The sequence below is a fragment of the Arthrobacter sp. 9AX genome (assembly GCF_902506095.1).
Taxonomy (GTDB): Bacteria; Actinomycetota; Actinomycetes; order Actinomycetales; family Micrococcaceae; genus Arthrobacter.
In genome coordinates this window covers 1,020,226-1,133,002 of record NZ_LR733293.1, presented here as the reverse complement: position 1 = coordinate 1,133,002, position 112,777 = coordinate 1,020,226, and the positions used below count along the sequence as shown (strand labels likewise).

Sequence of the window (112,777 nt, the reverse complement as noted above, 5' to 3'; positions counted from 1 at the left end):
ACCCCACATTTCCCCCTATCCCCCGGAGGGGAGCCATACCCACGCAATAGCTGTTTACAGGCCCCAGCAGGCGTCGTAGGTTGCTCATCTACCCCACGTTGAAGACACCCTGAAGGAAGGTGAGACACCATGAAAAAGAACAAGTTTGCCGTCAAGGCACTGGCCGCCGCGAGCTTGATCGCGGCACTGCTTGCCGGCGGTTCCGCCGTGGCAGCCCAAGCCGCCGACGAGCCTCTGATCGGCCTGACTTTCGATGACGGGCCCTCCCCCCAACGCACAGCATTCGTCCTCGACGTCCTCAAACAGAAGGGCGTCAAGGCCACGTTCTTCCTCCAGGGCTCCAACGCACAGCAGTACCCGGACCTCGTCCGCCGGATCAAGGCCGAGGGGCACGTGATCGGGAACCACTCGTGGGACCATGCCAACTTCCCCGAACTTAGCCAGTCCAACCAGAAGCAGCAGATCGACCGCACGAATAGCGCCATTAGCGCCGTCACGGGCGAGAAGCCCACGCTCATGCGCTTCCCGTTCGGCAACAGCACCTCGTACGCGCTGAACTACATCAAGAGCATCGGAATGACCGGCGGAATTCTCTGGCGCTGGCACATCGGCCAACCCGGCGACTTCGAGTGCCCCGGGGCTGCCGGCGTCCAACGTTATGTGCTGTCGGAGGCTGCGCCTGGCGCGATCATCCTGCTCCACGACGCTGAGGACGTCTTGGCCTGCCCGTCGTCGCAGTGGACCTACTTGGCCAGCAGCATCGATGCGCTGCGGGCCAGGGGCTACGAATTCGGTGTGGTCGCCCCCTCCGCCACGGCTAACCCGCTCAACGAGGGCTCGCCGGCCGTAGTGGTCGCCCCCGCCGGCGGCTAGTCGCCAGCCAACTCGCGGGCCGTCCCGCGGACTACGCCGGGGCTCCGCCTCGGCGTAGTCCGCGCGTAATCCGTCCGTGGTTCCTGTAGTCCCTGCCCAATCTGCATGTGATCCCTCCGAAGTCCGGAAGGTGCCCTGCCCCATCACACTGATGGCCGACGGCGGCACACGCCTCTGGCGCGACGGTCACCGACTCTGAAGAATAGCGCCATGATGTTTGAACATGCGGATGGAAACCCTGTCCTGGAACTCAACGACGAGCAGTCCTGGCACCTGCTGGAGGCCACCAGGCATGGACGGCTTGTGGTCTCCGTCGCCGGTGAACCGGATATTTTCCCCGTCAACTACATCAGCTCCAAGGGCAAGCTGTATTTGAGGACGGCGCCGGGCAACAAGCTCGCCCAACTCACCATCAACTCGGCTGTGCTGTTTGAGGCCGACGGGATCCTCTCGGACGAGGCGTGGTCGGTGGTCCTCCGGGGTAAAGCCCGGGTACTCAATACCTCCGCCGAACTTGCGGACGTGGAAGGACTGGGGTTGAAATCCTGGGTGCCAACGCTGAAAGACTTCTACGTCGAGATCGAACCGACCTCCATCAGCGGACGCCATTTCCAGCTGGGTGAGCAACCGGAGCGCTGAGTCCAGGACCCTAGACTGGAAGCATGGCGGATAAGCTCACCCCTGAGCAGCGCAGCTGGAACATGTCCCGGATCCGGGGCAAACACACCAAGCCTGAACTGCTGGTGCGCCGCCTCCTCCACGCCAAGGGGTACCGGTACCGGCTGCATGGCCAAGCCGGCAGCCCCCGGCTCCCGGGCAACCCGGACCTGGTCTTCGCGGGCAGACGGAAGGTCATCTTCGTCAACGGCTGCTTCTGGCACTTCCACGACTGCCGCGTCGGCCAGCACGCCCCGAAAGCCAATGCCGAGTTCTGGGCGGCCAAGCGGGAACGTACCAAGGAACGCGACGCTGGCCAGCGCCGCCAGTTGGAGGACGCCGGCTGGGAGGTGCTCACCGTCTGGGAATGCGAACTCAAGAACGGGTCAGCACTCGAATCCCAGCTCGTACGGTTCCTGGGAACTACCAGCCTTGGGCATCACAGCAGTGCGGGGCAACAGCGCTCTTGAGGCAATCTTGCTCAGCATTCCACAGCGCACCATCTCCACATCAACCAGCGGCCGGAACCGCCCGTCATAGGCCTGGAATTTACTGGTTCAAGTATTCGGCGCAAACCCGCAGTCTCATCAAGAAACCCACAATTCTGCTCCGAAACCCTGCTGTGCAAAAGGAACACACCTACTCTGAAGAAGAAGAAATTCCCCTGTAACCGCCCCGTTTCGGAGGTGGAAAACTCCAGCCGAAAGGACCGTCATGGCGCCGTCTGATCATACCGGCAGGCCGCTCGTGGACCAGTCAGTCCTGGACCGGCTGCGGGAGGAACTCGAAGATGATGGGGGCTATTGCAGGGTCTTCGTGGGGAACTTCATCGACTACCTCCCGCACCGGATCGGCCGCCTGCAACTGGCCCTGACCACAGGTGACCTGGATGGTTCGGTGGATGCGGTCCTGAGTTTGAAGACATCGAGCCAGATGGTGGGTGCCGAGCGGCTGGCAGGGCTGGCCACGGCCTTGGAGGGTGAAATCCGTACTGAAGCGTACGACGCCGATGTGGCCGTTGCGCTGCCCCGCCTTGCGGCCTCGTTCCTGCGGCCCATCAACCAGTGCAGCCGGCTGACCACGAGCCGGCTGCAGGCTCAGTGTTCGCCGGGAGCCAACCGATAGCCCACGCCGCGCACCGTCTGGAGCCACCGCGGCTTCTGCGGTGAATCGCCCAGCTTTTTGCGCAGGTTGCCCATGTGGACCTCGACGGACCGTTCGTCCGCCTCGCTGATGTAGCCCCCGACGTCGTAATCCTCGTCCCGGAGCCGACGCACAAGGTCCGCTTTGGTCCGGACCGTCCGGCCGGCTTCCAAAAGTGCGTGCAGGAGTTCGAACTCCGTACGTGTCAGATTCATTTCCGTGCCGTCCACCGTCACAGTGCGGGACGCGTAGCTCAACTCCAGGCCGTTATGGCTGTAGTTTCCCCGTTCAGGGTGCGCAGCGGCATCCACTGAGGCCTCAATGCCCGGCGCTTCCGCCTGGTCCGGGACCGAACGGGGACGGCGCATCATGGCGGCAATGCGGGCGCGAAGCTCCCGCGGCCGGAACGGCTTGGTGAGGTAGTCATCGGCACCGGACTCGAGCCCGATCAGGGTATCCAGTTCCTCGGTGCGGGCGGTGAGCATCACGATGTACGCGTCGGAGAATTCGCGGATTTGCCGGGACACCTCAAAGCCGTCGATGTCCGGCAGGCCAAGATCGAGGGTGATGACGTCCGGGTTGAGGGTCTTTGCAGTCAGGACGCCCTCGGCGCCGCTGCTGGCCACGGTAACGTCGAAGCCGGCCTGGGTCAGAACAGTACGGACCAGTTCCCGGATATCGTGGTCATCCTCGATGACCAGTCCCACACGTGCATCACTCATAGCGCCCCCTCAGCAGCCGACGTCAGAAGTATATAGCTGGCTGCGGATATCCTGCTCTTATGGCCTTGCACACCCCGCCCCGCAAGTTTCCGCGCAATGACTGACCCCGTTGCCTGGTCCACCGGGAAGCTGAGGTTTTTCCGGCGCCCCTTCCATGAGTACACGCTGACGGAGCGGGTGGTATTGAGCCAGATGCCGCTCTTCGTGACTACCTTGCTGACGGCATTCCTCATCTGGGCCTTCTTTCCCGCGACCATGGGAAACCCGCTGTTCGCTACTTTCCTGGTGTCACAGATCGCCATCATGGCCCTGTGTTACCTGGTTCCCTGGGACAAGCTGCCGTACACGAGTTTCCTGGTCATTCCACTGCTGGACTTCGTTTCCATTGCGCTGGGCAGGGAGGGCGGGCAGGAAAGCCTGACCGGCATCAGCCTGCTCGCAGTCTTTCCGGTGATCTGGTTATGCGCCTCCGGCTACTACCCCCGGGCCGCGCTGTGGGTGTCCGTCCTGGGACCACTCGCGATCATCTGGGTCCCGCTGATCATCAAAGGCGCCCTCACGGGGCAGGACTTGGCCCGGTCGTTGCTCTTGCCGGTAATGATGCTCGGCATTGGTGTCTCCGTGAGTGTCCTGACGCTCAGCATGATGCGGCAGCAGCGGGAGCTGGAAGAAAAGGATGCCCAGCTGCAGGACAGTCTGCGCACCAGCCAGCGCCAGGAATCGCTGTTGAACACCGTCCTGGACACTGTCCACCTGGGCGTCCTCGCCGTGGACGCCGACGGGCATGACGTACTGATGAACCGGAAGCAGCGGACCAACCACGAACTGGCTCGGCCCAAGGAGATCGCGGACCCCAACGAGTCCCAGCTCCTCGTTTTCGGCCCGGACCGGAAGACACCTGTTCCGGTGGAGGACCGTCCGGTCCGCCGGGCAGTGCTGGGCGAGACCTTCACCGACTACCTGGTCTGGCTGGGTTCAGGGAACGAGCAGCGCGCTTTTGTGACCACCGCCCGCGCCATGAAGGACCCGGACGGGAAGTTCGCCGGCTCCGTCATCGCCTTCAGCGACGTGACCGACCTCGTCAACGCGCTGACTGCCAAGGACGATTTCGTCTCCAGCGTGTCGCACGAATTCCGGACGCCCCTGACGTCGATCCTCGGGTATGTGGAGATCCTGCTCGGCGACGGGCCTGCGGATTCCCAGGTGAACATGCTGGAGATCATCCGCAGGAACTCCGAGCGGCTGCTAACGCTGGTTTCGGATCTGCTGTCCAGCCGGAACGGGCAGCTGATCGTGAAGCCCCATGCCGTCGACATAGCGGAATTGGTGCGTACCAGCGTGTCCTCGGCCATGCCCAAGGCCGCAGCGTCGGGTGTGGTGCTGTCCGCCGAGACTCCGGAACGGCTGGAAGCACACGTGGACGGAGCCCGGATCTCCCAGGTCCTGGACAACCTGGTGTCCAACGCCATCAAGTACTCCCCCGACGGCGGCAACGTCATGGTCTCGCTGGCGCAGGAGGACGGCCACTTCGCGTGCAAGGTCCGCGACACCGGCATGGGGATGACGCCCGAGGACGCGTCGGAGGTGTTCGCCAAGTTCTTCCGCACCAGCAACGTCCGCAGGACCGCTATCCCCGGAGTCGGCCTGGGCCTGCCCATCAGCAAGGCGATCGTGGAAGCGCACGGCGGCACCATCGAGGTGGAAAGCACCCTGGGCGAGGGGACCACGTTCACGTTCCGGGTACCTGTCTAGATTTCGACGAGTTCAATCACAGGACAGGGCTCAATCACCAGACAGCAATCAATCACCGGTGGTTGAGCGCGCCTGCCGGACCACTTCGCCCCAGGACTGCCGTGCGAGGTCCTTGATTGCAGCCAGGATTTCCGACGGCGGCCGGGACAGGTCCAGCGGAAACTCCACGATGTCGATGTCCGTGTTGAGGATGCGGCGCAGCTTGACCTCCCCGGCACCGGCGTAAACCAGCCATGCGGTGGGCACCGCCAACGCGGTGCAGTGCGCCAGCATCTGGTAGTGGTCTGCGGTGAGCGAAGCCCCGGAATCTGAGGCGGCCTTGTACTTGGTGTTGTACACCACCACTGGCCGCCCGCCCAGCAGGTGCACGGCGTCCGGGCGCACGGACAGCCGGTCCGTGTCCCGCACCGCCTCACTCAGGAGCGCGTTGTACTGCAGCCGGAGCTCCCCCGGATACGCCGCCATCGCCTCCCGCAGCGCCTTGCCGACGAAGTCCTCGAACACCTGCGCCATGTCCACCACAAACGACGCGGTCTGTTGTTTGCCCTCGCCGGCTTCCGCGGAGGCGTTCCTCAGGATCAGCTCCGACAGGCGAAGGACGGCGTGATAACGCACATTCATCCGGGTGGCTGTCCACGGCGGCAGCGGAGCGCCGGCTGGAAGGCGGGTGGCGGCGTCGAGCTTTCCCTTGAGCTGGCGCAGCCGGCTCAGCACGTCGGGGCGGACCCGCGGCACCTGGCCCATCCGCTCCAGCGCGGCCCGCAGTATCCGGTTCTCGGCGATGTCCTCGCTGAACTCGTCGTAGGACACCTCCAACGGCACCAGCATGCCTGGCCGGCGGGAGATCTGGTCGGAGATCCGGATCCGGCCTTTGACGGTGCGCAGTGACTCGTCCACCGTGCGGTAGCCCTGCAGGACACCACGCCCCAATGCCCGCTCCGCAAGTTGCGCCAACGATTCAGCCAGTGCGCTCCACAGGTCCCGGTCCTCGACGGCGGCCACGGTGTCGGGACGGAATCCCTGTTCGCCCGCGTAGCTGAGCAGGAACAGGAGCCGGCTGAGTCCCAGCCTGTCCTTGGGCCGGACGTCCAGCTGCACGGTGGGAGTCCGCACCGAGCCCACCTTGCCCACCGGCTCGATCCGGTAGAGCCCCATGCCCATCGGTGAGGCTTTTGCCAGGCCGCTGGAGTTCAGGAAGGAGGCGCTGGCCGGGTCCAGCCGTTCCACGATGCCCCGGGACAGCTCGTCCAGCACCAGGTGCCGGACGGAAGCACGCGGGTCAGTGGCCTGCAAGGCGTTCCAGCAGCCTGTCCAGCCCGAAGCGTTCCTCGAGCTGCGCCCTGGTGAGCTGCCCGTGGTAGTGCTCCTCGAGCAGCGGCATCAGTTCATACTTCCAGATCCGGCGCAGCCCGGCCGGCGTCTGGGCGGCGGGCTTCATGAAGTAGGACGGCCCGATCATGAGGTCCCTGTCCCACTCGTCGATGGCGGCGTTCAGGGCGTCCAGCAGCAGCGCCGGGGTGGCGTCCAGTTGGCGGGCCTCCAGGAACCGCAGGAGGGAGCCCTTCACCGGTTCGGTCTGCGGATGCAGCTCGATGAACGCAAACCGGCGGCGGATGGCGGCGTCCATCATGGCGATGGACCGGTCGGCGGTGTTCATGGTGCCGATGATGTAGAGGTTGTCCGGCAGCGTAAACGGCTCGTTGGGGCTGTACTGCAGGTAGATCCGGTCATCGCGGTACTCCAGCAGGAAGTACAGTTCGCCGAACACCTTGGCCAGGTTGGCGCGGTTCATTTCATCAATGATGAGGAAGTACGGCTTCTTCTCGTTGCCGGGCTTTGCCGCTTCCTCCGCCAGCCGGCGCAGCGGTCCTGCGACGAGTTTGAAAGACACCTGGCCCTCATCCGTTTTGTCCGGCCGGTAGCCCTCGAAGAAGTCCTCGTACGCGTACGACGGGTGGAACTGGACCAGCTTGACCCGCTCGTCGGTGGTGTCGTCCGCCAACTCGGCGGCGAGATGCTTGGCCAGGTAGGTCTTGCCGGTGCCCGGCGGGCCGTACAGGACCAATTGCCGGTTCTCCTCCAGCAGCTCGGCGATCTCCTGGAGGGGCTCAAGCTCCATGTGCAGGGAGTCCGCGAACTCGCGGGTCAGCGGGCGGAAGCCTTCCTGGACGGGAGGCATGACGGCGGCCGCTTCAGCATCGCCGTCCGGTTCAGTTTCCGCTTCGGCAGGCAGCAGACCCTGCAGGGCCTGGACCACACGGGTCACATCGACGACGATGCCGGGGGTGGCCAGCTGCCGCTGCACGTGGCGGGGAAGGCTGGTGGTGGTGTGGCCTTCGTCGAACCAGCGCACCTTGCGGCGCAGCCTCCGGTTGTCCTCGTTGTGTTCGGGCTCGCCGAGCACCCCGCCCAACCGCACCTTTCCGGCATGCTGGTAAAGGACCAGGTCCCCGGGCTTCATCACGGTCAGGAAGGCGAACACTGCGGTTTTTGTGTCCTCGCGCTCCACATAGCCGAGGTGCTTGTAGTCCTCGTCCACGGCGTGCTGGACCACCCCTGCGGTGACGCCGGGGCCCAGCAGGCGGAGATGTTCGACGTCGAGCGTCACCTTCTCCTCGCCCTCCCAGGCTGTGAGGAGCTCGGTGTTGTCGCTGTGCGTACGCAGCAGCCACGCCCGCCGTCCGGGGTCCCCCACCTTGCGCCACTGGCTGACCAGCTGCCGGGCGTACCAGTCGATGCGCTGGCCCGCCTGTTCATCGAGGTGGAGGCGGATGCGGTGGATGTCGGCGGTGATGTCTTCTTCGGCGTCACCCTTGGCGCCGCCCACCAGCGAGGCAAAGGCGTCGCGGATCTCCTGGCGTTCCACGTCCGCCACCACGGGTTCGAAGTAGCCGGGCCAGGTGAGGAATTCGATGCTGCGGCGGATGGCGGGTTGGTCGCCGGGAGTGGCGGCGGCGAGCCGGTGGAATTTCAGCGGGTCCTGCAGGGCCGCGGCGATGTCGGCGGTGGGCTGCTGGTCCACGTGCTGGACAAACCGGCACAGCCATTTCAGGTGGTCCCAGATGGTCCAGTTGAATTCGGCGGTGCGGTCGCGGATCACGCCGTGGTCCGTCAGCCCTTGGTAAAGCCCCTCCGGCAGCTCCAGCGGAGGTTCCAGCCAGGAGGCGGCCTCGGTCACCCGGGCGCGCTTGACCTTCAGCGACTTCACCTCGTGTGCCAGGGGCAGCGACTGCAGGAACAGCAGTTCAACAGCCAGCTGCTTCGCCTCCCGGGATGCGCCCTCAAGGTTCTGCCGGAGGTTGGTCATCATGGGTGCCTTCGGGTCCGGCGTTCCCAGTTCCAGCCTGCCCAGGAGCTCCGCCGCGGCCTCCGACGTCCAGGTCATGGTGCGCCCGTCAAGGGCTGAGGGTTTGCCGAGGAGCCCCGGGCCGAGGACAAACCACGCCGCATCCTCAATTTCCTTCGAGATACCAAGGGCACGGGTCATGGCGGTCGCGGAGGTGGGGGTCATGGATTCAAATTTACAGGGTGAAGCTGGACGGGCGCTTAGAGGGGCCCGCCACCCGTCCAGCTTCCGGTGGCTAAACCGCCGCCGCCGGCTTCTTCCGGCCGAAGATGAAATAGCCCATGGGCCCGATGAAATTGATGAACGAGGCCGCCCGCCACGCAGCCTTGGGACCGTTGATCTGGCCTGCCGGGCGCTTGGAAATGTCCCGCTGGGCCGCCATGAGCAGGGTCAGGTTGATCAGGCCCGCCACAATGGTGCCGGCCTTCGCAGACGGGGACATTTCCTTCCAGGTCTTTTTCTTCCTTGGGGCGCGGGTTTTGTTCTTGGTCATCGGGCTTCCTTTCACTGTTCGGTGTGCTTCAAGTCCAGTGTGTCCGGTACCGCTTTGTCCAGGGGCTTAGTGCCTGTACGGCGCCATCCGTTCCTTCTGTTCCGGGGTGAGTCGCTGTACCCTGCCGGTGGCTTCGTCCACAAACGCCAGGTGGCTGCTGGCCTTGACGCAGTCCTCCCCCGTGACCGGGTCCTGGATCAGGTAGTGGATATCGAAGCTGGCGCCCTTCACTGCGCCGATCCACACCTGCACCACTGCCGGTATATTCCGGTATTCCAATGTCCTGACGTAGCGGATCTTGTGGTCCACCACCAGCGCCATGGTGCCCTCGGGGACATCATTGAACAGGGAGACGTGCGGTTCGATCCCGGGCAGCCCCGCGCCCCGTGGCGGACCGAAAGCACCGATCCGGGCTTCTTCCAGCATCCGCACGATCTGGACGTTGTTGATGTGCCCGTAGGCGTCCATGTCGCCCCAGCGCATGGGGACCAGGACCTCGATCCGGCCGCCGCTGGGCCGGGGCTCGGGCTGCACGCCGGGATCCACCTGCACCGGGACCTCCTGCGCGCTCAGCTGTGCACCGCCGTCGAATCATCCACCTGTGCAACACCGGCGTCCGCACCGGCGAACTGGGACATGTACAGCCGGTAGTAGGCGCCTTGGGCCGCGAGGAGGACCTTGTGGTTGCCCTGCTCCACGATCCTGCCGTTGTCCATCACCAGGATGGTGTCGGCGTCGCGGATGGTGGAGAGCCGGTGGGCGATGACGAAGCTGGTGCGGTCCGTGCGGAGGGCTGCCATGGCCTTCTGCACCAGCAGCTCGGTGCGGGTGTCAACGGAGCTGGTGGCCTCGTCCAGGATCAGCAGCGACGGGTTGGCCACAAACGCGCGGGCGATGGTGATGAGCTGCTTTTCACCGGCGCTGACGTTGTTGCCTTCTTCGTCGATCACCGTGTCGTAGCCCTCGGGCAGGGCGCGGACGAAACGGTCCACGAACGTTGCCTTGGCCGCCGCCATGACCTGCTCGTCCGTGGCGTCGAGGTTTCCGTACCGGATGTTGTCGTAGATGGAACCGCCGAACAGCCAGGCGTCCTGGAGGACCATGCCCACCTTGGAGCGGAGCTCGGACCGGCTGAGGTGGGTGATGTCCACCCCGTCCAGGGTGATGGATCCGGAGTTGAGCTCGTAGAACCGCATCACCAGGTTGACCAGGGTGGTCTTGCCCGCGCCGGTGGGCCCCACGATGGCCACGGTGTTTCCCGGTTCAGCCGTGAAGGACAGGTTTTCAATCAGCTTCTTGTCCTCGGTGTAGCTGAACGTAACGTCCTTGAACTCCACGTGCCCGTCGGTTTTGGCCGGGAGGTGTTCGGTGGCCGTCTCGACGTCCTGCTCGTCGGCGTCGAGGAACTCGAACACCCGCTCGGAGGAGGCGACGCCGGACTGGAGCATGTTGGCCATGCCTGCCATCTGGCCCAGCGGCTGGGTGAACTCGCGCGAGTACTGGATGAACGCTGTCGCGTCGCCCAGTGACATGGAGCCCGAGGCTACCCGCAGGCCGCCCACCACGGCGATGCCAACGTAGCTGAGGTAGGACACGAACTGCATCACGGGGAAGATGATGCCGGACACGAACTGGGCACCGAAGCTGGCCTTGTAGAGCGCCTCGTTGCGTTCCTCGAAGCGTTCCAGCATGTCGGCGTCCCGGCCGAAAACCTTCACGAGGTCGTGCCCCGAGAAGGATTCCTCGATCTGCCCGTTGAGCGAGCCGGTGTTCTTCCACTGGGCGGCGAAGAGCTTCTGGCTGCGGGCACCGATGATTCCCGCTGCCACGCCGGACAGTGGCAAGGCGATCAGCGCGATGAGGGCAAGCTGCCAGGAGACGATGAACATCATGACCACGATGCCGATGACCGTCAGGACGGAGTTGATGAGCTGGGCGAATGCCTGTTGGAGCGCCTGCTGGATGTTGTCGACGTCGTTGGTCACCCGGGACAGGACGTCGCCGCGCTGGCGGGTGTCGAAGTAGTTCAGCGGCAGCCGGTTCAGTTTCTTCTCGGTATTGTCGCGGAGCCGGCGGATCACCTTCATCACGATGCGGTTCAACACGTAGCCCTGCAGCCACAGGAAGATGTTGGCCACAAAGTACATCAGCAGCACCACGGCGATGAGCGTGGTGAGCTTGTCGAAGTTGATCCCGGCGCCGGGTACCAGCTCCATCCGCGAAAGCATCTCCGCGAAGTTGTCCTGGCCCTGCTGGCGCAGGCCGTCTACGAACTGGTCCTTGCTGACTCCGGCCGGGAGCTGCTTGCCCACCACTCCGGCGAAGATCGTGTCCATGGCCTGGCCCAGGATCCTGGGGGCGACGACGTTCAGGACCACGGAGACGATTACCAGGCCCACCACCACGTAGATCCCCAGTGCCTCGGGCTTGAGCAGGCCCATCAGCCGCTTGGCCGAGGGCCAGAAGTGCTCGGCCTTCTTGGCCGGCATCCCGCCGAACATGTCGCCGTCAGCCTCCGACGGCGTGTACTCCTCCTCGAAGAATCCGTCGTCCTCCAGGTCCCCTTCCGGGCCGGCGTTGAGCTGGTCCTCGGACGCCGTCTCTTTCACCCTGGTGGAGTCCTTCTTGCGGGCGCTCATGCCATTTCCTCCACGCTCAGCTGGGATTCAACAATTTCCTGGTACGTGGGCGAGGTTTCCAGGAGTTCCTCATGTGTGCCGCGGTCCACGATCCGGCCGTTGTCCAGGACCAGGATCTGGTCCGCCTCGGTGATGGTGGAGATCCGCTGGGCCACGATGATGACGGTGGCGTCGGCGGTGGTTCGCTTCAACGCAGCCCGGAGCCGGGCATCCGTGGCGACGTCCAGCGCCGAGAAGGAGTCGTCGAAAAGGTAGACCCGCGGCTTGGTCACCAGTGCCCTGGCAATGCACAGGCGCTGCCGCTGCCCGCCGGACACGTTGGTTCCGCCCTGCGAGATGCGGGCATCCAGGCCGTTCTTTTTCTCGCGGACGAAGTCCGCACCCTGGGCCACTTCGAGGGCGTCCCAGAGTTCCTGGTCCGTGGCATCGGTCTTGCCGAAGCGCAGGTTGTGCTCGATGGTCCCGGAAAAGAGGTACGGACGCTGCGGCACGAGTGCCACGCGCCTGGTGATCTCGGCGCGGTCCAGCCTGCTGACGGGCACACCGTCGAGCAGCACTTCGCCTTCAGCGGTGTCGTACAGGCGGGGCAGCAGCGACAGCAGGGACGTCTTGCCGGCACCCGTGGAGCCGATAATCGCGATGGTTTGCCCGGGGCGGGCCGTAAAGCTGACGTTGCTCAGTACCGGCGCTTCGGCGCCGGGGTAGGCGAAGGTGACGTTGCGGTATTCGACCACTCCGGTCAGCGACGCGGGCGCTTCCGGTTGCCGGGGGTCATGGATGGAGGGTTCGATGTCGAGCACCTCGCCGATGCGGTCCGCGCAGACGGAGGCGCGCGGAATCATCATGGCCATAAAAGTGCCCATCATCACGGCAACGAGGATCTGGAGCAGGTACTGCAGGAAGGCCGTCAGGGCACCCACCTGCATGTCGCCCGAGTCCACCCGCTGGCCGCCGAACCACAGCACTGCCGCAGTGGACAGGTGAAGGATCATGCCGATGGCCGGGAACATCAGCACAAACAGCGAGCCGATCTTCAGCGAAACGTCCGTCAGCTCCTTGTTGGCCTCGCCGAACCGCTCGGTTTCGTAGGGCTCGCGGACGAATGCCCGGACCACCCTGATGCCGATGATCTGCTCGCGCAGCACCGCGTTGATGCGGTCGATCTTCTTCTGCATGGACCGGAACAGCGGCATCAGCCGGACCACGAGGTATCCCACCACAACGGTCAGGAGGGGTACGGAAACCCAGACGAGCCAGGACAGGTTGATGTCCTCGCGCAGCGCCATGATGATGCCGCCGATGCACATGATGGGCGTGGCCACCATGAAGTTGAGCCCCATCAGCACGAGCATCTGCACCTGCTGGACGTCGTTGGTGCCGCGCGTGATCAGGGTGGGCGCTCCAAAGGCGTTGACGTCCTTGGCCGAGAAGCTGGTGACCTTGCGGAACACGGCCCGCCGCAGGTCCCGGCCGAGCGCCATGGCGGTTTTGGAGCCAAAGTAGACGCCCGCAATCGCGGTTCCCACCTGGACGAACGCCACTAACAGCATCACGGCTCCGGTGCCCCAGATGAAGTCGGTATCCCCGCGGGACACGCCTTCGTCGATGATCCGGGCGTTCAGGCTGGGCAGGTAGAGGGCAGCAATGGTGGAAGCCAGCTGGAAGAAAACGACAGCCAGAACGTACGGCGCATACGGTTTGGAGTAGCGCCGGATGAGGGTGAGGAGCATGATTCCAACTCTAGTGTTGACCACCGACAACGCGCCCGGGTGGAGCACATTTTCTGGTGATGAATGGATTAATTCATCCCCGCCAGCAAAAGCCGCCGCCCGGCACCGGTGGGGTCCGGTGCCGGGCGGCGGCTTCGATGTTGTTTTGCCGGGGCTCAGTCCTGCGGTGCAGCAGCGCTATGCTTGCCGTGGCTGGCAATGTAGAGCGCCGCGGCGGCCTGGGACTTCCGTTCCTTAAGGAGCCTGCGCTTCAACCGGCTGAGCTCCGCGGCCGTGGCTGCCTGCTGGGCCGCTACTTCCCGCTGGGACTGCAGCTGTTCCTGGATGTCCAGCACCAGCTTCCCCAGCTCCACCTGCTGCCGGGCCAGCAAATGCTGGGTCTCCTGCAGCCTCTGCGCTGTCTCCGCAGCGGTTGCAGCGGCGCTGGTGGCGGCGGTCGCTGCGGCACTGGCCGCGAAACCCCTTGCCCCGCCGGCACGGTCCGCCGTCGGCGAATCCACCTTGCCGGCCACACGGCGGGCCTGGTCGGCCTCGAAGTTGAGGGCGAAGGCCTCCTCGAGGTCGTCAGCGGTGAGCACCGCGGAACCTGCGGCCGGCACTGCGGAGGTGCCGCCGTCGTACGCCTTGCTGCCAGCACGGCCAGACCCCACGCTGCCGGAGCCGCCATGGCCCGCACCGGCACCTCTTCCGGCAGCCCCCGCATCCGTGCCGGACGCGGGGGCCGATACCAGTGGCAGTTGCCCGGTCAACGCGGTCATCCCGGCTTCTCCGGCAGCTTTCGCCTGCAGGTTGGCCTCGGGGGTGATATCGACGGTCCGGCGCAGTGGCTTTTCCTTGATGAACAGGACCGCCAGCAGGGCAACTGCGCTGACCGCTGCGGAGATGAGGAAGATCCCGGCGGTGGCGTCACCATAGGCGGCGCGCATTACCTCGGCCACCGGGGCGGGCAGGTCTTTCAGGTCCAGCGTGGCCCCGCTGTTCCCGGAAGCCTGGATGCCCAGCTTCGCCAGGCCGTCGGTGGCGAGGTCCTTGACGTGGTTGGCCATCACTGCACCCAGGACGGAGACGCCGATGGCGCCGCCCACAGAGCGGAAGAAGGCAACCGAAGCACTCGCCGAACCGATGTCGGAAGCCTTGACCGTGTTCTGGACGGCGAGGACCAGGTTCTGCATCAGCATGCCCAGGCCGATGCCGAAGATGCCGGTATACAGGCCGGTCAGCCAGAGTTCGGTGGTGTGGTCCATGGTCCCGGCGAGCGCCAGGCCGCCGATCAGCAGGACGCTGCCGCCGGTCAGGAAGCGCTTCCACTTGCCGTAGCGGCTGATGAGCTGGCCGGATACCACCGACCCGATCAGGTTTCCGGCGATCATGGGGAGGGTCAGCAGGCCGGCCTCGGTGGGTGTGGCGCCGCGGGCCACCTGGTAGTACTGGCCCAGGAAGGTGGAGGAACCGAACATGGCTACGCCCACGGCCACGGAAGCGACGATGGCCAAGGCTGTGGTGCGCTCGGAGATGATCTTCAGCGGGATGATGGGCTGGGAGACCTTGGATTCCACCAGTACCAGCAGCGCGAGCAGGAGGACGCCGCCGCCCACCATCAGCGCGGACTGCCAGGACCACCATTCGTAGTAGTCGGCCTTGCCGGCGAAGGAGACCCAGACCAGGAGCAGGCTCACACCGCTGGTGAGCAGGACGGCGCCGAGCCAGTCGATTTTGGCGGGCCGCTTGATGTGCGGCACCTTCAGCGTTATCTGGAGCAGGATCAGGGCCACGACGGCGAGGGGCACGCAGACGAAGAACGTCCAGCGCCAGCCCAGGGGGCTGTCCACGATGAAGCCGCCCAGCAGCGGGCCGCCGGCGGTGCCCACAGCCATCACGGCACCCATGTAGCCGGAGTACTTGCCGCGTTCACGCGGCGGGATGATGGAGCCGATGATTGCCTGGGCCAGGGCGGTCAGGCCGCCCATGGCGATGCCCTGGATGACTCGGGCGGTCAGCAGGAAGGGGATGTTTTCGGAGAAACCGGCCATCACGGAGCCGGCCACAAAGATCACGATGCTCAGCTGGACCAGGAGCTTTTTGTCGAAGAGGTCGGCGAGCTTGCCCCAGATGGGGGTGGTGGCGGCGTTCGCCAGCAGTGCCGCGGTGATCACCCAGGCGAAGTCGGTCTGGGTGCCTTTCAGCTCGGACATGATGGTGGGAAGCGCGTTCGCCACGATGGTGCTGCTGAGGATTGCGGTGAAGAAGGCTGCCAGCAGGCCGGTGAGGGCTTCCATGATCTGGCGGTGGTTCATCGGGGCGCCGGGTTCGTGGCGTTTGGACTGCCGCGATTCCTGCTTCCCGGTCCGGGCGCGCCCGTGCTGCGCGGTGGCGGTGACGTTAGCCATTAAGTGACTCCTCCAAGGGTTTGTGTTCGTTGGTGGCGACGGCCGCCGTTGCCCGGGCTGATTTCTTGAGTGATTCGGTGAGCCTGCGGAGGGTTTTCGCGGTGTGGCCGGCGTCCTGCTCGCTCCAGTCGCGCAGGTAGTCCTGCAGGACCGCGGTCCGCTGCTCCTCAATGCGCCGGAGTTTCTCGGCTCCCTGCGGCGTGAGTGCCACCAACTGGGCCCGTCCGTCGTCGGGATCCTGCCTGCGGACCACCAGGCCGTGCTCTTCCAGGTCCGCGATGTGCCGGCTGAGGACCGGTGCACTGACTCCCAGCCGCTCGGCCAGCTGCGTGGCGCGCGTCTCCCCCTCGCCCACGAAGCGCAGCACACCCTGGAGGGCCACGCCGGTGTCCTGACCGCGCACATTGACGGCTGAGATGCACCGCACCGCGCGCTGGAGATCGAAGATCTGGTAGACGAGATCCGCCGCCGTATCCGGTGCTACTGCCATGGCTCGAGGCTCCTTACTTGTTTGCCTGAAGCAACTATATCGCAAGTTGGTTGCTTTGGGAAACTAAAAGAGTGAGAGGTGATAATGCAGAAGGGTCCCGGCTCCTTGTGGGAGCCGGGACCCTTCTGCACTATCAACTGGGTTTTTGCTATTGGGGCAGGTGCGTCGGGGCGAACATCTTCAGCAGTGTTTCCACCACGACGACGTTGGGACCGTCAGCGGCGAAGCCCGCCTTGAGCGCCTCCCCCACGTCCTCTGGGGCAACTTTCACGGCCGGCACACCGAAGGCCTCGGCGAGTTTGACGAAGTCCGGGCGGGCAAGCTCCGTGGCCGTGGCCTTGCCGAAGGCGCCCACCATGTATTCGCGCAGGATGCCGTAGCCGCCGTCGTCCACGATCAGCCAGGTGACCGGCACGTTGTGCTGCTTCGCAGTGGCCAGTTCCGATATGGAGTACATGGACGAGCCGTCACCGGAGACCGCGAGCACACGCCCCGGTTTGCCCAGGGTTTCCAGGCCCACCGCTCCGCCGATGGCCGCCGGGAACCCGTAGCCCAGGCCACCGGCGCCTTGGGCAGAGTGGAACTGGCCCTGCCGGGCGTCCCAGCAACTCCAGCCCCAGTACGCTGAGATGGTCATGTCCCAAAAAGTCTGCATGTCCGCGGGAACGGCTTCACGGATGTCGGCCATGAACCCCAGTTCCTTGGCCAGGTCCTGGGATTCCAGGCGGGCCCGGACCTTTGCCAGCGACTCCGTGACCAGGTCCTCCGGGGATGTGCCGTGCCAGTTCGGCACACTTCGCGCCGGCTCCAGCGCTTCGTCCAGGGCGGCCAGGGCCTGTCCGGCATCGGCCCGGATGCCCAGGCCGGGACGGTTGGATTCCAGGACCCGGGGTTCGGCGTCGATCTGGATGATCCGGCCGCGCGGCGCGAATGTGAAGTAGTTGGACGTCACCTCGCCCAGGGACGACCCGACGACCACCAGGACGTCGGCGTCCTCCAGGACATCAGTCATGTGCCGGTCCTCGATCCAGGACTGCAGCGACAGTTCGTGGTTCCAGGGGAACGCGCCGTTGCCGCCCGGCGTGCAGATCACCGGTGCCCGCAGTTTCTCCGCAATGGACAACAGCGCCTTTTCGGCGCGGCCCCGGCGAGTGCCGCCGCCGGCGATGATCGCCGGACGCTCTGCGGCCTGCAGCCACTTCACGGCCTCGCGGACCAGCTCCACGCGCGGCGGGTTGTCTGCCGCCTCGGCCAGGGCGTCTTCCACCGGCGGAACCATGATCGGATCCAGCAGCACGTTCTGCGGAATCTCGATCCACACCGGGCCCTGTGGCGAGGAAATCGCCTCGGTCCAGGCGTCCTGGATGGCCGACGGGATCCCGGAGGCGTGCTGGATCAACCGCTGGCTCTTGGTGACGTTCGCGGCAGAGGCCTTCTGGTCATCAAGCTGATGAAGCATGCCCTTGCGGCGTGCACCCAGGCCCTCCAGCGGAATCTGGCTGGCCACCACCACCATCGGAACACCGGTGGCATACGCCTCCTGCAAGCCGGCCAGGGACGTCAACGCCCCCGGCCCGGTGGAGAGGAACAGGACGCCCACCTCGCCCGTGGCACGGGAATAGCCATCAGCAGCGAAGGCAGAGTTGTTCTCCACGCGCGAAGACACAAACTGCAGGTTGCCGCGACCCATTGCATCAAAGAGTCCCAGCGCGTGCTGGCCGGGGATACCGAAGACGGTCTTGGCGCCCAGCGCTTCAAGGGTCTCGACGACGAGGTCCCCGCCGTTGCGCGCACCTGTGCCTTTGGTGGGGGCTGCTGTCCCCGGATCGAAATCGATCATCGGTGTTACTCCTTGCCGGCCGCTGCGAAGCCGGCCGGGCGGCGGGCCTCCTGGCCCAGGGCCTGTGCTGCGTAGCCCGTCGCCGTTCCGAACCGGTCTCCCGGCACCGCGTTGTCCGCCAGGAGGGTGACCAGTTCGTAGGCGACGTGGCTGGCCGCGACCCCGGTGATTTCCGCGTGGTCGTAGGCGGGGGCCACCTCGACGACGTCGGCGCCCACGAGGTTCATGCCGCGGAAGCCGCGGATGATCTCCAGGAGTTCGCGGCTGGTGATGCCGCCGGCCTCCGGGGTGCCGGTGCCGGGCGCATGGGCCGGATCCAGGACGTCGATGTCCACCGAGATGTACAGCGGGCGGCTGCCGATCCGGTCGCGGACCTTGGCCACAGTTTCCAGGACGCCCTGGTAGTACACGTCAGCGGAGGTGACGATGCCGAACCCGAACCGGTGGTCGTCGTCGAGATCCTTTTTGCCGTACAGCGGGCCACGGGTGCCGATGTGGCTGATGGCCTCGGTGTCCAGGATGCCTTCCTCGACGGCGCGGCGGAAGGGGGTGCCGTGGGTGTACTCGGCGCCGAAGTAGGTGTCCCAGGTGTCCAGGTGCGCATCGAAGTGGAGCATGGCGATGGGTTCACCGGCGCGCTCGGCCGCGGCACGGAGCAGGGGCAGAGCGATAGTGTGGTCGCCGCCGAGGGTCACCAGCTTGCTGCCGCCGGCCGTGAGGTCCAGGGCGTTCTGCTGGATGGTTTCGATGGCTTCGTTGATGTTGAACGGGTTGACGGCCATGTCGCCCGCGTCCGCCACCTGGATGTTTTCGAACGGACTGACGTCCCACGCCGGGTTGTAGGGGCGCAGCAGCCGGCTGGCCTCCCGGACGTGGTTGGCGCCGAAGCGGGCGCCCGGGCGGTACGAGACGCCGGAGTCGAAGGGCACGCCCACCACGGTGACGTCCGCTTTGTTGACCTGGTCAAGGCGCGGAAGGCGGGCGTAGGTGGCAGCCCCGGCGTAGCGGGGAATACGGGAGGAATCGATGGGGCCAAGGTTGCCGTTTGCTTCGATGCGCAGCTCTTCCAATGGAAGCCTCTCCTTCGAGGAGTTGGGGGACTGATGTGACTGCCATCATACACCCCTGTTTTCCTATGCGCATCATTTGTTTACCTTGAGAGCGACCTTTGTGCACTCTTACCAGCCACAGGTTCTCCTGCCGGGGATCGGCAGGGTGGACTTCCTGCTGGACGGGCTCCTGATCATCGAAATCGATGGGTTCGCCTTCCATTCGAAGCGGGAGGACATGCGCCGCGACAGGAACCGCAACAACTCGGCCGCGTCTCACGATGACGCGGTTTTGAGGAACGTGCCTGAACATATCTGGTTTACCCCGCAGCAGGTCATCGCGGACATCACCGGGCGGGACAGCACGTGGCCCGGACAGAAGGAATCACCGGCTGGCGGCGGGGACCAGGACCCAGAGAACCTCGACGGGCTCGTCGGTGGGGTTGACCCAGGTATGTGGCTCCCGGCCGGGGAAGGTGACGGTATCACCGCTACTGAGGTCGTACTGCTCGTTGGTCAGGATCAGCCGGATACTGCCCTTGATCACATGGAGCACGTCAACGTCGCAGTCCACGGCATACAGTTCCGTCTCACCGCGGCCATGCGGCTCGATGCAGGCCTGGATGATCTGGATCCGCCGCTCGGAACGGGCCGTCAGCAGGCGCTCCACGATTCCTTGGCCGCCCAGCGAGATCCGCGGCCCGTCGTTGCGCTTGGTCAGGTGGGTTTCCGGCGCCGCGAAGAGGTCGCCGATGGAAATCGACAGGACCTGGCAGAGCGTCACGAGCGAGGCCACGGACGGGGACGTGAGATCGCGTTCCACCCGGCTCAGGAACCCCTTGGTGAGCCCGGTGGCGTCGGCAACCTGTTCGATGGTGAGCCGCTGGGACTGCCGTGCGGCCCGGATCCTGGACCCGATGGCAACGGGCACGTTGCTCGGCTCAACTGGCAGTGCCTTCATCTGCGTACCTTTCATGGCCGGCAGCCCGGCCCCACTCTGGAGCAATACTAATGGCCAGCCGCTTCTGTGACGCCCCCCATTGCGCGCCTGCCCGGGCCGCCCAACCTGTGCAAGGGAGCACCCTTGACTGTTACTACGGTCACAGCCTACTCTTTGGAAAACATCTGTTGCCTATCGGGCAATAATCGAGAATCCACTCTCACCCTAAACCCACCGTGCAGCGGTTCCGGATCCCCCTCACTCCGGAACCACCCCGGCTGCCGCACAGCTCCAAGGAGTCCAACGTGGACGCAAGTGTCATCAACATCGCCATTGTGGTGGTGTACCTTCTCGCAATGCTGGCCTTCGGCTGGTGGGGCAAGTCCCGCACCAAGAACAACAGTGACTTCCTCGTCGCAGGCCGCCGGCTCGGCCCGTTCCTTTATACCGGCACCATGGCGGCGGTGGTCCTCGGCGGAGCGTCCACCGTTGGCGGCGTTGGCCTCGGCTACAAGTTCGGCATCTCCGGCATGTGGCTGGTGGTGGCCATCGGCGCCGGCGTCCTGCTCCTCAGCCTGCTCTTCGCCGGAACCATCCAGAAGCTGAAGATCTACACCGTCTCGCAGATGCTCACCCTTCGGTACGGCAGCAAGGCAACGCAGACTTCCGGCATCGTGATGCTTGCATACACCTTGATGCTGTGCGCCACGTCCACCGGCGCCTACGCCACCATCTTTGTGGTGCTCTTCGGCTGGGACCGGGCGGCGGCCATTGCCGTGGGCGGCGCAATCGTGCTGGTCTACTCCACCATCGGCGGCATGTGGTCCATCACCCTGGCGGACCAAGTGCAGTTCGTCATCAAGACCGTGGGCATCTTCTTCCTGATGCTCCCCTTCACCCTGAACGCTGCCGGCGGCATAGACGGCATCCGCAGCCGCGTGGATGAGAGCTTCTTCCAGATTGACGGCATCGGCCTGCAGACCATCATCACCTACTTCGTGGTGTACACCCTGGGCCTGCTCATCGGCCAGGACATCTGGCAGCGGGTCTTCACGGCCAAGACCCCCGCGGTGGCCCGGTGGGGCGGCGCCACTGCCGGCATCTACTGCATCCTCTACGGTGTTGCCGGCGCCCTGATCGGCATGGCCGCCAGCGTTGCCCTCTCCGATATCAAGATTGCCGCGAAGGACGACGTCTACGCCGAAGTGGCCCAGAACCTGCTGCCCCTGGGCATCGGCGGCCTGGTGCTCGCCGCGGCCGTGGCCGCGATGATGTCCACCGCATCCGGCGCGCTCATCGCCGCTGCGACTGTGGCCCGCGCGGACGTTCTGCCGTTCGTAGCCAGCTGGTTCGGCAAGGACATCAACACCGAGGACAGCGAAAACCCCGAGCACGATGTCAAGGCCAACCGCATCTGGGTCCTTGTCCTGGGCATCATTGCCATCGTCATCGCGATCATTACCAAGGACGTTGTCGCTGCCCTGACCATTGCCTACGACATCCTTGTGGGCGGCCTCCTCGTTGCCATCCTCGGCGGCCTGGTGTGGAAGCGCGGCACCGGCATCGCGGCAGCGGCGTCCATGGCCGTGGGTTCCGTGGTGACACTGGGGACCATGATCACCCTGGAGATCAACGCCAAAGCGCCCCTGGACGGCATCTACGCCAACGAGCCCATCTACTACGGCCTGCTGGCATCCGCTGTGGTCTACGTGGCGGTGTCCCTGCTGACCAAGCCCACAGATCCACACGTCATGCGGAACTGGCAGCGGCGCGTCTCCGGCCAGGAGTCACTGGAGGCTTCCGCGGAAACAGTTCCCGCCCGCTAAGGCAACGCTGCGGCCAACTTAAACACCGGAAACCTGACCGGGGTCCCGGGGGCAGGCAGCTTCCAGGACAGACACGACGGCGGCACTTACCTTTCGTAGCCAGCGAAAGGAAAGTGCCGCCGTCGGCCGTTCTGCTTCAGGCTGCGCTGTTCGGTGCAGTTATTCAGCGCGCGTTACTCGGTTTCGCGGACCTCATCAGGGTCCGGCGGGACCACCCGGTCCTCGGCGTCATTAACCACAGGGGGTGCCTGGACCACTGCTTCCTCCCCGTCCAGGAATTCGTCCTCGGCGTCCCAGTCCTCTTCGCTGACGGGCACGTCTTCGGCGTAGTCGTAGGCGGGATCGGCTTCTACGGAATCAAGGTGGGGCATGTCCGGGTGCTGTCCGGTGGTGTTCATTGTGCTACCTCCGTTTGGTCGTACCTGACGTGCTCTGGTGATGGGGCGGGGCGGGCGCCACAGTTTCATCACAGCACCGCCCGCTGCCCCGGTCAAGGGTGCGCGGACAGCACCAGCCAGTCTCCACAACGCCAGTTTTTAAGGGTCACCGAAACCCGGAAGTGAGGGACGCCAGCCGAAAAACCGCGGAATTCCGCGGTAAACTGGCCGGGCAATGGGGCCACATCATGTCCCGTCCAGCCCAGGAGCTTTCGTGTCGCAGCACGCCCATCCAGACCGCCAGCATGCCCCCGCCCGGGAAGAATCCCAGCCCATGCAGTCGGACATCCGGCGCTGGCGCCAGTACCTTGCCGACGAACGCGCCGAAGCCGCCGTCTACCGGGACCTGGCGCAGAACCGGCAGGGCGAAGAGCGGGAGATCCTGCTCGCCCTGGCCGAAGCGGAGGGCCGGCACGAGGAACACTGGCTCCGCCTCCTGGGCGAGCACGCAGGGAGACCGCGGCCGGCGTCCATCCGGAGCCAGCTGCTGGGTTTCCTGGCCCGGCACTTCGGCTCCGTCTTCGTCCTGGCCCTGGCCCAGCGCGCCGAAGGCCGTTCCCCCTATGCCAAGGATCCCAACGCCACCGATGCGATGGCCGCCGACGAGCAGATCCACGAGGAAGTGGTCCGCGGACTGGCCACGCGCGGCCGCAACCGGCTGGCCGGGACCTTCCGCGCCGCCGTCTTCGGCGCAAACGACGGCCTGGTCAGCAACCTGTCCCTGGTGATGGGCATGGCCGCGTCCGGCGTTGCCAGCAGCGTGGTGTTGCTTAGCGGCATCGCCGGACTGCTGGCCGGGGCGATGTCCATGGGTGCCGGTGAATTCATTTCCGTCCGCTCCCAGCGCGAGCTCCTCGCGGCCACGCGGCCCACCCAGGTCACGCTTGCAGCGGCGCCGAAACTGGACCTCGAACACAACGAACTGCTGCTCGTTTACCTGGCCCGCGGCATGACCCAGGAGGCCGCGCAGCACCGTGTGGCCGAGCGGATGGGCCGCCTGTCCTGCGACTGTGACCCCAGCCTGTCGCTGCAGCCGGAACTCCCCGAAGACGAGGACCAGCACGAAGCCGTGGGCACCGCATGGGGTGCGGCCCTGTCCAGCTTCTGCTTCTTCGCTTCCGGCGCCATCGTGCCTGTCCTTCCCTTCCTGTTTGGCCTCACCGGAGTGCCGGCCCTGGTGGTTGCCGGCGTGCTGGTGGGCCTCGCCCTGCTGGCCACCGGCGGCATTGTGGGCCTGCTCTCGGGCACCTCACCACTGACGCGCGGCCTGCGCCAGCTGGCAATCGGACTGGGCGCCGCTGCCGTGACCTACCTGCTGGGGCTCGTTTTCGGCACGGTGGTGGGTTAGCGCAGCTGTTGGTTGGCACCGCTGTTGGTCAGCAGCAGAGGCTCTCAGGCAGTAGGCTCCTCTAGCAGCAGGTCCCGCTGGCAGCGATGGATCATCGGAGACAGACTGAGGGGATGCCGCAGTGGAGGAACAACCCCCGCGCCATGCCGGAAGGCGGGCGCGCCCCGGAAGCACCCGCGGCGCCCTGGGGTTCGCACTCACAGGGGCCCTCTTCTCGGCGGCGCTCTTCGGCGCAGCACTCGTGCTGGATAAACCCTGGTTCAAGGACCTCCTTGATGTCCGGCTCGGACCGGCTGGCCAGCAGAACCCATCAGCGCAGTCCACCGGCAAGGCCGCGTCCCGGCCCCCTTCGGAGGTGCGCACCGAGGCGCCGCCGCCTGGATTCGAGGAAGCGGACACGCCCCTGGGTGAGCCGGTCGCGCCGCAGGTGGGAAGCGATTCGTACAAGTTCCTGGCGGTCAACGGCGATGGCAGTCCCGTGGGCTACTCCCCCTGCCGGCCGCTGCACTATGTGGTCAGCGATGACCTGGCACCGGCCGGTGCGCAGCAGCTGGTTTCCGATGCGATCACCACCATTTCCGCTGCCACCGGCATCACCTTTGTCTATGACGGCACCACCAGCGAGCAGCCCTCACCGCAGCGGTCCCCGTACCAGCCGGATGCCTACGGCGAGCGCTGGGCGCCGCTGCTCATCGCCTGGACCACCCCGGATGTTGCGCCGCAGCTCAAGGGCAAAGTGATCGGCACCGGCGGCAGCACGCATTACAGCTACGACGACGGCCCCAAGACCTTTGTGACCGGCAGCCTGGACCTGGACGCGCCGCAGATCGCCGACGAACTCCTGGACCCGGACGGCCACCTCTACGCCACGGCCGTGATCCTGCACGAGCTCAGCCATGTCATGGGGCTTGACCACGTCACGGATTTCAGCCAGCTGATGTACCCGGAGATCGGCACTCCGGAGGGCCTGTCCGCCGGGGACCTCAACGGCCTGCACGAGCTGAGCAAGGCGCAGTGCCGGAAGGACCTGTAACCAGTGTCGTCCTGGCCAGCCAGCCGGTGACGCCACTCAAGCCGGCGACGTCCCACAGGCCCGTCAGGCCCTCAGCCGCGCAGGACAGCGGCTGCGTCCTCCACTGAATCAACCAGGAATATCCGGTCTGCCATGGACCGCCCGGCCGCCAGGCTCTGGAGCATGGGCCACGCCGGGTACCGGTGCTCCCAGTGGTGTTTGCCCACCAGCACCATCGGCGTGACCTTGACCCCGGCCGCGTAGTAGTTTTCGCAGGCATCCTGGAAGATCTCCTGGACCGTGCCCGCGGCTCCGGGCAGGAACACGATCCCGCCGTGGCAGAGTTCCAGCAGGACGGCTTCCCGGACGGCGTTGGCAAAGTATTTGGCAATATGCGTGGCGAAGTAGTTGGGCGGCTCGTGGCCGTAGAACCAGGTGGGGATGCCCAGCGACGGCGTTCCGCCGGGATAGCGTTCGACGACGGCAGCCGCCGCCCGCGCCCACGCGGACACCGAGGGACGGAACCCCGGGATGGAGGCGAGGGCCTGCAGCGCTCCCCGCAGCGCGCCGTCGTCGGCCTGGCTGAGATAGGCGCCAAGGTTGGCGGCCTCCATGGCGCCGGGTCCGCCGCCTGTGGCCACGGCATGGCCGTCCCGCGCCAGCAGCCTGCCCAGCATGGCGGCCTGGGCGTAGTCGGTGCTGCCACGCTGGGCGGCGTGCCCGCCCATCACGCCCACCATCTTCCGGCCCGTCCAGCCCTCGTGCCGGGAAAGCTCGTCGAGCGCATCGCCGATGGCGTGGTCGTGGAGCGCCGAGGCCAGCGTTGCATCCAGCCGGTGCCGCAGCCGGGGATCGATACTCCACTGGTAGATCCGCGCGTCCGGCAGGTCCTCATACGGCGAATCCGAGAGGCCGGCGTACAGCTCCTGGGGCGAGTACAACCCTGCCCGGTACGGGTTGAACGGGATGCCTTCGAGCCGCGGGAAGATCAGTGCGCCCCGGCGGCGAAGCGCGTCCTCCATCCCGTCGTCGAAGGTGCAGCCCAGGAAGATGGCGCCCGCAACCCGGATCCGGCTCAGCACCGCCGACCGTCCGCGGAGGTCAAGGGACTGGGCGTGCCAGCCGTCCATTTCCTCGGCTCCGGCACTGAGCAGCCGGTCGAAGCTGGCCAGGTCCTCCACGTCCAGGCTGCGGGGGCTGCGCCCAAGGTTGGTCATGCACCCAGCCTAGCCAGCCGCGGTCGTCCATTCCCTGTACCCGCGCCCGGCACTTTGCCCGCTGCCGGCAGCGCAACCTGCCCGCCGCCCGGCAGCAACGCGGGGTCAGGCAGCGCCCCTCCCAAGCACTGGAGACGGCGGAATCTGACCCCGCGTTGCGAAGATGGGACGGTTAGACGCGGGCCGGCGCCACGCCTTCGCGGAAATGCGCTTCCAGATCCTCCAGGGAGTGGCCCTTGGTTTCCGGGACGCACTTGATCACGAAGGCGAGGGAAGCGACGTTGACCAGGACGAACAGTCCGAAAGTGCCGGTGGACCCCAGCGCCTCGACGACGATCGGGAACAGGAAGGAGATGGCGGCGTTGACCGTCCAGAGCGCGAACACCGCAATTCCCATGGCGAAACCGCGGATGGCCAGCGGGAACATCTCGGACAGGAGCAGCCAGACGCAGGTGCCGATGAAGCACTGGACGAACGCGACGAACAGCATCATGGCGGCGAGGATGGTGTAGCTGGCGAGATCGGACTGGGGCAGCAGGAACACCACAGCCAGCAGGGCCTGCGAGCCCACCACGCCGGAGAAGCCGACGACCAGCATCCTGCGCCGGCCGATGAAGCCCAGCAGCCAGATGCCCAGGATGGTCATCAGCACTGAGGTCACGCCCACGCCGATGGTGGCCACCAGCGAGGCACTGACGCCCAGCCCGCTCTTTTCCAGGATGGTGGGGGCGTAGTAGTTGACCGTGTTGATGCCGGTGGCCTGCTGGACGGTGGCCAGGCCGATGCCGATCCACAGCAGCCGCCGCATCCACGGGTTGTCGCGGAGGTCGCGCCAGGCGTGGCCGCGTTCCTCCTTCGCCGTCTGCGCAGCCTGCGCGATTTCATCGAACTCGCGTGCTGCTTCTTCCGGGCTCCGGCTCATGGTGAGGACGCGGCGGCTGTCCTCGAGCCGGCCGCGGAGGGCGTACCAGCGGGGTGATTCAGGCAGCATCAGCATGCCGGCGAGCAGGGCCAGGGCGGGCAGCGACGCGATCCCCAGCATGGTGCGCCAGACCTCGGTGTCATGGATCAAGGCGTCCAGCAGGGCGTTGATGGCAAAGGCCAGCATCTGCCCGGTGACGATCATCAGTTCGTTGATGGTCACCATGCGGCCACGGAGGTGGGCCGGCGCCATCTCCGCCAGGTACAGCGGGCAGGTGACGGCGGCTGCGCCAACGCCAAGGCCCAGCAGGATGCGGGCGGCAATCATAAAGGAGACGTTGGGTGCGATGGCGCAGCCGATCGCGCCGAGCAAGAACAGCAGGGCGCATACCAGCAGGGACCCGCGGCGGCCGAGCTTATCCGCCATCCGGCCACCGGTCAGGGCGCCTACTGCCGCGCCGGGGAACAGCAGGGCACTGACCACTGTTGCTTCCTCGACGGCGTTCATGTTCAGGGAGTCGTTCATATAGAGCAGGGCGCCGGAGATAACACCTGTGTCGTAGCCAAACAGCAGGCCGCCGAGGGTGGAAATGACGGTAAGGCGGGCGAGGTAGCCGCGGTGCCGGCCGGCAGCGGCGCTTTGGGACGGTTTTTGCAACAGCATTGTTGCCTCTCAGATTCTTGGGGACCGGAAGTACGGCCACGAATGTGATGTGTCGCACTAACGTTAGAGCGCTCTAATCGCCGCGTCAATAGAAAGTCTTAATGTCAGAACAATCTCATTCGCAACATCCGCCTCCTCGAGCGGCGCGAAGCCCTTGACCGGCCGACCCGGCCTGCTACGATCGAGGAAGGAACTATGTCCTATCAAGAGAACATATGGTGGCAAAGCAGCCGGCGCTTACAGGCCCGAACGATCGAAACTGCCACCAAGGAACAGGAACGTAAACGTGGCGAACAACCTGGGTCTCAGCATCGACCGCTCCTCCCCTGTCCCCCTCTACCACCAGGTGGTGCAGGGCATTGAGGCAGCCATCTACAGCGGCGTCCTGGAACCCGGGAGCAGGCTGGACAACGAGATCGATCTGGCCGCCCAGCTGAACCTCTCCCGGCCCACCATGCGCAAGGCGATGGACGAGCTGGTCCGGTCCGGGCTGCTGGTGCGCAAGCGCGGCGTGGGGACCCAGGTGGTCTCCAGCCAAGTGCGCCGTCCGCTGGAACTGTCGAGTCTCTACGACGACCTCACCAACAACGGCAAGAAGCCCACCACCGAGGTGCTGAGCTTCTCCCATGTGGAGGCCGATGACGCCACCCTGGCCACACTCCAACTGCCCGCAGGCTCGAAGGTTTACCACTTCACCCGGCTGCGGAAAGTGGGCGGCAAACCGCTGGCACTCATGGAGAACTGGGTGCGCGACGACATCTCCGCCATGGACGAGGCGATGCTGTCGGCAGAGGGCCTCTACTCCATCCTCCGCAGGGGCGGCGTCAACTTCCGCCTGGCCACCCAACGGATCGGGGCCATGACGGCCAACGACTACCAGGCCTCCATGCTGGATACCTCGGCGGGATCAGCGCTGGTCACCATGGAACGCACCGCCGTGGACGATACCGGCCGCCGCGTCGAGACAGGCCACCACGTGTACCGAGCCGATTCCTACAGTTTTGAAATGACACTCGTACAGCGCTAATACAAGGAGCCAACTCCATGACCAACTGGGTCTACCCGCTCGGTACCGCCACTGACGGCAAGTGGGACGTCTCCCTCGGAACGTCCGATTCCTCCCTCGCGGTGGACGGGTGGGCACACACCGGACTGAAGGTGGCCACCCTTGCCGCGGGCGCCGCCGTCGAACTCCACGCAGCGGACGAGGAACGCATCGTGCTTCCGCTCAACGGATCCTTTACCGCCACCGTGGACGGCACGGAATACCAGCTCAACGGCCGCGCGTCAGTTTTTTCCGGCCCCACCGACGTCCTCTATTCCGGCACAGGGCGTGCGGTAACCATCAGCTCTGCCGACGGCGGCCGGGTGGCCGTCGCCACTGCACCCGCCCAAGCCTCGTACCCCACGCGGCTGGTGACCGCGGCCGAGACGCCGGTGGAGCTGCGCGGGGCGGGCAACTGCTCCCGCCAGGTCCACAACTTCGGCACCCCGGCAGCACTGGAAGCCGACCGGTTCATCGTGTGCGAGGTCCTCACACCGGCCGGCAACTGGTCCTCCTATCCCCCGCACAAGCACGACGAGGAGAAGGACGGCGAGACGCACCTGGAGGAGATCTACTACTTCGAGACGCAGGTGGCAGCCGGTTCGGCCGCGCCCGCCGACGCCGACGCCATCGGCTACCAGCGCGTCTACGCCTCCGACGAGCGCCCCATCGATGTGTCCGCCGAGGTGCGCACGGGCGACGTCGTCCTGGTCCCCTACGGCTGGCATGGACCCGCCATGGCTGCACCCGGTTACGACCTGTACTACCTGAACGTGATGGCCGGCCCGGGACCGGTCCGCGAGTGGCTCATCAGCGACGACCCGCACCACGGCTGGGTCCGCCAGAGCTGGGACGGCCAGGACATCGATCCCCGGCTGCCGTTCGGCGCCTAGCCGGCACATGGCGCGTGCCTGGAAAATGGCATAGTGGGTCTTGTGAACCCGACATCCTCCGCCCCCAGGTCCGTCACCATGGAGGACGTGGCGCGTGACGCCGGGGTGAGCCGGGCACTGGTCTCGCTGGTGATGCGCGACTCCCCCAAGGTTTCACCCGCCAAGCGGACGGCGGTGCTGGAAAGCGCCGCCGCCCTGGGCTATTCGCCGAACCGGCTCGCCAGCCGCCTGGCCAGCCGCCGTACCCATACCCTGGGCCTGCTGTTCCTGGACCTGCACAACTCGGTCTTCGCCGACATTTACGACGGCATCACCGAAGGACTCGCCGGCAGCGGCAACCAGGTGATGGTCGCCGTCGGCTCCGCCGACCCGGCCACAGAGCTGGAAGCCGTGCGGTCCTTCGTGGACCTGCGCGTGGACGGCGTCATCCTGGCCGGCTACACCGGCTCCTCGGCCGACCTGGCGGCGGCACTGCGCGGCACGCCCGCCGTCGTGATCACCCGCGAGCTGGAGGTGGACGGCGTTGACTCCGTTCTCACCGACGACTTCCGTTCCGGTGCGCTCGCCGTGGAGCACCTCCATGGACTGGGCCACCGGCGGATTGCCCACGTGGACATCTCTGACTGGCTGCCCTACACCGCGCGCCGGGAGGGCTACCTGGCGGCGATGAAACAGTTCGGCCTTGAGCCGCAGCTGGTGCACAGCGACATGACCGAGCGGGGCGGCCGTGCGGTGATGGAGAGCTTCCTGGCCTCAGGTGCCGACCTCCCCACGGCGATCTTCGCACACAATGACCTTACGGCCATCGGCATCATGGAAGCGCTGGCGGCACATGGCCTGTCGGTCCCCGGCGACGTGGCCATCGTGGGCTGCGACAACATCGAAGTGGCCGCGTCTCCCCTGATCGGGCTGACGTCCATCAACCAGCACGCCGGGGAACTGGGCCGGCTGGCGGCGCAGGCCATGCTGGACCGGGCCGCGGGACCGCCAGGACCGGCCGTGACCCGCAAGCTCGAGCCCGCCCTGATGGTGCGCAGCTCCTCCAACCCCGCCGCAGGCTAGGAGTTTTTGAGGGCGTCTTCGAGGACCGCCGCTCCTCCAACCCCTGCAGGGGTTTGGTTGCGCTTGGCGGCAGCGGCGGCGAAGGTCATGACCGCCAGGCCCAGCAGGGTGATCCCGGCGCCGGCCCAAATCGGTGACGTGTAGCCCAGGCCAGCGGTGATGGTGACACCGCCAAGCCAGGCTCCCACGGCGTTGCCCACATTGAAGGCTCCGATGTTGGCGCCGGACGCCAGGGTGGGAGCGCTGCTTGCATAGGTCATCACGCGCATCTGCAGCCCAGGCACCGTGGCGAACCCGAAGCCGCCCATCAGCACCAGGGATGCCACCGTGAGCATCTGGCTGGTGGCGGTGAGGGCGAAGAGGACGAGGATGGCGGACAGGACGGCGAGCACCACCAGCAGGGTGCGGTCCACGTTGCGGTCGGCAGCCTTCCCGCCGATGGTGTTGCCGATGAAGAGTCCCACACCAAAAATGATCAGCAGCCATGGCACCGTTGTTGCGGCAAAGCCGGTGACCTCGGTGAGGGTGTAGGCGATGTAGGTGAAAGCGCCGAACATGCCGCCATAACCAAGGATGGTCACCAGAATGGAGAGCCAGACCTGGCTGGAGCGGAACGCGGCCAGTTCACGGCGCAGCCCACCTTTGCCGGCCCGTACGACGTCGGTCCTTGGCACGAGTGCCAGGATGCCGGCAAGTGCCGCCACGCCGACGGCAGTGATGGCCCAGAAGGTGGCGCGCCAGCCGGCGGCCTGGCCCAGCATGGTGCCAAAGGGCACACCGAGGACGTTTGCTGCAGTAAGCCCGGTGAACATGAGTGCGATGGCGGCCGCCTTCCTGGCGGGGGCAACCATGTCCGCGGCCACCACGGCCCCGATCCCGAAGAACGCCCCGTGCGCGAGCGCCGCGAGGACGCGGCCCGCCATCATGGGCCAGTAATCGGCCGCTGTGGCGGACAGCAGGTTGCCCACGATAAACAAGACAAGCAGCGCGGCCAGCACTGGCTTGCGTTCAAACCGGGTCACTGCCGCCGTGAGCCCGAGGGCACCGACGACGACTGCCAGGGCGTAGCCGGAGATGAACCAGCCGGCCTGCGCTTCGGTGACCTGGAAGTCGGCCGCCACTTCAGGAAGGAGGCCCATAATGACAAATTCGGTGAGTCCAATGCCAAACCCGCCAAGGGCGAGGGCAATCAGTCCGACAGGCATGCCGGTACTCCTTTGGGTTGTGTGGGGTGCGGTGGGCGCCTAAAATAGTTGCAGGCGCGGTATTTATTGTTGCACGTGCAAATATAACGCGCAAGCAAATATCTCGTTTCCCCACCGGGCGGCCTGCCACTGGACCACCAGCGAAAGGACCGTCCCTTCTCTCAAGGAGCAATGTCATGGGCATCAAGGACGACGCCGTCGAGGTCCGCGCGCAGGGTTGGCGCACCTTAGCCGCCCTCCACGGGCTGATCGAGACCGAGCTGGAACGTGCCCTCCAGGCGGAGTCGAAGCTGTCCGTGGTGGAGTACACGGTCCTGGATGCGCTGAGCCGCCAGGACGGGTGGCACATGCGGATGCAGCAGCTCGCCCGCGCTTCGGCTTTGAGCCCCAGCGCCACCACCCGGCTGGTCAACCGGCTGGAGGACAGGGGGCTCCTGACCCGGATCCTGTGCGCCGACGACCGGCGGGGAATCTACACGGAGCTCACCTCCAGCGGCCTACGCCTGCTCGAGGGCGCGCGGCCCGTCCACGACGCCACCCTCGAACGTGCCCTGGGCGAGGCACAGGGCATCCCGGAGCTGGCGCCATTGGTTGATGCCCTCCCCCGGCTCCACTCGACTGTCTGAACCTTGGAGCCGGCCTGAACCTTAAAGCCGTTATGCCCCCTTGGAGATCTCCAAAGGGGCATGACCCGGTTATCGACTCCTCGGGGCTTGCTAGCCGCCGGTAGTCGCAGCGGGCACAGGTTTCCCGCCCGCAATGTTTTTGAAATAGTGCTCCAGGTCCTCCAGGCTCTTGTCCTTGGTTTCGGGCACGTACTTCGCGGCGAAGGCGATCGCTCCAAGACCCAGCACGGCGAACACAAAGAAGGTGTTCGAGATGCCGATGGCCGCCAGGAGCTGCGGGAAGCCAAAGCCGATCAGGAAGTTGACGATCCACAGCAGGAAGGCCGAAGCGCCCATGCCCAGGCCACGGATCTTCAACGGAAAAATCTCCGAGAGCATCAGCCAGGTGACCGGTGAGATGGCCCCCTGCTGGAACGCCAGGAACGTCACTGTCAGCGAAAGAATCACGAAACCCCTGACCGAGCCCTCAGGCAGGATCAGTGAGAAGAGACCGATCAGCAGCAGCGCCGTCGTCGTCCCTGCCTGCCCGGTGATCAGCATCCTGCGGCGCCCCACCTTGCCCAGCAGCCAGATACCCGCGAACGTGGCGAGCACGGAGATCACGCCGTTGGCGATGTTGGCCGTCAGGGCGGCTTCCCGGCCAAAGCCGGACTGGGACAGGATCTGGGTGCCGTAGTACATGATGGAATTGACGCCGGTGATCTGCTGGATCACCGCCAGGCCAAGGCCCACACAGAAGATCCGGCGGAGCCAGGGAATGCCCAGGTCTTTCCACGAGCCCATTTTGGACTTGTAGTCCTCCACGGCCATAGCTTTGACTTCTTCGAATTCGGTCCGCGCGTCGGCCTGGGACCGGATCCGCTGCAGGACGCTGAGGGTCTCCCCAAAGCTCCCCATCGAAGCAAGCCAGCGGGGGCTCTCGGGCATAAAGTTCATCCCGATCCAGAGCGCGATGGCGGGCAGCGTAGCGATGACCAGCATCCACCGCCAGATGCCGCCGGCCTCACCGAACGTGTTGCCGAGGTAGGCGTTGAAGATAAAAGCGAGCAGCTGCCCGGTGACGATCATCAGTTCGTTCTGCGTGACGATCCGCCCGCGGCGGGCGCTCGGGGAAACTTCAGCCAAGTAGACGGGCACGGTCACCGACGCGCCGCCCACCGCAAGTCCCAGCACGAACCGGCTTGCGATCATCACCTCGGTGCTGGGCGCGAAGGTGCAGGCCAGCGTGCCCACCAGGAAAATCACCGCGAGGACCATAATCATCCTGCGCCGGCCGCTGCGGTCGGCGAGGCGTCCGCCGAACAGAGCTCCGAAAGCCGCACCGAACAGCAGCGAGGATGTGACCAGGCCTTCGGTCAGCGGCGTCAGGCCCAGGTCTTCCTGCATATAGGGCAGCGCGCCGTTGATCACGCCGGTGTCATAGCCGAAGAGCAGGCCGCCGAACGTGGAGATGATGGTGACGGTGCGGAGCGCCCGCTGATGGTTGCCGGGCTGCTTTCCTGTGTCCGCTGGGGATCTCATGCACTGACCTTTTGGACGTACTGCCTCATGGTCTCCAGCTGGTACCGGGACACGTCCTCGGCGTTCTCGTCCTCGGCGAAGACGCTGGAGACCATCACGGTGTTATCCCGGTCCAGGAAGCCGATCTCCTTTAGCCCGCCGAAGAATTCGTCCCAATTGACGTCGCCGTCGCCGACTTTCAGGTGCTGGTGGACGCGGACGGGGTTTCCAGGCGGGTTGGTGATGTAGCGCAGGCCATGCGAGGCATGGTGGTTCATGGTGTCTGCCACGTGGACGAGGCGGAGCTTGTCCCCTGCCGCCCGCATGATGTCCAGCGGCGCGTCCTTCATGTGGAAGCTGTGCGGGGCCACGTAGACCAAGCCCACGCTCCTGGAGTTCAGGCCCCGGATGACGCGGATCGCGGCGAGGCCTTCCTCTACGAAATCGTCCGGGTGGGGGTCGATCAGCAGGTCGATGCCTTCACGTTCGATGATCGGGAGCAGTTCCTCCATGGAACGGTAGAAGGCGCGCTCTGATTCTTCGGCTTTCTCCGGCCGGCCGCTGAACTCCGTGTTGATGGTTCCGACGCCGAGGTCCACAGCGATCTGGATGACGCGCTTCCAGTAGCGCACGGCGGCCTCGCGGGCGTCCTCGTCCGGACCGGACCAGCGGAGCACGGGAAGGACGGAAGCTATTTCGATCCCGGCGTCGCGGCAGGCTTTGCTGAGCTGGCCCACCAGTTCGTCGTCGGCCTTGGGGTGGTTGTAGAACGGGATGAAATCCGCGTGCGGGGTCATCTGCATGTACTTGTAGCCAAGGTTCGCCACCACCTTGGGGAACTCGAGCAGGCTGTGCGAGTGGTGGAACGGTGTAGGGTCAAGCGCGATTTTCACGTAGAACACTCCATTGTGGATCAGTCACGGGTGGGAGGCTAGTTGTAGAGATCCGGCTTGGCGGCCAGCTTGACTGCCACCTTCTCTCCGTTCTTCTGCGCCTCGACTCCTGCTTCGCAGCACGCGGCGGTAGCGTACCCGTCCCAGGCGGAGGGGCCGCCGATTTCGCCCTTAAGTGCCGCGTCCACCCAGGACTGGATTTCGACGTCGTACGCCGCACCAAAGCGCTCTTCGAAGCCGGGGGTGACGTTGCCGCCCCACCGGCCGGCGCTGCGGGTGTAGGGGCCCGTGTCGCCGCCGATGTTGACGATGCCCTCTTCGAAGGAAGCCTGGGTGGCCACCTCATAGCCGAACTTGGCGTTGACATAGATTTCGACGTCGGCCAGGACACCTGATTCGGTTTCGACCAGGACGTGCTGGGGGTCGTGCTGGCCTGAGGGCGCGTTTTTGGTGGCCTTGCCCAGGCGGACCTGGACGCTGGTGATTTCCTCGCCGGTGAAGTAACGGATGGCGTCGAACTCGTGCACCACGGAGTCGTTGATCAGCATCTCGTTGGTGAAGCCGGGTGGAGTGGTGGGGTTGCGGTGCTGGTGGTGCAGCATCAGCAGTTCACCTAGCTCGTGGTTGCGGATGATCTGGCCAAGGGCAGCGTATTCGGCGTCGAAACGGCGCATGAAGCCCACCTGGATGCGCTTGCGGCCCAGCTCGACCTCGGCCTGGACAATCTTCAGGGAGGACTCGGCGTCCGGGGTGAGGGGCTTTTCACACAGGATGGGGATGTCCTTGGCGATCGCCTTGAGCAGGATGTCCTCGTGCAGGAAGCCGGGGGTGGCGATCAGGACGGCGTTGACGTCACCGTTGTTGAGTGCCTCGTCAGCGTCGGCGAGGGCCACGGCGCCCGGGATGCCTTCGACGGCGGCCTGTGCCCTGGCAAGGTCAACGTCCACGACGGCGGCTACTTCCGCCCCGTGGATGCGGGTGTTGAGTCGCTGGATGTGGTCCGCGCCCATGCGGCCGGCGCCGATGACAGCTACGCGCAGTGTTTCAGTCATTTGTTGGGTCCTTTGGTGTCTTAGGCGGGTTTAGCTGACGGCGGTACGGGAACCGCAGGAGAGCAGGTAGTTGCGGGTTCGCTTGGCGATGGGCATGGGCACATCGAACGCGACCGGGTACATGTCCTGCTCCACGATGCCGAAGATGGGCCGGTTCAGGGCTTCCACGGCTTCGATGACGGCGCGGAGGTCCGGCAGGCCGTTCGGCGGTTCAGTCATCACGCCGGCCAGGTTGGCGGCGGCCCACGTCATGTTTTCCTCGTTGACTTGTCTCAGGATCTCCGGGTTGATCTGCTTCAGGTGCAGGTAGCCGATCCGGTCCGGGTAGTTCTTGATAAGCTCCAGGCTGGAGGCACCGCAGTATTCGGCGTGGCCGGTGTCCAGGCACAGGTTCAGGTACTGCGGGTCCGTGGCTGCCAGCAGGGTCTCGATGTCTTCCTGCGCGCCCACGTGGGAGTCGGCGTGGGAGTGGAACTGCTGCTTCAGGCCGAAGTCCTCCAGCAGGGTCTTGCCCAGCCTGTTGTGCCCGGAGAACAGGTCATCCCACGCCTTCCCGGTCAGCGTGCCGCTCTCCACTGCTTCGCCCGTCACATCGTCACGCCACATGGCCGGGATGACCACGATGTGCTCGCCACCCATCGCTGCCGTCAGTTCGGCGACCTTGCGGGCGGGCTCCCAGGCGGTTTCCCACTGGTCCAGTCCGCGGTGGAACGCGGTGAATACCGTGCCGGCGGTGACCTTGAGGTCTCGCTGCTTCAGTTCTTCGGCCAGCCGCGTGGGGTCGTTGGGCAGGTAACCGTAGGGGCCGAGTTCGATCCACTTGTAGCCGGACTCGGCCACTTCATCGAGGAACCGCTCCCAGGGGGTCTGCTGGGGATCGTCCGCGAACCAGACACCCCAGGAGTCCGGCGCGGTGCCGATGATCAGTTTGTTCTCAGTCATTGTCTGTCTCTTTGATAGGGGCCACGCCGCCAGGGTTCCCTGGCTGTGGAGCCAAATCGGCGAGGGCCCCTGCCGGAGCTTGCGAAGGCTGGGAGCCGATTTGGACTTGCGAGGCGAGGGTGGCGGTGGGGATCAGTTGGAGGGGAAGTTGTAGGAGGCTCCGGAGGCGTGGTGGGTTTCGGGCCAGCGGGAGGTGATGACTTTTCCGCGGGTGTAGAAGCTCACGCCTTCGGGGCCGTAGATGTGCTTGTCGCCGAAGAGCGAGGCTTTCCAGCCGCCGAAGGAGTGGTAGGCCACCGGGACCGGGAGGGGCACGTTGATGCCGATCATCCCGACGGTGACGGAGCGCTGGAACTTGCGGGCTGCGGCGCCGGAGGAGGTGAAGATGGCGGTGCCGTTGCCGTAGGGGTTGGAGTTGATGAGCTTGATGCCGTCTTCGAGGGTGTCGACGCGGACGACGACGAGGACGGGTCCGAAGATTTCCTCGGTGTAGGCGCTCATCCCGGTTTTGACATGGTCGATGACGGTGGGTCCCACCCAGAAGCCGTTCTCGTGGCCGGGGACCACGAGGTCACGGCCGTCCACCACCATGGCGGCGCCCGCGGTTTCGGCTTCGGTGACGATCCGGAGGATGCGTTCCTTGGAGGCCGGGGTGATGACCGGGCCCATTTCGGCGTCGGGTTCTGTGCCGTTGTTGACCTTCACGGCCAGGGCGCGCTCTTCGACCTTCTTGACGATCAGGTCTGCGGCGTCGCCGACGGCGACGGCGACGGAGATGGCCATGCAGCGCTCCCCGGCGGAGCCGAACGCGGCGGCCGCGAGGTGGTCTGCGGCGTTGTCCAGGTCGGCGTCGGGCAGGATGATGGCGTGGTTCTTCGCCCCGCCCAGGGCCTGGACCCGCTTGCCATGCTTGGTGGCGGTCTCGTGGACGTACTGGGCGATCGGGGTGGAGCCGACAAAGGAGATGCCGTCCACGTCCGGGTGGGTCAGCAGCCCGTCAACGGTTTCCTTGTCGCCATGCAGGACCTGGAACACACCGTCGGGCAGACCGGCGTCCTTCCAGAGCTTGGCCAGCAGCAGGGAGGCGGAGGGGTCGCGTTCGGAGGGCTTGAGGATGAAGGCGTTGCCGGTGGCGATCGCCATCGGAGCCATCCACAGGGGCACCATGACGGGGAAGTTGAACGGGGTGATCCCGGCCACCACGCCGAGGGGTTCGCGGAAGGAGAAGACGTCGATGCCGGTGGAGACCTGGTCCGAGTAGTCGCCCTTGAGCAGGGTGGGGATGCCGCAGGCGTATTCGATGACTTCGAGGCCGCGGCCGATCTCGCCCTTGGCGTCGGAGAGGACCTTGCCGTGCTCGGCCGTGATCAGAGCCGCGAGGTCGTCGATGTGGGCGGCGACGAGCTCGCGGAACTTGAACAGCACCGCGGTGCGCTTGGCCAGGGAAATGTCGCCCCAGGTGTCGGCGGCGGCCCGGGCGGCGGCGACGGTGGAGTCCAGGTCGGCCCGGTTCGCAAGCCGCAGCTGCGCGGACACGGCGCCGGTGGCCGGGTTGTAAACGGGGGTGGTGCGGTCCCCTTCACCGGCAGTTTCGGCGCCGTTGATGAAGTGGTTGATGACGGTAGTGGTCTGGGTGGTGGCAGTCATGGGGACTCTTCCTTGAGTAGTAAAAAGAGAGGTCAGGAGGAAATCAGCCGAGCAGTTTGCGCTGGCGGTTCTTGTGGCCGGTGTAGGTCTGGAAGGCCTGCTTGGTGGAGTCCAGTTCGGCGACCTGGGAGACGGGGACATCCCACCAGGACTCGGAGGACGGGGCGTCTAGCAGCGGGTCTGATTCGACGTGGATCAGGATCGGGCCGGTGCCCTCAGGCGCTGCCTTCGCGTCGCGGATGGCCTGTTCGAGTTCGGCGATGACTTTCTCCCCCGGTTCGATCCGGACCACCTTCACGCCCAGGGACTGGGCGTTCAGTGCCAGGTCAACGGGCAGGGTCTCGCCCTCGTCGAAGCTGTGCGCCTCTTCGTTCAGGGTCCGGTACTGGGTGCCGAACCGCTGCGAGCCGAGGGACTCGGAGAGGGAGCCGATGGAGGCGTAGCCGTGGTTCTGGATCAGAACCACGATCAGCTTGATGCGTTCGGCGACGGCGGTGACCAGTTCGGTGTGCATCATCAGGTAGGAGCCGTCCCCCACCATCACGACGACGTCCCGCACCTCCGCGCCATCCCCACCAATGGCGCCGGCCGCCGTCGTGCTTGCTGCCTCGGCCAGGGCCGCGCGTTTGACGCCCAGGCCGCCGGGGATTTCGTAGCCCATGCAGGAGTAGGCGTATTCGACGTGGTAGCCGAACGGGTCCCGGACCCGCCACATCTTGTGCAGGTCGCCCGGCAGGGAACCGGCCGCGCAGATGACAACGTCACGGGCGTCCATGGCCCGGTTGGTGGCGCCGATGATCTCGTTCTGTGCCGGCAACGGCGTGTACCGGGTGCCGAAGGCCTCATCCACGGTGGCGTCCCAGCGCTTCTTCTCAGCGGCGATCTTCTGCTCCAGGTCCGCGCCAACGCGGTAGCCGCCAAGGGCTGCGTTGAGCTTCACCAGGGCCTTGCGGGCGTCGGCCACGATCGGCAGCGTGGTGCCGTGCTTGTACGCATCGATCGGGGCGATGTTGATGTTGATGAACCGCACGTCCGGGTTCTGGAACGCGGTGCGGGAGGCGGTGGTGAAGTCCTCGTACCGGGTGCCGATGCCAATGATCAGGTCCGCCCGGGCAGCGATGGCGTTCGCCGCCGTCGTACCTGTGGACCCAATCGCACCAAGGCTGAACTGGTGGTCCCAGGGCAGGACACCGACGCCGGCCTGTGTGTTGCCCACCGGGATGCCGGTCAGCTCCACAAACGTCGCCAGCTCATCGTTGGCATAGGCGTACAGGACACCGCCGCCGGCAATGATCAGCGGCCGCTTCGCCGCACGGATGGCCGCAGCGGCGCGGGCAATGTCCTCGTCATCCGCGTCCGGGCGGCGGATCCGCCACTCCCGCTCGGCCAGGAACTCCGCCGGGACGTCGAACGCCTCGGCCTGGACATCCTGCGGCAGCGAAATGGTCACCGCGCCGGTCTCCGCCGGGTCGGTCAGGACCCGGAGTCCGTGGTGGAACGCGGAGAACAGCTGCTCCGGCCGGTTCACCCGGTCAAAGAACTTTGACAGCGGCCGGAACGCGTCATTGACCGTCAGGTCATACGCGTACGGCTGCTCCAACTGCTGCAGCACCGGGTCCGCGGCCCGGGTAGCGAACGTATCGCTCGGCAGCAGCAGCACCGGCAGCCGGTTGGTGGTGGCCAACGCGGCACCGGTCAACAGGTTCGAGGAACCAGGCCCGATCGAGGTGCTGACCGCGAACGTCTGGCGGCGCCGGGTGTGCCGGGCGTATCCCACGGCCTGGTGGACCTGGGCCTGCTCATTGCGGCCCTGGTAGTACGGCATCAGGGCGGGGTCCAGCTGCTGGTACTGCTTCAAAGCCTGGCCCACACCGGCCACGTTGCCGTGCCCGAAAATCCCGAACGTGCCCGGGATGAGCCGTTCACGGTACTCAACACCGTTGACCGAGTCCACCGTGTACTGCCGGGAGAGGTATTCAACGACGGCCTGCGCCACCGTCATCCTGCGTGTTCCTGTTGTGGTTCCCATGGGGAGCTACTCCGATACTTCTGCGGTGTGGTGAAGGAGGGAAGCGGCGGTGGCGACGGCGCCTGCCACATCCCCGTCAGCGGGGTACAAAAGCGTCCGGCCCACCGTGAGTCCCTGGACCCCCGGCAGGGCCAGGGCGGCCTGCCAGCTGGCAAAGACCTCGTCCTGCGTGCCTGTGGGATCGCCGCCCAGAAGAACGGTGGGCATCGTGGTCGCGGCCATGACGCGTTCCATCTCCGCCACCACGGGAAGCTTCATCCAGGTGTAGGCACTGGTGGAACCCAGGCCTTCGGCGATGGCAATGGACTTAATCACGGCGTTGGTGGACAGATCGTTGTGGACCCTCCCGTTTTCCCGGACCGAGAGGAACGGCTCCACCATGGCGATCAGCTTCCGCTCAGCCAGGGAATCAATGGCCTTCGCGGTCGCTTCGAGGGTGGCAACCGTGTCCGGGTCGCCCAGGCAGATCCGGGTCAGCATCTTCCCGCCATCGGCACCCAGGGCTTCCAGTGCTGCGGCCGTGTGGCCTGTGAAGCGGTCATCGATCTCGTTGACCAAACCGGCGAGGCCCCCTCGGTTCATCGAACCGAACACCAGCTTGCCTTCCAACGCACCGAGCAGGAGAAGGTCATCCATGATGTCAGGAGATGCCAGGACACCGTCCACGTCAGGGTTGGCCAGCGCGATCTGCAGCCGGTCCAGCAGCAGCCGGCGGTCCGCCATCGCCACCGGATCGGAACCGACAGCCAGCGCACCACGGGCCGGATGATCCGCGGCAACGATGAAGTTCTGCCGGCCGGCCTTCACACCCGGATGGCGGCGGCGGGCCTTGGCCGCGCGGGACACCGCTTCCGGATCTTCGAGCCGGATAACGCTCAGGTGCTCATAACGGCGCGGATCATCATCCACGGCATGGTCTGTGGTGACGGGGGTGAGAGTCACAGTGCTGCTCCTTCGGTGGCAAGCTGCGGCGCGGTACCGGAAACACCGGCCCCGGGAACCGGACGGCCGCGTTCGGCCAGCAGCGAGGTGACCTCGCCCGGCGTCGGCATCGCATCAGCGCAGGACAGGCGCGAGGCGACGATCGCACCCGCGGCATTCGCGAAATCCAGGACCTCGGACAACGGCCAGCCGGACAGCAGCCCATGCACGAACGCCCCGCCGAACGAGTCACCGGCGCCCAGGCCGTTCAGGGTTTCCACCGGGACGGGTGCGGAGACGACACGCTGCGTGCGGGTCTTCGCCATCACACCCTCGGGACCGAGCTTGACCACGGCGATCTCCACACCGGCAGCCAGCAAGCGGTCTGCCTGCTCATCCGGAGTCCCCTCCCCCACGGCGACCGCGCATTCCTTGTCATTGCCAATGGCAACGGTGACGTACGGGAGGACCTTGGCCACCTCCGCACGCGCTTCCGCTTCCGAAGCCCAGAACATGGGCCTGTAATCCAGGTCCAGGATGGTGAACTGCCCCTCGGCCAGGCCGGTCCGGGGACGCGCCTCGTGCGCTGCGATGTGTGCGCTGCGGCTGGGCTCCTGGCACAGGCCGGTCACGGTGGACCAGAAGATCCGCGCGTCCCGGATGGCCTCCAGGTCCAGTTCCCCGGCCTTGATCTGGAGGTCCGGCGCAGTGGGGAACCGGCCGTAGAAATACAGGGGGAACTCGTCCGTCGCCGGCTTGATCGCGCAGAACGTCACCGCTGTGGGCCATTCCTGCACCGGAGTGACAAAGGAGTCATCAACGTTGAACTTGTGCAGTTCGCGGTGCAGGTACTTGCCAAAGGCGTCGTCCCCGGTGCGGGTGATAACTCCCGTCCGGCGGCCGTGGCGGGCGGCGGCAACAGCGACGTTGGACGGGGAACCACCAAGGTACTTGCCAAAGGACGTGACATCCTCCAGGTCCACCCCGATGTCGTTCGGGTAGATATCAACGCTGATGCGCCCGATGGTGAGAAGCTCGTGGGTCACGGTAATCGTGGACCTTTCTGGTGTGGAACTCAAAACCTCTAGTGGACGGAGCCTGGACTCGCAACCGTGGCGTACGCCACTGGGACTACTTTGCCCTAGATCGAATGTCCTGTCAAAGGTTTGTACTGACATACTTACAACTATTGTTATCGCGCGCTAATCCACGCCCCACGGGGGCTACTTCTTCGGCACAGCCAGCTCGCCGGTGACATACTGCGCCCGGCCAAAACCGAAGGACCAATCGCCGGCCGTGTTTTCCGCATAGCCAATAAATACGTCCTCTCCGGCGACGCCCACCTCGGACAACTTCCCGGCCACCGCCGCGAACAGCCGCTGCTTGGCCTCCTGGGAACGGCCACCTTGGGTAAAAATCTGGATCATCACCACTCCGCGGGTCCGCTCAAAGCCAAGGCCTGCATCCTGGGCGAAAATCTGCCCCGCCGGGTGTTCGGTGAGGATATGGAAGTAGTCCCGTTCGGGAATGGCGTACTCGGCCAGGATGGCGTCGTGGATTCCCCGGCTGAGCAACTGCAGCTCGTCCCGGCTGCGCCCTTCATTGACATCAATGCGCACAAGCGGCATGCTGTTCTCCTAAGCGTAAGTTTGTACTGACATACTAACAAACTGCAGGAATAGACGACAAGGGGAAAAGGCTTGAATCCGCCCGGCGGCAGTCGTATCGTTAAACAACCGATGGGTTGATAAACAAAAAGGTTGATTACTGAAAGGGCCCCTGATGAGCTCCGAAAGCGCGGCATTGGACTCGGCTTTTATGGCCCTGGCCGACCCCGTGCGGCGGAGCATCATCGCCCGGCTCAGCCGGGGCCCGGCCACTGTGAATGAATTGGCGGAACCGTTCGAGATTTCCAAGCAGGGGGTCTCGAAGCACATTCAGGTACTTGAGCAGGCGGAGCTGGTCACCCGGACCAGGGATGCCCAGCGCCGGCCCGTACACCTGAATCCCGCGCGGCTTGAGGCGCTTACCGCCTGGATCGACCAGTACAGGCTGGTCCGCGAAGGGCAGTACCGCAGCCTGGACGCCGTGCTCCGATCAAACGCTGCCGCCGGCGGCGACTAATTTCCAAGGAGTCAACATGAGCAATTCCCTGAAACTCAGCGTTCCCGAGGGTGTCCCCTTCATCGACTACGAGCGCGAGTTCGATTTTCCGGTAGCCGACGTGTTCCGTGCACACAAGGAACCGGACCTGATCGTCCAGTGGCTGGGCCCGCGGGGCTACACGATGGACATCGACCACTACGATTTCCGCACCGGCGGCAGCTACAGCTACCTGCACACCGGACCCGAGGGGGTGGCCTACGAATTCAAGGGTATCTTCCACACGGTCCGCGAAAATGAGTTCGCCATCCAGACCTTCGAATTCGGCGGGTACCCGGATGTGGTCAGCCTGGAGTTCATGACCTTTGAGGACCTGGGCAACGGGCGGACCCGGATCAAGGGCCACTCTGTCTACCCCAGCCAGGAGGCGCGGGACGGCATGGCGCAGTCCGGTATGGAGGGCGGCATGTCCGAAGGCTACGAACGGCTGGACGAGCTGCTGAGCGGCGCCAAGGTCTAGGAAAAATAAAAGTACGACGGCGGGTGGTCCCCTTTCCAAAAAGGGAACCACCCGCCGTCGAACGTTAAACAGCAACGCGGGGTCACTCCGCGCCCATCCCAGTGGCTGGAACGGGCGGTAAGTGACCCCGCGTTAGGTGCCTAGAGCGCTGCGAAAACTTCGCGCAGCAGCTTGGCGGTCTCGGACGGCGTCTTGCCGACCTTCACGCCTGCAGCCTCGAGGGCTTCCTTCTTGGCCTGGGCGGTACCGGCCGAACCGGAGACGATGGCGCCGGCGTGGCCCATGGTCTTGCCTTCGGGTGCCGTGAAGCCTGCCACGTAGCCAACAACCGGCTTGGTGACGTTGGCCTTGATGAAGTCGGCTGCGCGTTCTTCGGCGTCGCCGCCGATTTCGCCGATCATGACGATCGCCTTGGTCTCGGGGTCAGCCTCGAACGCGGCCAGGGCGTCGATGTGGGTGGTGCCGATGATGGGGTCGCCGCCGATGCCGATGGCGGTGGAGAAACCGAGGTCGCGCAGTTCGTACATCATCTGGTAGGTCAGGGTGCCTGACTTGGAGACCAGGCCGATGGGGCCCTTGCCCGTGATGTTGGCCGGGGTGATGCCCACCAGGGCCTCGCCCGGGGTGATGATGCCGGGGCAGTTCGGGCCGATGATGCGGGTGACCTGGTTGCCGTCGGCGTCCAGCTTGGACTGCGCCAGTGCCCAGAACTCTGCGGAGTCCTGGACCGGCACGCCTTCGGTGATGACCACAACGAGGCCGATGCCGGCTTCGATGGCTTCAACAACAGCGTTCTTGGTGAATGCCGGCGGCACGAAGACGATGGAAACGTCAGCGCCGGTTTCCGCGATGGCTTCCTTGACGGTGCCGTAGACGTTGATTTCGTTGTCGCCGTGCAGGACGGTGGTGCCGGCCTTGCGGGCGTTGACGCCGCCCACGATGTTGGTGCCGGCCTTCAGCATCAGGGCAGTGTGCTTGGTGCCTTCGCCGCCGGTGATGCCCTGGACGATGACCTTGGAGTCTTTGTTGAGGTAGATAGACATTGTCGCGTCCCTTTACTTCGCTGCGTTGGCGAGCTCGGCGGCCTTGTCGGCGCCCTCGTCCATGGTGGCGGCCAGGGTAACCAGCGGGTGGTTGGCCTCGTTCAGGATGCGGCGGCCTTCTTCGACGTTGTTGCCGTCGAGCCGGACCACCAGCGGCTTGTTGGCGGTATGGCCGAGTTCGGCCAATGCGCCGACGATGCCCTTGGCGACGGCGTCGCAGGCGGTGATGCCACCGAAGACGTTGACGAAGACGGACTTGACCTGCTCGTCGCCCAGGATGACGTCCAGGCCCGCGGCCATGACCTCGGCCGAGGCGCCGCCGCCGATGTCCAGGAAGTTGGCGGGCTTGACGTTGCCGTGGTTCTCGCCGGCGTAGGCAACGACGTCCAGGGTGGACATCACCAGGCCTGCACCGTTGCCGATGATGCCCACTTCGCCGTCCAGCTTGACGTAGTTGAGGTCCTGCGCCTTTGCCTTGGCCTCAAGCGGGTCAGCTGCGTCCTTGTCCTCGAGGAGGGCGTGCTTGGGGTGGCGGAAGTCGGCGTTCTCGTCGAGGGAGACCTTGCCGTCCAGGGCCATGATCTCGCCGGCGCCGGTCTTGACGAGCGGGTTGACCTCCACGAGGGTGGCGTCTTCCTTCTTGAAGACGTCCCAGAGCTTGAGGATCACGTCGGCCACTTTGCCGCGGAGTTCCTCAGCGAAGCCCGCGGCTGCGACGATTTCGTCGGCCTTGGCCTGGTCGATGCCTACGGCGGGGTCAATGGCAACCTTGGCCAGGGCCTCGGGGCGTTCGACGGCGAGCTGTTCGATTTCCATGCCGCCCTCAACCGAGCACATGGCCAGGTAGTTGCGGTTGGCCCGGTCCAGCAGGACGGAGAAGTAGTATTCCTCGGCGATATCCGCACCCTGGGCAATCATCACCTTTTTGACGGTGTGGCCCTTGATGTCCATGCCCAGGATGTTGTTGGCGTACTCAAGTGCCTCGTCCGCGGATTTGGCGACCTTGACGCCGCCGGCCTTGCCGCGGCCGCCAACCTTGACCTGTGCTTTGACGACAGTTACGCCGCCGATCTTCTCGGCGGCTGCCTTTGCTTCTTCTGGGGTGTGCGCCACGATGCCGGCAAGCACGGGTACACCGTGCGCCTCGAACATATCGCGCGCCTGGTATTCAAACAGGTCCACGGTTTAGTGTCCTTCTACGTCGAAGTAGTTTCTGTACAGTCGGACACCATCGAAGACGATGACCGGGCTGCGGAATTGCACGCACCGGCGGCCTGTTGGAAACGAGCCACGCGGCGTAATGCTCCACTGGGAACTCTAGTCCTTTGATGGGACCGGCCCGTCCCAGACTACCGCTTATGTGAGTAAGGACACTATTCTATGGAGCGTAGAAAAACCGCGGAATTACGGGGTTTTTGAGGCCCCTGCCGGCGCCGGTGAGGCACTGTCCTGCGGCTTTGAGATCAGTTCGTAACGCTCCGGGGAAACGAAAAATCCGACGCCGGCAGAGACGTTTCCGCACGCCACTCCGCCGTTGTAGGCCGAGCAGCGCAGCCCGTTCCCTTCGAGGTTCTGCCCCTCCCCCAGTACCTGCAGCTGGGCCATCGGGCCCGCCTTGCTTCCTTGGGGGCCGTACGTTGCTTCCATTTGTGTGACGCCGGATCGGCATTCGCCGTACCGGGCGCTGTCCGGGGTCAGCAGGGCAACGCCGCCCAGATAGCCGAGGTTGGTTCCCGCGCAGTCGTCCTTGGCGTCCTCGTCTTTGGGCTGCGGGTACGTGGCCAGTTCACAGTGCGCCACCGGAACTGTTGCGAGCTTGTTGTTGGCGGTGTCACCGAAGTTGTTCTGCTCATAAGGCAGGTTGACGTGTTCCCCCTTGGCCGCCGTCAGCGAACAGGCAACGCTGTGGTCTTCAGTGATGAACGAGATGGCGCCGTCAGCGTTGGAGAAGCCTTTTGGATCCACCAGTGGGGCCTGTTCCAGCTGTTCGAGGGGCGGCAGCGGTGGCGGCGGCACGTAGCCGGGATCCTGGGTGGTGATGGTGCAGGCCGTGCCCGCCGTCAGGATCAGGGCGGCGAAGATCCCCAGAACAGTCCGTCGCATGGCCCCATTATGCTGTATTGCCGCTTCCTAGCTGTTGCTCAGGACACCTTCCACCACTTTGGCTGCAGCTTCAGCGGGGTTCTGGGAGCCGAAGTCCTGGGCCATCTGCTGTGCCCGGTGCTTCCATTCCGGATGGGCCAGGATGGCGTTCACGGCCTTGCCGATGCCTGCCGCGGAGGGGCGGTCCGTCTTTAGGTTGATGCCTGCGCCGGCATACTCAACCCTGGCGTTGACATCGTTCTTTCCTTCGTTGATCCCGGACACCACCAGCGGGACTCCCTTGGACAGTGCAAGCTGGACGCCGCCGAATCCGCCGTTGGTGACAAAGACGTCGGTGAAGTCGAAGACGGCTTCGAAGTCGATGTAGTCGTGGATCCGGATGTTCGGCTGCGGATACCGTTCCCGCAGCTCTGCCGTTCCGCGGCCAGCGGTGGCCACCATCACCAGGGTGTCCGTGTCCTTCAGGGCTTCCAAGGCGGGGATGATGAGCTTGTCCTGGTCCAGGTTGTCCACCGTGCCCTGGGTGACCACAACCGTTCGGGCGAAACCTTCCGGCCGGATCTCCGGGACGGCTGTTCCCGGGGGCCGATAAGGCAGGAGCGCCCCCACGTAGTGGACTTTGGGGTTGTCGTTCCGCCGCGGGAAATCCAAAGACCTGCTGCCGGTCTGGATGACGGCGTCCGAACACCGGTAGGGTTCGTCGGTGAGCCGGCCCCCTTTGGGCATCTCCTGGCCGTAGAACCTGTGCTGCCGCCGGTAACTTTGGCTGGCGGCGCGGAGGATGACCTTGTCCGAGAGGAGCCCGGCCACTGCCTGCAGGGCCTTTTCCCCCGGGTTGCGTGCCGGGCTGAAGCCGAAAAAGAGCGGGGGCACCAGGGGATCGCTTTCCATGTTCGGAATCACCACAAAGCCCACCACCCGCTTTCCCAACAGGTGGGCGACGAGCCGGTGGATGAACATGGAACTGTCCGCCACCAGGACATCGAAGGGAAAATCGTGGTCCAGTTCGCGGATGTCCTCGAAGAAGCTGCTGATGTTGCTGGCGAAGATTTTCTCTCCGTCGAAGCCGATGGCCCGCGGCCCTTTCAGCCTGGCCCGTTCCGGGTACAGCTCCGTGAGGTTGTCCGCACGGTGCTCGATGGCGCGCTTGAACGGAAAGAGCGGTATCCCGAGTTCGCCAAGCTTGCCTGCAAGGACCCGGCCGGTGTACCAGCGGACATCATGGCCGCGTTCCTTGAGTTCCATTGCCACACCGGTCATGGGGTTGAAGTGGCCGTCGATTGCCTGGCTGGCGAACAGAATTTTCACGGAAGTGCCCCGAATCTGCCGTACTGGTCCGCTGGAACCCCACCAAGCCCGGGGCTGCCTGCGCGTTCCTGAACTGTATGACAGCCGGCGGGAGCGGACAAGGACCGTTGTCCGCGGCTCCCTCAGGCGTCGAGTTTGGTGAGCGGCGCGTACCGCAGCAGCAGCCGCTTTTCGCCGACGTCGAACTTCACCTTCGCCACGGTCTTGTCCCCTGCTCCTTCGAGCGCCAGGACTGTTCCATTGCCGAAACTGGTGTGGTTGACCTTGTCCCCCACGCTGACGGCGACGATTTCCTTCTGCGGCTGAACCCGGTTGCGGGCGATGGCAGCGGGGACGTCGGCGTTGAAACCGGCCGAAGGATCGGCGGCAGCACCGCGTGAGGTCCCTGCGCCCCAGAAGGATCCGCTGTAGCGGCCCGAACTGATGGACCCGCCGCCGCCCCAGCCGCCGGCCTGCCTGCTGGTTCCTTCACGCTTCCATTCGAGGAGCTCAGCGGGAATTTCCTCCAGGAACTGGCTGGCCGGGTTGTACTGGCTCTGCCCCCACATGCTGCGGACCTCGGAACGGGTGACATAGAGGCGCTTGCGGGCGCGGGTGAGCCCAACGTAGGCAAGCCGGCGTTCTTCCGCCAGTTCCTTGGGATCCGTGGCTGAACGCTGGTGGGGGAACAGTCCGTGTTCCATGCCGGTCAGGAACACCACCGGGAATTCGAGTCCCTTGGCGGTGTGCAGCGTCATCAGGGTGACCACGCCCAGCCTTTTCGCCTCGGCCACGGCGGCATCGATATCTGCGCCGGGGGCATCGGGAATCTGGTCGGCATCAGCCACGAGGGACACCTGCTCCAGGAAGGCTTCCAGTGACCCCTCCGGGTTCTCCTGTTCGTACTCACGGACGACGGCGACGAGTTCCGCCAGGTTTTCCACCCGGGACTCATCCTGCGGATCGGTGCTGGCGCGCAGCCCGGCCAGGTAGCCGGTCTGCTCCAGGACGGCTTCCAGTGCCGCCGCCGCCCCCGAACCCGCGGCCACTTCGGCCAAGTCATCGAGCAGCTTCACGAACCCGAGCACCGCGTTCACGGACCGGGTGGCCATGCCCGGCGCCTGCTCGGCGCGGCGGGCGGCGGCCATGAACGACGTTCGTTCGCGCTCGGCCAGCGCGGCTACGGCGCCCTCGGCGCGGTCACCGATGCCGCGCTTTGGTTCGTTGAGCACCCGGCGCAGGTTGACGTCGTCGTCCGGGTTTACCAGGACGCGGAGGTAGGCGAGGGCGTCCTTGATCTCCTTGCGCTCGTAGAAGCGCGTGCCGCCCACCACCTTGTAGGGCAGCCCCACCCGGACCAGGACGTCTTCAATGGAACGGGACTGCGCGTTCGTCCGGTAGAAGATGGCGACGTCGCCGGGGCGGAGGTTGTCCTCGTCCTGAAGCCGGTCGATTTCCTTGGCGATGAACTGGGCTTCGTCGTGCTCGTTTTCGCCCACATAGCCGATGATCTTGTGGCCTTCACCCTCGGCGGTCCACAACCGCTTTTCCGGGCGGTTGGGGTTCCGCGAGATCACCGAGTTGGCCGCGGTCAGGATGTTCTGCGTGGAGCGGTAGTTCTGCTCCAGCTTGATGGTCCGTGCCTCGGGGTAGTCCTTTTCGAACTCCACGATGTTGCGGATATCGGCGCCGCGGAAGGCATAGATGGACTGGTCTGAGTCACCCACCACCGTGAGCTCCGAGGCCCCGGGACCTTCCCCGACGATTTCGCGGACCAAGGCGTACTGGGCGTGGTTGGTGTCCTGGTATTCATCCACCAGCACATGCCGGAACCGCCGGCGGTAGGACTCGGCGAGCGCAGGGAACGCACGGAACATGTAGACGGTTTCGGCGATGAGGTCATCGAAGTCCATGGCGTTCGCCTGGCGCAGCCGCTGGGTGTAGCCCTTGAAGACGTCGGCTACCGCGTGCTCGAAGGGATCGTTGTAGTTCGCGGTGGAGGCGTACGAATCGGCGTCGATAAGCTCGTTCTTCAGAGCCGAAATCTTGTGCTGGATGGCTTTGGGTGCGAACTTCTTGGGGTCCAGGTCCAGGGCTTTGGAAACCTGCGTGACCAGGCGCAGCGAATCGGCGGAGTCGTAGATGGAGAAGTTCGACTTCAGTCCGACGTTGGCCGCTTCCTGCCGCAGGATGCGGACGCAGGATGAGTGGAAGGTGGAGATCCACATGATCTTGGCGCGTCCGCCCACGAGCTTTTCAATGCGTTCGCGCATTTCGGCGGCGGCCTTGTTGGTGAATGTGATCGCCAGGATTTCTCCGTGATGGGCCCGTCCCGTGGCGATCAGGTAGGCGATCCTGTTGCTGAGCACACGGGTTTTGCCCGAACCCGCACCGGCCACGATGAGCAGAGCACCACCGGTGTGCTTGACGGCTTCCTCCTGCTGGGGGTTGAGCCCCTCCAGCAGTTTGGCCGGGTCCATGCCGTGGCCCCGGTGCCCTTCCGGCGCCCGGTCTGCGCGGACGCTGCCGCCCGTCCCCGGGGCCGCGGCTACGCCTTCGGACGGCGACTTGGTGCGGGCTGCGGCGGTGGGAGCGGCTTTGAACGGTCCGTCAGAGTACGGGTCAAACAACATATCCATGGTGCCTACAAGTCTAGGCGGTGGGACTGACAGCCAGCTCCAGCCTGTGGATTACGGGCCTTTGTCCACATACGGGCTGACGGGGATGCGTCAGCCCACCGAGCCGGACTCCAGCGCGGCACGCAACTCGCGGACCGCCGTCGTTCCTCCGGCCATGAACCACTCCAGTCCGTTCACGCGGACGGTGTCCACGGCGCCGCCAGCGGCGCGGACGATCGCTTTGCCGGGCAGCCAGTCCCACTCGGGGCAGCTGTGCTGGAACCAGCAGCCCAGCTGCCCGTCGGCCACCCGGCCAAGGTCGCAGGAACCCGAGCCCAGCATGCGCAGCGCGGCGGCGGAGGTGGCGGCGGCGTGCCAAGGCATGGCGCACAGGGGGTCCATCAGCCAGCTCGGGTGGATGTACGTGGCGGCACCCAGTTCGGCGACGGCCGTGCTGTTGCGCGCTCCCCGGTCCTCGTGGAACACCGTGAGGGGTTCGCCGTTCAACGTGGCCGGCCGGGCCCTGCCGCCGAGCCAGAGCTTGTCCTCCTCCGGCTGGAAGATGGCACCCAGCACCACATCGGAGGAGTCCTTCAGGGCGATCGCGGAGCACCAGTAGGTGGAGCCGTGCAGGAAGTTGTAGGTGCCGTCCACTGGGTCAATCACCCAGGTCCGGCCGCTCGTCCCCGGGACCGAGGCGCCCTCCTCCCCCAGGATGCCGTCGTCGGGCCGGCACCGCCGCAGCTGCTCCAGGACGTAGGCTTCGGCGGCGTGGTCGGCAGCGGTCACGACGTCGGACACCGAGGTCTTCTGTTCGGACTGCAGGCCCGCCATCCGCATCAGCAGCGCCAGCTGCCCGGCTTCGCGGACCAGTGCCGCAGCGAGGTCGTGGTCGTCCAGGGAGGGGTCAAGTTCAACAGCGCTGTGCCGGCCAATGGTCATGGCTTCAGTTTATGGGGCGGGATAATGGTGCCATGGCCAAAACCCCTGCGCAGCGGATCAAAAAGCACGGCTCCAAGGCGGCTGTTCCACAGCACCACCTTCCACCGGTGGTGAACCCCACCACGAACCGCACACCCCAGAAGGCGGAGAACAACGGCAACCTGATCCTGATCGCCGGTGTTGTGGCCAGCCTGTTCCTGTTCTGGTACCTGCACCTGCTCACACTTGACCAGCTTCGGCAAATCTCCACCGGGCTGCCCATGCCGGACTCACTCATCGGCGGGTTCGATCCCGCCTACATCAGCCGGCTGCACGCGGTCATGGACGACGACGGCCGGGGCCAGCTCAATTATGTCCACAAAACCGCCGGCACCCTGTTCCCGCTGATCTTCGGGTTCACGTGGCTGCTGCTGATCGGAACAAGCGTTGCCAGGAAGGCGCTGCGCTGGGCGCTGTGGGCCCTTCCGCTGCTCTTTGTGGTGGTCCGGCTCTGGGCCAACGTGGCCATCGACGGCATGCTGGCATCTGCAGACCCCGACGCAGGCCAGGTTGCCCTCGCATCCGCCCTCACCGTTGCCGGCTGGGTCCTGCTGGTCCTGTGCCTCCTCGCAGGCGCCGCCGCATTGCTGTTGCGGACGCGGAAACCCAAACCCAGGGAAGCCTAAAGCGCCTGGCCAAGAGACGCTGCGGCGCGTACCTGCTTCCGCTGCCGGTGCACCCGCTGCGCAATGACCAGGCCGGCGGCAGCCACTCCCACCGTGACCGGGTAACCCATCAGCCGTTCCAACGCTCCGGGTTCTGGCACCTCCATCCGGGTCAGCCCGCCGGTCACCAGGGCGGCGAGGGAAACAGCACCACAGGCCAGGATGAACCACGACATAACGGTCTTCCGCAGCCACAGGAACCCCAGGACCAGCAGGGCTGCCGCCCCGGCGATGAAGTACATCAGGGCACCGGTGTAGTGCCAGCCGGAGCCGGCGTCCTCCGGCACCAGTCCCACGATCACCGTCCCGGCACCTGCCGTTGCGGTCAACAGCCGCACCCAGACGGCCGCCAGCCACGGTTTCCGCCGCCCCGGCTGCACCCGGGCACCCCCAAGGGCGGCCACGCACAGCAGCCCTGAGCCCAGTAGCAGCGCACCCAACAGCATCCCAAGTCCCTGCACTACAAACGAGGCGTTCATCAGCCAGTTCAGCGGCGAACACACGTCGCGGCCGTCAAAGACACCGCACCGCAGGGCGCCCAGGTCGCTGATGTAGCCGGTGCGCAGATCGTACGGGCGGGGGCCGGCCCAGGCCAGGATCACTGCGGCCTCCGCCGCGAAATACTGCAGCACGCTGAGCACCGACCAAGCCCCGATGTACTGCCGCGTGGAGGTGGTGTCCGGGATAACGGTCGCGGAAGCAGCTGTGGACGGCGCTGGACTCATGCCTTGAGCGTAGTACGGCTCCGCACCTTGTATGCTTGTAACCGTGTCCAGCGCGGGCCGGCTCTGCCGATCCAATGGATGCGCGCCCTCGTAGCTCAGTGGATAGAGCACGGCTCTCCTAAAGCCGGTGTCGTTGGTTCGATTCCAATCGAGGGCACTTGGACTTTCCTCCCCCGGAGTTCGACCTCCGTGCCTACCTCCTCGGCCAGACGCCGGCCACTCCGGAGACCGTGCCGCCAAATGGCCGCTGGACCATCAACCGTGACCTGCTGGACCGGGCAGACGGCACCCGCGGAACCTTTTCCGGCGTCGTTCATTTTGTTTCGGCGGACGACGGCGGACTGGACCTCCGTGAGGAAGGCATCATGCGCTGGCCTGCTTTCACCGGCCCCGCCACTCGCGCCTATGTCCTGAAAACGACGGCCCGCCCGGACACGCTTGCCGTATATTTCCCGGACGGCCGCCCCTTCCACAGTATGAGCTTCACCCCGGAGGAAAACCGGGACCGGCACTGGTGCGATCCCGACACCTACCGCGTCACCTACACCTACGGGGGCCCGGACAACTTCAGCTACAGCTGGGATGTCACCGGACCCTCTAAGGATCTCCTGCTGACGTCCCGGCTGGCCCGGTTCCGGAATGAGGAAGCATGAAAAACCGCATCGTCGTCTCCGCGGTCTGCGTCTTCGACAACGCCGGCCGGCTCCTGACCGTGCGGAAGCGCGGCACCGCCATGTTCATGCACCCGGGCGGCAAGCCCGAAGCAGGCGAAAGCGCGGTCCAGGCCGCTGCCCGTGAGCTCGCCGAGGAGGTGGGAATCATCCTCGACCCCAGCGAACTGCAGCTGATGGGCGTCTGGATCGCCGATGCCGCCAATGAAGCCGCCACGGACATCGAGGCCACCGTGTTTATGGCACCGGGCACATGGGAGGCCCACCCGTCTGCCGAGATCGCCGAGATCCGGTGGCTGGACCTGGCAGGCCTTGGCGACGGACCCGGGCTGCCCTCGGACCTGGCGCCGCTGCTGACGGACCATATCCTGCCCGAACTCGCCCGCCTGGCCTGACGCCCGCTCCCGGCCGCCGGGACGCTAGTACTCCGGAACTGCTTCCTGGGCCACGGCGGTGGCTTCGGCGAACTGGGTCCGGTACAGCTCGGCGTAGCGTCCTTCGGCGGCCAGCAGTTCGTTATGCGTGCCGCGCTCCACAATCCGGCCGTCCTCAACTACGAGGATCGCGTCCGCTGCACGGATGGTGGACAACCGGTGGGCAATCACGACGGCGGTACGTCCCTCGAGCGCGGCACCCAGGGCAGCCTGCACGGCGGCTTCGTTGGTGGAGTCCAGCGCGGCCGTCGCCTCATCGAGGATCACTACACGGGGCTGGGCGATCAGCAGCCGGGCGATGGTCAGCCGCTGGCGTTCGCCGCCGGAAAGCCGGTAACCGCGTTCGCCCACCACCGTCTCCAGCCCATCAGGCAGTGACCGGATCATCGTTTCGAGCCGGGCCTGGCGGATGGCCTCCCACATGTCATCCTCGGTGGCGTCGGGCCTGGCAAGCCGGAGGTTGGAGGCAATCGTCTCGTGGAAGAGGTGGCCGTCCTGCGTCACCATTCCCAGGGTGTCGCGGAGGGAATCGAAGGTGGCATCGCGGACATCAAGGCCGGTACCCGGAGCGGTTCCGCCCAGGCGTACGGCGCCGGCATCGACGTCGTAAAGCCGGGCGAGCAGTTGCGCGATGGTCGATTTGCCGGCCCCGGAAGACCCCACCAACGCCACGGTCTGGCCGGGTTCCACCCGGAAGCTGATGCCATGCAGCACCTCGTCGCCGCCGCGGGTGTCCAGCGTGGACACCTCCTCCAGCGAGGCAAGCGACACCTTGTCCGCCGAAGGGTAGGCGAAGCGGACGTCGTGGAACTCCACCGAGACCGGGCCCGGCGGAACCGGCTCAGCGTCCGGCTTCTGCTGGATCAGCGGCTTGAGGTCCAGGATTTCAAAGACCCGCTCGAAGCTGACCAGTGCGCTCATGATCTCCACCCTGGCGTTGGACAGCGCCGTCAATGGGGCGTAGAGCCGGGTGAGCAGCAGGGCCAGCACCACAACGTCGCCGGGCGCCAGCTGGCCGGTGATGGCCAGCCAGCCGCCCAGCCCGTACACAAGGGCAAGCGCGAGCGCCGATACCAGGGTCAGTGCGGTCACGAAGGTGAACTGCAGCATCGCGGTGCGGACGCCGATGTCGCGGACGCGGCCCGCCCGGGCGGCAAATTCGCGGGATTCCTCGTCCGGCCGGCCGAAGAGCTTGACCAGCGTGGCACCGGGTGCGGAGAACCGCTCGGTCATCTGTGTGCCCATGGCGGCGTTGTGCTCCGCTGCCTCGCGCCGCAGGTCCGCCAGCCGGGACCCCATCCGCCGTGCGGGAATGAGGAACACCGGCAGCAGGACCATGGCAAGGACGGTCACCTGCCAGGAGGTCCCCAGCATCACCACGAGCGTGAGGATCAGCGCCACCAGGTTGCTGACCACACCGGAGAGGGTCCCGGCGAACGCGGACTGCGCGCCGATGACGTCGTTGTTCAGCCTGCTGACCAGGGCGCCTGTGCGCGTGCGCGTGAAGAAGGCGATAGGCATCTTCTGGACGTGGTCGAAGACGCGGGTTCGCAGGTCCACGATCACGCCTTCACCGATGGTGGAGGAGAGCCAGCGGCTCACCAGGCCGAGGCCTGCTTCAGCGACAGCGACGACGGCGATCAGCACCGCGAGGCGGACCACTTCCTCCGCTGCAGCCTTGGCGACGATAGCGTTCACCACCTGGCCCGCCAGGACGGGGGTTGCCACCGCCAGGACGGCCATTACCACGGACAACGCCACGAAGGCCAGGAGCCGGCCACGGTGCGGCCGGGCAAAACCCAGGACGCGCTTCAGCGTGGCCTTGGAGAAAGGTTTGCCGCTTTTGGCCCGGGTGAGCTTGTACAGGGAGCTCCAGGCCACCCCTTCCATGCTCATTGCTGCTGCTCCATGACTGTTCCGTTCTCCACATTCCAACGTACATCCAGCCGCACGTTTTCCAGCAGCCTCCGGTCGTGCGTCACCAGCAGCAGGGCGCCGTCGTAGCTTTCCAGCGCCTCTTCAAGCTGCTCGATGGCCGGCAGGTCTAGATGGTTGGTGGGCTCGTCCAGGACCAGAAGGTTGACGCCGCGCGCCTGCAGGAGGGCCAGGGCCGCCCTGGTCCGTTCGCCCGGGGACAGGGAATCGATGGTCCGGGCGGTGTGGTCCGCCTTCAGGCCGAACTTGGCCAGCAGGGTCCGCACCTCCGCCGGAGTCAGGTCCACCAGGACGGCCTCCACCGCATCCGCCAGTGCCAGGTGGCCGGCCAGGAGTCCGCGCGCCTGGTCGATCTCGCCGATGGCAACCGAAGCGCCCATGGCGGCGCTGCCTGACTTGGGTTCGAGGTCGCCCAGCAGGAGGCGGAGCAGGGTGGACTTGCCGGCGCCATTGGGGCCCGTGATGCCGATCCGCTCCCCCGCGTTGAGCTGGAGGTTCACCGGGCCCAGCGTGAAACTGCCCTGGCTCACCACGGCGTCACGGAGGGTGGCCACCACTGAGCTGGACCGGGGTGCCTGTCCGATGGAGAACTGGAGCTGCCATTCCTTCCGCGGCTCTTCCACCACGTCCAGCCGGGAAATCCGCGATTCCATCTGCCGGACCTTCTGGGCCTGCTTCTCCGAGGACTCGGTGCTGGCGGCACGGCGGATCTTGTCGTTGTCCGGGCTCTTCTTCATGGCATTGCGCACGCCCTGGGAGCTCCATTCGCGCTGCGTCCGCGCCCGTGACACCAGGTCCGCCTTGGTGGCGGCGAACTCCTCGTATTTTTCACGCGCATGCCGCCTCGCAACAGCGCGTTCCTCGAGGAAGGCGTCGTAGCCCCCGTCGTAAACTGCCACCGAATTCTGCGCCAGGTCCAGCTCTACCACGGTGGTGACGCACCGGGCCAGGAACTCCCGGTCGTGGCTGACCAGGACAACGCCGCCGCGCAGGCCACGGACAAAGTCCTCAAGCTTCGCCAGCCCGGCCAGGTCCAGGTCATTGGTGGGCTCGTCCAGGAGCACAACGTCGAACCGGCTCAGCAGGAGGGCCGCCAGCGCCACGCGGGCGGCCTGCCCGCCGGACAGGCCGGTCATCTCGGCATCTGCGCCGGTTTCGAGGCCGAGATCGGCCAGGACAGCGGGGATGCGCTCATCAAGGTCTGCGGCGCCGGATGCCATCCAGCGGTCGAAAGCCCGGGAATAGGCGTCATCGGCACCGGGCGCGCCGGAGCCCAACGCCTCGGCGGTGGATTCCATTTCAGCTGTCGCCTCCGCGCAGCCGGTCCGCCGGGCGATGTACGCGGCGACGGTTTCACCTTGGATCCGCTCGTGTTCCTGCGGAAGCCAGCCCACAAAGGCGTCTGCCGGGGCGAGGCTGACGGTTCCGTCCTGCGGCTGGTCCACGCCGGCCAGGAGGCGCAGCAGGGTGGATTTGCCGGCCCCGTTGGCACCCACGACGCCCACCACGTCCCCGGGGGCGACGGTCAGGGAAAGCCGGGAGAAAAGCTGCCGGTGGTCATGACCGCCGGAAACATCCTTGGCAACAAGGGTCGCAGTCATAGATCCATCCTTTCACCGGGGCATCCGCAGCCGGTCTTCCCCGTATCCCGGCCCTGATTCACAGGATGGAGGGCGCCGGAACCGGCGGACATGAAAGAACCCGCTGGTCCGGACTTGGGGGGTGTACGGACCAACGGGCTCGACCATCAAGCATAGTCGATACCGGAGCGCGGGTAAAACCGGCGTCATACCGGCAGGATAAAATCAACACACCATCCGTTCTGCAGAGAGCCCTTTATGACCCTCCCCGCCAAGGCGTTCCAGCGCTGGCTGCAAGGCGTTGCGCCGGAGGCCAGCACTGCTGACGTCTGCAGGATCTCCGGGATCAAGCGGACCACCCTGGCCCAACAGCTGGTCCGTGGAAAAGTATCGGTCACCACCGTGGTCAGCATCAGCCGCGCCTATGGCATCAACCCGGTCGCGGCGTTGGCGGAATTCGACGCCTACCGGCAGCTGGCCGATCGCCAGCCGGGGCCCACGCGCTGCGAACTCGTAAGCCAGATCTCCACCGCCGACCTGTTGCACGCCATGTTGGCGCGGCAGGCGATGGACCCGGATGGTACGTCCGGAGCCGAACCGCCCGCCCTTTCGCCGGCGCCGCACCCCACCTCGGTGAAGAACTGGGTTGATGCGATTGACGACGGCGAGGTGCGGCACCGGGTGTCCGCCGCCACAGGCATAGCGCCACAGAATTATTCAGCCCAGCTGACCGCCAACCGGCTGACTGCGGAGCTGGCGGTGGCCACGGCGCGGGCTGCCGGCGTTGGATTGGCCAGCGGCCTGGTGGCCACCGGACTCGTCACGGAAGACGAGGCCGGCTGGGCTCCTGGGGCCCGCCGCGCCGCACTGGACAGCCTGTCCGATGGGGACCTTGCGGTTCTTGCCGGTGACCGGCTGCAGGCTTTGGGCAAGGTGTTGCGGCGCCAGGAGCAGGACCAGGCGCAAACGGAAAAGATCTGGGAGAACCTGGGATGATTGAAATACTTCAGTGGTCAACGCTGGCCATTTGCGGCCTTATAGCCGCGGCCCGGGTGCCGAGTGCGCTGCGGGGTGAGAACCGGTCGCTCTTCTATATCTTCGCCTTGATGACCGCCGCCATCCTGTTGAGTATCGAGGCACCATACGTTGCCATCGACAAAGCCCTGGGCGGCATTAACCTCGCCAATCTGCTCCTGCGCTTCATCATCTTCGGCGCCATCTACTTTGTGGGCATCCGGGTGACCCGCGGCTTCGGCGCGGACCACGCCTACCGGCTCATCACGGGCAGAACGGGAATGACCGTCCTGCTGGTGATATCGCTGGCTATGGTGTGCATGTTTTTCCTTATGGACACGTCAGGATCGTCTGCCGGGCTGGCGCGGGTGGCGGCCAAGGACAGCTGGAACGCGGCCCTGGTGGAGTACTACGGCGCTGCCGGCCGCGCCTACCCTTCCTACGTGTCCCTGGTCCTGTTGCCGGCCATGGTCCGCGCTGTGGGAAGCAGGTTACCGGTGCTGGTGCGCGTCGCCGCCGGGCTCCTGGCGGTGGGCGGTGTGGCGATCGCGCTGACCCTGCTCTTCCCCGTGGTTCCGCCGGAATGGGGCGCTCTCGAATTCATCGTTAACTACACGGCCGTGCTCTGCTTCGCGCTTGGCCTGGCCCTGATTTGGGCCGCCAGGGTGAGGAACAAGAAGGGTGCACTGGTGAGAAGGACATCTACCGAAACGTAACCTTCCTTCCTTTCACATATTCATTAGAATGTGGAACAATCATGGATGTGTGAAGGCGGGGGTTGCAGGGCGTTTACGAACGGGGATATTTTCTTGAACGTGGCAGCTCCGGGGGCCTTTGCACGCTTTGGGGGGATGAGTGGTGGCGGCCGTTGGGGACCGCCCCCACTCAGCCATTTAAGGACCTTTTCGGCCTCTTTCCGGCCGTGCGACAGCTTCTGCCGGTCCAGCGCCGGTCAACGCCGGGCAAGGCGCAATGTCACTAGCTGGAAGGGCCGCAGCAGCAGCTCGGCGCTATCCGGGCCCGGCTCCACCCCGCACGCCTCGGCGGGCCGCTCCAGCAGGTCCACCGGTGTGACACGCCGGACAGGGAAGTTGGCTGTGAGCCTTCCGGCCGAGCGCTGCCCCAGGGACTCGTACAGCCTGACGATCACGTCGCCGGAGCCGTCCTCCGCAAGTTTCACCGCCTCTACAACCAGAGCCGCATTGGACACCGAAACCAGTGGTTCCACAGGTGTGCCGCCCTTGACCAGGCGGGGCACGAGGTTGGTCCGGTAGCCCTCCTGGACGGCACCGGCAATGTCAGCCCCAGGCCTGATGGTGACCGTCAGTTCGTGCTGCCCGCGGTCGGCGTCCGGGTCTGGAAACTTCGGGGCACGCAACAGTGACAGGCGCACTGTGGTGGTGGTGCCGCCGTCGGCCTCCCTGATGCTCCTGCCAACATCGTGCCCGTAGGTGGACGAGTTCGAAACCGCTACGCCGTAACCCGGTTCCCCCACGTGGATCCACCGGTGTGCACAGATTTCGAACTTGGCTGCTTCCCAGGACGTATTGGTGTGGGTGGCGCGGAAGACGTGGCCGAACTGTGTTTCCGCGGCGGACCGGTCAGCCCGGACATCCAGGGCAAAGCCGAGCTTCAGCAGCTTTTCCCGCTCCTGCCAGTCCGCAGAAGTGGTGATGGACAGTGACGGACTTCCGGCGGCAAGGCTGATGCGCTGGCTGATGGCAGAGGATCCTGCCATCCGTTCCACCACAACAGCCGTCCCGCCGCCGTCGTCGTCCAACCGGACGCACTGGACGCTGGTCAGTGGGGTGACATTGCGCCGGTAGAACTCGTCGATGTCCCAGGCGTCCCACTCATTGGGCGTGTCCCGGTGCAGCTCAAGCAGGTTGCCGCGCTCCCCCGGGGCGATGGCTTCCCGGCCGCTCGCGTAGTCCTTGAGCGAGGTGATCAGTCCGTCGGCGTCCACCACGGCCCGGACGATGCCGTTGTCCAGGACGTAGCCTCCGTCCTGTGCGGCGGCCCGGGAGGGCAGCGCCGGCGCGGCCGGTTCCGCCGCGGCAAGAGCCGGAACGCCGCTTCGCGGATGCGGGGCGGCATTCAAAAGGAAGGTCCGCTCCCCGGTGCCGAGAACGGCAGCGGCTGCGCCGGCGATGAGCACTTCGAGGGCAACGGCGATAGCCTCATAGTTGCGCTCGGCGTCCTGGTGGACCCAGGCGATGGAACTGCCCGGCAGGATGTCGTGGAACTGCTGCAGCAGCACCAGCCGCCACAGCCGCTTAAGCTCGGCCGCCGGATAGGTATACGAGTCGGTGCGGACGGCCGCGGTGGCGCACCACAGCTCAGCCTCCCGCAGCAGGTGTTCGCTGCGCCGGTTGCCCTTCTTGGTCCGGGCCTGGCTGGTGTACGTACCGCGGTGCAGTTCGAGGTACATTTCACCCACCCAGACCGGCAGGGACGGATATTCAGCCTCTGCCTGCTGGAAGAAGCTAGCGGCTGAGCCGATCCGCACCTTCGGTGAGCCTTCCAGGTCCGCTGTCCTGGCAGCAGCGGCAAGCATTTCCCGGGTGGGTCCGCCGCCGCCGTCGCCATAGCCGAAGGGAACCAGCGACACCGTGCCGCGGCCGTGGTCACGGTAGTTGCGCTCGGCGTGGGCCAGTTCGCGCCCGCTGAGCTCTGAATTGTAGGTGTCCACCGGCGGGAAGTGCGTGAAGAGCCGGGTGCCGTCGATGCCCTCCCAGTTGAAGGTGTGGTGGGGCATCCTGTTGGTCTGGTTCCACGAAATCTTCTGGGTGAGGAACCACTTGCTGCCGGCGGACTTGACGATCTGCGGCAGCGCTGCGGAGTATCCGAAGGAGTCCGGCAGCCAGGCTTCCTGGCAGTCCACCCCGAACTCATCAAGGAAGAAGCTCTTGCCCTCAACAAACTGCCGGGCCATGGCCTCCCCGCCCGGCATGTTCGTATCTGATTCCACCCACATCCCGCCCACCGGAACGAACTGGCCGGCACGGACCTTCTCCCGGATGCGGCCGAAAAGTTCGGGATAGAACTCCTTGATCCAGGCGAGCTGCTGTGCCGAGGAGCAGGAGAAGACGAAGTCCGGGTATTCATCCATCAGGGCCACTACGTTGGAGAACGTCCTGGCGCATTTGCGGATGGTTTCCCGGACGGGCCACAACCAGGCGGAATCGATGTGGGCATGGCCGGTGGCCACCAGCTGGTGCGCAGACGCATACGCCGGCCTGGCCAGGACCTCGGCGAGCGCTTCGCGTCCGGCCGCTGCCGTGCCGGGTACGTCGTCCGGGTCCATCAGGTCCATCATCCGCTCGAGGGCGCGGAGGATCCCGTGCCGCCGCGGCTGCTCCCATGGCAGCTGCTCCATGAGCCCGGACAGGGTCCAGATGTCCTGCTGGAGTTCCCACACTGTCTGGTTCAGCTCGGCAATGGCGATGTTTCCCAGCCGGTACTGCGGGGCCGTACCGGCGGTCGACTTGTCGCCATACGGGGTGGCTGCGAAGGTCCAGCCCTGCGCTACGTCCGGGTTGGCGGCCGCCTCCACGTAGAAGTCCACCGCCATACCGCCGCCGAGCAGCTTTAACGGGATGTACTGGTTGCGGGGCGAGACCGCCTTGATGATGGAGCCGTCGGCGCGCCAGGCGATGCCTTCGCACTGGAAACCGGGGACCTCGATGGTGAACCCCAGGTCAACCACCACCTCCACCGTGGTGTCCGGCGCGGCGCCCCAGAATTCCGGCACCTCGCCTTGCACGCGGAGCCACTTGGTGCCCCACGGCTTTCCCCACGGCGCGCCGTGTTCCTGCGGCTGGAAGTCCTGCCGCATGGCCTCGAGGGCAGGAACGGGTTCATCGGGAACGTCCCAGCTGCTCAGGGTCAGCGGCAGGCTCCGGCTGTAGATTGCAGGGGTGATGCGTTCGCGGACGAACCTCTCAAGGCGGACTTCCGTGATCCGTCGGTCGTCATGCAATGTTGGCCCTCTTAAATGCTGGAAACGTGGACCAAGGTGTCCATTCGGTGAATAAATCTACCCGCTGGTAGCTTACTCGCGGAAGGCCTGCGCGGGATACCCCTCAAGCGGTTTCCGACAATATCAGCGGAACCGCAGGGCAGGCTTACGAAGGCACCTCCGCCGGAGTCAACGCAACAGGCCTGATGATCCGCTGGTCGCCGGTGTAGATGTTGAGGCTGGTTCCGCGGCTGAATCCAGCCAAGGTCAGGGCGCTCGCTTCGGCGAGTTCCACGGCAAGGCTGGAGGGAGCGCTGACGGCGGCCAACACCGGGATACCGGCGAGCGCCGCTTTCTGCACCAGCTCGAAGGAAGCCCTGCCCGAGACCTGCAGGACAGTCCCGCGCAGCGGGAGCAGCCCTTCACGCAGGGCCCAGCCCACTACCTTGTCCACGGCATTGTGGCGCCCCACGTCCTCGCGGAGGCACAGAAGTTCCGCGCCGCCGTCGTCCCCTATTTTGAACAGCCCGGCAGCGTGCACTCCCCCGGTCTCCTCAAAAACGCGCTGGGATTTCCGCAGCAGCCCGGGCAGCGAGGCGAGGAGTTCCGCGTCGATGGCCAGTGGATCCTCGTCCAGGCTGTAGCGGGAGGACTTCTTGACGGACTCCACGGAATCCGTTCCGCAGATGCCGCAGGAACTGGACGTATAGATGTGGCGCCCGATCGAGGGAATTGTCACGTCGGGCCGGAGCTGGACCTCCACCACGTTGAAGGTCTGCACGCCGTTCTCATCCTCGCCGGCGCAGAACCGCAGCGACACAAGCTGCTCGGCGCTCCAGATGATGCCTTCGGAGACCAGGAACCCGGCCACCAGGTCAAAGTCGTCGCCGGGGGTGCGCATGGTCACCGAGAAGGACAGCTGGCCCAGCCGAATCTCCAGCGGCTCCTCCACTGCGAGGACATCCTCGCGGTGCCGCACCGGAAATTCGAGGGCTTTCGGAGAGCCGTCAAGGACGTACTTGTGCACCTTGCGGCGCTGGGTCACTCGGCCCATGGCCACTCCTGGGTGTTCATACATCCATCATGGCAATTGCCCGGGCCGGATACCAGCCGGGACGCGTCCGGGCGGCTGCGGTCAGCCAAGGAGCGCACTCCAGTCGACCGGGCCGGGGGTGGCCGGCTTGGCAGCCGCCCGTCCGGGCCGCGCAGCGTTTCGGGGCTTTGCTTTCGAACCGGGATCCGCCGGCACGGGAATGGGCGGCCCCCAGGGCAGCGCGAAGGCCGGGACGGGCTCGCCGAGCTGGACGCCGTGCGGCGGCACCACCAGCACGCCGTGCGCCGAGGCCAGGCCGCGCATCATGCCCGGACCCGTATGCTGCGCCGGCGATGCCATTCCATACACCAGGCGAAACGGCATCAGGCGCGTGCGCCCGGGGTCAGGTTCGATGATGCTTCCGCAGGGCACCTCCTGCATCGCCGGCAGCTGGCCGTGCCCCAGCGCCGCCAGCAGCGGCGCACCCACCGTGGACAGCGCCATCATCGCGGCGAGGGGATTGCCCGGCAGGCCCAGCACAAACCGACCGTCCGGCAGTTCCGCGAGGACCGCAGGGTGACCTGGCCGCATCGCGATCCCGTCGATAAGGAGCCGCCCGCCCAACTCGGCCACTGCCCGGCGCAGGTGGTCGGTGCCCGAGCGTCCAGTCCCGCCTGTGGTGATCACGACGTCGGCCGGCAGGTCCGGCGCGCCGGGCACCTCCGGAACCACGTCTTCGAGGGCGGCAAGCCACTCCGCGTAGGAGTCGCCGATGCGCTGCTGGCCGCCCGCTGTTCCGCCGAGCATCTCCACCACGGCCGGCAGTTGCGGGCCGAAGGTGTCCCGTACCTGGCCTGGAACCGGGATGCCCTCGCTGACCACTTCGGAGCCGGTCAGCAGGAGCCGGACCACCGGCTTGCCCTGGACGGGCAGTTCGTCGTAGCCGGCGAGGGCCGCCAAGGCCAGATGCGCCGGGTTGAGCTGCACTCCCGCTTTAACGAGGATGTCCCCTTCGAGGGCTTCCTCCCCGGCTTTGCGGATGTGCTGGCCCGTGCGTGGTTCACCGGGCCGGGCGCCGCCGCCGGTCATCAGGACAGGGAGCCCGTCTTCGTCCTTGCCCAGCTCTGCGCTTTCGCTGCGGAGTATGGCCTTTCCGCCGGGGGGTATGAGCCCGCCGGTCACGATGGGGCTTGCCTGGTGCGGCGCCAGCCGCGTGCCGGGTTCGGCGAGGATCCACGGCCCGGACCCGTTGACAGCCCAGCCGTCCATGGCCGAGGACGCGTAATGCGGCATGTCCTGCAGTGCCACGATGTCCTGGTCCAGGACGCGGCCAAGGGCCAGGTGCAGGGGCACGGGCCCGGCAGGGATGGGTGCTGCCGCCGCGAAGGCGGCCTGGCGGGCTTCCTCCCAGGTGTGGGCGAGGTGCCGCTTTTCCTCCGGTTGGCCTGCTGAACCGCGTTCTTCCCCGGCTCCTTCAGTCATTCGCCGGGGGTCCCGGCGGCTTCAGCGTCGTAGTCGGCAGCCAGGGAACGTGCCACTGCGAGGGCCTCTTCCATCGAGGAAGCCTCGGTGCTTTGCCCGGAGCCTGAGGCAAGGCCGGCGGCATAGCCGGCGATGAAGGTGGTCAGGGGCGCTGCCGGGCGCACCACCGAGTGCGCCGCCACGCCCGCGAGGGCCAGGATGGCATTAACGTCCACCTGGACGTCCTCCAGCTCGTAGGCCTGGAGGAGGGACCTGCACCATTCCTCCAGCGTTTCATCCTGGCTTTTCACTGTTTGCCTCCCAATTCAACTGCTGCCGCGCCGGTCCTGGCGCACGTCCGGGTTCCCGGCGTCAACTCCTAATGCGGCGGCATCATCCCACGTATCCACATCTGCTGTGGAACCGGCGGGGACGGTGACAAGCTGCACGTCCAGACTAGCAAGGAGGGACCGCATGGAACCGTTGATTAAGCCGCCGCGTGCGCGCAGCTCCTGCACGGCCTTTTTTAACCCACTGGTGCGGTAGAAACCAACCAGCATCTGGGGCTTGCCATCCTCGGAACAGGCCATCACTCCGTCCCTGGCCTGCCCTTCCGATGTGAGGAATTGCGTCAATGCCTCCACGGCGCTGGCCGCCCTGGGCATGTCGCAGGCGAGCACCAGGGTGAAGGAAGATCCACCGCCCGCCGCGGACAGCACTTCCAGCCCGGCAGCCACCGCAGCAGCCGGTCCCGCGAATTCGGGCTCCTCACGGCAGGAGACAACCCCTGCCGGCAGCGGCCCCGGATCCGGGCCCACCACTGCTGTCAGCGACGCGCCTGAACCGGCGCCCAGTGCGAGCTCCAGGAGGGTTGCGCCTTCAAAGACCAGCCCCTGCTTGGGCACCCCGCCCAGACGGGACGAACGTCCGCCGGCCAGGATCACGGCGTCGAAGTCCAGCCTGTTACGTTCCACTCCCCCAGCCTAATCGGGCGCGGTCCAAGGCCAAGCCCGAAGGCCGGCAACAACAGTCCGGGCACCACCTGTTCCGGCAGCGCTTACTCAGGCGGCGCCTGTTCCGGCAGCCCTTGCTCAGGCGGCGCGCTCGGGCAGCAGGAACGGATCCCAGGCAGGCGTGGGCTTTTCGAGTTCCTTGATCTGCCAGATGGTGCCGTGCGGAGGCTCGGGGACAAACAACAGCTTCCAGCCCATTTCCGCGGGAGTGTGGTCACCCTTGGCGTTGTTGCACCGCAGGCAGGCAGCCACGAGGTTCTCCCAGGACTCGGCACCGCCCCGGGACTTTGGGTGGACGTGGTCGATGGTGTGCGCAGCCTTTCCGCAGTAGGCGCACTTGTGCCCGTCACGCCGCAGCACACCGCGTCTGCTGACCGCCGTGGACTGGTTGTATCTGGGGCGGATGTAGCGGTTCAGGAGGATCACGGACGGGCGGCCCAGGATCTCCTGGGGTCCCACCACGGGATCATCCCCCTCGGCGACGACGCTCGCTTTGCCCGTGAGCACAAGCACCAGCGCCCGGCGGAAGGTGATGACCGCCAGCGGTTCATATCCAGCATTCAGAACGAGAGTGCGCATGCACGTACCTCTTCACGGCCGCACCCGTCAGGGGCACGAGGGCCGGCTGCCCTCGGCATGTCCGGGCTATGGATCGACACCACAAGAGTAAACAAAGAAGTCCACTATCAGCTAATTCCGGTGACGTCACCCGCCGTGTCCTGCCGAAAGGCTGCGGCGGTTTGTCCGCTTAACGCAAGACGACCCCCGCCTCAGGAGGCAGGGGTCGTCTTCAATCCCGATCAGCCCGGACAGCCGGGCCAGGGTGTCAGTTGACGCGGATGAAGACCGGGCCGGAACCGACGTTGGCGCTGAAGACAACGGTCTGGTTGCCGTTGTAGCCACCGTGAACGGCCTGGCCGTTTCCGGCATAGACAGCCACGTGCGCCATACCGGCGCCGCCATCGGCGTAGTAGATCAGGTCGCCCGGCTGCGCTTCGGCGGCGCTCACGGTACGGCCCAGGGAGAGGTAACCGGCAGGCCAGTCATGGAAGTTGATTCCGACGGCGGCCAGGGAGTTGGTGACCAGCATGGTGCAGTCCTGCATGACGCCGAGCTGGGCGTAGGCAGCGGAGAGGATGGCTGCACCCTTGCCGCTTGCCGAGGCAGCGGGGGCCGAAGCCGGGGCGGACACCTTGGCGGCAACCACGGGCTTCGCCGCGGGAGCGGCCGCTTCCTGGACCTCCACCTCGGGCTTAGGGGCTTCCACGACCGGAGCCGGCGTGGTGGTCACCGCTGGCTTCTCGAAGGAAATGTTGATGGTGGACTCAGCCGAAATCGGAGCCGCAACCGTTGATTCAACTTCCAGGTTGGACGCCGGAGCGGAGTCACGCTGGACGTTGGCGTCGGCGGCATTGGCGGCCAGGCCGCTGGTGAGGACCAGGCCGGAAGCGGCGGCGATTACTGCTGCCTGGCGTCCGACGCCGCCTGCGTTGTCGCCGACAGCCTTGGCAATGATGGCCAGCGAGTTGGTTTTGGGGGCCTCGGCACGATGGCGTGCGGTTGCACGGGTAGTCATCAATTCTCTCTTTCGTTTTCCCCCGTCACCTTGTAGGCAGACAGGGGGCTTTGGACGTGCCGGCATCTTGGGGGTACGCCGGCACGTCCCGAACGGGGATGTGTGATTTAGCGGAAAGCTTGGTGGGGCAAAGAAAAAGCCCTTGGACCGGAAGGTCGAAGAACTAGTTCATGGTGAAGAACGCGGAGGAGCCGGTGGCGGCAACCGCGTGCAGCAGCGTTCCCTGGGAGGGGTTCAGGGCGCTGATCATCATGCCGTTGCCGACGTAGATGCCAACGTGCGCGCCGCCGTTCTGCATAACAAGGTCTCCGGGCTGCGGAGTGGAAGTCGGCTTCATCGCAGTCCACGCGTTGGTGCGGGGGATGCTGATGCCAGCCTGGGCGTAGACCCACTGGGTGAAGCCCGAGCAGTCCCAGCCGGTGACCGGGCTGGTGCCGCCCCACACGTACGAGTGGCCGATGCCGGTGTACGCGATGGCGGCAATGCCCGAGGTGGCAGCCGAGGAGACGGTTTCGGCCAGCTTCTCCGTTGCGGAGGCAGCAGTTCCGGTGGCAGCGTTTCCATTACCCGAGTCGGTGGACTGGGTGCGGACGGCCTGAACCTTGGGAGCGGCGGTGGTCTTGACCACCGGGCGTTCGAAGGAGACGGTGGCCGTCGGCGCAGCCGTAACGGCAAGGGCGCTCTGGGCGGACCCGGACTCGGTCGAGGCGGACACACCAGCGGTGGTGTCTGCGGCATTGGCAGGCAGTCCCATGGTCAGGATGAGGCCGGATGCAGCTGCGATGACTGCAGCCTGGCGACCAACTGTCCCGGCATTGGCACTAACAGCCCTGGACATGGTGTCCAGGGGGTTGGTACGAACCGTTTGCGCACGGTGGCGCGCAGAATTATGGCGTGAAGACACGAAGGTAGCCTCTCCCAATGCCTGCGAGGTGAGCTGTCGGATTCGGATGGGAGTCACCCGGCCGCTCCGCTTCCAAGGAAGCTTTTGCGACTTAACCCCAAGGCCTTTCAAATACAAAGGCCAAAATTGGTTCCCCCGCCCCTGCCAGACGATGTCATGCGAACGGACCTTGAGCGGTGGCAGAGTTAGGCAATCCGCACAAGAGCGTCAACTTCGGAAAAGTTGACGCGAGTTAGACGGTACAGCAGTTTCGAGCGAATGTCACATTCAGGTCACGGCAGGTCAAGATCATTTGAGAGTCCACGGTCACTTGACTAGAGCCAGCCTGTGGGGTCCACCACTTCGCCGTTGACCTGGACCTCGAAGTGGAGGTGGCAGCCGGTGGAGGCCCCCGTGGTGCCGCTGAGGGCCACCACGTCCCCGCGGGAGACGGTTTGCCCTTCCTTGACGCTGAAGGACGACAGGTGGTTGTAGGTGGTCTCCAGGCCATTGCCGTGGTCGATCACCACGCGGTTGCCGCCACCGAACTGGTGCCAGCCCACGAAGGTCACGGTTCCGGTGGCGGCGGCCATCACGGAGGTCCCGCACTGGGCCACGTAGTCCTGTCCCCGGTGGAAGTCGCCGTTGCCGCCGGTGATGGGGCTGACGCGGTAGCCGAAGGGAGATGCGGTGGTCATCACGGCCAGCGGAGCGCCGAGGCTTCCGGCGGAGGCGGCGCGGCTGATGGCGCCTGCGGACTGGGCGCTGAGCAGCTGCTTCAGCTTGCCGTCGGGGTCGGCCTGGGTGACAACGGCCGAGCGGCTGAAGTCGATCTGCGCTCCCGCTTCGGCGGAAACCTGGGGCTGCGGCGTCACCGACGAGGCGGCCACCGGGGAGCCGCCCGTGGCGTCTGTGGCCATCACGGGGCTCGTGGCCGGAACGGTTACGGTGAGGACCAGGCCGGTGGCAGCCAAGGCGATGCCGGCCTTTTGGCCGATGCCGCTGGCTGCGGCGAACTCCGTTATCTGGCGGAGGGGACCTCGACGCCTGCGCGCATCACGGTGCAGATCGCGGGGGCGCTCCGCAGTGATGACCTCGACGACACGCGGCGTCGAAGCAGGGCCCGCCGCGCGGCGGCGTCCCCTGGAATTCTGCATGGTCAAGAAGGGTTCCTCTCTGGAAAGCCTGCGGAGTTAGCTGTCGGATTCGGGTCAGAGAGTTCAAAGACCCGGTCCGCCGTAAGCAAGCTTCGGCACAGAGGTATCCCCGTAAGGATCCTTCGCTGGAAGAGGCTCGCTGCTGACGGACTTCACCCCAAGGCAGTCCCCCGCTGCCGGTTGTGGTTCCCCCGCCTCTGCCAGTTACGACTCGTGCTCCCGATCCGCTGGCAGAGCTCGGCTCCAAATCAGGTAACGCTTTAATATCAACGCTTGGTTTAACTATAGGGGCTTAAGACCCTAAGTAACAATTCCGTTATCTTTGCGGAAATGGCCCGTTGCGGGGTAGGGCGGCCGGCCTTACGCCGCGGGCCGGCGGATTGCCACAAACACGTGCGCGGCCACCTCGGGCGGCAGTTCCAGGGCCCCTTCAATGCCCGGAACCCGCACCGAAATGTAGTCGCCCACCCGCTCCAGGGATACGGCAGCACCCGGGCGGATGCCGCCCTCGTCGAGCTGGGACAGCAGCTCGGGCTCAACCTGGATGGGCTCCGCGAGCCGGCTCACCGTCACCACTGAGGCAGGACCGTAAGACTTCATCGCCTCAAGAAGGCTGATGGCGCCGTCGGCAAAGCCCGGGGACGGGGCACCGCCCAGGGCGTCCAGGCCCGGGATCGGATTCCCGTAGGGGGATTCCGTGGGGTGGTTGAGCATCTCGTAGATGCGCCGCTCCACCCGCTCGCTCATCACATGCTCCCAGCGGCAGGCTTCGTCGTGGACGTAAGCCCAGTCCAGCCCGATCACATCGGCGAGCAGGCGCTCGGCCAGGCGGTGCTTACGCATAACCTCAGTGGCGCGCTTGCGGCCCGTCTCAGTCAGTTCGAGGTGCCGGTCTCCGGAGACAACCACCAGGCCGTCGCGCTCCATCCTGCCGATGGTCTGCGACACCGTGGGACCGGAGTGCCGGAGCCGCTCAGCGATGCGCGCACGAAGAGCAACGATGTTCTCTTCTTCGAGCTCCAAAATGGTCCGAAGGTACATTTCCGTAGTGTCGATCAGATCCGTCATCCAGCTCAGCTCCTCGAGCGCAGTACCTTGCGTTGTCCCACCGTATCGCCTTCACCGCGACGTAGTCCGTGGAAAAGCTTAGCCTATTTTGACTTAGTCCGAATAGTTCACGCCCGTGCTTTGCAGGCGTCTCATTGGCTGGACTATGACGGCCCAGGTTCCCGCCGAAACAGCGCGTCAGGCAGAATGAGGAAGGCCCTGGTCGCAGTCACCGCCGGCTGCCGGCCGCCAACACCCGTCCGGACCAAAGTTACGTCCACGCCGAAATTGGAGCACCTGTGAGCGAAACCAGCATCACTATTCCCGCCGACCTCCTTCCCAAGGACGGACGGTTCGGCGCCGGGCCTTCCAAGGTCCGGCAGGAGCAGATAGATGCGCTGTCAGCCGCGTCAAAGAACATCCTCGGAACCTCCCACCGCCAGGCGCCGGTCAAGAACCTTGTGGGCTCCGTCCGCGAGGGCCTGAGCCAGTTCTTCCGTGCACCCGAGGGATACGAAGTGGTGCTCGGGGTGGGCGGTTCCACGGCTTTCTGGGACATTGCCAGCTTCGGTCTGGTCGAGAAGAAGGCCCAGCACCTTTCCTTTGGTGAATTCGGCTCCAAGTTCGCCGCTGCCACCAACAAGGCCCCGTTCCTGGACGCGTCCTCCATCATCAAGTCAGACCCCGGCACCCGCCCCTCGGCCCAGGCCGAAGCGGGCGTGGACGTTTACGCCTGGCCGCAGAACGAGACCAGCACCGGCGTGTTTGCCCCCGTGCAGCGGGTCGCCGGCGCGGACGAGGGAGCCCTGGTCCTGGTGGATGCCACCTCTGCTGCCGGTGGGCTGGACGTCGACGTGGCACAAAGTGATGTCTACTACTTTGCCCCGCAGAAGAACTTTGCCTCCGACGGCGGACTGTGGCTCGGCCTCTTCTCCCCTGCTGCCCTGGAGCGCGCCGCCCGGATCAAGGCCAGCGACCGCTGGATTCCCGACTTCCTGGACCTGCAGACGGCCATCGACAACTCGCGCCTGAACCAGACCTACAACACCCCGTCGCTCTCCACCCTCGTGACGCTGGACGCGCAGGTGCAGTGGCTGAACTCCAACGGCGGCCTGGACTTCGCGTCCGCCCGCACCGCTGACTCCGCCGGCCGCATCTACAGCTGGGCCGAGGCCTCCGGGTTCGCCACGCCCTTCGTCACCAACCCGGACGAGCGCTCGAACGTTATTGCCACCATAGATTTCGACGAGTCCGTGGACGCGGCCGCGGTGGCCAAGGTCCTGCGCGCCAACGGCATCGTGGACACGGAGCCGTACCGCAAGCTGGGCCGCAACCAGCTGCGCATCGCAACGTTCGTGGCCATCGAGCCGTCCGACGTGTCCGCCCTGCTCGCCAGCATCGACTACGTGGTGGGCGAGCTGCGCAAGTAGCGGAACGCCTTAACGTACGACGGCGCCGCCCGGGTTCATCCCGGACGGCGCCGTTTGTTTGTGGTCAGGAAAGTTCCTGGTCCTGTTCCGGTTCCTGGTCCTCCCAGGCGGCCGTGGCAGCATCAGCCTCTCCTGCACCGACTGCTTCAGCATCAGCTTCTGCCGCAGCAGCGGAATCCACGGAGACGGGGCCGGTCCCCGCCCTTTCCGGTTCCTGCCCCGGTTCCTGGTCCTGCTCGGGCTCCGGTTCCTGCTCCTGCTCCTGCTCGGGCTCCGGTTCCTGTTCATCTTCAGGCCGCACCCGCTCTGCCCACGGAACCCATTCCGGGGCCAGGATGGAGTCCTCGGACGGCAGCAATCCCAGCTCGTTGACGGTCACAACCTTGGAGCGGGAGTTCCGGGTCAGCACCGCGAACCACTGCCACCCGCCGTAGCCGGGCAGCCGGGACTCAAAAAGATGCGTTACCAGGCGGTCGCCTTCGCTCTTGGCAGCCAGGTGGGCTCCAATATCCGATGCCGCCGTGATGCCCTCGATCGCGCTCCGTGCAGTATCCACGGCGGCCGCCAGGAAAGCGTCCGGCTTGCCGGTCCGCCAAACCGGCACGCCGGCGCGCGGCTTGGCTGCCCTCACCGGCGCTGGCGCGGGCGAGGGCGACGTGGCAGCGGGGGCAGTGGACGTGGTGGCGGGGGCTTCGGCTTCCCGGGCCACAGGCTCCTGCGGCTCCGGCAGATCAGCTTCCGGAATCATCGGGGCCTAAACGTCCAGCTCGTCGGCAACCTTACGCAGGGCGGCGGCGATAGCCTTGCCCTTGTTGCCTTCCGGGTATTTGCCTTTGGAAAGGGTTCCGGACAGGTTGTCCAGCACGGTCACCAGATCCTGGACCAGCGGAGCAAGGTCCCGGGCGCTGGGCCGCTTCGCCTTGGCGATGGACGGCGTCTTGTCCAGCACGCGCAGCCCCAGTGCCTGGGCGCCCTTGCGGCCGTCGGCCACACCGAACTCAACGCGGGTGCCGGCCTTCAGCTCCGTGACACCCTCGGGCAGCGAGGATTTGGGCAGGAACACTTCCTGGCCGTCTTCGCCCGCGAGGAATCCGAAGCCTTTGTCCTTGTCATACCACTTGACCTTGCCGGTAGGCACGTAATCAACCTTCTTCGTTCTGACGTCTTGAGACACGGCCAGCCGTCACCGCATCCGCATTGTTGTGCGGGTTCAAGGTATGACAGCTGGAGACCGTGTTGGTCTGTTTCCCCCAAGGTTATCCTGCCCATGCCGTAATCCTGCTTTCAACCGCTTCCTCCCCGCCCGTGCGCAGCCCCATAAGCCTATGGCCAGGGAACCCCGTGGCCATAGGCCCATGACGGCCGCCCCAGCCCCAGTACCTGCGGGTGTCGGACCGGGCTGTTAGCGTTGCGTTTATGACTCCCTCGCGTTATCGGCGGCCCCTGACGATCTTCGCCGCAGTTATTGCCGTGCTCTCGCTGGCCGCGGTGGCAGCCGTAATGGCGCTTGCCTTCGCCGGGTCCGTGGCTCCGGCCTGGGTCACTTACACGGCGCTCTACGGCCTGCCGCTGGCGTTCCTCCTGATGCTGTTCCTTGTCCTGGACAGCGTCGCCGGGCGCCGCCGGGCAGGAAAACCGGACGGGCGGTAACGTTGGACTGATGTCCCTTATTCGCGCGCTCAGCAAGGACCTGGAGGCCCGCAGCGACGACTCGTTGCGGGCGCTGTTCGACGCGCGGCCGGACCTCATATCCCCCACCGTTCCCGATTTCGCCGCCCTCGCTGCCAGGGCCAGCGGCCGGGTCAGCGTCCAGCGGGCCCTGGAGCGCCTCAACCGGCCCCAGATGCAGGTCCTGGAAACACTCCACCTGAGCACCAACACCGATACCGAACACAGCGCGTCGGCCGCGGGGCTGCGGAAACTGATTTCGGGGTCCACCCTTGCCGCCGTGGAACGGATCCTGGCATCACTCCAGGAACTCGCGCTGGTGCACCGCGCAGACCCCCCGCACGGGACCCCGCCCGGCAAGCAGCGCTACTACCTCCCCGTGGGCAGCCTCAAGGACGTGGTGGGGATCTACCCGGCCGGGCTGGGACGGAGCTACACGGAGCTGGTGCGCCTCCAGCCGGCGTTCGCGCAGCGGGCCGTGCAGCTTGTTGGAGAACTCCACCGCAGCGGCGCGGCCATCCATGGTGCCACTACGCCCATGGAGGCGGCGCTGGCGCTGCAGCACTGGACCTCGTCCCCGGAAGCCTTGCAGCACATACTGTCCACCGCTCCGGAACGGACCACGGCGCTGCTCGCCAAATTCCGGAACTGGGCCATGGGCGCCGTCCCCCAGGCGCAACGCAAGGCATCCATCACCAGCGAGGGGCCCGACGTCGGACCCGTCGACTGGCTGCTGGCCCGTGGCCTGCTGGTGCCCTTGGACGCAGCCCACGTGGAACTGCCGCACAGCGTGGGGGTTTCCCTGCGCGGCGGTGCCATCATCAATGACTTCGCCCTGTCCCCGCCCGTTCCTGAGCTTGGGACCACCACCGCCGCGCTGCGGCGAAACGCGGCGCTCGGCGCCATCGCCGAGACCCTGCGGCTGGTGGGCGAAATGCTCCATGCCGTCAAGGAACAGCCGCTGGCAACGCTCCGCAGCGGCGGCGTGGGCGTCCGCGAGATGCGGCGGCTGTCGGAGGTGCTCCGAATCGACCAACCCCGTGTGGGGCTGCTTCTGGAGCTCTGCGGGCTGGCAGGCCTGATCCGGCTGGATGTTGACTCGTCGTCCTGGGTTCAGCCGGCCGAGCTGGAGTGGCTGGTGCTGCCCCGGCAGGAACAATGGCTTTGGCTGGTAAATGCGTGGCTGGCCAGCGAGCGCGTTCCGTCCATGGTGGGCCAGCCCATCAACGGGACCCTGGGCGCGGCGGCAGGGCACCGCGCTGCGTCCGGGAGCACCGTCATCGCCTTATCGGCGGAAGCACAGCGCCCCGACGCCCCGGTGGTGCGCAAGCGGATCCTTGAGATCCTGAACGAACTTACACGGGAAGCGGCGGCACCGGACGGCACCGCTCCGGTGCTCAATGCAGCCGCTGTCCTGCAGCGGGCGGAGTGGGCCCAGCCACGGATGGCGCGGCGCTTCAGCTCGCTGATCCGCGGGGTACTGGGCGAGGCGGAACTTCTCGGTTTGCTGGGCTCCGGCGCGCTGAGCCAGCTGGGGAGCGCCATCGCCAATGATGATCCGGACGCCGCACTCGCCATCCTGGGCGAGCACCTGCCGGCGGAGCTGAACCATGTGCTCCTGCAGGCGGACCTTACTGCCGTGGCCCCCGGCTATCTTGCCCCCGGACTGACCGAGAAACTGCTGGCCATGGCCGACGCCGAGGGGCAGGGGCCGGCCACCATCTACCGGTTCTCTCCCGGTTCCATCCGCCGGGCCCTGGACGCGGGGCATGGCGCCCCGGACCTGCTGGAGTTCCTGCGGGAACACTCAGCCACGGCCGTTCCGCAGCCGCTGCAGTACCTCGTGGAGGACACAGCCGCCCGCCACGGCCGGCTGCGCGTCGGCGGCGCAGCGAGCTTCATCCACAGCGAGGACGAGGCCGCGCTGCTCGAACTGCTGCAGGGGCCCAAAACCGAGGGGCTCGGCCTGGTCCGGATTGCCCCCACTGTCCTCATCTCAACCTCTCCCCCAAGGGAAACAGCCAACGTCCTCCGCAGCCTGGGGCTCTCGCCGTCCCTTGACGAATCGGAGCAGCCTGTTCTCCGGCTCCGGCGGGTACCGGCCCCGAACACTCCTTCGCGGCCTGTCTATACCGCCCCGCGGACAGCACCGGGAGCTAAGGAGGTCCAAGCCCAACTGGACGTGCTCCGGCACCGCCCTGCCGCCGTCGTCAGCCACGCAGGGGAGGCGGACGTCGGCTCGGAGGCAGCCACCCAGCTGGGCCTGGAGGCCCTGCAGCGTGCCATCCGCCTCAAGCAGCGGATCAGCATGAACGTGGTGGACGGCATGGGGAATGCCAACCTGGAGATTGTTGTTCCCCTCTCAGTGAGCGGCGGACGCGTCCGGGTCTTCGACCCCGCGAAGGACACCGAACGGGTGCTGTCCATCCACCGCATTATCGACATTGAGGCCGCAGAGGAACTGCGCCAGTAAAGGACCTCCCCGCGTGAACGACGGACCCCTGATAGTCCAGAGCGACAAAACCATCCTCCTCGAGGTGGACCACGAGCTCGCCACCGAAGCCCGGCACGCCATTGCGCCCTTCGCCGAACTGGAACGCGCGCCCGAGCATGTCCACAGCTACCGGCTGACGCCGCTGGGACTGTGGAATGCGCGCGCAGCCGGGCTGGACGCCGAACGGGTCCTGGACACGCTGCTGAAATACTCACGGTTCCCGGTGCCGCATTCGCTGCTGATCGACGTCGAGGAGACGATGTCCCGGTACGGCCGGCTGCGCCTGGAAAAGGACCCGCAGCACGGGCTGGTGATGCGCACCGACGACTATCCGGTGCTTGAGGAAGTGATCCGTTCCAAGAAGATCCAGCCGCTCCTCGGCCCGCGGATTGATGGCGAAACCGTGGTGGTGCATGCCTCCCAGCGCGGGCAGCTTAAGCAGCTCCTGCTCAAGATCGGCTGGCCTGCCGAGGACCTGGCCGGTTACGTGGACGGCACCCCGCACCTCATCGCGCTGAACGAGGATGGCTGGAAGCTGCGGCCGTACCAGCAGATGGCCAGCGACAACTTCTGGGCCGGCGGCAGCGGAGTAGTGGTCCTTCCGTGCGGGGCCGGTAAAACCCTGGTGGGTGCCGCGGCCATGGCCACCGGCTCAACTACCACCTTGATCCTGGTCACCAACACCGTTGCGGCCCGGCAATGGAAGGACGAGCTGCTCAAACGCACGTCACTCACCGAGGATGAGATCGGCGAATACTCGGGAGCCCTCAAGGAAGTACGTCCCGTCACCATTGCCACGTACCAGGTGCTCACCACCAAGCGCGGCGGGCTGTACCCGCACCTGGAGCTGGTGGACGGGCACGACTGGGGCCTGATCATCTACGACGAAGTCCACCTGCTGCCAGCGCCGATTTTCCGGATGACAGCTGACCTGCAGGCCAGGCGCCGTCTGGGCCTCACCGCAACGCTGGTGCGCGAGGACGGCCGGGAGGGCGAGGTCTTCAGCCTGATTGGACCGAAGCGGTACGACGCCCCGTGGAAGGACATCGAGTCCCAGGGCTACATCGCCCCTGCCGACTGTGTAGAGGTCCGGGTGGACCTGCCGCGGGATGAGCGGGTTGCCTACGCCATGGCTGACGACGCGGACAAATACAGGCTCTGCGCCACGTCCGAGTCCAAGACACAGGTGGTGGAGCAGCTGGTGGCCCGGCACAGCGGGGAACAGCTGCTGGTCATCGGCCAGTACATCGACCAGCTGGACGAGCTCGGCGAACGCCTCCAGGCCCCGGTCATCAAGGGCGACACCACCGTGAAGGTGCGCCAGAAACTCTTTGATGCCTTCCGGGCCGGGGAAATTCAGACGCTTGTGGTCTCGAAGGTGGCAAACTTCTCTATCGACTTGCCGGAGGCGTCGGTTGCGATCCAGGTGTCGGGGTCCTTCGGGTCCCGTCAGGAGGAGGCGCAGCGGCTTGGCCGGCTGCTGCGGCCCAAGAAGGACGGCCGGGCAGCCCGGTTCTACTCACTCGTGGCCCGGGACACGCTGGACCAGGACTTCGCCGCGAAGCGCCAGCGCTTCCTCGCCGAACAGGGTTACGCCTACCGGATCATGGACGCCAAGGACGTGGAAACGGCGGAGTAGTCTGCACGTTGGCCGGCAGTGCCGTCTGGGGGCCCGCCGTCCACGGCCGGTTCACAACGGGCTTCCAACAGATATCCAGACAACTCCCAGAGTCTGGGAGCATGATGGGAACATGAACAAGAACGGCCCTGAAGCGAAGCTCCTCGTGGTGGATGACGAACCCAACATCCGCGAGCTGCTTTCCACCTCCCTGCGGTTCGCTGGATTCGACGTGGTCTCCGCAGCCAACGGACGCGAAGCCCTCGCCGCTGCGGACCTGCACGCACCGGACCTCGCCGTCCTGGACGTGATGCTCCCGGACATGGACGGGTTCACCGTTACCCGCCGTCTGCGCGCTTCCGGCAAGCACTTCCCCGTCCTGTTCCTGACGGCCAAGGACGACACCGAGGACAAGGTCACCGGCCTCACTGTAGGCGGCGACGACTACGTCACCAAACCCTTCAGCCTGGACGAAGTTGTAGCCAGGATCCGCGCCGTCCTGCGCCGGACCCAGCCCTTGCTCGACGACGACGCCGTGATCCGCGTCGATGACCTGGAACTCGACGACGACGCCCACGAAGTGCGCCGCGGCGGCACCGTCATCGAGCTCTCCCCCACCGAATTCAAGCTGCTCCGCTACCTCATGCTCAACCCGAACCGGGTGCTGTCCAAGTCGCAGATCCTGGACCATGTGTGGGAGTACAACTTCAATGGGGATGCCTCCATCGTGGAGTCCTACATCTCCTACCTCCGCCGGAAGGTGGACATCGATCCTGAAGCTCCTGCCCTGATCCAGACCAAGCGCGGTGTGGGTTACGTGCTTCGAACGGCAGAAAAGCGCTGACCTTGCTGCAGCGTTGGAAGTCGGCCTCCCTCAGGACGCAACTGGTGGCCATGATCATGGCCCTGCTCATCGTTGCCCTGACAGTGACCGGAGCGGGCACCCTGACCCTCCTGTACAGCTACCTGCAGGGCCAGGTGGACGACAAGCTGCACGCCGCCGTTGAGCTGGCCGGGAAGCAGCGCTCGTTCACGCAGCTCCAGGCCCCGAACCCGACCGTTCCCACCGACTATTCGCTGATACTTTTTGCGCCCGGCCAGGATCCGGTTCCGTTTGGCGGGGACCCCGTAAACCATCCGGACATCAGCTCCATTACCGTTGAGCAGGCCCAGTCGCGCGGCGGTGTCCCGTACCAGGTCAGGGGGACCGACGGGGAGAACTGGCGGGTTGTTGCGGTGACGGTCCAGACCAACCAGACCACGGCGGTGGTGGTCATTGGGTTGTCGCTGCAGGGTGTGGATGATGTGTTGAAGCACGCCACGCTCGTGGTAACCGGAGTCGGGCTGCTGACGCTGCTGCTGGCGTCCCTGATCGCCAGCTGGACGGTGTCCCGTGCCTTCCGGCCGCTGGCCCGGGTAGAGAAAACGGCGGCCGCGATCGCTGCCGGAGACCTCTCCCGCCGTGTGGAGGTGGAGAACCCCGGCACCGAGCTCGGCCGGCTGAGCAGTTCGCTGAACGCCATGCTGGCGCACATCGAAACGGCCTTCGCCGCCCGCACGGCCTCGGAGGCGAGGATGCGCCGGTTCGCTGCCGACGCCTCGCATGAACTGCGGACCCCGCTGGTGACCATCCGCGGTTTCTCCGAGTTGTACCGGCACGGCGCCCTGGCCACCGACGAGGACGTCGCCACGGCCATGGGAAGGATCGAAAGCGAAGCCAAGCGCATGGGCTCCATGGTGGAGGACCTGCTGCTGCTGGCCCGCCTTGACGAGCAACGGCCCCTGCAGCAAAAGCCCGTGGACCTGCAGCTGATCGCCCACGATGCCGTGGTGGATACGCAGGCCAGTTCGCGTTCGCGGGTCATTTCGCTGGTGGGGCTCGACGGCGGCTCCGCGGCTCCCGCGCCCGCCCTGGGCGACGAGGCCAAACTCCGGCAGGTGGTGGGCAACCTGGTGGGCAACGCCCTCCGTTACACCCCGGAGAACACCCCCATCGAACTAGCTGTCGGCGTTCGCCGTTCAGAGGACGGGCGCCAGCGGTCCGTCGTTGAAGTCCGCGACCACGGGCCGGGCATCTCCGAGGAAGATGCCTCCAAGGTTTTCGAACGCTTCTACCGCGCGGACACGTCCCGCACGCGTGAGACCGGCGGCAGCGGCCTGGGCCTGGCCATTGTGGCAGCCATCGTGGGATCCCATGGCGGTTCCGTGCGGGTGCAGAATACCGACGGCGGCGGGGCCACCCTGGTGGTCAGCCTTCCGCAGCGCGAAGACGCGCCGGGCAGCGCCGCGTCAGGGCGAGACACGTCAGATGCGGGCGGCTCCCGGGCAGCTGCAACGGAGACGTTCGAAACCGAGGATCTGGGGACTTTCCCCCGGCAGACCGCATAGGGGCCGCCGCGGGGGGACCGTTGTATCGGGACCGCCGCGCCTTTGCCTCGTTATCCACATAGCGGCCAGGGTCCATCGCATGCGGGCGGCCGCTTTCCTAAGCTCGTTGCAGAAGTCCGGACCAGCCGGGCACGGGAGCACACGCTGCCCCTACAGCGAAAGGCACTGCCATGAGCATCATCTCCGTCGACACCGAACTCCTGCAGCTCAAGTCGGCCAACGTCCAGGCCACCGTGGACAGGATCAGCGCAGACGTCCAGGCCATGAAACGGGGACTGGACGAGCTCCAGGGCTCCTGGCGCGGCTCCGCGGCCACCAACTTCCAAGCCCTCGTCACGGAATGGACCATCACCCAGGGGCGGGTGGAAGCATCGCTCGCTTCGATCAACATGGCCCTGGCCTCGGCGGCTACCACCTACGCCCAGGCAGAGCAAGGAAACACCCAGCGGTTCAGCTAGGCCGGCCGGACCCGGGCACGCCGTGCGCCTCTGTCAGGCTTCCGGAGTGCCTTGATGGAACCGAAGCCGCCAGCGGTCACCGTCGAGCACCCACAGTGAGCTCCGGAGTGTTGTACCCGAGCGGGCGAAGCTCCGGTACGTCAACAGGACTGCATTGGGGCCAACACGGTCCGCGCCGAGGATCTCGATATCGGTCCGCTCGCCCGGGTCCTCTTCCAGGGCCATCATCATGGCATCCCGGGTCCAGACCCGTCCCGAACTGCCGATCTCGAGGAAGTCGGGGTGCAGGAGGACGGCCGTCCGGCCGATATCGCCGCGGACCAGGGGGCCCAGCAGTTCCCGTTCCAGCTCCTCCACCAGCGCTTCGGGAGCCGCAGTTTGGGCCTGGCCGGTCGCGCCAGCCAGATCAAAGGCCGCGTCATCCAGCTGGGCGAAGTCCAACTGGGCAAAGTCCTGCCCGGCAAAGTCCAACTGGTCCTGGTCCTGCCGTGGCAGTTGCTGCTGGTGGCTGGTGCTCGGCTGATCAGCGTTCTGCTGTGCCAGTTCCTGCTGGTTGAAGAGGTCAGGTTCTCCGGGCGCTGCGGGAGGCTGGACCGGCGCCGAGGAGGCACCGCCCGCGCGGGCCCCCGGGGCGGACAGGTGGTGGGCGCCGGGAAAGCCGGGGCCAGAACGGGCAGCAACACCTTGCTGATAGGCAGTGGCAGCAGCCCGGGCGCGGTCGTCCGCGGCTTCGTTCAGGTGGTGCCCGGCATGCCCCTTGACCCATTCGAACCGGTATTTCCGCCCGGCGAGTTCGCGGTCCAGTTCCTTGAGCAGCTCAACATTCAGCACGGGCTTGCCGTCGGCCTTCCGCCAGCCCTTGCGCTTCCAGCCCGGCATCCACTTGGTAATGGAGTTGATGACGTACTGGCTGTCACAGAGGATGTGCAGGTCCTCTCCGGGAAGGTGCGCAGTAGCCCGGAAAAGATCGAGGACGGCCATCAGCTCGCCCTGGTTGTTGGTGCCGTGCGGCCAGCCGCCGGCGCGCCAGCAGTCGTCATTCACATACCAGGCCCAGCCGGCCGGGCCTGGGTTTCCCAATGCCGAACCGTCGGCCGCTGCAGTAATCGTCACCGGTCCATCCTGCCAGAAGACACCGACAAAGAGGGGGTCCGCGGCCCTTCCCCAACGCCGCCCTGCAGCCGCCTACAGGAGCTGGCGCACCCGGGCAGCCGAAAAGAGGAAGTATCGGAAAGCGTTTACCGAAAATCCCTTGACGCGGCCGTGTGGTCGCAGGCACAATCCTTGTCATACGAGAAAGCGCTTTCTAAGAATCGGGAAGGCGGGCACCGAGGCCCGTTGCCGGCACGGGAAAAGCGTGATCACCAGAACAAGGAAGGCACATCAATGACGATTCCATCCGGCAGGCGGAGGAAGTTCCAGCTCGGCGCAGTGGCTGTCGCCCTTTCCCTCCTCACTACGGGCTGTGGCACCTCCGGCGGCTCCGGCAACAGCGACGAAGTCACTCTGCGGTTTGCGTGGTGGGGAAACGAATACCTCAACTCCCAGACCGAAAAGGTCATCGACGCTTTTGAAGCGGAACACCCCAACATCAAGATCGAATCCGAGCCCGGCGAATGGGCCGGCTACTGGGACAAACTCGCTACCAAGACCGCCGCGAACGATGCGCCTGACGTCATTCAGATGGACCAGAAGTACATCGCCGAGTACGGCGGACGCGGAGCCCTCCTCGACCTGTCAAAGCAGGACGGAATCGATACCTCCAAGCTCGACAAGGAAGGGTTGGCGTCGGGCCAGTACGACGGCGCCCAGTACGGTCTGAGCACCGGCCAGAACGCCTATGTGGTGATGGCCAACACCAAGGTGTTCGAGGCTGCCAACGTTCCCCTCCCCGATGACACCAAGTGGACCTGGGATGACTTCATGGCCACGGCGTCCAGGATCAGTGCGGCGGGTGACGGCAAGAACTACGGGGCCGCCTACGGCACCAACGAAGCGGACCTGATCATCTGGCTGCGGCAGCACGGCGAAAACCTCTATTCAGCGGACGGCAAGCTGGACTTCGACACGTCCACGGCCGCCGCTTTCTGGGAACGCCTGAAGGAACAGCGCGACTCGAAGGCCAGCCCGCCCGCAAGCGTCGCTACCGAAGATTCCGGCGCGGGCCTCGAAGAAAGCCTCTTCGGCACCAACCGGGTGGGGATGGCCTGGTGGTGGACAAACCAGCTCGGCTCCCTTGAGGCCACTACCGGCAGCAACATCAAGATGCTCCGCGCACCCGGCATGGACGGCTCCGCGGCAACAAACGGCATGTACTACAAGCCCACCATGTTCTGGTCCGCTTCCTCCCGCTCAAAGCACCCCGCAGCCGCAGCCACCTTCATCAACTACCTGGCCAACAGCCCAGCGGCCGGGGCGATCCTGATGACAGACCGCGGCGTGCCCACCAATGCGGAGATCGTGGAGAGCATCACCCCGTCCTTGAAGCCGGCGGACACCACAGTGGTCGGCTTCCTGAAGGACATCGCCCCTGACATGGAGGGAGCACCGCCGGTCCCGCCCGTAGGTGCCGGCAGCGTGCAGAACGTGATCAAGCGGTACACCGATGAGGTCCTGTATGACAGACTCACCCCGCAGGCAGCCGCTGACGCGTTCAAGAAGGAAGTCGAAGGGATGCTCGCCGGCGCCAGGAAGTAGCCCCTTGGAGTTTCTGTCCACCTAAAGCCGGCTTCCGGCGCCCTAACGCTGCATATCCGGACAACACTCCCAGGAGGACAAACAAATGCGGCCCCCTCACAAGAGGGGGCCGCATTTATGTCTTCGCGGGACCAGGCCCGGCAGGAAAGGGCTAGAAGCCGCCCATGCCGCCCATGTCGTCGCCGCCGCCAACCGGAGCAGCGTTCTTCTCCGGCTTGTCAGCCACAACTGCCTCGGTGGTGAGGAAGAGGCCGGCAATGGAGGCCGCGTTCTGCAGGGCAGAGCGGGTCACCTTGACGGGGTCGTTCACGCCGGCAGCCAGCAGGTCGACGTATTCGCCGGTTGCTGCGTTCAGGCCGTGGCCTGCGGGCAGGCCGCGGACCTTGTCCACCACAACGCCCGGCTCCAGGCCGGCGTTGAAGGCGATCTGCTTCAGCGGAGCGTCGATGGCAACGCGGACGATGTTCGCACCCGTTGCTTCGTCGCCGGACAGCTGCAGGTTGGCGAATGCCTTGGCACCGGCCTGGATGAGGGCCACGCCGCCACCGGCGACGATGCCTTCTTCAACAGCAGCCTTCGCGTTGCGCACTGCGTCTTCGATGCGGTGCTTGCGCTCCTTGAGCTCAACCTCGGTTGCGGCACCGGCCTTGATGACTGCAACGCCACCGGCCAGCTTGGCCAGGCGCTCCTGCAGCTTCTCGCGGTCGTAGTCCGAATCGGAGTTCTCGATCTCGGCGCGGATCTGGGCCACGCGGCCGGCGATCTGGTCCGCGTCGCCGGCACCTTCGACGATGGTGGTCTCGTCCTTGGTAACAACAACCTTGCGTGCCTTGCCCAGGAGCTCCAGGCCGGCGTTCTCCAGCTTGAGGCCAACTTCCTCGGAGATGACCTGGCCGCCGGTGAGGACGGCGATGTCGGCGAGCTGGGCCTTGCGGCGGTCACCGAAGCCCGGAGCCTTGACGGCAACGGACTTGAAGGTGCCGCGGATCTTGTTGACGATCAGGGTGGCCAGGGCCTCGCCCTCGATGTCCTCGGCGATGATCAGCAGCGGCTTGTTGGACTGCATGACCTTTTCCAGGACAGCAACCAGTTCCTTGACGTTGGAGATCTTAGAGTTGACGATCAGGATGTACGGATCCTCGAGGACCGTTTCCTGGCGCTCAGCGTCGGTGACGAAGTAGGCGGAGATGTAGCCCTTGTCGAAGCGCATGCCTTCGGTGAGCTCAAGCTCCAGGCCGAAGGTGTTGGACTCCTCGACCGTGATGACGCCTTCCTTGCCCACCTTGTCCAGGGCTTCGGCGATGAGGGCACCGATTTCCTCGTCACCGGCGGAGATGGACGCCGTAGCGGCGATCTCTTCCTTGGTTTCGATTTCCTTGGCGGAGTTCAGCAGTTCGGCGGTGACGGCCTCAACGGCCTTCTCGATGCCGCGCTTGAGGGACAGCGGGTCGGCGCCGGCAGCAACGTTGCGCAGGCCTTCCTTCACCAGTGCCTGTGCCAGCACGGTTGCCGTGGTGGTACCGTCGCCGGCGACGTCGTCCGTCTTCTTGGCAACTTCCTTGACCAGCTCGGCGCCGATCTTCTCGTAAGGATCGTCCAGCTCGATCTCCTTGGCGATGGATACACCATCGTTGGTGATCGTGGGGGCGCCCCACTTCTTTTCGAGGACGACGTTGCGTCCACGCGGGCCGAGGGTGACCTTAACGGCGTCGGCGAGGATGTTCAGGCCCCGCTCAAGGCCGCGGCGTGCCTCTTCATCAAATGCAATGATCTTGGCCATAACGGCAATAGTCCTTTCGGGACAGTCGTTAAGAATGAACCTTCGCTGCAGTGCCCGCGACGGACGATCCTTCGCCGTTGGCCTCTGTATGCCTCGGGGTGCGGATCTCACTCCAGTTAGGTGTTTCTTCGCTCCTTGACCGGTGCAGCGCTCCGCAGGCCGGAACCAGCTTTGCTTTAGCAGTCGGTACGTCAGAGTGCTAAATCAATAATTAGCACTCCCCACGTGAGAGTGCAAGCGAACGGAGCCCTATAGTCACCAGGTTCAGCCGTTGGCGAAGCTCAGCCTGCGGCCCGCCCGGCGGTCTCCACGCGGCTGACCGAAGGATTGTTATCGGCTCCGTACGTGTAGACGGTGAACGTGGCAGAGGTGATGTCCCCGTTGCCGTCGAAGGCAAGCGGGCCCGACTCGCCGTCGTAATTGATGTCAGGGCCAGACATCAGCGCTGCCCGGCAGTCCTTGTAGGTGGTGCAGGCTTCGGCTGCCCCGGTGGACCCTTCCCCCGCTCCCCCGGAAACCGCGATCAGGTTGGCCGCGATGGAGCGGCCGGCGTCATCCTGTGCACGGGCGGCGGCCAGCGCAGCAACGGTCACCGCATCATAGGCCTCGGCGGCAAACGATACGTCCTTCAGGCCCGGGTCCACCGTCAGAAGCCTGGCCTGGAAGTCAGCGTCGGGAAGCGCCCCGGGAACCAGCGCCCGGGCGCCGTCGAGAAACTTGGCCGGCAGCCGGGAACCGTAGCGCGCGAAGGCACCGTCGCTGAGGAGGACCTTCTTCCCCGCAACACCGGCCTTGCCCAACTCGGCCAGGGCACCCTGCGTGCCGTCCCGGGCGATAACAATAACGGCGTCCGCGTGGGCTTTGTTCACGGCGGCTGCCGCGACCGCCGCATCACCCGCTGTGAACCCGGCAGTGGCGGCCACTTCCAATCCGGACTGTTCAGCAGAGCTGGCGACGGCGGCTGCCAGGTCTGTGCCGTAGGAGCCCTCCTGATGCATCACCGCGACGGTGGCGGCTCCGGCGTCCCGGGCGAGCTTCACGAGGACCGGGCCCTGCGCGACGTCGGCCGCTGCGGTCCGGAAGTAATAGCCGCCGCTGCGGGCCGCACTCAACCCGGCGGCAGTATTGGCGGGCGAAATAAGCGTGGTCCGGGCGCGGGAGAGGACGTCGATGGCTGCGGCCGCATGGCTGGAATCGGTGGGGCCGATGACAACGTCTGCCTTGGCGGCGACAAGCGCCTGAGCCTGGCCGGCGGTGTCCAGCCCCGTGTCGGTGGGGAGGAGTTCCACGCGTTTGCCCTTAAGCCCGCCGGCGGCGTTGATCTCCTGCACGGCGAGCTTGACGGCCGCCAGTTGCGGTGCGTTCAGGAAGGCGTTGCTGCCGGTGCTGTCGAGGATCAGCCCCACCTTCAGGGCGCCGTCCCCGGAAGCCTCCGCCCGTTCCACGCGGGCGTTGCCGGTGGAACCGGAGCACCCGGTGAGGGCCAGGGTTGTGCAGGCGGCAGCTGCCAGGAGCGTCCGGCGGATGCCCGCGGAACGGAGGAAGTCGTTGTTCACTCGGCAGGCCGGACGCTTTCGGCCTGCGGGCCCTTCTCGCCTTCGCCGACTTCCAGCTCCACGCGCTGGCCTTCGTCGAGGGCCCGGTACCCTTCACCCTGAATTGCGGACCAGTGGACAAAGACGTCATCGTCCGTGCCGTCGACGGTAATGAAGCCGTAGCCCTTTTCCGCGTTGAACCACTTGACGGTTCCCAGTGCCATGTCCGACCACTCTTTCCGTTGCGTCCGGGCGCCCGCGCCGCTGAGTGCCGGCTGGCCCCAACCGAACCTGAAATTCACTCTAGCCAATTCCGCTCGGCCGGGGCGTGGCGCCTGAGGGACGGCCTGCAATAGTTATTCAGGCGTAACAGCAGGCGTTCCCCGGCAGTCCGCCCCTGCGGGCGGGGTGGCTGTTTACCGGTAGCCGGGACCGAGCACCACAACCAGGGGCACCTGGAATTCGGTGCTGTTCACCAGGGTGGGGATGCCGAGGAGTTCGGCCAGGGCCTGGGCGCTGGCCAGTTGGCCTGCTCCTGAATAGAAGATGGTGGAGGTCTGCTGCGGCGCGCCGGCCCAGTTGCCCACCTGCCCCAGCATCCAGCCGTCGGCCTGGACGGTGCCGCCAACCCGGCCGGCCAGCCCGCCCATCCCGGTGGCGTTGTACACGGCCACGGCCTGCGCCTTGTTGATCCGTGCCGGGGAGATGGCAGTTGAGGCCGGTGCGGGTTCGGCCTCGGCACTGGCTTCGGGTGCAGTGGATGCTGAAGGCTGCGTTGTGGTGGAGGGAGTCGCATCGGGTGTTGCCGAAGGCGTGGAGCCCGTGGTTGCGAGCGGCGCGGCCTCCTGGCTGACGGACGCCTGGTTGCCGGCGGTGTTGAATGCCAGCTTGGGGAGGATCAGGAAGGAGACCAGTCCGATGGCGAGTGCGGCAATGCCCACTGCCAGGATCGGCCACAGCCGCACACTGGCGGGGGCGGAAGCCGTGCGGTGGACACCTTGCCGCGAAGCACTCTCCGGGACCTTGTCGAATTCATCGCGGGCGTATCTGGTCATGGTGGATGACATCCTTGTTGGTTTGCTGTTGAGGGAACAGCGGGAGCGTCTTACGCGCCGGACCCCAGGCGCCGGGCGGTGCGTGCACGGTGGCGCGACGTACGTAGTCTACGCAATCGCTTCACCAGCATGGGATCGTGGGCCAGTGCATCCTCGGTATCAATGAGGGCATTGAGCAGCTGATAGTAGTGCGTCGCGGAGAGGTCGAAAAGCTCCCGGATGGCCTGTTCCTTGGCGCCGGCGTACTTCCACCACTGCCGCTCCAGGGCAAGCATCTGCTGGTCCCGCTCACTCAGCGGCGAGTCACGGAGGGTAAAATCGGCCAGGAGCGAATGCCGTGGTTCCTGCTCCGGCAGGTGCTCCCGAGCTGGCTCCGCCACGGCACACTCCTTTTGCTGATTGCGAAAATGTCTGACCCCCATGCTACGGGCGAATAACACCAATGTCATTTGGAACCCGCAGGCGTCAGCAGGCCGGAAGCGGGGCGCCCCTGCAAGAATGGGACGGTGTTTGAATCAGATGCCTTGTTCGAACTGGCGCAGGAAACGGCGGATGCGGTCGGTTTCGCCGAACTGGCGCGCCTCCCCCTGGACGAGCTGATGGCACCGGACTGGGCCGCTGCCCTGGCCGGCGTGGAAAGCGAACTCCGCCAGGTGCTCACCTTCCTCGCGGGCGAAGTGGCAACCGGGCACCGGGTCCTGCCGTCGCCGTCGAACGTCCTGCGCGCATTCCGGCAGCCGCTCGCGGACGTCAAGGTGCTCATCGTCGGCCAGGACCCCTACCCCACACCGGGACACGCCGTCGGGCTCTCCTTTTCCGTCGATCCGCGCACGCGGCCCATCCCGCGGAGCCTCGCCAACATCTATCGGGAGTTGGAATCGGACCTGGGACTCCCTGCCCGGGTGCATGGCGACCTTTCCGCCTGGGCCGGCCAGGGCGTGCTGCTCCTGAACCGGGTCATGACCGTGCGGGCGGGTGCTGCCGGCTCCCACCGCGGAAAAGGCTGGGAGAAAATTACGGCGGCGGCCGTCACGGCCGTCGCTGCGCGCCGCCGTCGGGACGGGTCGCCGATGCCCTTGGTCGCCGTTCTGTGGGGAAAGGACGCGGAAGGCGTCCGGCCGCTCCTGTACGGCGCCCCCGCGGTGGCGAGCGCCCACCCCAGCCCGCTGTCCGCGTCCCGCGGATTCTTCGGTTCCCGCCCCTTCAGCCGCGTCAACGAACTCCTGCGCGCGCAGGGGGCGCCCGACGTAACCTGGGAGCTCCCGCCAGTCCCTTAGCTTAGGCTTGCCTTATGACCACGATCCCCGCCGCCACCAGCGCCACCAAAAAGAGCCGTCCACAGGTGAACCTCACCGTGCTCCGCAGGGAAGAACTGTCCCCGCACATGGTCCGGATTATTGCTGGCGGGGACGGCTTCGCGGACTTCACCACCAACGGCTTCGTGGACCGCTACGTCAAGCTGGTGTTTCCCCAGCCGGGCGTCGAGTACCCGTCCCCGCTGGATCTGTGGACCATCCGCGAAACCATGCCGCGGGAACAGTGGCCCTACACCCGCACCTACACCGTCCGCTGGGTGGATGTGGCCGCCCGCGAACTGGCCATCGATTTTGTGGTCCATGGCGACGAAGGCCTTGCCGGGCCCTGGGCGGCGAAGGCGCAGCCGGGCGACGCGCTGACGTTCACCGGCCCGGGCGGCGCCTACAATCCGGCACCCGACGCCGACTGGTACCTCTTCGCCGGCGACGAGGCAGCGCTGCCGGCCATCGCGGCGTCCATCGAGTCTCTGCCGCCGGAAGCCGCCGGCCTGGCGTTCCTGGAGGTGGATTCAGAGGCCGACATCCAGCCGATCGCGGCCCCTACCGGCGTGGAGGTCCGCTGGCTCACCCGCAAGGGCGTCCCTGCCGGCGAGAGTGGCCTCCTGGTCCAGGCAGTTGCGGATGCCCCATGGCCTGATGGCCGCGTGGACGTCTTCGCCCATGGCGAGCGGGGCTACATGAAGGCCCTGCGCGACGTCTTCTTCAAGCAGCGCGGCCTCGACCGCAAACAGGTTTCGCTCTCGGGCTACTGGGCCAAGGGCCGGGTGGAGGACGTGTTCCAGGCCGAGAAGAAGCTGCCGGTCGGCCAGATCTAGCCGGCGGCCGCAGGAGCCAGGGGCGGCGGTCAGCGGCGGCGGGCGCGGCGCCGCTCGTTGCTCGCCAGGCTTAGGGTCAGTGGCCGGGCCAGCGTGTCACCGAGGACAATCCCGCCCGCCGTGCCCAGGACTATTGCCCCGGCGTTGAGCATTCCGCCGGCCCCGAAGAGGATCTGCGTTTCCTCGATGGTGAGCACGTACATCGACCGGAAGATCGTCAGGCCAGGCAGCAGGATCAGTGCTGCCGGGACGGCCACCACAAGTTGCGGCGCTCCCATCCGCAGGGCGACCACCCGGGCCAGCAGTCCGATGACCACAGCGGCGAGGGCAGGCGAGAACCGGTCCCCGACCCCCAACTGGCTGGCGCCCAGCAGGACGAAGTAACCGGCCACCCCCACCCCGGCGGTGGGCAGCAGCAGCTTCCAGCTGGTCTGTTCCGTGACGCCGATGGCCATCACCGCCACGGCTACGAAGACCACCAGGACCCAGAGATCGTAGGCGGGCGGGAAGGTCTCGGTGACGTCGATGCGCTGCATTCCCGTCAGCTCCCCCACCACAAAGGCCACCGCGATGCCCGCCACGATGGCGCCGAAGGTCAGCAGCGTGGACAGGAAACGCCCGGCCGCGGTGACGGGGAATCCGTTGATGGCGTCCTGCACGGAGGAGACGAGGCGGCCTGTGGGCAGGAGCAGGAGGATTCCGCCCACCACTACGATGGCCGGCGAAGTGGTGAGCCCGAACTGCCAGAGCACCAGCGCCAGCTGTGTCACCACGAACGAGCAGCTGGCGGTGATGAAGAAGTCCGGCACCCGCCACCGGCCGAGTTGGCGGGCCAGCAGGCTGATGGCGATGTTGGCGACGAAGGCGATGGCGGAGGACACGGGGCCGCCACCCAGGACACCCACAAAGACCGCCGCGAACGTCCCGAAGGCCACCGTGACCATCCACCGCGGGAACGGCTTTGGACTGGTGATGGCCTCGTCCAGCCGGCGGATGGCCTCGTCGCGGCCTACTCCCCCGGCCACGATGTCCGTGACCAGCTGGTGGACTTTGGCAAGGCCGGCGTAGTTGTTCGTCCAGGAGCGCACCACACGGAGCAGCGCGATGGGCGTCTGGTCCTTCGGGGCATAGTTGATGCCCACGGACTGGTTGGTGATGTCCACTTCGATGTTCTTCAGGCCCAGCGCCGCGGTCACGGCAATGATGCTGGTTTCCACCTCGAGGGCGCCGGCGCCGTAGCGGAACATCGTTTCTGCCAGGTGCAGGGCGAAGTCGAGGGTTTTGCGGGCAGAGGTATCAACGCCGCCCACCTGGATCATGGGGTTGGCATAGGGGCTGCCCGTGAGCCGATCCACGATGCTCAGCGGTGCTGTGGGCGGGTTTTCGCCCTGCACCAGGCGCCGCAGCATTCTTTTGGCGGCGGCGTTCTGCCGCACCTGGGAGGGTGTCAGCGGCTCGGTCTTGGGCAGTCCGTCCGTATGTGGCCTGCGTCCGGGGTGTTCCCGCCGGTCAGTCATGGGTGCCTCCTCCCAGTGCGGTGCAATGAACAGTCTTTCAGGCGGAACGCCTTCGGGGCAGCTTGCCCAGAACCGTGCGTGCCGCGGCCACCGCGGCCCGGGCCAGGCGGTTGGCGTGGAAGACGGCTGGGCGGACCGGCGTCACGAAGTCGCCCACCAGCTGGACCACTTCCCCGCCGAAGCCCTTCTTGAATTCGTAGCCGCCGTGGCCTTCCTCGTCCTGCCCGGAGATGCCGAACGTTCCGTAGAAGTTGTACCGCGGGTAGCCCTTTTCCAGGGCATGCAACATCATGCCCCAGTACAGCGACGTGGCGCCGTTGAAGTAGATGTAGTCCTGTACGGTGCCGCCGATCACGCACACCACCTCGTCCCCGTAGCAGACGAAGTGGATGGCTGCCACAGTGGCGACGCCTACGGAGTCGGGGAAGCGTTCGATGTCCTTCAGGCTGCGCTCGTAGCTGTCCACGAGGTCCTGGACTACCTTGAGCCGGTTCGCTTTTTTCTTGCTGCCGGTCTCTTCCACCTCGCGGCGAAGCTCCGCAGCCGTGGCCGATTCCTCCGCCAGACGCTCGGTGATGGATTTCCGGTAGGCCGGAATGTCGATCTTGGCCATCATGAGTTTGGTGAACTCGGCGGAGGTGGTGCGGAGCAGGTGCTCGTAGTAGGCGCGTTCGCGGTAGACGAACCCCTTCTCGTCCCCGGCCCTGCTCAGCGCGCCATAGAAGTCGTCCAGGGTTTCCAGCGTGGCCTGTTCCAGGAACACACCGTTCTTCTCGGCTTTCCGGATGGCCTTGCGCGTCCGGTAGCTGGTGCCCATGATGAGTTCTTCGGCGTCCTTGATGCCTTCCAGGCCCTTGATGAACATCCAGTTCACGTTGACGAAGTTCATGTCCAGCCCCTGGTGCTGGAAGCCCAGCGACTCAAGCCTAGCCACCAGCGGCCGGTTGTCCTCCACCTCGGGGTGCTCTGCCCCGTCGGCATCGCGTGCGATGTATCTGACGTTGGGAGAAATGCGCAGCTCCGCGGCTTTCCGTTCGGCGGCGCGCCGGCTGAGGAGTCCGACGACGGCACCCACCAGTTCCGTGTCCGAATAGTCCATCAGGGGTCCCTTGGCGCATTCACACACCGTGTATCCCAGGCGGGTGGTGGTGTAGTTCAGTTTCCCGGCGGCGACCAGTCCGCCGTCGCGCTTGATGCCGAAGAGCTCCACCTGCTGCCCGCGGGCGCGCTGGAAACGGGCGAAGTCAACGGACTGGAGGAAGCTGTTGAGCGGGTGCTTGGCCGCAAAAGCCTCGAACTCTGATTCGCTGAGGATGGCGAATTCAAGGTCGGTGCCGGTGGTCACTGGATTCAAGGGATTTCCTTATTCACGTGTGGATGGCCTGGATGCAAGGCGCAGGATCAGGGACGGGTGTTCGGGCGCGGCCCGCGTGCAACCTGTGGTTCAGGGTGCCGGACGGCGGTCAGTAGAACTGCTGGCCGGTCCGCGCTGTTTCGATCCGGCGGAAGACCTTTTCGGCGCCGCTGACCCAAAGGCGGTGGCGGAGCGGAGCAAGGATGTAATCGTGGCAGCCCACAAAGTCGGTGACCGTTTTGGTGAAGCTGGTCTTGAACATGCCCATGCCGTACAGGTTGTGGGTCTTGTCCTTGATGCGGGCGGAGGGCGGGGTACCGCAGAAGTCGTATTCGGTGCACCCCAGTTCCTGCATCCGCCGGATGGCTGCCCACTGGACCAGGTGCGAATCGCCATACTGTTTGCGGTTCTGGGTGGAACCGCCATCCTTGTACGTCGCTTTGGCGCCGTAGTTGATGACGAAGGCGCCCACGCTGGGTTTGCCGTCCTCGTAGACGAAGAAGAAATTGCCCTGGCCGCGGTTGCAGAACTCGTCCCAGAACGCGGCGTAGTACTCATAGCTGCGCAGCGGCATGGATCCCTTGGCGTTGACGGTGTCAGCCATGAGGTCATAGAGCGCACGGTAGGTCTCGGCGCCGGGTTCTTTCCGGAGCACCTCGCAGCCTTCCCGCTCGGCGCGGCGGATGGCGTTGCGCGCCCGGGAGGAGATGGCCTTGAAGACGGCTTCCTCCGTGCCCGAGATGTCCAGCAGTGCGGTGGAGTCGTTGGATTGGATGTTGGGTGCCTTCACCAGGCCGGCGGCGGCCAGGTGGGCCTGGACATCGGCGGAGTCCACGATGTCGGGTTCGATCTTGATGGTGAAGACGTTGAGTCTCTTCTCCCGGACGAAGGCCGCGCAGGCTTCCAGTGCCGCCTTCAGGTCCCCGGCCGCTGCGAGGTCAGGGCCTTTGATGAGGTACCAGAGCCGGCCCAGGACCGGGAATTTCTTTTCCAGCACCAGGTTGTAGCTGGCAGCGGCGGGGCTTTCCAGCACCAGGAACCGGACTTTCCAGCCGGTGCCGTTCTTTACCGACGCATACGCGGCTGACTGCAGCATGTTGCCGCCGTTCGGGTTGGCCGTGACGTGCTTGTCCCAGTTTTCAATTTCCTCGGCTGTGGCAAAACGTGCGGTGAATTCTCGCAAAGGGGCCGTGTCCAATCGGGGGTTGTGCGCGGTTCTGTTCTCGTGGCTGCGTGCGGACATGCAACCACAAGTCTAAAGGCTGGCAGCGCCGCGGCGTTTCAGCAGGGCGGTCCGGAGCCCTCCTGCGCCGCCGGCGGCCGGCAGCTTGCCTTGACTGCCGCACGGGTCTTGGCGAGGGTTGGGTTATGCAGCCGTCACCCGGAGAGCTGAAGCCGGCCCGGAACCAAAACGCCGGACAGCCGGGCGTGGGCAGGCAGATCCTGGTGCTGGCGGCCTTCCTGGCTGCGTCGTTCCTCGTTGCGGGCCTGGGTTCCCTCGCCACGTTCAACAATGTGAACGGCTGGTACAGCACGGCGGACAAGGCGCCCTGGTCGCCGCCCAACTGGGTCTTCGGCCCTGTCTGGACTTTCCTGTACACGGCGATGGCCGTGGCAGCCTGGCTGGTCTGGCGGAAGCAGGGACCCGGTACCCCGCGCGCCTTGGCGGTTTACGGAGTCCAGCTTGCGCTGAACCTTGCCTGGACGCCGGTTTTCTTCGGGCTCTATCCCGCCATCGGCGCCGCTGCCCTGTATTTGGCGCAGGCAATCATCCTTGCCCTGATCGCCGCCGTCGCTGTGACCGTGCTGTCCTTCGGCCCCATCAGCCGCATGGCTGGCCTGCTCCTTTTGCCCTATGTGTCCTGGCTTGTGTTCGCCGCCACGTTGAACCTGTGGGCAGCGCTCAACAACTGACCCGCCGCGTCACTACATCAGGGGGACGCTAGCATTCGACGACGTTGACGGCGAGGCCGCCCATGGCCGTTTCCTTGTATTTGGAGCTCATGTCCTTGCCGGTTTCGCGCATGGTCACGATCACTTCATCGAGTGAGACCCGGTGCGAGCCGTCACCCCACAGCGACGACGTTGACGGCGAGGCCGCCCATGGCCGTTTCCTTGTATTTGGAGCTCATGTCCTTGCCGGTTTCGCGCATGGTCACGATCACTTCATCGAGTGAGACCCGGTGCGAGCCGTCACCCCACAGCGCCATCTTCGCGGCGTTGATCGCCTTCGCCGCAGCGATCGCGTTCCGCTCAATGCACGGCACCTGCACCAGCCCGCCGATCGGATCACAGGTCAGTCCCAGGTTGTGCTCCATCGCGATCTCCGCCGCGTTCTCCACCTGCGCCGGCGTACCGCCCATCACCTCGGCCAGGCCCGCGGCGGCCATCGACGACGCCGAGCCCACCTCGCCCTGGCAACCCACCTCAGCCCCGGAAATCGACGCCTGTTCCTTGTACAGCACCCCCACCGCGCCGGCGGCGAGCAGGAACTTCACCACCACATCATCCCGGTCCTCCTGGGAGGCGTTCTCCATCCCCGGCGCGAAGTGCAGCGCGTAATACAGCACCGCCGGAATGATCCCGGCCGCCCCGTTCGTCGGGGCGGTGACCACCCGGCCGCCGGAGGCGTTTTCCTCGTTCACCGCCAAGGCGATCAAGTTAACCCACTCCTGCCAATACTTCGGGTCATGGAAGTCCTGGCCCTCACCCTCCGGGTTCTCCGGTTCCAGCCGCGAACTTTCCTTCTTCAACCGCTCATACCAGTCAGGAGCACGACGCCGGACCTTCAGTCCCCCGGGCAGCACACCTTCGCGCTTCAGGCTGGTCTGAACGCAGCCCTCCATCACCGAGTAGATATGCAGCAGGCCCGCCCGGATTTCCTCGGGCGTACGGCTGTCCTCCTCGTTGATCCGCATCACGTCGCTGATCCCCAGCCCGGTTTCCCGGCAGTGATCCAGCAACTCGGCAGCGGTCCGGAACGGCAACGGCAGTTCCTTCTTGGACTCCTCAAGCTCCTGCTGCGCCGCCTCTTCTTCGCCTTCCCGCACGATGAAGCCCCCGCCCACCGAGAAGAACGTGGCGGTGTGCAGGATCTCGTCCTCGACGTCAAAGATGGTGAAGGTCATGCCGTTGGTGTGCCGCGGCAGCACGGTCAGCGGCCGCAGCACCATGTCCTTCACCCCGTACGGCAACGGCACGGCACCGGCAAGCTGAAGCNGTTCCTTCTTGGACTCCTCAAGCTCCTGCTGCGCGGCCTCTTCTTCGCCTTCCCGCACGATGAAGCCCCCGCCCACCGAGAAGAACGTGGCGGTGTGCAGGATCTCGTCCTCGACGTCAAAGATGGTGAAGGTCATGCCGTTGGTGTGCCGCGGCAGCACGGTCAGCGGCCGCAGCACCATGTCCTTCACCCCGTACGGCAACGGCACGGCACCGGCAAGCTGAAGCATGCCGGTCTCGGCGATCGACGCCAGGCGCTCCTCCACCTCCTCGGGCAGGATCACCTCCGGGTGGAAACCCTCCAGCCCCAGCAGGATCGCCGTCATGGTGCCGTGGCCATGCCCCGTCGCCGCGAGCGACCCGTAAAGGTCCACCCGTAACGACGCCACACGGTCCAGCGCGCCGGAGGAATTGAGCTCCTCGGCAAACACAGCTGCAGCCCGCATCGGCCCCACGGTATGAGAGCTTGAAGGCCCTATCCCGATGGAGAACAAATCAAAGACACCAACAGCCACGGATATTCCTAACTACACGTTCGGAGTTTTTGTCCAGGTCTGCCGGGATAAGCGCGCTCCAAGTCGGCACACCTGGACAAAAACTCGCAGGGGAGGCGGTCACCAAGGCGACTGAACCACGAGCGGCGGAGAAGCTTCCTAGAGGTCGCCGCCGTTCTTGGACGCGTATTCCTGTGCGGACAGCAGCGGCCCTTCGGACTCGGCAGCCACCTTGAACAGCCAGCCGGCTCCATAGGGATCGTTGTTGATCAGCGCGGGATCTTCCACAACTCCAGTATTGATCTCCACCACCTCGCCCGTCACGGGCGAGTACAGATCAGAAACTGACTTCGTGGATTCCACCTCGCCGCAGGTCTCCCCCGCCGTCACCGCGGCACCCACCTCGGGCAGGTCCACGTACACGATGTCACCCAGGGCCTCCGTAGCCACAGCGGAAATCCCGATCAAAACCAGGTTCCCCTCCTCCCGGGCCACCCACTCGTGCTCTTCGGAGTACTGCAGGTCAGCGGCAACTTTAGCCATGCGTTTTTCCTTTTGCTGTAGATCTTGTTGTTCTGAAACTTCGTGGGTGGGCTGGGCGTGAGGGGCCCCGGCATCCTCTGCATGCTGCTCGTTCCTCGCTTTGACGCATGCTGCCGGATGCCGCGGCCCCTCCCAACGTCAGGTTCCGCTTCGAGGCCCGCAGTTCTCCGAGAGGAAAACCACATGACCCAGAGTGGCGCAGGGTCCCAGACTCCGCGGAGCCCAACTAGACCTCAGCGCGACGCGACCCCGTATTTCGACGGGATTCATCCGCCTGAAAGAAGGGTGGTCGGGCTCCCTGGACGGGCCAAAGGTGACCACAGCCACGCACCCATGCACGCGTGGAAAGTCCGGTCCGGCGCGCCCGGACCGAGCCAGGGCCGGCGAAGCTACCGGGTCCGCTTGTAGAACGGGAGCTCGACGACTTCGAAGGGCTCTGCCTTGCCGCGCAGATCAACGTCCAGTGCCGTGCCGGGCTCTGCGAACTCGACGTCCACATAGGCCATGGCCACAGGGTAGCCAAGGGTGGGTGAGGGCTGGCCGGAGGTGACTTCGCCAACGGCGTTGCCGTCCTTGAGGACCGGATAGTGGGCGCGGCCGGCTCGGCGGCCCAAGCCCTTGAGCCCAACCAGCCTGCGCCCGGAGGTACTGCCGGCGCCGGCTTCCTTTTTGGCTGTCAGGGCTGCCTTCCCCACGAAGTCGCCTTCCTTGGACAGCGCGACGACGGGTCCCAGGCCTGCTGCCAAGGGGTCGCCCTGTAAGGACAGTTCGTTCCCGTAGAGTGGCATGCCCGCTTCAAGGCGGAGCGAATCGCGGGAGGCGAGGCCCGCGGGGGTCAGCTCCCCGTCGTCCGCGATGGCAACGAGTGCCTGCCAGAGGCCGGGGGCGTCGTAGTTCGATACAAAGATTTCGAACCCGTCCTCACCGGTGTAGCCGGTGCGGGCGAGCAACAGGTCCAGTCCGGCGCCGCCCACCAGGAACGGAACCTCGACGGCGGCGTAGTACTTCAGCTCCGTCACCAGGCTGTGCTTGACGGCCGGGACCAGGCGGAGCAGCAGCTCCTGCGCCCTGGGACCCTGGACGGCGATGAGCGACGTAGCTGCGGAGGCGTCGTCCACTTTCACGTCGAACCCGGAGGCGCGGCGAGACAGTTCGGCGGCCACCACGTCGGCGTTGCCGGCATTGGGGACCACCAGGAATACATCGGTGCCGTCGGAGGCTGCGGGACGACGATACGTGATGAGGTCGTCGATGATGCCGCCGTCCTCGTTGCAGATCAGCGAGTATTTCGCCTTACCCACCGGCACCGCGGAAATCTTGCCCACCAGCGCGTAGTCGAGGAAGGCCGCCGCATCCGGCCCGGTCACCCAGACCTCGCCCATGTGCGAGAGGTCGAACAGCCCGGCGTTCTTGCGGACGGCGTGGTGTTCGGCCAGTTCGGAGCTGTACTTCAGCGGCATCTGCCAGCCGCCGAAGTCGGTAAAGGAAGCACCCAGCTTCTTGTGCTCCTCATGGAGGGCGGTGTACTTGTCAGTCATCAGGAGTCCTTTAGGAAAGGGGTTTCGCTCCCCGAACGCTCAACCACGGGGCAGATCAGTTCTCGAACTCGGAAAGCGGCGGGCAGGAGCAGATCAGGTTACGGTCGCCGGCCGCGCCGTCGATCCGGCCCACGGGCGGGAAGTACTTGTCCTGCTTGAGCGACTTCACCGGGAACACCGCCTGCTCCCTCGGGTAGCTGCGGTCCCAGTCGCTGCTGATGGCGGCCGCGGCGGTGTGCGGGGCGTGGCGCAACGGACTGTCGGCCACGGAAAACTCGCCGTGTGCAACCTGGTCGATTTCGGCGCGGATGGAGATCATGGCCTCGATAAAGCGGTCGATCTCGCCGAGGTCCTCGGACTCGGTGGGCTCCACCATCAGGGTGCCTGCAACGGGGAACGCCAAGGTAGGGGCGTGGAAGCCATAGTCAATGAGGCGCTTGGCCACGTCCTCCGCGGTGACACCGGTCTTGGCGGTCAGCTCGCGCAGGTCCAGGATGCACTCATGCGCCACCAGCCCGCCTTCACCGGTGTACAGGACCGGGAAGAAGTCGTTCAGGCGGGCCGCGACGTAGTTCGCTGCCAGCAGCGCGGATTTGGTGGCCTCGGTGAGGCCCTGTCCGCCCATCAGCTTCACGTAAGCCCAGGAAATGGGCAGCACGCCGGCGGAGCCGTACTTTGATGCCGAGATGGGCACGTCGTTGCCTTCGGTCCAGGTGGCCGCGTTGCCGGGCATAAAGGGTGCCAGGTGGGCCTTGGCTGCAACAGGGCCGACGCCGGGTCCCCCGCCGCCGTGTGGAATGCAGAACGTCTTGTGCAGGTTCAGGTGCGAGACGTCGCCGCCGAACTTGCCCGGCTGCGCCAGGCCGACGAGGGCGTTCAGGTTGGCGCCGTCGATGTATACCTGGCCGCCGGCGGCGTGGATCGCGTCGCAGACTTCGCGCACGTCGGCGTCGTACACGCCGTGCGTGGACGGGTAGGTGATCATGATGCAGGACAGCGCGTCCTTGTTGGCCTCGATCTTGGCGTAAAGGTCGGTGTGGTCGATGGTGCCGTCCGGGGCAGTGGCCACCACCACAACCTTCATGCCGGCCAGCACTGCGGAGGCGGCGTTGGTGCCGTGCGCCGACGCCGGAATCAGGCAAACGTTGCGCTGCGCCTCGCCGCGGGAGTGGTGGTAGCCGCGGATGGCCAGCAGGCCGGCGAGCTCGCCCTGGGAGCCGGCGTTGGGCTGGATGGACACCTGGTCGTAGCCCGTGATTTCGGTCAGCTGTGCTTCCAGGTCCGCGATCAACTCGCGCCAGCCTTCGGTCTGGGAGTCCGGGGCGAACGGGTGGATCGAGGCGAACTCGGGCCAGGAGATCGCTTCCATCTCGGCCGTGGCGTTCAGCTTCATGGTGCAGGAACCGAGCGGGATCATAGTGCGGTCCAGGGCCAGGTCCCGGTCCGAGAGGCGGCGGATGTAGCGCAGCAGCTGCGTCTCGGAGCGGTGGGTGTTAAACACCGGGTGCTGCAGGAAGTCTGACGAACGCTCGACGGCGGAGTCCAGGGCAAGCGCGTCCGTCACCTCCGCGGGAGCGGCGCCAAAGGCGGCGAGGACGGCGTCGACGATTGCGGGCGTCGTTGTCTCATCGGTGGAGAAGCCCACGGTGTCGGCGTCGATGCTGCGCAGGTTGATGCCCTTGGCCTCGGCCGCGGCGACAATCCCGGCAGCCTTGCCCGGAACGGACACCGTGACGGTGTCGAAGAAGCTGCTGTGCAGCACGTCGAGGCCGGCAGCTTTGAGGGAGGCGGCGAGCGTCTTGGCGTGGGTGTGGGCGGACCGGGCGATCGCCTTCAGGCCTTCGGGTCCGTGGTACACCGCGTACATCGAGGCCACGATGGCCAGCAGCGCCTGGGCGGTGCAGATGTTGGACGTGGCCTTCTCGCGGCGGATGTGCTGCTCACGGGTCTGCAAGGCCAGGCGGTAGGCGGGGACACCGGCGTCGTCCTTGGAGACACCCACCAGGCGGCCAGGCATGGAGCGTTCCAGGCCCTTTTGCACGGCCATGTAGGCGGCGTGCGGGCCACCGTAGAACAGGGGGACACCAAAGCGCTGCGCGGAGCCAACGGCGATGTCAGCGCCCTGTTCACCCGGCGGGGTGATCAGGGTGAGAGCCAGGAGGTCGGCTGCCACCGTCACCAGGGCACCGCGGTCTTTGGCTTCAGCGATGACGGCGCTGTGGTCAAAGACCCGGCCGGAGGCGCCGGGCTGCTGGAGCACCACACCGTTGATGGTGCCGCCGGGCAGTCCCTTGGCCAGGTCGGCGATCTCAACCTCGAAGCCGAGGGCCTCGGCGCGTCCCTTGACGATGGCGATGGTCTGCGGCAGGCAGTCAGCGTCCAGCACGGTCTTGCCGTCCCGGGCGTCCTTGTTCTTGTTGGCGCGGCGCATCATCAGCACGGCCTCGGCCACGGCGGTGGCTTCGTCGAGGAGGGAGGCGTTGGCGATGGGCAGTCCCACCAGGTCCTGCACCATGGTCTGGAAGTTCAGCAGCGCCTCGAGCCGGCCCTGGGAAATCTCAGGCTGGTACGGGGTGTAGGCGGTGTACCAGGCCGGGCCTTCGAGGATGTTGCGGCGGATCACCGGCGGGGTCACCGTATCGTAGTAGCCCTGGCCGATCATCTGCACGGCGGTTTTGTTCTTCGCGGCCAGCCGGCGCAGTTCGGCGAGCGCCTCCACCTCGCTCAGTGCGCCTGCCAGTTCCAGCGCCGAATCCTGGCGGATGTCCTTGGGAACTGCGGTGTCAACCAGCGCGTCCACGGTGTCGTAGCCCACCGCCTTGAGCATGGTTTCGACGTCGGCCTGGCGGCGGGCGCCGATGTGCCGGTCAACGAAGGTGGCAGCCGGGGCGGGGGTGGGCGAAGTGCGAAGTGGTGGGGGCCGGGGAGGCGGAGGCCGGGATGGCGGAGGCCGGAGATACAGTCACGAGGAACTCCATACATAAGGCGGCGCAGGGTACGCCACATCGATTCGGGTCCTCCCCGCTCTGTAACTGGACCTGAGAGTTTCCGCGTTGCCTGCTGTGCGCGGGCCCCGCTTGCACCGTCGGTGAGCACGGGAGTCCGGGCTTCCGGTACCGGATGCCTGGACGGACAGCGCGCTGCTTTCCAGAGGTGCCTCGCCGCGGCGGTACGTGGGCCTGTGAGATTCCTGGGGAGGTATTGCTCCTACGGCGCCTGCTTGTACCTTCTGGCAGAACTCTCCCGCCGCAGATCAAAGGCTATTCAATTAGGTTGTTTTGATGGCGCCCGCAACGGCCGGCGCATGGACCAATTCTCCTATGCAGCCGTCCCGGGGGCAAATGGCGGCTAGCCCCGCAGCCGTTCGACGGCGGCCAGCAGTTCGTGCACATCCGCCTCCCGGTTTACAGCGTTTCCGGATGGCCCGCTCTCCCACATGGCGTTGAAGTACAGCCCGTCCCCCATGTAGAGCACAGCCTTTGCCATGGCCGGTCCCACATCCGCGCCGATGAGCTCCAGCCATTGCTGCTGGATGGCGGCGAAACGGCGGCGGGCTTCCTCATGGGCCACTTCGGCAAGGCGCGTGGCAGCAACGAAGGACCGGTCCATGGGGGTGTCGGACCAGAGCGATGACCGGATGAAGTAGGCAGCCGCCCCTTCGGGTGCCGCGGCCATGGCGTCGAGGTCCTCACGCGCCAGGCGGTCCAGCCGTTCAAGCGTCGCCGCGATCAGCGCCTCCTTGTTGGGGAAGTGGTACAACAGTCCGCCCTTGGAGACTCCTGCCCGCCTGGCAACGGCGTCCAGCGTTGCGGCCCGCTCCCCCACGTCGATCAGGAGTTCTTCAAAGGCGTCGAGGACTGCATCCCGCGCGACAGGTTTTCTGGGCATGGTTCCCATCATGCATTGCCGGTGCCCGGTTTCTTAACTATACCGTCCAGACGGTATAGTTATTTTATGACAGCCTACCCGCAGCAAGACCGCGCCCGCCTGAATGCCGCAGCGACCCTGCAGCCTGCTCCGGACCGGGGCACCTGGCGTGACTGGCTCGCGCTGGGACTGCTGATGTTCCCCGTCCTCCTGGTCGCCGTCGACAACACGGCACTGACGTTTGCGCTGCCGGCGATTGCCAGCGCACTGGGCACCTCCGGCGTCGAACTTCTGTGGATTGTTGATGCCTACCCGCTGGTGCTGGCCGGGCTGCTGGTTGCAATGGGGAGCCTGGGCGACCGGATCGGGCGACGCCGGCTGCTCATCATCGGCAGCCTCGGCTTCGCCACAGTGTCCGCCGCAACGGCCTTCGCCCCCGCCGCCGGCTGGTTGATAGCAGGCCGCGCCGTCCTGGGCTTCTTCGGCGCGATGCTGATGCCCTCCACCCTGTCCCTGATCCGCAATATCTTCCCGGACCCCAACCGCCGCCGGCTGGCCATCGCCATCTGGGCCGCCGGGTTCTCCGGCGGCGCTGCCCTGGGGCCGATTTTCGGCGGGTGGCTCGTGGAACACTTCTGGTGGGGAGCGGTCCTCCTGGTGGCGGTGCCCATCATGCTGCCCCTGCTGGCCTTCGGCCGGTATTCATTCCGGAGTCCCGGGACCCCCACCCGGGCACAGTGGATGCGCCGAGCATCCTGCTCTCGCTGCTGACCATGGTGCCGGTGGTCTACGGCATCAAGGAGTACGCCACCGGGGACCCGGCTCCCCTGGCCCTGGGAAGCATGGCTTTCGGGCTGGCAATGGGCGCTGCCTTTGTCCGCCGGCAGCAGCGGCTGGACAGCCCCCTGCTGGACATGTCCCTGTTCCGGAACCGGGTGTTCAGCATGGCCATCACGGCGAACATCCTGGCCCTGTTTTCCTTCAACGGCTTTATCCTTTTCCTGGCGCAGCACCTGCAGCTCCTCGAAGGCATGTCCCCTTCCACAGCCGGTGTGGCCATGATTCCGGCGCTGGTGGCCACTGTGGTGGCGGGCCTGGCGGTGGTGCCGCTGGTGCGGAAGATCCGTCCCGGGTTCGTGGTGGGCGCCGGACTTGGCATGAGCGCCGCCGGGTACAGCCTGGTGACGTTCGGCAACCATGCCAACGGGCCTGCACTTTTACTGGCCGCCCTGCTGGTCCTCGCCCTGGGCGTCGGGACGGCGGAGACCATTTCGAACGACCTCATCCTGGGGAGCGTTCCGGCGGAAAAATCCGGAGCCGCCTCAGCTATCTCCGAGACGGGATACGAGGTGGGCGCGCTGCTCGGGACCGCAGTGCTGGGCTCGATCCTCACCGCTTCGTACCAGCACAACCTGCGGCTCCCGGCAGGAATCTCCGAGGCCACGCACGGCCAAGGTACTGCACACGCGGGTGAGACCCTCGCCGGTGCCATGGAACTGGCGGCCGGGCTGCCCGCTCCCCTCGCCGAAGCCGTCCGGCAGGCGGCCGGCGCCGCCTTTGACTCCGGGGTGCATGTCACGGCGGCGATCGGGCTGGTACTGATGGCGACGGCGGCAGTACTTACCGCCGTCGTCCTCCGGAAAGTGCCCAGGGCGGCATAGGGGCAGAGTGCCGCCGGGAGTGTCGGGCAGAAAAAACAGCGCCCGGCGCCGGACAGCAGGTCCGGCGCCGGGCGCTGAATGCCCCATGCGGCAGGGCGGGTTACTTCGAGTCAGGCGCGGTAACGCTGGCAGTGGCCTTCAGGGTCTCCGCGTTGACCATCCACGCATACTGCTCAAGCTTTGCGATGAACTCGTGCAGGAGGTCCGCCGACGTGGGGTCTTCCTCGTCCACTTCGTCATGGACCTTCCGCATGGTGCCCACGGCAGCCTCAAGGGCTGCGACGATGCGCTCGATCGCGTCCTTGGTATTGATGAGGCCTTCAGGGAAGGGCGCGAGGCTGGTGGATTCCGCCACGGTGGAGCTGCGGCCGTCCGGGAGGGCGTGCAGTGCGCGCATCCGCTCGGCCGTATCGTCGGCGAACTGGCGGGCGGCATCCACGATCTCATCCAGCTGCAGGTGGAGGTCGCGGAAGTTGGTTCCCACGATGTTCCAGTGGGCCTGCTTGCCCTGGATGTGCAGGTCGATCAGGTCTACGAGCACAGCCTGAAGGTTGTTGGTCAGTGTCGGTGAAGCTTTCATGCGTCCTCCTCGATTGGTCCAGTAATCCTGACGCTACCAGCCCGGGATCCGGCCCACAGTGGAACGGGAACAATTTCTCAGTGAGCTTACTAACTCCACCCGGCACGACATAAAAGAACGTGATTCATATTTCCTCTTGCATCCGCGCCCGTCGCACCTCATACTAAATGAACGTCATTCATTTAGTGACCGTCGTCTCACTGGAGTAGCAAACATGATCGAAATTTCCTGCCTTGGCGCACCCGCTTCCCTGGCCCGGACAACGCCGTCCGGCCGGCCCGCCCTGCGCGTCGGTGTGGTCCAGCACCGGTGGCAAGCAGACAACGCCGCCATCGAGGCCGAACTGGACGAGGGCATCGGCCGGGCCGCCCGGCTGGGAGCCACCGTAGTCTTCCTGCCCGAGCTGACGCTTTCGCGCTACCCCGCGGACACCCGCCCCCACAACGATCCCGCCGAAGGGCCCGCCCGGACCCGGCCTTCGGACATCGCCGAGGACCTGCTCACCGGAGCCACCTTCCGCTTCGCCGCCGAGGCTGCACGCCGCCACGGGGTTTCCGTCCACGCGTCCCTGTACCAGCGTGCCGAGGACCCGGACGGCACCGACGACGGACTCGGATTGAACACCGCCATCCTGGTCTCCCCGGCCGGCGAGCTCCTGGCACGGACGCACAAGCTCCACATCCCGGTGACCGCCGGATACTACGAGGACAAGTTCTTCCGCCAGGGACCGGCAGCCGCCGACGCCTACGAAGTCCACGCTCCCGCCGAGCTGGACGGCGCCAGGCTGGGAATGCCCACCTGCTGGGACGAATGGTTCCCCGAGGTGGCGCGCCTGTACTCCCTCGGAGGCGCGGAAATCGTGGTGTACCCCACGGCCATCGGCTCCGAACCCGACCACCCGGAATTCGACACCCAGCCACTGTGGCAGCAGGTCATCGTGGGCAACGGCATCGCCAACGGCCTGTTCATGATCGCCCCGAACCGCTGGGGCGGCGAGGGGACTCTGGACTTCTATGGTTCGTCCTTCATCTCCGATCCCTACGGCCGTATCCTGGCCCAGGCGCCGCGGGATGAGTCTGCGGTCCTCGTGGCGGATCTGGACCTGGACCAGCGGAAGGACTGGCTGACCCTGTTCCCCTTCCTTGCAACGCGCCGGCCGGACACGTACGGCCGGCTCACCGAGCCGGTCCGCCCCAACGAACTCCTGGGCGGCGAGCGCGGATTCGCTGAGGTCTGCTCGTGACCGCCCCGGCCAGCAAAGGCTCCCACGCTGCTCCGCAGTGGCGGATGCCCGCCGAAACTGCCCGCCAGGAACGGCTCTGGATGGCCTTCCCCGCTGGCGGCTACACCCTTGGCGAGTCGACTGAGGCCGCCCACGCCGCCAGGACCACCTGGGCGGCAGTGGCCAATGCCGCCGTCGAGTTCCAGCCGGTCACCATAGTGGTGGATCCCGACGACGTCGAGACAGCCGCAGCCTACCTGCACCCTGACGTTGAGGTGCTTGCCGCCCCGCTGAATGATGCGTGGATGCGCGACATCGGGCCCACGTTCGTCCTGGACGGCGACGGGCAGCTGGGTGCGGTGGACTGGGTGTTCAACGGCTGGGGTGGCCAGGACTGGGCGCAGTGGGACAAGGATGCCCTGATCGCCGGTGAAGTGGCCGCGCGTTCAGGGGCTCAGCACATTGTCTCGGCGCTGGTCAACGAGGGCGGCGGCATCCAGGTGGACGGGCAGGGAACAGTCCTCGTGACGGAGACCGTGCAGCTGGATCCCGGCCGCAATCCCGGACTCAGCCGGGCCGACGTCGAGCAGGAACTTGCCCGCACCATCGGCGCAACCCACGTGGTGTGGCTTCCCCGCGGCCTCACACGGGACTCCGAACGGTTCGGAACCCGCGGCCACGTGGACATCGTGGCCGCCATCCCCTCCCCCGGCACGCTGCTGGTGCACTCGCAGGAAAACCCGGAACACCCGGACTTCGAAGTCTCCCGGGAGATTATCGACTTCCTGCGCGGCACCACCGACGCCGCCGGCCGGCAGTGGAACATCATTGAGGTCCCTGCGCCCGAAACGCTTCGGGACGACGAAGGCTTCGTGGACTACAGCTACATCAACCACCTGGTGGTCAACGGCGGCGTGATCGCCTGCAGTTTCAACGACCCCCAGGATGACAAGGCCCTGCAGATCCTGGCGGAGGCCTACCCCGGACGGCGTATTGTCGCCATCGACGCACGCGAGCTGTTTGCCCGCGGCGGGGGAATCCACTGCATCACCCAACAGCAGCCCGTTGCCTCCCAGAAAGTGGTGCCATGACAGAAACCATCCGCACCGGCGCCTCCCCCGCCGGGTCCGGAAAGCACGGAATTACCCCCAAGGGCCTGAAGGGCGGGCAGCTGGGGCTCCTCGCCGTCGTCGTCCTTGGCATCTCCACCATCGCCCCGGCCTATACGCTCACCAGCGCGCTGGGCCCCACCGTCAACGAAGCCGGACTGCAGCTGCCGGTCGTCTTCCTCATCGGCTTCATCCCGATGATCCTGGTGTCCCTGGCCTACCGGGAGCTCAACGCCGACTCGCCGGACAGCGGCACCACCTTCACCTGGGTCACCAAGGCCTTCGGCCCCTGGGTGGGCTGGATGGGCGGCTGGGGCCTCCTGGCAGCCAACATCATTGTCCTGTCCAACCTGGCCGGCGTTGCCGTGGACTTCTTCTACCTCTTCCTGTCCCAACTCACCGGTTCGCCCGAACTGGCCGACCTTGCCGCCAACAAGCCACTCAACGTGCTCACCTGCTTTGTGTTCGTGGCTCTGGCCGTCTGGGTGAGCTACCGGGGCCTGCACACCACCAAACTGGTGCAGTACGGCCTGGTGGGGTTCCAGCTGCTGGTGCTCGGCCTGTTCGTGGCCATGGCGTTCGCCAACTGGTCCACCTCCGAGACGGCCATCCCCTTCAGCTGGGAGTGGTTCGACGTCACCAGGATCGAGACGTTCGGGCAGGTGGCCGCCGGGATCTCACTGTCCATCTTTGTGTACTGGGGCTGGGACGTGTGCCTGACAGTCAACGAGGAAACCGCCAACGGCAAAAAGACCGCAGGCCTCGCCGGCACCCTGACGGCCCTGATCGTCCTGGCGATCTACCTGCTGGTCAGCATCGCCACCATGATGTTCGCCGGCGTCGGCGATACCGGCAACGGCCTGAACAACACCGAAATCCATGAGAACATCTTCACCGCGCTGGCGTCCCCCATCATGGGCCCGTTCGCCATCCTGATGTCCCTGGCTGTCCTCTCCAGCTCCGCCGCCTCGCTGCAGTCCACGTTTATGTCGCCGTCCCGCAGCCTGCTGGCCATGGCCCACTACGGGGCGCTGCCGGAGCCGTTCAGCCGGGTCAGCAGGAAGTTTGCGACGCCGGGCTACGCCACCATTGCGGCCGGCCTCCTGTCCGCGGGGTTCTACGCGGTGATGCACGTGCTCAGCGAAAACGTCCTGAACGACACCATCCTGGCGCTGGGCCTGATGATCTGCTTCTACTACGGGCTGACGGCGATCGCCTGCGCCTGGTACTTCCGGAACAGTGTCTTCAGCAGCCTCCGCAACTTCGTGCTGCGGTTCCTTTGTCCCGTACTGGGCGGCGTGGGCCTGTTCGTGGTCTTCCTGCAGACCGCCGTGGACAGTTGGGCGCCTGAATTCGGCAGCGGCTCCGAGGTGTTCGGAGTGGGCCTGGTGTTCGTCCTCGGCGTCGGCATCCTCGCCCTCGGTGCGGTGTTTATGCTGGTGATGTCCAGGCTGCGGCCCGGGTTCTTCCGCGGCGAGACTTTGAAGCAGGACACCCCGGCCTTGGTGGTCCCGGAGTAGGTTTTCCCCATTCACCACCTAAAAAGGTGGCGCACCCCGGTTCAGCGGGGTGCGGCACCTTTTTGGGTTACCGCTGGTCAGTTATCGCTGTGGCTGCGCAGCTGCCGTCACCAGAAGTGGGCCACATCCACCACCAGCCGGGACCCGGAACCTGGGCCGTCCAAGGTCAGGACCCGGAAGGGCAGGCGGGCGCGGACGCCCAGGCCGATGGTGGTGTAGCCTTCGAAGCTGCCTGCCCAGGCCACCTGGCGGAAGGTCTGGTAGCCCGCGACGTTGGACAGTTCGGCCTGGTCGGCCGGGGTGTATGTGGCGGTGCCCTTATCGATGTCGTAGGACGGGGCGGTCACAGTGACCTGGAGAGACGCCTGCCCACGCAGGGGAACCGGTTTTCCGGATCCGTCCTGTGTCACTTGGCCAACGTAGCGGACGTTGTAACCGTCAACATGGCCATTGAGGTCAATTACCATCCGGTCGAAGCAGTAGTGCTGCCCGGTCCGGACGTTGGTAACTGAGGCGGCACTGAGGGTGTCAACGGCTTTTGCCTTCGATCCCCAAACCAGTCCGCAATACGAGGTGGCTGCCGAGGCGGGCCCCGGAACCAGGATTCCCAGTCCGACGGCCATCAGAAGGGCCGTGAACCAGATCAGGAGTTTTTTCATTGTTGGTGCCATCCAGAGGGAGAGGTGCGGTTGGATAGCTCCAGACTAGGAGTGTCGGGTGCCCGAATCGAGGGTTGTAGCCGCTTCGGCGCGGAACCGTAAGGTACGCCGGATCCCGGTCACGCGCCTGTAAAACCAGGGGTTTTTTGCCGTCTTCCTTAACCGTTCCGGTGCCGTTTCTGGACCCGGCCGTTATGCCGGATAACGATCACCAAGAAAGACAAACAGCGCCGGCCACCGAGTCGGCGGCCGGCGCTGTTGTGCCTTGGAAGTATCAGCCTTCGCACTCGCGGCAGTACTTCTGGCCGTTCTTTTCGCGGGCCACCTGGGACCGGTGGCGGACCAGGAAGCACGAGGAGCAGGTGAACTCGTCCGACTGCTCGGGAACAACGATGACGGTCAGTTCCTCGTTGGAAAGGTCGGCGCCGGGAAGGTCGATGCCCTCGGCCGTGTCGTTTTCGTCAACGTCGATTACCGCGGTCTGGGCATTGCCGCCGCGGGAGGCCTGCAGGGCCTCCAGGGACTCTGAGGAAGACTCCTCTTCCTGCTTGCGTGGAGCATCGTAATCGGTAGCCATAGCGTGTTCACTTTCGTTGCTGCACAGCGCCATTTCAGGCACCTCAGTGAAGCAGTTTAGGTCATAACGCCCTTACAAGGGCAATAGTGTGTTCAAGCAGACAATTCAGGCGGTTTAGACGCACTTTCCGCATGCAGGACGCGGGCCTGTTCAGCCCCTGCCGCCACTCCGCTGAGGGCGGGGAGCCAGCCCCACCGGGTGGCGTCAGCCATGGCATCGGCGGCCTGTCCGGGGGTCTCGCAGTAGAAGGCGTCCGCCAGCCAGGCCCGGACACGGGCGGGGAATTTTGTTGTCATGCGTGCGAGGGTACGCAGCCATTGTTGTGGGCGCGTTTCGTACGGGTCTCACACACATTAATCTGCCGGGTAATAAGGGAATGGACAGCTCCGGATAAAAACGCTGTTGACCTCTCCAAGGGCCAATCCTAAGATCACGGCATCGGTATTCCCGCTGGATTGTTTTCGCCCTTTGATCTGGAAGTATCAGCGATGGCCGCAGTTCACGAACATCATCCGGAATTTGAGCTCCAGCAGCACCTGGACCAGTTGCGCGGGAGGCTGCAGGGATCGTTGATCGAGCCTCAGGATCCTTCATACGAGGAAGCCCGTGCAGTGTGGAACGGCATGATCAATCTGCATCCGCGCGCCATCGCGAGGGCCGGGTCCGCATCGGATATCGACGTCGTCCTGGACACTGCGCGGCAGACGGGCATCGCGCTGGCCGTCCGCGGTGGCGGGCACAACATCGCCGGGCACGGCACTGTGGACGGCGGCCTGGTCCTGGACCTGGGAGCGCTGCGCAACGTGCGCGTCGACGCCGAAAGGCGGGAGGTCGCCGTCGAGCCCGGAGCCACACTTGCCGACGTGGACAGGGCCACGGCCGTGCATGGCCTGGTGGTGCCCCTGGGTGTCATCAGCGGAACGGGCGTGGCGGGACTTACCCTGGGCGGCGGGGTGGGCTGGCTGACCCGGACCGGCGGGCTCAGCCTGGACAACCTTGATGCCGTGGATGTGGTCACCCCCGCCGGGGAGCATGTGCACGCCGGAGCGGAGGAGAATGCGGAGCTGTTCTGGGGCGTGCGCGGCGGCGGCGGGAACTTCGGCGTCGTCTCCTCCTTTACCTTCCGTGCCCTCCCCCTGCCCGCAGCGCCGTTGGGTGGCAATCTCTTCTACCGGCCGGACAATTGGCGCAACGCCCTCCTCGCCTTCGATGCCTGGACCCGGGACCTGCCGGACGAGATGAACCCGATCATCTCGTTCGTGGTCCTTCCGCCCGAATTCGGCATGGGTGCCGAACCCTGGATGGTTATTGGCGTGGCCTGGGTGGCTGAGGACCACCAGCCCGGCCTTGAGCTGATCGACCGGCTGCGCGCCGCAGCCCCGCCCGACGGTGAAGTTGTGGGGCCTACCTCGTGGCCTGAATGGCAAAGTGCCATGGACGCCGTGTTCCCCAAGGGCTCACGCGGCTACTGGAAGAACGTCTCGTTTTCCCGGCTGGACGAGGAGGTGGTGGATGCTGTGCTGGGCTTCGCGTCCGAGCTGGCCTGGGAAGGAACCGGGATCGACATCCATCACCTGGAGGGTGCCTTCGGGCGGGTACCGGAGGATGCCACGGCGTTCCCGAACCGGTCCGCCCGGTACTGGCTGAACGTGTACGGATTCTGGCGCGATGCAGCAGAGGACGAACGGCTGACCGCCTTCGCCCGCAAGGCCTACGCTGTGATGCAGCCGTTCGCGGAGCAGGGCGAATACGTCAACTTCCTGGGGGCCGAACTGGGTGTGCAGGCGCCGGACGCGGCACGCGCTGCCTACGGCCAGGACAAATACCGGCGGCTGGTGGCGCTCAAGGACCGTTATGATCCGCAGAATCTCCTGCGCCTGAACCACAACATCGCGCCGTCCGCCGGCTAGCGGGACGCTGGCGCCCGGGCCGGAAAACCGCCGGCAAAAAAATTGAGCCCCCTGTCGGATTCGAACCGACGACCCCCGCTTTACAAGAGCGGTGCTCTGGCCAACTGAGCTAAGGAGGCGTGCCCGTGCGGGCGTGCGCCTGGACGGCGCTAGATAAGGTTAGCCCAAGTCCTCCCGGTGGTAAAAACGCCGCCGCCGTTCCGGACGGCCGCCCCACACTGGATGCACTACAAGGCGAAGGGGCCCGCCCTCCGGATCACTTCCGGAGGACGGGCCCTCTGCGCATCCCCTTAACCCTTGGCGGCGATCGCGGCCTGGAGGAAATCGGGGAACGGGGTCTGGGCGCTGTCGCCCTTGCCCCACTGCTTGCCGTCGACGAAGACGGTGGGCGTCCCTGTGACGCCAATGGCTGCGGCTTCCTTGGTGGTGAACTTCACGAAGGGCCGGTAGGTCTTGTTGTCCACGCAGCTGCTGATGTCAACGCCGATGTCCGAGGCGAGGCTCTTGAGCTTGTCGTCGGAGAGACCGGCGCCGCCTTCGGCAGGCTGGTTGGCGAACAGCGTGTCCACGAACTGCGCGTACTTCTCCGGCGATTCGTTCACTACGCAGGCGGCGGCATTGGCTGCCCGGGAGGAGTAGTTG

At 65.8% G+C, this 112,777-nt stretch carries 100 protein-coding genes, 2 tRNA genes, 2 pseudogenes and 4 riboswitches (1 of these 108 cut by a window edge); of the genes and pseudogenes, 36 read left to right on the top strand and 68 right to left on the bottom strand.

The annotated features are described in order from the left end of the window. Nucleotides 1-129: 129 nt before the first annotated feature. The 4 genes from BACI348_RS05250 (at nucleotide 130) to BACI348_RS05235 (ending at nucleotide 2,655) form a co-directional block, all read left to right on the top strand. A complete protein-coding gene (locus tag BACI348_RS05250) occupies nucleotides 130-873 on the top strand; it encodes a polysaccharide deacetylase family protein (protein WP_159824263.1) in 744 nt (247 codons plus the stop codon). Between the two features lie 210 nt (nucleotides 874-1,083). Then, nucleotides 1,084-1,512, top strand: a complete 429-nt coding sequence (locus BACI348_RS05245) for a pyridoxamine 5'-phosphate oxidase family protein (RefSeq protein WP_159824262.1) — start codon at nucleotides 1,084-1,086, stop codon at nucleotides 1,510-1,512. Nucleotides 1,513-1,535: 23 nt separating this feature from the next. Further along, on the top strand, nucleotides 1,536-2,000 hold the full coding sequence (locus BACI348_RS05240; RefSeq protein WP_159824261.1) for a very short patch repair endonuclease: 465 nt from the start codon (nucleotides 1,536-1,538) through the stop codon (nucleotides 1,998-2,000). Nucleotides 2,001-2,244: 244 nt separating this feature from the next. After that, nucleotides 2,245-2,655, top strand: coding sequence for an Hpt domain-containing protein (locus BACI348_RS05235; RefSeq protein ID WP_159824260.1), 411 nt, complete (start codon nucleotides 2,245-2,247; stop codon nucleotides 2,653-2,655). On the opposite strand, the gene BACI348_RS05230 is transcribed toward BACI348_RS05235, so the two are convergent. Then, a complete protein-coding gene (locus tag BACI348_RS05230; RefSeq protein WP_201298379.1) occupies nucleotides 2,628-3,395 on the bottom strand; it encodes a response regulator transcription factor in 768 nt (255 codons plus the stop codon). The two genes, BACI348_RS05235 and BACI348_RS05230, sit on opposite strands and share 28 nt — an antisense overlap. A 96-nt stretch (nucleotides 3,396-3,491) precedes the next feature. Here BACI348_RS05230 and BACI348_RS05225 point away from each other — a divergent pair, with 96 nt between their 5' ends. Continuing rightward, nucleotides 3,492-5,147: a sensor histidine kinase gene (locus BACI348_RS05225; RefSeq protein ID WP_159824259.1), complete on the top strand. Its 1,656-nt coding sequence runs from the start codon at nucleotides 3,492-3,494 to the stop codon at nucleotides 5,145-5,147. A 48-nt stretch (nucleotides 5,148-5,195) separates the two neighbouring features. Here the strand turns inward: BACI348_RS05225 and BACI348_RS05220 are convergent, their stop codons facing one another. From BACI348_RS05220 to BACI348_RS05170, 11 genes are all read right to left on the bottom strand, one after another. Continuing rightward, entirely contained in the window at nucleotides 5,196-6,440 is a 1,245-nt protein-coding gene (locus BACI348_RS05220; protein ID WP_236557437.1) for a 5-methylcytosine restriction system specificity protein McrC, read from the bottom strand. Beyond that, complete coding sequence (locus BACI348_RS05215) at nucleotides 6,427-8,658, bottom strand: McrB family protein (protein WP_159824258.1); 2,232 nt, start codon at nucleotides 8,656-8,658, stop codon at nucleotides 6,427-6,429. The genes BACI348_RS05220 and BACI348_RS05215 overlap by 14 nt, the downstream gene beginning before the upstream one ends. Before the next feature lie 70 nt (nucleotides 8,659-8,728). Next, nucleotides 8,729-8,986, bottom strand: a complete 258-nt coding sequence (locus BACI348_RS05210; RefSeq protein WP_159824257.1) for a PLDc N-terminal domain-containing protein — start codon at nucleotides 8,984-8,986, stop codon at nucleotides 8,729-8,731. 66 nt (nucleotides 8,987-9,052) lie between these two features. Then, nucleotides 9,053-9,469 (bottom strand): acyl-CoA thioesterase, encoded by a 417-nt coding sequence (locus BACI348_RS05205; RefSeq protein ID WP_159829801.1) that lies wholly within the window; start codon nucleotides 9,467-9,469, stop codon nucleotides 9,053-9,055. Between the two features lie 86 nt (nucleotides 9,470-9,555). Beyond that, nucleotides 9,556-11,625: an ABC transporter ATP-binding protein gene (locus BACI348_RS05200; protein WP_159824256.1), complete on the bottom strand. Its 2,070-nt coding sequence runs from the start codon at nucleotides 11,623-11,625 to the stop codon at nucleotides 9,556-9,558. Next, nucleotides 11,622-13,355, bottom strand: coding sequence for an ABC transporter ATP-binding protein (locus BACI348_RS05195; protein ID WP_159824255.1), 1,734 nt, complete (start codon nucleotides 13,353-13,355; stop codon nucleotides 11,622-11,624). The genes BACI348_RS05200 and BACI348_RS05195 overlap by 4 nt, the downstream gene beginning before the upstream one ends. Nucleotides 13,356-13,510: 155 nt before the next feature. Further along, complete coding sequence (locus BACI348_RS05190) at nucleotides 13,511-15,649, bottom strand: MDR family MFS transporter (protein ID WP_503487631.1); 2,139 nt, start codon at nucleotides 15,647-15,649, stop codon at nucleotides 13,511-13,513. Between the two features lie 85 nt (nucleotides 15,650-15,734). Further along, on the bottom strand, nucleotides 15,735-16,232 hold the full coding sequence (locus BACI348_RS05185; RefSeq protein ID WP_159824253.1) for a MarR family winged helix-turn-helix transcriptional regulator: 498 nt from the start codon (nucleotides 16,230-16,232) through the stop codon (nucleotides 15,735-15,737). Between the two features lie 148 nt (nucleotides 16,233-16,380). After that, nucleotides 16,381-18,072, bottom strand: a complete 1,692-nt coding sequence (locus tag BACI348_RS05180; RefSeq protein ID WP_159824252.1) for a thiamine pyrophosphate-binding protein — start codon at nucleotides 18,070-18,072, stop codon at nucleotides 16,381-16,383. Nucleotides 18,073-18,077: 5 nt separating this feature from the next. Then, nucleotides 18,078-19,142 carry an agmatinase gene (gene speB, locus BACI348_RS05175; RefSeq protein ID WP_159824251.1) on the bottom strand — a complete coding sequence of 355 codons (1,065 nt, stop codon included), beginning with the start codon at nucleotides 19,140-19,142 and terminating at the stop codon, nucleotides 18,078-18,080. 364 nt (nucleotides 19,143-19,506) lie between these two features. Beyond that, nucleotides 19,507-20,082: a helix-turn-helix domain-containing protein gene (locus BACI348_RS05170; protein WP_159824250.1), complete on the bottom strand. Its 576-nt coding sequence runs from the start codon at nucleotides 20,080-20,082 to the stop codon at nucleotides 19,507-19,509. Nucleotides 20,083-20,366: 284 nt separating this feature from the next. Between BACI348_RS05170 and BACI348_RS05165 the strand changes: the two genes are divergently transcribed. Next, nucleotides 20,367-21,887: a sodium:solute symporter family protein gene (locus BACI348_RS05165; protein WP_159824249.1), complete on the top strand. Its 1,521-nt coding sequence runs from the start codon at nucleotides 20,367-20,369 to the stop codon at nucleotides 21,885-21,887. Nucleotides 21,888-22,060: 173 nt separating this feature from the next. Here the strand turns inward: BACI348_RS05165 and BACI348_RS05160 are convergent, their stop codons facing one another. After that, nucleotides 22,061-22,285 (bottom strand): hypothetical protein, encoded by a 225-nt coding sequence (locus BACI348_RS05160; RefSeq protein WP_159824248.1) that lies wholly within the window; start codon nucleotides 22,283-22,285, stop codon nucleotides 22,061-22,063. A gap of 313 nt (nucleotides 22,286-22,598) precedes the next feature. Here BACI348_RS05160 and BACI348_RS05155 point away from each other — a divergent pair, with 313 nt between their 5' ends. Next, nucleotides 22,599-23,672, top strand: coding sequence for a VIT1/CCC1 transporter family protein (locus tag BACI348_RS05155; protein ID WP_236557672.1), 1,074 nt, complete (start codon nucleotides 22,599-22,601; stop codon nucleotides 23,670-23,672). 121 nt (nucleotides 23,673-23,793) lie between these two features. After that, nucleotides 23,794-24,705, top strand: a complete 912-nt coding sequence (locus BACI348_RS05150) for a matrixin family metalloprotease (protein WP_236557434.1) — start codon at nucleotides 23,794-23,796, stop codon at nucleotides 24,703-24,705. 71 nt (nucleotides 24,706-24,776) lie between these two features. Here the strand turns inward: BACI348_RS05150 and BACI348_RS05145 are convergent, their stop codons facing one another. Beyond that, nucleotides 24,777-25,901, bottom strand: a complete 1,125-nt coding sequence (locus tag BACI348_RS05145; protein ID WP_159824246.1) for an LOG family protein — start codon at nucleotides 25,899-25,901, stop codon at nucleotides 24,777-24,779. A gap of 172 nt (nucleotides 25,902-26,073) precedes the next feature. Next, a complete protein-coding gene (locus tag BACI348_RS05140; RefSeq protein ID WP_159824245.1) occupies nucleotides 26,074-27,486 on the bottom strand; it encodes a sugar porter family MFS transporter in 1,413 nt (470 codons plus the stop codon). 286 nt (nucleotides 27,487-27,772) lie between these two features. On the opposite strand from BACI348_RS05140, the gene BACI348_RS05135 reads away from it, so the two are divergent. From BACI348_RS05135 to BACI348_RS05125, 3 genes are read left to right on the top strand one after another with little or no spacing between them, the layout of a single operon-like run. Continuing rightward, nucleotides 27,773-28,513, top strand: coding sequence for a GntR family transcriptional regulator (locus BACI348_RS05135; RefSeq protein WP_159824244.1), 741 nt, complete (start codon nucleotides 27,773-27,775; stop codon nucleotides 28,511-28,513). A 17-nt stretch (nucleotides 28,514-28,530) separates the two neighbouring features. Beyond that, nucleotides 28,531-29,424 (top strand): 5-deoxy-glucuronate isomerase, encoded by an 894-nt coding sequence (gene iolB / locus BACI348_RS05130; protein ID WP_159824243.1) that lies wholly within the window; start codon nucleotides 28,531-28,533, stop codon nucleotides 29,422-29,424. Nucleotides 29,425-29,466: 42 nt separating this feature from the next. Further along, the gene (locus tag BACI348_RS05125; protein ID WP_159824242.1) at nucleotides 29,467-30,486 is read left to right on the top strand and encodes a LacI family DNA-binding transcriptional regulator; all 1,020 of its coding nucleotides are present in this window, start codon (nucleotides 29,467-29,469) and stop codon (nucleotides 30,484-30,486) included. On the opposite strand, the gene BACI348_RS05120 is transcribed toward BACI348_RS05125, so the two are convergent. Beyond that, a complete protein-coding gene (locus BACI348_RS05120) occupies nucleotides 30,483-31,691 on the bottom strand; it encodes an MFS transporter (protein ID WP_159824241.1) in 1,209 nt (402 codons plus the stop codon). The two genes, BACI348_RS05125 and BACI348_RS05120, sit on opposite strands and share 4 nt — an antisense overlap. A gap of 176 nt (nucleotides 31,692-31,867) precedes the next feature. On the opposite strand from BACI348_RS05120, the gene BACI348_RS05115 reads away from it, so the two are divergent. Then, on the top strand, nucleotides 31,868-32,317 hold the full coding sequence (locus BACI348_RS05115) for a MarR family winged helix-turn-helix transcriptional regulator (RefSeq protein WP_159824240.1): 450 nt from the start codon (nucleotides 31,868-31,870) through the stop codon (nucleotides 32,315-32,317). Nucleotides 32,318-32,407: 90 nt separating this feature from the next. On the opposite strand, the gene BACI348_RS05110 is transcribed toward BACI348_RS05115, so the two are convergent. The 9 genes from BACI348_RS05110 to BACI348_RS05070 all read right to left on the bottom strand — a co-directional run bounded on the left by BACI348_RS05110 (nucleotide 32,408) and on the right by BACI348_RS05070 (nucleotide 42,929). Further along, the gene (locus BACI348_RS05110) at nucleotides 32,408-33,838 is read right to left on the bottom strand and encodes a sugar porter family MFS transporter (protein WP_159824239.1); all 1,431 of its coding nucleotides are present in this window, start codon (nucleotides 33,836-33,838) and stop codon (nucleotides 32,408-32,410) included. Beyond that, the gene (locus BACI348_RS05105; RefSeq protein ID WP_159824238.1) at nucleotides 33,835-34,710 is read right to left on the bottom strand and encodes a sugar phosphate isomerase/epimerase family protein; all 876 of its coding nucleotides are present in this window, start codon (nucleotides 34,708-34,710) and stop codon (nucleotides 33,835-33,837) included. The genes BACI348_RS05110 and BACI348_RS05105 overlap by 4 nt, the downstream gene beginning before the upstream one ends. Nucleotides 34,711-34,748: 38 nt before the next feature. Beyond that, on the bottom strand, nucleotides 34,749-35,762 hold the full coding sequence (locus BACI348_RS05100; RefSeq protein ID WP_159824237.1) for a Gfo/Idh/MocA family protein: 1,014 nt from the start codon (nucleotides 35,760-35,762) through the stop codon (nucleotides 34,749-34,751). 30 nt (nucleotides 35,763-35,792) lie between these two features. Beyond that, nucleotides 35,793-36,704, bottom strand: coding sequence for a sugar phosphate isomerase/epimerase family protein (locus BACI348_RS05095; protein ID WP_159824236.1), 912 nt, complete (start codon nucleotides 36,702-36,704; stop codon nucleotides 35,793-35,795). A gap of 132 nt (nucleotides 36,705-36,836) precedes the next feature. Beyond that, nucleotides 36,837-38,351 carry a CoA-acylating methylmalonate-semialdehyde dehydrogenase gene (locus BACI348_RS05090; protein WP_159824235.1) on the bottom strand — a complete coding sequence of 505 codons (1,515 nt, stop codon included), beginning with the start codon at nucleotides 38,349-38,351 and terminating at the stop codon, nucleotides 36,837-36,839. A gap of 43 nt (nucleotides 38,352-38,394) precedes the next feature. Then, nucleotides 38,395-40,353 carry a 3D-(3,5/4)-trihydroxycyclohexane-1,2-dione acylhydrolase (decyclizing) gene (gene iolD, locus BACI348_RS05085; protein ID WP_159829797.1) on the bottom strand — a complete coding sequence of 653 codons (1,959 nt, stop codon included), beginning with the start codon at nucleotides 40,351-40,353 and terminating at the stop codon, nucleotides 38,395-38,397. Nucleotides 40,354-40,386: 33 nt separating this feature from the next. After that, a complete protein-coding gene (locus BACI348_RS05080) occupies nucleotides 40,387-41,322 on the bottom strand; it encodes a Cgl0159 family (beta/alpha)8-fold protein (RefSeq protein ID WP_159824234.1) in 936 nt (311 codons plus the stop codon). Then, nucleotides 41,319-42,347, bottom strand: a complete 1,029-nt coding sequence (iolC, locus tag BACI348_RS05075; protein ID WP_159824233.1) for a 5-dehydro-2-deoxygluconokinase — start codon at nucleotides 42,345-42,347, stop codon at nucleotides 41,319-41,321. Before iolC ends, BACI348_RS05080 begins: the two co-directional genes overlap by 4 nt. Nucleotides 42,348-42,524: 177 nt before the next feature. Further along, entirely contained in the window at nucleotides 42,525-42,929 is a 405-nt protein-coding gene (locus tag BACI348_RS05070; protein ID WP_159824232.1) for a tautomerase family protein, read from the bottom strand. 154 nt (nucleotides 42,930-43,083) lie between these two features. On the opposite strand from BACI348_RS05070, the gene BACI348_RS05065 reads away from it, so the two are divergent. Further along, entirely contained in the window at nucleotides 43,084-43,425 is a 342-nt protein-coding gene (locus tag BACI348_RS05065; protein ID WP_159824231.1) for an ArsR/SmtB family transcription factor, read from the top strand. Nucleotides 43,426-43,441: 16 nt separating this feature from the next. Next, nucleotides 43,442-43,924 carry an SRPBCC family protein gene (locus BACI348_RS05060; protein WP_159824230.1) on the top strand — a complete coding sequence of 161 codons (483 nt, stop codon included), beginning with the start codon at nucleotides 43,442-43,444 and terminating at the stop codon, nucleotides 43,922-43,924. A gap of 140 nt (nucleotides 43,925-44,064) precedes the next feature. Here the strand turns inward: BACI348_RS05060 and sucD are convergent, their stop codons facing one another. The 6 genes from sucD to BACI348_RS05030 form a co-directional block, all read right to left on the bottom strand. After that, nucleotides 44,065-44,967 (bottom strand): succinate--CoA ligase subunit alpha, encoded by a 903-nt coding sequence (sucD, locus tag BACI348_RS05055; protein WP_159824229.1) that lies wholly within the window; start codon nucleotides 44,965-44,967, stop codon nucleotides 44,065-44,067. 12 nt (nucleotides 44,968-44,979) lie between these two features. Continuing rightward, on the bottom strand, nucleotides 44,980-46,149 hold the full coding sequence (gene sucC, locus BACI348_RS05050) for an ADP-forming succinate--CoA ligase subunit beta (RefSeq protein WP_159824228.1): 1,170 nt from the start codon (nucleotides 46,147-46,149) through the stop codon (nucleotides 44,980-44,982). A gap of 222 nt (nucleotides 46,150-46,371) precedes the next feature. Further along, entirely contained in the window at nucleotides 46,372-47,070 is a 699-nt protein-coding gene (locus tag BACI348_RS05045; protein ID WP_159824227.1) for a hypothetical protein, read from the bottom strand. Between the two features lie 27 nt (nucleotides 47,071-47,097). Beyond that, nucleotides 47,098-48,378: a glycosyltransferase gene (locus tag BACI348_RS05040; protein ID WP_159824226.1), complete on the bottom strand. Its 1,281-nt coding sequence runs from the start codon at nucleotides 48,376-48,378 to the stop codon at nucleotides 47,098-47,100. Nucleotides 48,379-48,500: 122 nt separating this feature from the next. Then, the gene (gene pcrA, locus BACI348_RS05035; RefSeq protein WP_159824225.1) at nucleotides 48,501-50,996 is read right to left on the bottom strand and encodes a DNA helicase PcrA; all 2,496 of its coding nucleotides are present in this window, start codon (nucleotides 50,994-50,996) and stop codon (nucleotides 48,501-48,503) included. A 90-nt stretch (nucleotides 50,997-51,086) separates the two neighbouring features. Further along, a complete protein-coding gene (locus tag BACI348_RS05030) occupies nucleotides 51,087-51,917 on the bottom strand; it encodes an inositol monophosphatase family protein (protein WP_159824224.1) in 831 nt (276 codons plus the stop codon). A 32-nt stretch (nucleotides 51,918-51,949) separates the two neighbouring features. Between BACI348_RS05030 and BACI348_RS05025 the strand changes: the two genes are divergently transcribed. Next, on the top strand, nucleotides 51,950-52,582 hold the full coding sequence (locus tag BACI348_RS05025) for a hypothetical protein (protein ID WP_159824223.1): 633 nt from the start codon (nucleotides 51,950-51,952) through the stop codon (nucleotides 52,580-52,582). On the opposite strand, the gene BACI348_RS05020 is transcribed toward BACI348_RS05025, so the two are convergent. Beyond that, nucleotides 52,579-53,346: a DUF998 domain-containing protein gene (locus BACI348_RS05020; protein ID WP_159824222.1), complete on the bottom strand. Its 768-nt coding sequence runs from the start codon at nucleotides 53,344-53,346 to the stop codon at nucleotides 52,579-52,581. The two genes, BACI348_RS05025 and BACI348_RS05020, sit on opposite strands and share 4 nt — an antisense overlap. Nucleotides 53,347-53,430: 84 nt before the next feature. Here BACI348_RS05020 and BACI348_RS05015 point away from each other — a divergent pair. The 3 genes from BACI348_RS05015 to BACI348_RS05005 all read left to right on the top strand — a co-directional run bounded on the left by BACI348_RS05015 (nucleotide 53,431) and on the right by BACI348_RS05005 (nucleotide 54,412). Beyond that, nucleotides 53,431-53,503, top strand: a tRNA-Arg gene (locus BACI348_RS05015). A gap of 1 nt (nucleotide 53,504) precedes the next feature. Beyond that, nucleotides 53,505-53,999, top strand: a complete 495-nt coding sequence (locus BACI348_RS05010) for a DUF6314 family protein (protein ID WP_201298377.1) — start codon at nucleotides 53,505-53,507, stop codon at nucleotides 53,997-53,999. Then, nucleotides 53,996-54,412, top strand: a complete 417-nt coding sequence (locus tag BACI348_RS05005; RefSeq protein WP_159824221.1) for an NUDIX hydrolase — start codon at nucleotides 53,996-53,998, stop codon at nucleotides 54,410-54,412. The genes BACI348_RS05010 and BACI348_RS05005 overlap by 4 nt, the downstream gene beginning before the upstream one ends. 24 nt (nucleotides 54,413-54,436) lie before the next feature. Here the strand turns inward: BACI348_RS05005 and BACI348_RS05000 are convergent, their stop codons facing one another. Together BACI348_RS05000 and BACI348_RS04995 are read right to left on the bottom strand one after the other, a co-directional pair. After that, the gene (locus BACI348_RS05000; RefSeq protein WP_159824220.1) at nucleotides 54,437-56,347 is read right to left on the bottom strand and encodes an ABC transporter ATP-binding protein; all 1,911 of its coding nucleotides are present in this window, start codon (nucleotides 56,345-56,347) and stop codon (nucleotides 54,437-54,439) included. Beyond that, complete coding sequence (locus tag BACI348_RS04995; protein WP_159824219.1) at nucleotides 56,344-57,987, bottom strand: ABC-F family ATP-binding cassette domain-containing protein; 1,644 nt, start codon at nucleotides 57,985-57,987, stop codon at nucleotides 56,344-56,346. Before BACI348_RS04995 ends, BACI348_RS05000 begins: the two co-directional genes overlap by 4 nt. Before the next feature lie 237 nt (nucleotides 57,988-58,224). Here BACI348_RS04995 and BACI348_RS04990 point away from each other — a divergent pair, with 237 nt between their 5' ends. After that, a complete protein-coding gene (locus BACI348_RS04990) occupies nucleotides 58,225-58,962 on the top strand; it encodes a hypothetical protein (protein ID WP_159824218.1) in 738 nt (245 codons plus the stop codon). After that, nucleotides 58,959-59,696, top strand: a complete 738-nt coding sequence (locus BACI348_RS04985; protein ID WP_159824217.1) for a hypothetical protein — start codon at nucleotides 58,959-58,961, stop codon at nucleotides 59,694-59,696. Before BACI348_RS04990 ends, BACI348_RS04985 begins: the two co-directional genes overlap by 4 nt. Nucleotides 59,697-59,932: 236 nt before the next feature. On the opposite strand, the gene BACI348_RS04980 is transcribed toward BACI348_RS04985, so the two are convergent. The 10 genes from BACI348_RS04980 to BACI348_RS04935 form a co-directional block, all read right to left on the bottom strand. Continuing rightward, nucleotides 59,933-62,962: an alpha-mannosidase gene (locus BACI348_RS04980; RefSeq protein ID WP_159824216.1), complete on the bottom strand. Its 3,030-nt coding sequence runs from the start codon at nucleotides 62,960-62,962 to the stop codon at nucleotides 59,933-59,935. A 145-nt stretch (nucleotides 62,963-63,107) separates the two neighbouring features. Then, nucleotides 63,108-63,995 carry a formate dehydrogenase accessory sulfurtransferase FdhD gene (gene fdhD, locus BACI348_RS04975; RefSeq protein ID WP_159824215.1) on the bottom strand — a complete coding sequence of 296 codons (888 nt, stop codon included), beginning with the start codon at nucleotides 63,993-63,995 and terminating at the stop codon, nucleotides 63,108-63,110. Between the two features lie 81 nt (nucleotides 63,996-64,076). Then, nucleotides 64,077-65,456 (bottom strand): molybdopterin molybdotransferase MoeA, encoded by a 1,380-nt coding sequence (locus BACI348_RS04970; RefSeq protein ID WP_159824214.1) that lies wholly within the window; start codon nucleotides 65,454-65,456, stop codon nucleotides 64,077-64,079. After that, complete coding sequence (locus BACI348_RS04965) at nucleotides 65,453-65,746, bottom strand: DUF6457 domain-containing protein (protein ID WP_201298376.1); 294 nt, start codon at nucleotides 65,744-65,746, stop codon at nucleotides 65,453-65,455. The genes BACI348_RS04970 and BACI348_RS04965 overlap by 4 nt, the downstream gene beginning before the upstream one ends. Nucleotides 65,747-65,761: 15 nt before the next feature. Beyond that, nucleotides 65,762-66,409 carry a molybdenum cofactor guanylyltransferase gene (gene mobA, locus BACI348_RS04960; protein ID WP_236557429.1) on the bottom strand — a complete coding sequence of 216 codons (648 nt, stop codon included), beginning with the start codon at nucleotides 66,407-66,409 and terminating at the stop codon, nucleotides 65,762-65,764. 117 nt (nucleotides 66,410-66,526) lie between these two features. Further along, nucleotides 66,527-67,027 (bottom strand): HNH endonuclease, encoded by a 501-nt coding sequence (locus BACI348_RS04955; protein ID WP_159824213.1) that lies wholly within the window; start codon nucleotides 67,025-67,027, stop codon nucleotides 66,527-66,529. 247 nt (nucleotides 67,028-67,274) lie between these two features. Further along, nucleotides 67,275-68,024, bottom strand: coding sequence for an NlpC/P60 family protein (locus tag BACI348_RS04950; protein ID WP_159824212.1), 750 nt, complete (start codon nucleotides 68,022-68,024; stop codon nucleotides 67,275-67,277). 163 nt (nucleotides 68,025-68,187) lie between these two features. Beyond that, nucleotides 68,188-68,862, bottom strand: a complete 675-nt coding sequence (locus BACI348_RS04945; protein WP_159824211.1) for a C40 family peptidase — start codon at nucleotides 68,860-68,862, stop codon at nucleotides 68,188-68,190. A gap of 70 nt (nucleotides 68,863-68,932) precedes the next feature. After that, a riboswitch (cyclic di-AMP (ydaO/yuaA leader) is annotated at nucleotides 68,933-69,095 on the bottom strand. Between the two features lie 147 nt (nucleotides 69,096-69,242). After that, a complete protein-coding gene (locus tag BACI348_RS04940) occupies nucleotides 69,243-70,064 on the bottom strand; it encodes a M23 family metallopeptidase (RefSeq protein ID WP_159829793.1) in 822 nt (273 codons plus the stop codon). Between the two features lie 10 nt (nucleotides 70,065-70,074). After that, nucleotides 70,075-70,315: riboswitch (cyclic di-AMP (ydaO/yuaA leader) on the bottom strand. A 109-nt stretch (nucleotides 70,316-70,424) separates the two neighbouring features. Further along, nucleotides 70,425-71,132 carry an iron-dependent transcriptional repressor DtxR gene (locus tag BACI348_RS04935; RefSeq protein ID WP_159824210.1) on the bottom strand — a complete coding sequence of 236 codons (708 nt, stop codon included), beginning with the start codon at nucleotides 71,130-71,132 and terminating at the stop codon, nucleotides 70,425-70,427. Between the two features lie 278 nt (nucleotides 71,133-71,410). Here BACI348_RS04935 and serC point away from each other — a divergent pair, with 278 nt between their 5' ends. Continuing rightward, the gene (gene serC, locus BACI348_RS04930) at nucleotides 71,411-72,541 is read left to right on the top strand and encodes a phosphoserine transaminase (protein WP_159824209.1); all 1,131 of its coding nucleotides are present in this window, start codon (nucleotides 71,411-71,413) and stop codon (nucleotides 72,539-72,541) included. Between the two features lie 64 nt (nucleotides 72,542-72,605). On the opposite strand, the gene BACI348_RS04925 is transcribed toward serC, so the two are convergent. Together BACI348_RS04925 and BACI348_RS04920 are read right to left on the bottom strand one after the other, a co-directional pair. Continuing rightward, nucleotides 72,606-73,289: a DUF3027 domain-containing protein gene (locus tag BACI348_RS04925; RefSeq protein WP_159824208.1), complete on the bottom strand. Its 684-nt coding sequence runs from the start codon at nucleotides 73,287-73,289 to the stop codon at nucleotides 72,606-72,608. Between the two features lie 6 nt (nucleotides 73,290-73,295). After that, complete coding sequence (locus BACI348_RS04920; protein WP_050056250.1) at nucleotides 73,296-73,679, bottom strand: cold-shock protein; 384 nt, start codon at nucleotides 73,677-73,679, stop codon at nucleotides 73,296-73,298. A 278-nt stretch (nucleotides 73,680-73,957) separates the two neighbouring features. Here BACI348_RS04920 and BACI348_RS04915 point away from each other — a divergent pair, with 278 nt between their 5' ends. The 6 genes from BACI348_RS04915 (at nucleotide 73,958) to BACI348_RS04890 (ending at nucleotide 81,167) form a co-directional block, all read left to right on the top strand. Then, complete coding sequence (locus tag BACI348_RS04915) at nucleotides 73,958-74,191, top strand: hypothetical protein (protein WP_159824207.1); 234 nt, start codon at nucleotides 73,958-73,960, stop codon at nucleotides 74,189-74,191. A gap of 10 nt (nucleotides 74,192-74,201) precedes the next feature. Beyond that, nucleotides 74,202-76,682: a helicase-associated domain-containing protein gene (locus BACI348_RS04910; protein WP_159824206.1), complete on the top strand. Its 2,481-nt coding sequence runs from the start codon at nucleotides 74,202-74,204 to the stop codon at nucleotides 76,680-76,682. Between the two features lie 13 nt (nucleotides 76,683-76,695). Then, nucleotides 76,696-78,342: a DNA repair helicase XPB gene (locus tag BACI348_RS04905; RefSeq protein ID WP_159824205.1), complete on the top strand. Its 1,647-nt coding sequence runs from the start codon at nucleotides 76,696-76,698 to the stop codon at nucleotides 78,340-78,342. A 112-nt stretch (nucleotides 78,343-78,454) separates the two neighbouring features. Beyond that, a complete protein-coding gene (locus tag BACI348_RS04900; protein WP_159824204.1) occupies nucleotides 78,455-79,165 on the top strand; it encodes a response regulator transcription factor in 711 nt (236 codons plus the stop codon). A gap of 2 nt (nucleotides 79,166-79,167) precedes the next feature. Further along, entirely contained in the window at nucleotides 79,168-80,709 is a 1,542-nt protein-coding gene (locus tag BACI348_RS04895) for a sensor histidine kinase (RefSeq protein WP_201298375.1), read from the top strand. A gap of 170 nt (nucleotides 80,710-80,879) precedes the next feature. Continuing rightward, nucleotides 80,880-81,167, top strand: coding sequence for a WXG100 family type VII secretion target (locus BACI348_RS04890; protein WP_159824203.1), 288 nt, complete (start codon nucleotides 80,880-80,882; stop codon nucleotides 81,165-81,167). Nucleotides 81,168-81,200: 33 nt separating this feature from the next. On the opposite strand, the gene BACI348_RS04885 is transcribed toward BACI348_RS04890, so the two are convergent. After that, the gene (locus BACI348_RS04885; RefSeq protein WP_159824202.1) at nucleotides 81,201-82,280 is read right to left on the bottom strand and encodes a ribonuclease HI family protein; all 1,080 of its coding nucleotides are present in this window, start codon (nucleotides 82,278-82,280) and stop codon (nucleotides 81,201-81,203) included. 273 nt (nucleotides 82,281-82,553) lie between these two features. Here BACI348_RS04885 and BACI348_RS04880 point away from each other — a divergent pair, with 273 nt between their 5' ends. Then, nucleotides 82,554-83,864 (top strand): ABC transporter substrate-binding protein, encoded by a 1,311-nt coding sequence (locus BACI348_RS04880; RefSeq protein ID WP_159824201.1) that lies wholly within the window; start codon nucleotides 82,554-82,556, stop codon nucleotides 83,862-83,864. 151 nt (nucleotides 83,865-84,015) lie between these two features. Here BACI348_RS04880 and groL read toward each other — a convergent pair whose 3' ends face one another. The 5 genes from groL to BACI348_RS04855 all read right to left on the bottom strand — a co-directional run bounded on the left by groL (nucleotide 84,016) and on the right by BACI348_RS04855 (nucleotide 88,614). Next, a complete protein-coding gene (gene groL / locus BACI348_RS04875) occupies nucleotides 84,016-85,644 on the bottom strand; it encodes a chaperonin GroEL (protein WP_091417205.1) in 1,629 nt (542 codons plus the stop codon). Between the two features lie 281 nt (nucleotides 85,645-85,925). After that, entirely contained in the window at nucleotides 85,926-87,200 is a 1,275-nt protein-coding gene (locus BACI348_RS04870; protein WP_236557427.1) for an ABC transporter substrate-binding protein, read from the bottom strand. Continuing rightward, a complete protein-coding gene (locus BACI348_RS04865; RefSeq protein ID WP_159824200.1) occupies nucleotides 87,197-87,403 on the bottom strand; it encodes a cold-shock protein in 207 nt (68 codons plus the stop codon). The genes BACI348_RS04870 and BACI348_RS04865 overlap by 4 nt, the downstream gene beginning before the upstream one ends. A gap of 192 nt (nucleotides 87,404-87,595) precedes the next feature. Continuing rightward, a complete protein-coding gene (locus tag BACI348_RS04860; RefSeq protein WP_159824199.1) occupies nucleotides 87,596-88,234 on the bottom strand; it encodes a LytR C-terminal domain-containing protein in 639 nt (212 codons plus the stop codon). Nucleotides 88,235-88,284: 50 nt separating this feature from the next. Further along, the gene (locus BACI348_RS04855; protein ID WP_159824198.1) at nucleotides 88,285-88,614 is read right to left on the bottom strand and encodes a DUF3263 domain-containing protein; all 330 of its coding nucleotides are present in this window, start codon (nucleotides 88,612-88,614) and stop codon (nucleotides 88,285-88,287) included. A gap of 126 nt (nucleotides 88,615-88,740) precedes the next feature. Here BACI348_RS04855 and BACI348_RS04850 point away from each other — a divergent pair, with 126 nt between their 5' ends. Together BACI348_RS04850 and BACI348_RS04845 are read left to right on the top strand one after the other, a co-directional pair. After that, on the top strand, nucleotides 88,741-89,511 hold the full coding sequence (locus BACI348_RS04850) for a uracil-DNA glycosylase (protein WP_159824197.1): 771 nt from the start codon (nucleotides 88,741-88,743) through the stop codon (nucleotides 89,509-89,511). Between the two features lie 14 nt (nucleotides 89,512-89,525). Beyond that, on the top strand, nucleotides 89,526-90,365 hold the full coding sequence (locus BACI348_RS04845; protein WP_159824196.1) for a siderophore-interacting protein: 840 nt from the start codon (nucleotides 89,526-89,528) through the stop codon (nucleotides 90,363-90,365). 29 nt (nucleotides 90,366-90,394) lie between these two features. Here BACI348_RS04845 and BACI348_RS04840 read toward each other — a convergent pair whose 3' ends face one another. The 3 genes from BACI348_RS04840 to BACI348_RS04830 all read right to left on the bottom strand — a co-directional run bounded on the left by BACI348_RS04840 (nucleotide 90,395) and on the right by BACI348_RS04830 (nucleotide 94,479). Continuing rightward, nucleotides 90,395-91,882: a threonine/serine exporter family protein gene (locus tag BACI348_RS04840; RefSeq protein WP_159824195.1), complete on the bottom strand. Its 1,488-nt coding sequence runs from the start codon at nucleotides 91,880-91,882 to the stop codon at nucleotides 90,395-90,397. Between the two features lie 37 nt (nucleotides 91,883-91,919). Then, a complete protein-coding gene (locus BACI348_RS04835) occupies nucleotides 91,920-93,236 on the bottom strand; it encodes a peptidoglycan bridge formation glycyltransferase FemA/FemB family protein (RefSeq protein WP_159824194.1) in 1,317 nt (438 codons plus the stop codon). Nucleotides 93,237-93,345: 109 nt separating this feature from the next. Next, on the bottom strand, nucleotides 93,346-94,479 hold the full coding sequence (locus BACI348_RS04830; protein WP_159824193.1) for a lipid II:glycine glycyltransferase FemX: 1,134 nt from the start codon (nucleotides 94,477-94,479) through the stop codon (nucleotides 93,346-93,348). A 125-nt stretch (nucleotides 94,480-94,604) separates the two neighbouring features. Here BACI348_RS04830 and BACI348_RS04825 point away from each other — a divergent pair, with 125 nt between their 5' ends. Next, a complete protein-coding gene (locus BACI348_RS04825; RefSeq protein ID WP_159824192.1) occupies nucleotides 94,605-95,150 on the top strand; it encodes a TspO/MBR family protein in 546 nt (181 codons plus the stop codon). A 28-nt stretch (nucleotides 95,151-95,178) separates the two neighbouring features. Here BACI348_RS04825 and BACI348_RS21070 read toward each other — a convergent pair whose 3' ends face one another. The 7 genes and pseudogenes from BACI348_RS21070 to BACI348_RS04795 all read right to left on the bottom strand — a co-directional run bounded on the left by BACI348_RS21070 (nucleotide 95,179) and on the right by BACI348_RS04795 (nucleotide 102,918). Then, nucleotides 95,179-95,262, bottom strand: coding sequence for a hypothetical protein (locus tag BACI348_RS21070; protein ID WP_268892376.1), 84 nt, complete (start codon nucleotides 95,260-95,262; stop codon nucleotides 95,179-95,181). A gap of 40 nt (nucleotides 95,263-95,302) precedes the next feature. Then, nucleotides 95,303-96,455, bottom strand: a pseudogene (locus tag BACI348_RS04815) (L-serine ammonia-lyase); the annotation flags it as partial. Between the two features lies 1 nt (nucleotide 96,456). Beyond that, nucleotides 96,457-96,970: serine dehydratase beta chain (locus BACI348_RS20600; protein ID WP_328699913.1), on the bottom strand; the 514-nt coding region annotated here is incomplete at its 3' end. Between the two features lie 138 nt (nucleotides 96,971-97,108). Beyond that, nucleotides 97,109-97,492, bottom strand: coding sequence for a glycine cleavage system protein GcvH (gene gcvH / locus BACI348_RS04810; protein WP_159824190.1), 384 nt, complete (start codon nucleotides 97,490-97,492; stop codon nucleotides 97,109-97,111). 389 nt (nucleotides 97,493-97,881) lie between these two features. Then, complete coding sequence (gene gcvT, locus BACI348_RS04805) at nucleotides 97,882-99,030, bottom strand: glycine cleavage system aminomethyltransferase GcvT (protein ID WP_159824189.1); 1,149 nt, start codon at nucleotides 99,028-99,030, stop codon at nucleotides 97,882-97,884. Between the two features lie 55 nt (nucleotides 99,031-99,085). Then, the gene (gene gcvP / locus BACI348_RS04800; RefSeq protein ID WP_236557671.1) at nucleotides 99,086-101,890 is read right to left on the bottom strand and encodes an aminomethyl-transferring glycine dehydrogenase; all 2,805 of its coding nucleotides are present in this window, start codon (nucleotides 101,888-101,890) and stop codon (nucleotides 99,086-99,088) included. A 156-nt stretch (nucleotides 101,891-102,046) separates the two neighbouring features. After that, nucleotides 102,047-102,187, bottom strand: a riboswitch (glycine riboswitch). After that, nucleotides 102,188-102,286: riboswitch (glycine riboswitch) on the bottom strand. Between the two features lie 92 nt (nucleotides 102,287-102,378). Further along, the gene (locus tag BACI348_RS04795; protein WP_159824188.1) at nucleotides 102,379-102,918 is read right to left on the bottom strand and encodes a TetR/AcrR family transcriptional regulator; all 540 of its coding nucleotides are present in this window, start codon (nucleotides 102,916-102,918) and stop codon (nucleotides 102,379-102,381) included. 66 nt (nucleotides 102,919-102,984) lie between these two features. Here BACI348_RS04795 and BACI348_RS04790 point away from each other — a divergent pair. Next, nucleotides 102,985-104,558 (top strand): annotated as a pseudogene (locus BACI348_RS04790) (MFS transporter). Between the two features lie 100 nt (nucleotides 104,559-104,658). On the opposite strand, the gene BACI348_RS04785 reads toward BACI348_RS04790, so the two are convergent. Next, the gene (locus tag BACI348_RS04785; protein ID WP_159824187.1) at nucleotides 104,659-105,138 is read right to left on the bottom strand and encodes a Dps family protein; all 480 of its coding nucleotides are present in this window, start codon (nucleotides 105,136-105,138) and stop codon (nucleotides 104,659-104,661) included. A gap of 214 nt (nucleotides 105,139-105,352) precedes the next feature. Between BACI348_RS04785 and BACI348_RS04780 the strand changes: the two genes are divergently transcribed. Genes BACI348_RS04780 through BACI348_RS04770 form a run of 3 tightly spaced genes read left to right on the top strand, consistent with a single transcriptional unit; the run spans nucleotide 105,353 to nucleotide 108,989 of the window. Further along, nucleotides 105,353-106,381, top strand: coding sequence for a nitrilase-related carbon-nitrogen hydrolase (locus tag BACI348_RS04780; protein ID WP_159824186.1), 1,029 nt, complete (start codon nucleotides 105,353-105,355; stop codon nucleotides 106,379-106,381). 44 nt (nucleotides 106,382-106,425) lie between these two features. Then, complete coding sequence (locus tag BACI348_RS04775) at nucleotides 106,426-107,451, top strand: agmatine deiminase family protein (protein ID WP_159829783.1); 1,026 nt, start codon at nucleotides 106,426-106,428, stop codon at nucleotides 107,449-107,451. Beyond that, on the top strand, nucleotides 107,448-108,989 hold the full coding sequence (locus tag BACI348_RS04770) for an APC family permease (protein WP_159824185.1): 1,542 nt from the start codon (nucleotides 107,448-107,450) through the stop codon (nucleotides 108,987-108,989). The genes BACI348_RS04775 and BACI348_RS04770 overlap by 4 nt, the downstream gene beginning before the upstream one ends. Nucleotides 108,990-109,096: 107 nt before the next feature. Here the strand turns inward: BACI348_RS04770 and BACI348_RS04765 are convergent, their stop codons facing one another. The 3 genes from BACI348_RS04765 to BACI348_RS04755 form a co-directional block, all read right to left on the bottom strand. Next, entirely contained in the window at nucleotides 109,097-109,648 is a 552-nt protein-coding gene (locus tag BACI348_RS04765) for an AMIN-like domain-containing (lipo)protein (RefSeq protein WP_159824184.1), read from the bottom strand. A 274-nt stretch (nucleotides 109,649-109,922) separates the two neighbouring features. Next, nucleotides 109,923-110,225: a DUF4193 domain-containing protein gene (locus tag BACI348_RS04760; RefSeq protein WP_159824183.1), complete on the bottom strand. Its 303-nt coding sequence runs from the start codon at nucleotides 110,223-110,225 to the stop codon at nucleotides 109,923-109,925. Nucleotides 110,226-110,317: 92 nt separating this feature from the next. Next, nucleotides 110,318-110,521 carry a hypothetical protein gene (locus BACI348_RS04755; RefSeq protein ID WP_159824182.1) on the bottom strand — a complete coding sequence of 68 codons (204 nt, stop codon included), beginning with the start codon at nucleotides 110,519-110,521 and terminating at the stop codon, nucleotides 110,318-110,320. 192 nt (nucleotides 110,522-110,713) lie between these two features. Here BACI348_RS04755 and BACI348_RS04750 point away from each other — a divergent pair, with 192 nt between their 5' ends. After that, complete coding sequence (locus BACI348_RS04750) at nucleotides 110,714-112,135, top strand: FAD-binding oxidoreductase (protein WP_159824181.1); 1,422 nt, start codon at nucleotides 110,714-110,716, stop codon at nucleotides 112,133-112,135. Between the two features lie 45 nt (nucleotides 112,136-112,180). Here the strand turns inward: BACI348_RS04750 and BACI348_RS04745 are convergent. After that, nucleotides 112,181-112,254 (bottom strand) — tRNA-Thr (locus BACI348_RS04745). Nucleotides 112,255-112,425: 171 nt separating this feature from the next. Beyond that, nucleotides 112,426-112,777, bottom strand: partial view of a DsbA family protein gene (locus tag BACI348_RS04740; RefSeq protein WP_159824180.1) — the end only. Its footprint extends 536 nt past the window's final position; the window shows 352 of its 888 coding nt (coding positions 537-888); the start codon falls outside the window, past its right edge; its stop codon occupies nucleotides 112,426-112,428.

Coding starts and splice junctions, on each gene's coding strand:
- BACI348_RS05250 (WP_159824263.1), top strand. CDS start 130: ATGAAAAAGAACAAGTTTGCCGTCAAGGCACTGGCCGCCGCGAGCTTG.
- BACI348_RS05245 (WP_159824262.1), top strand. CDS start 1,084: ATGATGTTTGAACATGCGGATGGAAACCCTGTCCTGGAACTCAACGAC.
- BACI348_RS05240 (WP_159824261.1), top strand. CDS start 1,536: ATGGCGGATAAGCTCACCCCTGAGCAGCGCAGCTGGAACATGTCCCGG.
- BACI348_RS05235 (WP_159824260.1), top strand. CDS start 2,245: ATGGCGCCGTCTGATCATACCGGCAGGCCGCTCGTGGACCAGTCAGTC.
- BACI348_RS05230 (WP_201298379.1), bottom strand. CDS start 3,395: ATGAGTGATGCACGTGTGGGACTGGTCATCGAGGATGACCACGATATC.
- BACI348_RS05225 (WP_159824259.1), top strand. CDS start 3,492: ATGACTGACCCCGTTGCCTGGTCCACCGGGAAGCTGAGGTTTTTCCGG.
- BACI348_RS05215 (WP_159824258.1), bottom strand. CDS start 8,658: ATGACCCCCACCTCCGCGACCGCCATGACCCGTGCCCTTGGTATCTCG.
- BACI348_RS05210 (WP_159824257.1), bottom strand. CDS start 8,986: ATGACCAAGAACAAAACCCGCGCCCCAAGGAAGAAAAAGACCTGGAAG.
- BACI348_RS05205 (WP_159829801.1), bottom strand. CDS start 9,469: ATGCGCTGGGGCGACATGGACGCCTACGGGCACATCAACAACGTCCAG.
- BACI348_RS05200 (WP_159824256.1), bottom strand. CDS start 11,625: ATGAGCGCCCGCAAGAAGGACTCCACCAGGGTGAAAGAGACGGCGTCC.
- BACI348_RS05195 (WP_159824255.1), bottom strand. CDS start 13,355: ATGCTCCTCACCCTCATCCGGCGCTACTCCAAACCGTATGCGCCGTAC.
- BACI348_RS05190 (WP_503487631.1), bottom strand. CDS start 15,649: ATGAACCACCGCCAGATCATGGAAGCCCTCACCGGCCTGCTGGCAGCC.
- BACI348_RS05185 (WP_159824253.1), bottom strand. CDS start 16,232: ATGGCAGTAGCACCGGATACGGCGGCGGATCTCGTCTACCAGATCTTC.
- BACI348_RS05180 (WP_159824252.1), bottom strand. CDS start 18,072: ATGATCGATTTCGATCCGGGGACAGCAGCCCCCACCAAAGGCACAGGT.
- BACI348_RS05170 (WP_159824250.1), bottom strand. CDS start 20,082: ATGAAGGCACTGCCAGTTGAGCCGAGCAACGTGCCCGTTGCCATCGGG.
- BACI348_RS05160 (WP_159824248.1), bottom strand. CDS start 22,285: ATGAACACCACCGGACAGCACCCGGACATGCCCCACCTTGATTCCGTA.
- BACI348_RS05155 (WP_236557672.1), top strand. CDS start 22,599: ATGCAGTCGGACATCCGGCGCTGGCGCCAGTACCTTGCCGACGAACGC.
- BACI348_RS05145 (WP_159824246.1), bottom strand. CDS start 25,901: ATGACCAACCTTGGGCGCAGCCCCCGCAGCCTGGACGTGGAGGACCTG.
- BACI348_RS05140 (WP_159824245.1), bottom strand. CDS start 27,486: ATGCTGTTGCAAAAACCGTCCCAAAGCGCCGCTGCCGGCCGGCACCGC.
- iolB (WP_159824243.1), top strand. CDS start 28,531: ATGACCAACTGGGTCTACCCGCTCGGTACCGCCACTGACGGCAAGTGG.
- BACI348_RS05120 (WP_159824241.1), bottom strand. CDS start 31,691: ATGCCTGTCGGACTGATTGCCCTCGCCCTTGGCGGGTTTGGCATTGGA.
- BACI348_RS05115 (WP_159824240.1), top strand. CDS start 31,868: ATGGGCATCAAGGACGACGCCGTCGAGGTCCGCGCGCAGGGTTGGCGC.
- BACI348_RS05110 (WP_159824239.1), bottom strand. CDS start 33,838: ATGAGATCCCCAGCGGACACAGGAAAGCAGCCCGGCAACCATCAGCGG.
- BACI348_RS05100 (WP_159824237.1), bottom strand. CDS start 35,762: ATGACTGAAACACTGCGCGTAGCTGTCATCGGCGCCGGCCGCATGGGC.
- BACI348_RS05095 (WP_159824236.1), bottom strand. CDS start 36,704: ATGACTGAGAACAAACTGATCATCGGCACCGCGCCGGACTCCTGGGGT.
- BACI348_RS05090 (WP_159824235.1), bottom strand. CDS start 38,351: ATGACTGCCACCACCCAGACCACTACCGTCATCAACCACTTCATCAAC.
- iolD (WP_159829797.1), bottom strand. CDS start 40,353: ATGACGGTGGCGCAGGCCGTCGTTGAATACCTCTCCCGGCAGTACACG.
- BACI348_RS05070 (WP_159824232.1), bottom strand. CDS start 42,929: ATGCCGCTTGTGCGCATTGATGTCAATGAAGGGCGCAGCCGGGACGAG.
- BACI348_RS05065 (WP_159824231.1), top strand. CDS start 43,084: ATGAGCTCCGAAAGCGCGGCATTGGACTCGGCTTTTATGGCCCTGGCC.
- BACI348_RS05060 (WP_159824230.1), top strand. CDS start 43,442: ATGAGCAATTCCCTGAAACTCAGCGTTCCCGAGGGTGTCCCCTTCATC.
- sucD (WP_159824229.1), bottom strand. CDS start 44,967: ATGTCTATCTACCTCAACAAAGACTCCAAGGTCATCGTCCAGGGCATC.
- BACI348_RS05045 (WP_159824227.1), bottom strand. CDS start 47,070: ATGCGACGGACTGTTCTGGGGATCTTCGCCGCCCTGATCCTGACGGCG.
- pcrA (WP_159824225.1), bottom strand. CDS start 50,996: ATGGATATGTTGTTTGACCCGTACTCTGACGGACCGTTCAAAGCCGCT.
- BACI348_RS05030 (WP_159824224.1), bottom strand. CDS start 51,917: ATGACCATTGGCCGGCACAGCGCTGTTGAACTTGACCCCTCCCTGGAC.
- BACI348_RS05025 (WP_159824223.1), top strand. CDS start 51,950: ATGGCCAAAACCCCTGCGCAGCGGATCAAAAAGCACGGCTCCAAGGCG.
- BACI348_RS05020 (WP_159824222.1), bottom strand. CDS start 53,346: ATGAGTCCAGCGCCGTCCACAGCTGCTTCCGCGACCGTTATCCCGGAC.
- BACI348_RS05005 (WP_159824221.1), top strand. CDS start 53,996: ATGAAAAACCGCATCGTCGTCTCCGCGGTCTGCGTCTTCGACAACGCC.
- BACI348_RS05000 (WP_159824220.1), bottom strand. CDS start 56,347: ATGAGCATGGAAGGGGTGGCCTGGAGCTCCCTGTACAAGCTCACCCGG.
- BACI348_RS04995 (WP_159824219.1), bottom strand. CDS start 57,987: ATGACTGCGACCCTTGTTGCCAAGGATGTTTCCGGCGGTCATGACCAC.
- BACI348_RS04990 (WP_159824218.1), top strand. CDS start 58,225: ATGACCCTCCCCGCCAAGGCGTTCCAGCGCTGGCTGCAAGGCGTTGCG.
- BACI348_RS04985 (WP_159824217.1), top strand. CDS start 58,959: ATGATTGAAATACTTCAGTGGTCAACGCTGGCCATTTGCGGCCTTATA.
- fdhD (WP_159824215.1), bottom strand. CDS start 63,995: ATGGGCCGAGTGACCCAGCGCCGCAAGGTGCACAAGTACGTCCTTGAC.
- BACI348_RS04970 (WP_159824214.1), bottom strand. CDS start 65,456: ATGACTGAAGGAGCCGGGGAAGAACGCGGTTCAGCAGGCCAACCGGAG.
- BACI348_RS04955 (WP_159824213.1), bottom strand. CDS start 67,027: ATGCGCACTCTCGTTCTGAATGCTGGATATGAACCGCTGGCGGTCATC.
- BACI348_RS04950 (WP_159824212.1), bottom strand. CDS start 68,024: ATGACTACCCGTGCAACCGCACGCCATCGTGCCGAGGCCCCCAAAACC.
- BACI348_RS04945 (WP_159824211.1), bottom strand. CDS start 68,862: ATGTCCAGGGCTGTTAGTGCCAATGCCGGGACAGTTGGTCGCCAGGCT.
- BACI348_RS04940 (WP_159829793.1), bottom strand. CDS start 70,064: ATGCAGAATTCCAGGGGACGCCGCCGCGCGGCGGGCCCTGCTTCGACG.
- BACI348_RS04935 (WP_159824210.1), bottom strand. CDS start 71,132: ATGACGGATCTGATCGACACTACGGAAATGTACCTTCGGACCATTTTG.
- BACI348_RS04925 (WP_159824208.1), bottom strand. CDS start 73,289: ATGATTCCGGAAGCTGATCTGCCGGAGCCGCAGGAGCCTGTGGCCCGG.
- BACI348_RS04915 (WP_159824207.1), top strand. CDS start 73,958: ATGACTCCCTCGCGTTATCGGCGGCCCCTGACGATCTTCGCCGCAGTT.
- BACI348_RS04910 (WP_159824206.1), top strand. CDS start 74,202: ATGTCCCTTATTCGCGCGCTCAGCAAGGACCTGGAGGCCCGCAGCGAC.
- BACI348_RS04900 (WP_159824204.1), top strand. CDS start 78,455: ATGAACAAGAACGGCCCTGAAGCGAAGCTCCTCGTGGTGGATGACGAA.
- BACI348_RS04890 (WP_159824203.1), top strand. CDS start 80,880: ATGAGCATCATCTCCGTCGACACCGAACTCCTGCAGCTCAAGTCGGCC.
- BACI348_RS04880 (WP_159824201.1), top strand. CDS start 82,554: ATGACGATTCCATCCGGCAGGCGGAGGAAGTTCCAGCTCGGCGCAGTG.
- groL (WP_091417205.1), bottom strand. CDS start 85,644: ATGGCCAAGATCATTGCATTTGATGAAGAGGCACGCCGCGGCCTTGAG.
- BACI348_RS04865 (WP_159824200.1), bottom strand. CDS start 87,403: ATGGCACTGGGAACCGTCAAGTGGTTCAACGCGGAAAAGGGCTACGGC.
- BACI348_RS04860 (WP_159824199.1), bottom strand. CDS start 88,234: ATGACCAGATACGCCCGCGATGAATTCGACAAGGTCCCGGAGAGTGCT.
- BACI348_RS04845 (WP_159824196.1), top strand. CDS start 89,526: ATGACCACGATCCCCGCCGCCACCAGCGCCACCAAAAAGAGCCGTCCA.
- BACI348_RS04840 (WP_159824195.1), bottom strand. CDS start 91,882: ATGACTGACCGGCGGGAACACCCCGGACGCAGGCCACATACGGACGGA.
- BACI348_RS04830 (WP_159824193.1), bottom strand. CDS start 94,479: ATGTCCGCACGCAGCCACGAGAACAGAACCGCGCACAACCCCCGATTG.
- BACI348_RS04825 (WP_159824192.1), top strand. CDS start 94,605: ATGCAGCCGTCACCCGGAGAGCTGAAGCCGGCCCGGAACCAAAACGCC.
- BACI348_RS21070 (WP_268892376.1), bottom strand. CDS start 95,262: ATGCGCGAAACCGGCAAGGACATGAGCTCCAAATACAAGGAAACGGCC.
- gcvH (WP_159824190.1), bottom strand. CDS start 97,492: ATGGCTAAAGTTGCCGCTGACCTGCAGTACTCCGAAGAGCACGAGTGG.
- gcvT (WP_159824189.1), bottom strand. CDS start 99,030: ATGACTGACAAGTACACCGCCCTCCATGAGGAGCACAAGAAGCTGGGT.
- BACI348_RS04795 (WP_159824188.1), bottom strand. CDS start 102,918: ATGCCCAGAAAACCTGTCGCGCGGGATGCAGTCCTCGACGCCTTTGAA.
- BACI348_RS04785 (WP_159824187.1), bottom strand. CDS start 105,138: ATGAAAGCTTCACCGACACTGACCAACAACCTTCAGGCTGTGCTCGTA.
- BACI348_RS04780 (WP_159824186.1), top strand. CDS start 105,353: ATGATCGAAATTTCCTGCCTTGGCGCACCCGCTTCCCTGGCCCGGACA.
- BACI348_RS04775 (WP_159829783.1), top strand. CDS start 106,426: ATGCCCGCCGAAACTGCCCGCCAGGAACGGCTCTGGATGGCCTTCCCC.
- BACI348_RS04770 (WP_159824185.1), top strand. CDS start 107,448: ATGACAGAAACCATCCGCACCGGCGCCTCCCCCGCCGGGTCCGGAAAG.
- BACI348_RS04765 (WP_159824184.1), bottom strand. CDS start 109,648: ATGAAAAAACTCCTGATCTGGTTCACGGCCCTTCTGATGGCCGTCGGA.
- BACI348_RS04760 (WP_159824183.1), bottom strand. CDS start 110,225: ATGGCTACCGATTACGATGCTCCACGCAAGCAGGAAGAGGAGTCTTCC.
- BACI348_RS04755 (WP_159824182.1), bottom strand. CDS start 110,521: ATGACAACAAAATTCCCCGCCCGTGTCCGGGCCTGGCTGGCGGACGCC.
- BACI348_RS04750 (WP_159824181.1), top strand. CDS start 110,714: ATGGCCGCAGTTCACGAACATCATCCGGAATTTGAGCTCCAGCAGCAC.